The sequence below is a fragment of the Labrenzia sp. CP4 genome, assembly GCF_001579905.1.
Taxonomy (GTDB): Bacteria; Pseudomonadota; Alphaproteobacteria; order Rhizobiales; family Stappiaceae; genus Roseibium; species Roseibium algicola.
The window spans coordinates 5,352,097-5,463,685 of the sequence record NZ_CP011927.1 but is presented as its reverse complement, the minus strand read 5'-3'; the positions used below and the strand labels follow the sequence as shown (position 1 = coordinate 5,463,685).

Here is a 111,589-nt window from a genome sequence, read left to right as displayed (position 1 = left end):
CCTGGCGCTTTCTGCGCGACGACGAACCGATAGCAGTCTGCCCGCCCGGGCGCGTTCAGGCGAGCGACGGCGAGGCCATCCGCCGGTTGGCGATCAACGGCCTTGGGCTGGCGCGTCTGGCCGCCTTTACGGTACGTGCTGACATCGCCGCGGGACGTCTGAAGCCGGTTCTTGAAAAGTGTTATGCAGACGACAGCGAAGCCTTCCACGCGGTCTACACCGGCCAGGGCGGCCCTTTGCCGGCACGTGTCCGCGTGCTGCTGAACTTTCTCGCTGAACATGGCGCCGTGTCCTGACGCGCGGCTTTCGAACCGCCTTACTTGAAACACCCCAGATGAACGCCTTCGAAATCGCTTGAGCAGGCCACCAGGCTCATGAGGGATTTCTGGGCGTTGGTGAGGCCTGCTGCCGGAACGGGCGCTTCAACGCGAATGGTGGCGACCCGGTTGCCGGAGCGAAGGGCGAGCCAGTAGTAGGAGGTGCCGGTCTCAGTGTCCTCGCCGGACCGTACCAGAGTGTCCGGCTTGTCCTGGCTATAGAGAATGCTGGTTCCTTCCGCCTGCTCGGCCAGCTCTTCAAAGAGCTTCGCCGGGCCGGTCTGTTCGACAATCGTCAGCCCTTCGCCAAGGTAGCTGCGCGACCATTGTGTGGCGGCCATGGTTTCCACGGGCCAGGGGCGGCTGTGGCTCGGCAGGTGCGGGTTGGCGACCCGGCCTTTGGCGGCTTCTATTTCTTCCCAAACCGCGCGTGGCAGGTCGTTCAGCTTTTCGTCCGGAGCCATCAGCACATGGTTGAGCGGCCCCAGCTTGATGAAAGCGTCCGTTGCCCGTCCTCCCCGATAACCAAGCGACGACCAGCCGCCGTCTTTCGAATTGTGAAACGACAACAGCGGCTCGAAGATTTCGCCGTCACTGACCAGCCGGTAGAGTGACATGGTATCGATGGTGCCGGACTGCTTGTCACGCGGAACGCCGCAGCCAGCAACGTTGAGCGGCCGGTCGGCAAGGTCGTAGAGTCTGATCCTGTCACCCTCCGGTGTGCGGCCATCGTTGGTATTTTCCAGCAGCGACGCATCGAGCAGGCCCAGGGGTTGCTCGTAGTGCAGCGCGGCCAGGCGGCTGCACACGTTCAGGATCTGGTTCTCGAACGGGATGTTCAAAAGGGCCGGGTCGAAGCTGGGCAGTTGCGCCCTGATCGCAAAGAGCGCGGCGGGCGTATCGATTTCATAAAATCCTTCCGGCCCCATGCTGATGATCCGGTCCAGCACATGCTGACTGACCGAGTAGCGTGTCAGGTTCTTGACGATGTCGGCAATCGCAAGCCGGGTCAGCTCGAGCAGCTGACCCAATTGACCGCTGCGGACGGCGGCAACCGCAGTCTCTTCGGTAAAATAGGGCGAGTGGAAACCGACCCTTGCACCCGGTTCGATGGTGCGGTCGATGAAGGTGCCGATGCCGCCGGTCGGCCAGAAGGACGAGCCGCCCAGAAACGCCATGGCACAGGCCGAAACACAGCTGTCTCCGGCTTCGACCACTGTTGCGATGGTGTTGTTTCTGAAGAAGTCCGCCAGCTTTACTCCGGCTGAATAGGAACCGCCGGGGCTCGACAGCGAGACGACGGCACGCGGCCCGCCAAAATCGTTGTTGCAGGCCTCACCCGAACAGCGCGCCAGTTGCGCGAAGGCCTCCTCCACGCGCTCGCCGTCCTCCGCCCGTATTTCCCCTCCCAGCCGCAGATGCACCACCGGCGCAGCATTGCTGTAGCGGAAGGAGACAAGCGTCAACTCAGCGGATGAGGCGCTCTGGGCGCACAGCAGCAGTGTGGCAAGAAAGAAAAAGGGCCGGGTAGGAAAACGGAAGGGCATGGCAAATCAGGCTTTCGAAAAGGGCGTAGCAGCTGCACTGTTTCTCAGGATGAAATTCCTCAGGCGAGACAACAGGCGAGCTGCTCTTTCATTTGCAACAGAATTCCGCAAAAACATAGCATGGGAACGGCCGTTCACACACAGCTTGAGACGCGGCGCTCCGGCGCAAAATTTACATTAGAAATTGCGGAAAAAGGCAGACAAGCGACGTGCGGCGCTGCCATTTCGAACTGAGTACTTACGCTACGTGAAATGATGAACCTCGACGTATCCTCTCTTCGCCAGAGGCCCTTCCGGTGTGGTCGTCAACGAACTTTTACGTGTTGATTTGCGAAAGACTTCGGGACTACTTTCTTCAACGAGAAGTTTTTTCGATGGTTGTATTTGATACTTTTTGTTGGGGGGGTAAAATGGCCGGTAACCTGAATTCAGTTGACGACCCAAACAGCGTGTCTTTGTTTGATTTGTCGTGCAAAGGCCTCGGAGCTGCTATCTCCGAAGTTCCCTTTGCGGAGTATGCCGTTGATGTCATTTGCGGTCGCGTACTAGCGCGTGAAGACTATTTAAAAATCTATCCGCTCTTGATGGAAAACGTGGATTTAAAAACTCCAAGCACCAGAACGGTTCTGTATCTTTGCGAACAGATTATCCGCACGGCGGAATTCGGTGCGTGCAGGCAGAATTTTCGGCGCCGTTACATCGATGGAAAGAACAGCGGCCCTCTGACGAACCCGCAAACAGCGTTGATCAAGAAATTGCCACAGGATCCGAAAAACATAACCTTCGGCTACTGGGCATCCCAGTTCTAGGGTTCATGAGCTGATAAATTGAAGCCTGGCCCGCTGCGCGAGGGAGTTTCAGCTTTCCCCGCGTGAACGCCTCGCCCAGATCTTCAGGTCAAAAATCACCTTCACCGTCGCGGCTACGGCCAGCGCGCAAAGTGCTGCTTTGGAGTATGTCTCCATAATGCCCTCGATCAACAGCGCATGAACCACGCTGCCGGCGACGATCACCATGGCCAGCAGGGTGTGCAGCCGGCGCCAGAGGCGGGGAGAAAGAGCAAGGCTTCGCCGGAACGCGGCAAGAAAGGCTGCGGCGAATACGGCCCACATGGCAAGCACACCCCAGACGGAAAAGGGTGTCGGTGATCTGAAGAGAAGGGCGTCGATGACATCCGGTGGACTGGTGATCCAGAGCCCGCCGACATGCAGGATGATTGCCAGCACCAGCAACGAACCGGTCCAGCGGTGCAGGCGCCTGCCCTTCAGGCCTTCAGCGCCAGGGAGATAACCTCCAGCCAGCAAGGGCTGCAACAAGAGCAGCGCCATCGCTGTGATGCCGGCAAAGCCTGCCGCGATATAGATCGGCTGGCGCCATTGCAGCAGCGGGCTTGCCGCCGCTGCGAGCAGGGGCACAGCAAGGATCGTTGCCAGGATGGCCCATATCAGAAGAGCACGAAGGCGGTTCATGCCGTCGGGCAAGTCCGGGTCAAGCAGGCTGCAGCACGAAATGTGCTTCCAGGCTGGTATCGGCCGAGCTTCTCATCACCGGTCGCAGAAAGACGGTTTCAAATTCCCCGCTGTCATAGGCCAGATGCCCGTGGGGCTGGCCGAAGGCCGGAACGATCTGCGGCATTTCCAGGCGGAAGACGCCATTGGCATCGGTGAGCGTCGCGCCATGGCTGCGCTGGTCGCGTTCGTTCCCCTCGGTCGTATGTGCCCAGATTTGGATGCGCTGGCCTGCCAGAGGGGCACCGTCACCTGCGCGCCGCACGGTTCCGCTCATCCAGAAGCCGCCCCCGCCGATCCTGTCGACAATGGGCGCACCGGGCCGATAGTTGTTGGACCCGCCCCGCATCGACGCTGTCGGCGCCACGCCTTTGGCCTGTGCGGGAACACTCAACCCGGATGCACCCGACACCAGCAGGGCGGTTCCGGTGACAAGCAGGTTTCGGCGGGTAATGAGACCGGATGTCATGAGTAATCTCCTGTCGGGCGTTTGGGCCCGGCTCCTTGTGGGCACCGGGCGCGTCCGATGTTCAAGTATAGGGTGTTTCCGGGCATTTCCGAGGCATCGGGACGTTTCATTCGGCCGATCGTGCTCACACCTGCGTGAGCAAACGGCATCGCTTTCGGGCGGTTGGACTGTTGCAATTTTTCAATCGCTTGAAATTTTCTCGGGATTTCGCGTCTGCATGGGATTTTTCCGGATTTTCTTCGCCGGCAATGTGACGTAACGTTCGGCACAGATGCAAGAAGCCGAGAGTTGCCTTGGTGTTGGCTCTTGGATGCAGGCCTGAGGGCCTTCGCAAGGCGCGGTAAAGCTGCCGCATTGTAAACTGATCCAGGACGCGGCCTTGGCGTTACGGTCAGCAGTCTTACCCGACCCTTGAACGACCAAAGAGTGAGACATTGAAGACCGGCTTCATTTTCCTCATCGCTGCAATTGTGACTTTTTGTTCATTGGTTCCTTCACTGGCAGGCAACGCTGCAGGTTTTGCCCCGCTCAAGCTGGAAGGACATCTCGTGAAATGGGGAAAGGCGGAGCTCGGCACGCCGGCTCACGTCACCTATGCCTTCGTGCAGCAGCCCATCGTGCAGGAGAAAGCACGAAATTGCGGGGCGATGGACAGCCTTGCGCGCCTTGCGCGCTTGAGTTCCCTGGGCCTTGAGGACGTGCGGCGCCAGGCGTCGCTCGCTTTCCAGCTTTGGCAAAATGTCAGCGGGCTCACCTTCGAAGAGATCGCGGACGTGAACGCAGCAGATATTCTGCTGGGCGTGCAGTCCATTCCAAGGGGATTTGCGTTCACCAACGTCAGGTTTCAGTCCGACTTTGCAGATCGTCCGAAGTCGAATGTGACCGACGTTTCGGACCGGGGTCTCGGAAAACCCGGCCGGCAACCGGAAGCACGGTCAGGTGCCACGGCGGCGGCCAAGCTTGCCCGCATCACCCGGTCTGCCGTTTGTCTCAATCCGGTTCACAAATGGAAAATCGGCTTCGACGGTGATTTGAAGACCTACGATTTGCAGTACACCTTTGCCCATGAAATCGGTCATGCGATTGGCCTTGATCACTACCTTCGCAAGAGCTCGATCATGCACTTCAAGTACCGGGAAACCTTCGAGGGTCTGCAGCCGAGCGATATCGAGGGAGTGCGGTGGCTATATGGTGCCCGTATAGATTGAATCGATCATCAAATTGACACGTTTTGCGGGTATGCCCCGTCAAGCGTCAATGGGTAACCTGCTGATATTTAATAGCTAATTTTATCAGGCCTTTGCCCGAAAAGGCCAATTTTGCTTCCTATCTGTTTGTCTACGCATCGGTGAGGGCGAACGGGTTGTCTGCTCTGCCGGCGCGGCAACAAGGGAGTGAATCATGAAACGCAACATCGTTCCGGCCACAATCGCCGCCCTGGCGCTGTCGCTCAGTCCCGCGCTGGCGCAGGAGACCTCTCAGCCCCGCGAAGCAGACCCGATGATCCAGGAAACAATGCCCGAGGGCGATGCGCCTGAGATCGCGTTCGAAGGCGTGACCCCGTTCCTTGCCCAGCAGGAATCCGGTCATTGGCTTTCCAGCAACCTGATCGGGCAGGAGGTCACCAATCCAGCTGGCGACACGATTGGCGAGGTGGCCGCACTTGAGATCGATGGCGAAGGCAAGGTCGTTGGTGTCGTGATCGAGGCAGGAGGGTTTCTGGGCCTCGGCACCAAGCTGATCGGCGTTCCCTATGATGCGGTCGAGCACAGCAAGGTGGAGCCGGGTGACCAGACGCTGGTGATCAAGGCCTCTCTGGACGAGGTTGATGCAGCTCCTGCGTTTCTGACGTCACTGCAGATACGCCAGGCGGAAGAAGCTGCAAAGGCACGGCAGGAGGCCGAGCAGTTGAATGCCCCCGCAGTGGGCGAACCTCAGACGGCGCAGTAACCATGGCTGCCTGCGTTCTCATCTGGAACGTGCAAGGACGGATCGGACCGGGTCACACAATGTGGTCCGGTCTTTTTTGAAAGAGCCAGCTTTCGGCTCCGACCCCTCAAGCGCCACGGCGGATCCTTTCGTTGGATTTCGCCCGGCAGCCCCAGCCGGAAGATTGCCCGCCCATGGCTTCGCACGTAGGATGCCGCCATGGGGCGCATTCTGGAAACCGAGCTATATCCGCCGGTCAAAGCTTTTCTTGTTGAGCAGGGATACGAGGTGAAGGCCGAAGTCGGTTCGGCCGATATCGTCGCGTGCCGTGAGGGTGCGGATCCGGTGATTGTCGAACTCAAGACCGGGTTCACCTTGAGCCTGTTTCATCAGGCGGTCGTGCGCCAGTCGGTGACCGACGCGGTCTATGTTGCCGTTGTCCGGGGCAAGGGGCGGCAGTTTCTGCAGTCCCTGAAGAAGAACCTGCAGCTTGCCCGAAGGCTGGGCCTTGGCGTGATCACCGTCAGGCTGCCGGATGGCGTTGTCGAGGTGCACCTGGACCCGGCGCCTTTCACCCCGCGCAAGTCCAGGGCGCGCAAGGATCGGCTCCTGCGGGAGTTTGCCCGCCGGGTCGGTGACCCGAACACCGGCGGTTCGACGCGCACCAAGCTCGTGACAGCCTACCGGCAGGACGCGATCCGCTGCGCGGAACATCTTTCCACCAACGGCCCCAGCCGCGGTGCGGATGTCGCCAGGGCAACCGGCGTTGCCACGGCAACCCGCATGATGGCCGACGATCACTACGGGTGGTTCGAGCGGGTGGAAAGAGGCATCTATGCCCTGACGCCCAAGGGACTGGCGTCTCTGGGCACGCCGGACGAAACCGCCGGATAGCAGTTCTAAAGCCCGTCGATCGGCATGTTGAGCGCATAATATTCGAGGATGTTGCCATCCGGATCGGTGAACTTGAACAGGCTGATCGGCCCTTCGCTGATCAGGCCGGGGGCCTTCAGCGCATCGGGGGCGACTGTCTCGACGTGCTGCAGGGCCGCCTGAATGTCGTCGACCTTTAGATAGGGCACGGTGTTGCCGCCGAGCTTGGCGTCCGGCGCGAAGGTCTGTTTTGAAATGACGGCGAAGAGGCCCCCCGCCACATCAAAACCGATGAAGACGTCCGTATCCACCGTGGGGGCGGCGCTGAAGAGGTCCTGGTAGAACTCACGTGAACGGCGCAGGTCGCTGGATAGTACATAGACGCCAAGTCTTTGAACGGCTGCTGCTTGTGAATTTGTCATGTCTGTCTCCTGCGCATGAAGCGCTGTTCCGCTTGTCAGAAAAAGGATCGCAAGGATCCACAAAAGGTGTTTTGTCGGGTTTCGGGTCATGGTCTTCCGGACGCTTTTCAACTCTGGTGTCCGGGTCCTATAAAGGCCCCCTGCTGACACCGTGTTGGCAGCATCGTGCCGGGGAGACGGGCCATGCGGCGCGCGGACAGACTGTTTGAAATCATCCAGATCCTGCGCCGGGTGCGCCAGCCGGTGTCGGCGCAGGCGATCGCGGACGAGCTGGAGGTTTCCAAGCGCTCGGTCTATCGCGACATCGCCACCTTGACGGCGCAGCGCGTGCCGATCCGGGGCGAAGCCGGTGTCGGCTATGTTCTGGAAGAGGGCTTCGACATGCCGCCCCTGATGCTGACAGCCGAGGAAATCGATGCCGCCGTTCTGGGCGCCTTGTGGGTTTCCACCCGCGCCGAGCCGGAACTTGCCAGGGCTGCGGAAAACCTGATCGCCAAGATAGAGGCCATCACGCCCGGGCCCTTGCGCCGCCACATCGCGGCAGCCGCGATGAGCGTGCGGCCTGTCAGCCCGGCTGCAGAAGACAAGGTCGATGCGGCCATGCTGCGGCAGGCCATTCTGGAAGGCAGGAAGGTGTCGCTGGGGTACCGCGACGGCGATGGCAAGGAGAGTAAGCGCGTGGTCTGGCCCGTGTTGCTGGGCTACCGGGACGAAGGCCGCATCCTTGCGGCCTGGTGCGAGCTGCGCCAGGGCTTCCGCTATTTCCGCACCGACCGCATGACCTTTGCCGAGGCGCTGGATCAACGCTATCCGGAAAGCCGCGGCTCTTTAAAGGACCGCTGGCGGAAGGCCATGGATGCCGAGCGGGAAAGCTATTTCCCGCGCGGCTGATTGAGCCAACTCACCCCTTGCGCCCCAGATAGACGGCCTGGGTCACCTCGCGCCCGTCCTGCAGGGGATTTGCGAACACCACCGGTTCGGCCCAGGCCGCGTCAAACGCCTGACCAAGCAAGGCCGTGATGGCCTCATCCGGGGCTTCGTCCGACCACAGCCCGACGATCCCGCCCGGCTTCACGAAACGCTGCACGGCGCGCAGGCCCTCGGGCGTGTAAAAGCCTTTGGACCCGCCATGCAGCAGCCGTTCCGGGGTGTGGTCAATATCGATCAGCAGAGCGTCATACTGGCGGCCGGGCTGGTCTCTATCAAAGCCGTCTTCCGAGGCTGCCATGGCGAAGAAATCACCCTGCACCAGCCGGCAGCGCGGGCTGTCGGCAAGCTCGGTTTTCATTGGCACGAGACCTTCCTCATGCCAGCGGATGATAGGCTCCAGAAGGTCAACCACGGTAAGGTCGGCAACGCTCTCATGGGCCAGAACGGCCTGCGCGGTGTAACCAAGCCCAAGTCCGCCTACCAGCACGTCCAGCGTGTCGCCGCCGAGGGCCGCAAGCCCCTTGTCCGCCAGCGCGATTTCCGAGGCAGTGAACAGGCTCGACATCAGGTGTTCCTCGCCAAGGAGGATTTCGAAGACGTCGGTCTTCAGCGCCAGGATATGCCGACGGCGCAGGGAAATCGCGCCGATTGGTGTCGGGGCGTAGTCCAGTTCTTCAAACAAAGCACTCATCCGGGCACCGTGACCGGTCGGCACCGTTTTGGAAAGAGATGATTTCAGCTGAGCCGGCGAAATATCCCGCGCGCGTACAAAGGCAAGGCGGTAGCGCCTTCAGCCGGCGGGAACTTCGCCGTCGTCCGTCAGGCCGGTGCCAGTTTGCGCCGTGCCTTGCCGAACAGGAACAGGACGAGAATGCAGAAGGCCGCCATACCGGCTCCCGCGATCAACGCGATGCCGGCGTTTCCGGTCCAGTCCGCCAGCTGCCCGGCAACCCGCGGGGCAACCATCATCACCACGTAATAGATCGAGAAAAAGACACCCATCCCGAAGGTGCGGCTCGCAGGCGGCAGAATGGACGACGGCAGGGTCATGATCGGCCCGGCCGCAAGCGCGAACAGTCCGCCGACGATCAGAAAGACCCCGGCAACGGCGAAGGGCGGCAGAACCGGGACCAGGGGCATCAGCACGGCAAAGGCGGCGAGGCTGACGATGATGATCGCGTTTGCCCGGCCGGTCTTGTCGGCAAGGATGCCGCCAAGCGGCACGGCGATGGAAAAGACGACCATGAAGGCACTGATCACCGAGCCGGCCGCCGCCAGCGTCCAGCCCTGGTCCTTGAGCAGCGCGGGGCCGAAGCTGAACACCATGGCCAGTGCCGCGTTGTAGAGGGCCCAGATCGTGCTGGCGAGCACCAGGGCGTAGACGGGAAGCTGGGCGATCCGCAGGCTTGGTGCCGTCGTTGCGCCCATGGGCGAACGGTAGAACAAAAGGAGCAGAACCAGCCCTGCCAGAATGACCACGGTAACGGCCCACCAGGCCAGAGTGAGATCGCCGGAGGCGGCGATCAGGGGCAGCGTGAGCAGGGCGGCGGCAATGCCCACGGGCCAGGAATTGATGAAGATAGCCATCGCGGTGGATATCTCCTTGCCGGCAAACCAGTCGACCAGCATCTTGGTCATGACGACGTTGAGAATGACCCCGCCGGCACCGGCCAGCAGCCGGGACGCCACAAGCACGTTCCAGTCCGTCACAAGGGTCGTCAGGGCGCCGCCGGCAAGCATCATGACCATGCCGAGTGCAACCACGCGCTTGTCGCCGAAGCGCACGGCGATGGCGCTGCCGGGAATGGCAATGACGACACCCGGAGCCAGATAGAGCCCGACCAGCAGCCCGATATCGGAAAAGTCCGCCGTGTAAGTCTCGATGATGAGCGGCGACAGGGCGCCGATCGACTGGAACTGGAAGGCCATCGTGAAGCGGGCAAAGAAAAGGACGGCCAGTATCAGCCAGCGGTTCGATATCATGAACGTCCTCCCTTGCCCGCTAGCAGTACACGGCTGTCCTTTGAGCGCAAGCTGCGCATTTGTGCGGACGCCGGCAAGGATGCGCGGTTCCGGGTGACGCTATGGCTTCAATGAAACTCCCGGCTCGGGACCGGCCGCCTGGCCTGTTCGCACGGATGCATGTCCTGGCTCTGCTGCATGGGCCGCCTCTGCTGCACGGCCCAGGCCCGCAGTGCGTCCGATTTCAGATGCACCGGCACGTTGTCGGTCTGGGTGGTCAGCTCAGCAATAGCGCTCCGGCCCGATGCCTTGAGCTTCCGAATAGCGGTCGCCGTGGGCCCAGCCGACGGGCAGCACAGCCTCGATACGCTCCAGATCCGTTGCCGTGAGGGTCAGCGCCGCGCCCGAGATGCATTCCCGCAGGTGTTCCACGGAGCGCGTTCCCGGGATCGGGATCACATGCGGTCCGCGGGTCAGCAGCCAGGCATTCGCCAGCCCCGCCGCCGTCGTGCCCATCTCCGCCGCAAGCTTGCGGAAGCCTTCCATGATGCGCAGGTTCTCCGTCAGGTTCGGCTCCATGAACCGCGGGTTGGTGCTGAGGAACGGCAGTTCGGCGATCCGTTCGCGCGGGATCGGGTGGTCCGTCAGCAGCGAGCGGCCCACGGGCGAGAACGCCACCATGGCAACACCAAGCTCGGCGCAGGCCTGCACCAGCCCGAGATCGGGCGCGCGCGTGGAAAGCGAATATTCCGATTGAACGGCCGCGACAGGAAACACCTTCATGGCACGCCGCAGGGTAGACGGCGCGATTTCCGACAGGCCGATGGCGCGGGTCTTGCCCTTTTCAACCAGCCGGCCGAGATTGACTGCCGTTTCTTCCGGTGTGAAGCGCGGGTCGCGGCGATGGGCGTAGAACAGGTCCACGCACTCCACTCCGAGCCGCTGCAGCGACTTGTCCAGCTCGGCCTCAAGGTGCTCCGCCGAATTGTCGAAGCTGCGGTTGCCGTCCGCATCGGTGGTGATCGTGGCCTTCGTCGCGATCACGAATTCGTCCCGCGCACCCGGATTGGCTTTCAGATAGGTGCCGAGGGCGCTTTCCGATTTGCCCATGCCGTAGACATTGGCCGTGTCCAGATGCGTGACACCCAGATCGCGGCAGGCATTCAAAATGGCGTGGCTTTCCGCTTCGTTCGTCGGCCCGTACATGTCGGAGAAGGACATCGCCCCATAGCCGATGGCACCCACTTCCGGCCCGTTGGCGCCCAATCTGCGTTGTTCCATGTGTCCCCTCTACGTGCTGGAAAAGCTGAAGAGTTCTTTTCTTAAGCCATTGTCCCGGCCGCTGAAAGGGCGGAAGTGGCAGCTCAGTGGGTGTTGGTTTTGCGGTTAAGCGTGGCCAAGCTTTTTTGGGGCAGGCTTCTGCTTTTGGTCCGGAGCGGACATCCATCTGCCAAAATTATTCTGCGATGCGAACCGCTGAAGCCACCATTCGTTGCATCAGAGAAGGCAGCTAGCAACCAGGCGCTGGCGCTGCGGACAGAACTGTCTTTGCGGGTTATTTGCCAAAAATGCGGGACAATAAGCTTCGTGTTATCTTCGGGCTCTTCAGAGTGATAATATTAAACACCTCGACATCCTCAGCTCCTAAGTAATTATCATGCCTGAAGCCAATCTCCAATGCAGGCAGGTCAAGCGGGATTTCAAAGGCATAATCAATGTTTTCCTCTTTATCCACTTGAGCCAGAACGTGACGTTGCTTCAATTCGTTGTAGGTTGCTGGAAGTTCTCCGATTTCGGATAGATCGAACCTGTGTTCACCGTCTCCGGCGTGAGTGACTTTCCAAATCTGTCGACCATTCTGCCATAACTCGGAAGAGCTCCACATAACCGTTTCGTTAACTTCGCAGATATATGTCCGATGCTTCTGGGACAGTTCGGCAACCTGATCTCGAACGCTTCGCCCAAAGCCTTCATCCTCTGACCATAGGATGGTCCAACCGGTGCTGTTGAGTCTTGCAGTCCACCAATTGCCATCTGGCATCTCTTCGACCGGGTCACCCTTCGTTAAACCCAATTTATCAATTAGTTCGTCCGGCAAAGCCTCGCTCGCAAGATAACAGATACGAAATCCCATATTAGTTCCTTTTGGTGGATCTCTAGCCATCTAGCGACTTGGTCGCCTGGGTGCAATCTAGGGTTTAGCATCAGGTAGGTTTGAGTTCCAAGCTGCCCTGCAGCAGTACGGCACACCAATTCTGGCATTGGGTGATGCCTGATGGATACAAGCGGCCCAAAGCTGACCTTTACCAAGCTTGCCGATGCTGCGCTGTAGCTTCCCAATAGCAGCCACTAGTTGTGAGTTGCGCTTCAGCCTAACTCGTAAACACCGCCAGAATAGATTCAATTTCAGGGTAAATATCGAAAAGAGCAGCGCACTTGCCTTCTTCAGAATCAAACCCAAGTGGACTGAAATAAGCTCACAGCAACTTTGGGGGAAGCGGTGAACAAACGGGGCTTTTATGTCCCTGCAACAGGCGTCAAGCTTTTTAACTGCTGCAATCGCAGACTCTGCAAGAATACCGCTGGAAGTCACAGATTCGTCATAACTTAAGCGTTTCCGGCCCTCAGCGGACACTTGACCAAGGTCTTGAATACTGCGGAGGCAACCCGCCTTTCCGACATACACTTGGTGCCAGTCTCTCTTCATCCCCGTCTTAACCAGCCTACCACAGAAGCCTCAGTCAATTTGTAGGAGTCGGCAAGATGCCGGCAACTATGAGGCGAATAACATCGCCTGCTCTATCACGAACAAAATAGGTTTGGAGATAAACCTGATCCTTTTTCATGGTGTCTATCAAAGTTTGCTTGATTCGAGGTAGGATATCGTATGGAATACTGAAGCTAACGATCACCGTTCCATTTTCAATTCTTACCTTGCCCCAACCGTTGTCCTTATTGAATTGAATTACATCGCACAAAAGAGCTGTAATCTCTTTATCCACAATGGATGTTTCAATTTCTGCAGCCATATTCTGATCCAAGAATAAGACAGGCTTTGAAGCGCCAGAAACTGAAGAAGATACCTCGAGGGAATCCGCGCTCCGTCGCAGGGCAGTCGCCATTTCACTTATCAGTGGAGCAGACATGGCTATCAATTTTTGACTGCGCGCGAAATCAATTTTCTTTATTGATTCCGTATTCTCATTCATCCGTTCCTCTCTGGACACTTCAGCAAGGCGGCGCCTGATAACATCACGTATTTCTGTAGGGACTTCGCCAAGTTTGATCTCGCCAGAACCGATACTTTCAGTAATCTGATCAACTTGAGACTGAGCTTGATCCGCATCTGTACGGCGGCTGATCAGTCCAGCTTTTTTCAACGACCCTTCATCTATCTTTTCGATTACACGTTCGCTGACATAAGCAACCAAGTCACCTAACGACACGTCTATAAACTCTTCGTCGGACTTACCTTTGCCGCTGTCTTCCACGTTGATGTTGAAGGAGCCAACGGACTGGCTGAAAAGCCTGACATCATAGTTCGACTTATTTGAGATTTTTTTGTTGAACCTTCCAGAACTTCTGAACTGGGACAACTTAACAAGGAGGCGAGCAGCGGCGTACTGAAATCGCGCAGACTCATAGAAATTCATGCGGTGCTCATCTGCAAGCGCACCTTCAAAGTGAAAAGTTAGGTTTTCGGGCATCCGTAAGGTTCCTTGCTTGGCGCTGAGCGCGTTGCCAAGCTCAACGGCTCGTGTTGAAGTCCGACCTTGCTACTCCGCCTCACTTCCGCTTTCAATCTCAGCGTGCGATCAGCAGTAAATGAAGGACGCAAATTATGAATGAAGTCAGCATAGGTGCGGTTGGTGCTGCGACGATTGCCGGTTTGGTGTCGATGCTTGGACTGATCATCGGGAAAGAACAAAAAGTATCCGAATTCAGACAAATCTGGATCGATCAACTTCGAAAATGTGTAGTGGACTACCTTGTCAGTATCAATGCGGTCTGTGATATACTTAGATCAAGAGATTCTGGAAAGAATTCAGATAATTCCGCCTTAATCGAAAACTACAAGTTATTGAACGAGGCCAGCCATGGCATAACTCTGCGCGTTAATGACGACGAGCAACCTGCTAAGGCGCTTTTGGCTGCAATGAATGAGTTTGAATTGTTAGCTAGCGACAACAAAACACTCACCCCCGAGAAGATCAAGGCCGTAGAAAGTCGCTTCATTCGAGAGTCGAAAGCACTTTTGAAATTTGAGTGGAATAGAGTAAAGAAAGGGGAGAAAGTATTTGTCTGGACAAAGAGAATTATTCTTGCGATGATCGTTCTGCTATTGGCGCTTCTTGGTTACGTTTGGGTTGGGAGTTCGAACTACAGCCCCTTGGACAGCGGAAGCGATGCAGAGCTTCATTTGATCTTTCTTTAGCGCCAAAAAGCGAGGTTCCCTCACTCAGTTGACACCGCCCCGATGGTGGCGGCCGACTGACGTTTAGTTAGCTCTTTGCGCCTTATCAAATGTCTGCTCTAGTGAACCTCGACTTAGTCGCGTGCAGTCGCATCGAAAGTCCATTCCCCACCCATCTCACGCACCACCCCTCAATGAAAATCTAAGCTCGGGAACAGCCGCTTGGCCTGTTCGCGCGGGTGCATGGCGCGGGTGCGTTGTGCGTCTGATTTCAGATGCACCGGCACGTCATCGGTCTTGGTGGTCGTCTGGCCCAGAACGTCGTTGTTGGGGTGGCCCAGAAGGGACGGGTCGCGGGAGCAGTTCTCGATGTGGTCGGCGATCAGGTGAACGACCATGCCTTCGCGCTCCAGCCGCCCGGTGACCTTGAGGAGCCGTCCGCCGAGAACGGCAGGCCGGAATTTTTCGGACATCTTCGGCCAGACGACCACGTTGGAAACGCCGGTCTCGTCCTCCAGCGTCAGGAAGATCACGCCCGAGGCCGTGCTGGAAGTGGCAACTCGGTCGGCTTTGATTTCCTGGCCAAGAGTGGCCAGCCCTTTCAAGGCAGTCTCGTGCATTCGGCCCGAAGCTGCTACCCGTTCTGCATGCGGGGAAGGACTGCAACAAGGCCAATTTGACCTTTCCAGCCCCATGAGGATTATTGGCTCAACTGTGTAAACACGCTTGGAATACGCAAGATGAATTCAATCAAGCTCGGGGAATGGGAAATGTGGATCGAGGATGGAAGTCTACCATCCATCTTTGGTCCATACCTCGATCATGCAGAATTTGTGGATCAGATCGACCTCAATAATTCTGAAGGCCGGTTTCTCTTCTTGGGCTTCTCAAAAGGCAATAACGCAAACGGATGGCCATCCGTCATCGTTGCCCAAAAGTATCAGGATTCACAGCGAACTTTCAGCCCCGGAGTTCTATTGATTCCAGATACTTCCTTAGCGTTTGTCGGCGCTGGTGAACGCCTGCTATGTTATAATATCGAAGAACAGAGGAGGCTTTGGGAAGACGAAACCGACTACGGTTTTTTCGCTTGGTACCAGTCCGGCCCCTATGTGTTGATGGCCGCCGAATTGGAGTTTGGCGTTTGGGATCAATTCGGAAAAAAGCTGTGGTCTACTTTTGTAGAGCCGCCCTGGGACTTTAAGGTTCGTGGCCAATTTGTCGAACTAACCGTGATGGGCGACTGCAGCATTTATAGATTGTCAGATGGCTTGAGGCAGGTTTGAGAAATGGCTGTTTTAGGCTTTCATTTGGACCAATTGGATCAGATTGCCACACGTGTCATCAAAAACAGCCATGTGAACTGCCCCTGCATCCATCGGTTCGGTAACGAAAGTCACGCCGCGCTCGCTTAGTTTCTTCCATTCTGCATCGAGGTCTTGCACTTGAAATGAGTGTGCAGCGATGCCATCGGCGATGATTGCTTCTTTGTATGGACCCACGGCTGGATGCTCACTTGGTTCAAGCAGCAACTCGGTTCCCTCTGGATCTTCTTCTGAAACAACCGTCAGCCAACGGTTGGTGCCCAACGGGATGTTGTGTTTTACCTTGAAACCGAGGATTTCGGTATAGAATTTTTCGGCCTTGTCCTGGTCATCGACAAAGACACTCGTGACGTAGATTTTCATGTCTTGGTCCCTTTCGGTTTGTAGGTTGTGAGCCATGATGCAGCCGCGATGTGGTCGTCGCTTATGCTGAGTGAATGCGTCTTCGTGCGGCCCTTCCAGGCGGTCTCGATTAGGCCCGCCTTCTCCAGAACAGCGAGATGCTGGGAGACTGTCTGTCGGGACAACGCAACCCCGTCTTCGGCAACCGACGCGGCACATACTTCGAACAACGACTGAGCAGGTTGCTTGCTCAGACGATCAATGATGCGACGGCGGGTGCTGTCAGATAGCGCCTTGAAAATTAGGTCGAGCTGATCATCTTTCATGGTACCTATATGCAGTAATTTTACTGCATGTCAAGTGCAGTGATTTTACTGCATATCAAACTCACTTCCAAAGCGGGCCTTGAGGAGGGACGAGCGAACGACGGTTTCCTCCGCTCTGCTACTGCCAGTTCAAAGCGTAGCGATCTTCCACCTTTCGCCCATCTCACGCACCACCCCTCAATGAAAATCTCGGCTCGGGAACAGCCGCTTGGCCTGTTCGCGCGGGTGCATGGCGCGGGTGCGTTGTGCGTCTGATTTCAGATGCACCGGCACGTCGTCGGTCTTGGTGGTCGTCTGGCCCAGAACGTCGTCGTTGGGGTGGCCGAGAAGCGACAGGTCGCGGGAGCGGTCCTCGATGTGGTCGGCGATCAGGTGAACGACCATGCCTTCGCGCTCCAACCGCCCGGTGACTTTCAAGAGCCGTCCGCCGAGAACGGCGGGCCGGAATTTTTCGTACATCTTCGGCCAGACGACCACGTTGGAAACGCCGGTCTCGTCCTCCAGCGTCAGGAAGATCACGCCCGAGGCCGTGCCCGGGCGCTGGCGGGTGATCACCAGTCCGCAGACGGAAACGCGGCGCGCCTCGCGCGGGGTCAGTGCCGCCAGCCGGTCATGCGGGGTCAGATGCGCGATATGCGGGCGCAGCAGCTCCATCGGGTGGGCGCGCAAGGTCAGCCGGGTGGACAGGTAATCCTCCACCACTTCCTGCCCCAGATGCATGGCGGGCAGGAGGACATCCGGCTCGAAGATCGCCTCGCCGTCGATGGGGTCGTTGAAGAGCGGCAGCGGCTTGGGGCTGCGGATGGTCTTCACCTGCCAGAGCGCGGCCCGGCGGCTGAGTCCCATGCCGGCAAAGGCATCGGCTTCGGCCAGCCGCTCCAGCGTGGCCGGCATGACGCCGGTGCGCAGCCATAGGGTTTCCGTATCCGGATAGCCGTTGCCGCGGGCCGCGACGATCCAGGCCGCGTCCTCCTCGCGCAGACCCTTGATCTGGCGAAACCCCAGGCGCAGCGCCAGCGCGCCGTCGCTGCGCCGCTCCAGGGTGTTGTCCCACAGGCTGGTGTTGACGCACACCGGGCGCACCTCCACCTGGTGCTCGCGGGCATCGCGCACGATCTGCGCCGGGGCATAGAAGCCCATCGGCTGGGCGTTCAGCAGTGCGCAGGCGAACTCTGCCGGGAAGTGGCATTTCAGATAGGCCGAGACATAGGCCAGCATGGCAAAGGCGGCGGCATGGCTTTCCGGAAAGCCGTATTCGCCGAACCCTTCGATCTGGCCGAAGCAGTTCTGGGCGAATTCCAGCTCGTAGCCGCGCTCCAGCATGCCGGAGATGAACTTGTCCTTCAGCTGCCCGATGGTGCCCATGCGCCGAAAGGTGGCCATGGAGCGGCGCAGCTTGTCGGCTTCCGACGGTGTGAACCCGGCGGCAACCACGGCAATCTGCATCGCCTGTTCCTGGAACAGCGGCACGCCAAGCGTCTTGCCCAGCACCTCCTCCAGCGCCTTTGAGGGGAAGGTGACCTTCTCCCGGCCCTGGCGGCGGTTGATGTAAGGGTGCACCATGCCGCCCTGGATCGGGCCGGGGCGCACGATCGCCACCTCGATGACGAGGTCGTAGAACTGGCGCGGGCGCATGCGCGGCAGGAAGTTCATCTGCGCCCGGCTTTCCACCTGAAAGACGCCGATGGCATCGGCTACGCACAGCATGTCATAGGTCTTCCTGTCGGCCTGGGGCACGGTGCCGAGTGTCAGTTCCTGGCCATGGTGGGTGTCGATCAGCTCGAAGCACTTGCGGATGCAGGTCAGCATGCCGAGGCTGAGCAGATCCACCTTCAGGATGCCGAGCGCGTCGATATCGTCCTTGTCCCATTCGATCACCGTGCGGTTTTCCATGGCCGCGTTCTCGATCGGGCAGAGCGCGTCGAGCCGCCCCTGCGTGATCACGAACCCGCCGACATGCTGGCTGAGATGGCGCGGAAAGCCGATGATTTCGCGGATCAGCTCGATGGTCTGGCGAACGCGCGGATTGTCGAGGTCGAGCCCGATCTCCTTCATCCGCGTTTCTTCCGGCCCCTTGCTGGAGCTGCCCCAGATCTGCCCGGCCAGCGCGGCGGTGACATCCGCATTCAGCCCCATCACCTTGCCGACCTCGCGGATCGCCGCGCGGGTGCGGAAGTGGATCACCGTGGCGCAGAGCCCGGCGCGGTGGCGGCCGTATTTTTCATAGACATACTGGATCACCTCCTCGCGGCGCTCATGCTCGAAATCGACGTCGATGTCCGGCGGCTCGCCCCGATGTTCGGAGATGAAGCGCTCCGACACCATGGTGATGGTCTCCGGCCCCACATCGGTGATGCCGAGCGCATAGCAGATGATGGAATTGGCCGCCGAGCCGCGCCCCTGGCACAGGATGTTCTTGCTGCGGGCAAAGCGGATGATGTCATGCACGGTCAGGAAATAGGCGGCAAAGGCAAGTTTGCGGATCAGCTTCAGTTCCTTTTCCGCCAGCGCCAGCGCATGGTCCGGCACGCCCGCGGGATACCGCCTCTCCAGCCCCTCGTAGGTCAGTCGTTCCAGTCGCTCCTGGGGCGGTTCGTTGCCCGTGATCTCGTCCGGATATTGGTAGGAAAGTTCGGAAAGATCGAAGCTGCAGCGGGTGGCGATCTCAAGCGTCCGGCGCAGGGCTGCCGGATGGTGGCGGAACAGCCTGGCCATATCCTCCGGCGCCTTCAGCCGGCGTTCGCCGTTGGGCAGGGCCCGTGTGCCGATGTCATCGATGGTGCAGCCTTCGCGCAGGCACGTCAGCACGTCGGCCAGCCGGCGCCGGCCGGCATGGTGCATCATCACGTCGCCGACGGCGACCATCGGCGTGGCAAGCGAATGCGCCGCGCGGGCGCAGGTGCGGAACCAGGCCTGGTCGGTGCCGTCATAGCGGGGTGCCGCGCCCAGAAACACATGTCCCGGCGCTTCCTGGCGCAGGCGGCGAATGTGATCCTTAGCCGTCTCACAAATCGTCTCGCGCGCCATCTCCGGCTGCGGCAGGGCAATCAGGATCATGCCCTTGCAGGCGTTCATCAGGTCGGTGAAATTCAGGTGACACTCGCCCTTTTCCGCACGCCGCTTGCCAAGGGTAAGCAACTGGCTCAGCCGCTCATAGGCAGCACGGTCGGTCGGCAGCGCCACCCAGTGCAGCGGGCTGTCCTGCAGGCAAAGCCGCGCGCCGACGATCAGCCGCGGCAGCTTCAGCGTCTGCGGGGCAGGCAGGGGCGGGCTCGTGTTCGTCTCCTTGCGGGAGGAGGTGTCGATCTGCGAATGCGAGCGGATCTGAACGCCTTCCTCGGCCGCCGCCCGCTTGATCTCCTTCAGCGCCGAATAGGCCCGGACAACCCCGGCCAGCGAATTGCGGTCGGTAATGGCAACCGCATCGAGATTGAGCATCGCGGCACGGGTCACCAGCTCCTCCGGATGGGAGGCGCCCCGCAGGAACGAAAAATTCGACGTCACGGCCAGCTCCGCATAGCGGACCGGCTCGGGCTGGAACTCGTCAGGCGACGGAAGCACGCTCACCGGCAGGCCTCCCTGTTCTTTCCAAAGCTGTCCTTGCAAGACAGATGCGCGGGATCCCCGTGTCCCTGCGTGCCGTCCTGGCAAAGCAAAAGCGCAAAGCCCGGTCTCAACCGCCGGTCCGCTTGCCCTTCAGGCACCGGAAGCCCCTGCCGGCACCGCTCTGCAAATGAGTGCACCCCGGATCTCGCGATGCCCGTCCGGAGTGACACCGGGCAAGGGGCGGGGAGGGCCGGAACAACAACCGTCCCCTCCATCGTCATCCCGGACGCAGCGCAGCGGAGATCCGGGACCGGGGAGCCCAGGATCTGCGAGCCCAGGATCTGCGAGCCCGGGACCGGAAAGGCGATAGAGGCAAGGCGCAAACTGCGGAAACCCATCAGCCGAACTCCCCTTGCACGAACCAGGCCGGGTGCTGGGGCGTGTGGAACAGCCACAGGCGCTGGCCCTGGTGGGTGGCGATGCGCCAGTAGTCGCGCAGGCCCTTGGCCCAGCTGTCGTCCAGATCCCACCAGGCAGGGGTGATCCGTTCCGGCCCCTCGGCCTCGAACACGGTCAGGGCCCGGCCGCGCCAGCGAAAGCGCCGGGGCGGTTCGAAGCCGGTGCCGGAAATCGGCTCGGGCGCGAACAGGCGGATCGGCCGCGGACGGTTGGCGGGCCAGGCTTGCGCCGGGCGGCTGTAGGCGGCCGGCACCAGCTTGAAGCTGCGCTCGGGAATGTGGCTGTCGACCGGCTGGAACCGCAGGATGTTGTCGAGGCCCACCCGGTTGCCGAGCTGGGTGATGAGATCGTCTAACCCGTCTTTCTCCAGGCCCTCGGTGCGGTCCAGCTGGCGCATGCCGAGCGGTTCCACCTCGGTTGCCTCCAGGCGGATCATGTCGATGCCATAGCCCGCATCGACCGCGCTGACCCCGCGCTCGAACAGGGCCAGGATCCGTTCCGGGTCGCGCATCGGCCGGGCGAGTTTCAGTTCCACCGCCTGGTTTTCCTGATCGACCCGGCGAAAGGTCAGCTTCAGGCTGCGTGCGCCCTTCTGCGCGGTGTCGAGCCGTTGGCACAGATGCGCGGTCAGCCGGCGTGCCGCAGCCATGACATCGTCCAGAAGGCCGATGGGGTCGGGCAGGGTCATGCGCACGGCAAAGCCCGGCTCCTCGCCAAGGGGAGAAATCTGCTCGGGCAGCGCCCCCAGCGCCTGGTCGAGGCGGCGCAGGACGTCGGGTTCGTACCGCCGGGCAACCGTGGCGCGCGGCAGATTGTAGAGCTGCGAAACCGTGGCGATGCCGAGCCGTTCCAGACTGGTGCAGGTCTGGTCGGACAGCCGCAGGGCCGACAAGGGCAGCGGGCCGATGCGGGCAAGGGTCTCGCCGGTCCCGGCAATGCCTTCGGCAAACCGGGACAGCGCCCAGGCCGTTCCCGGGGTATCGGCAAGGCCGAGCCGGGCGGTCAGCCCCGCCCGGGCCAGCCGGGCGCGGATGTCGTCCAGCAGCGGTTCCTCGCCGCCAAGCAGGTGAGCCGAGCCGGTGATGTCGAGAAAGAGGCCGTTGCGCCCGTCAAGGCCGACCCATGGGCAGTAACGGGTCGCCCACCGGGCCAGCAGCCTCAGGAAACGCTGGTCGGCGGCCGGGTCCGCCGGGCGGGTCAGCAGACCGGGGCAGAAGCTGCGCGCGTGAACCAGCATCATGCCGCGGTTGAGGCCGAAGCTTTCGGCACGCGGGCACAGGTCGTAAAGGCGTTCGGAATTGCGGTCGAAGAGGCTCAGCGCAAAGGGTGCGTCGACGGGCCGGGCACGCAGGGAGCTCTCAGCCGCCAGCCTCGGAAACCACAATGACACGATGCGCCGCTGCATCCCAACGTACTACCCATTCCGACAATGTTCCTATTTTGTTCTTTATAAGCGACCAGCGCCAATGAGTCGAGTCGTGACCATTTTGACGAGGCTCCGGTGCAAGACCGGAAGAGGGGGCGGATTGGGCCGGAAGACAGGTGCTGCGCCAGCGGGTTTCGGCGGCATTGCTGCCCGCGCCTTCCGGGATCAGCAGGATGGCCGTGGTGCGCCCGGCCTCGGCCGCCAGCTGCAGCCGGCGGCCCTCCGTCAGTCCGACGGTGCCGGAAAGTTCAGCCACCACCAGCCCGGCGGCGCCGGACCTGAGCGCGGTTTCCGCACTTGCCAGAGCAGTCAGCTGGTTGCCGGCGCGGGTCAGAAGCAGCCGGCCCGGATCGCAGTAGGCCGCAAGGCCTTCCGGGTTCACCGTCGGGCGCCAATCTTCCGAAATCCACACGACGGCCCCCTTGGCCATTCCGGCGGCGATCGCGGCAAAGCTCAACGCGCTGTCGCCGCACACTTCGTGCGCGCGGGCGTGTTTCAACGGAAAGACGGAGGAGAATTTCAAGGACATGCAAGGATCGTCTGTAGCAATCGGTTGAGCAAAGCCTAACTCATGGAAGCTGTTTGCGGAACCGGATACGGTCAGTATCCATTCCAAACAGCCGTTGCCGGGCACGAGCCGGGTTGCTATACGCCCGGCACAACAGGCAGGAAAGCACCAATGACCAGCAGCCTTCTGGACGGCCGGAAGATCAGGACGATTTCCATCGTCGGCAACGGACCGATTTCCGAGGCCGATGCGCCGGAAATCGACAAGGCGGACCTGGTGCTGCGCTTCAACAGTGCGCCGGCCCTCGGGGTTGCGGGCCAGCGGGTCGACATTCTGATGCTCAACCGGGCCCGGGTCTATATGTCGAAGCGGATCAACCCGCTTGCCCTGGAACGCGCGCCGGAAGTCTGGGTGAACGACATAAAGGAGAACGGCGAGGTCGACTGGCTGTTCGCGCGCGAATGCAAGCCGCGCTATCTCGGGTTCGGCCCGACGAACAAGGCGCGGGAACACCTCAAGAGATTCGATCCGTTCGACCGCAGCAACCCGACATCGGGCGCGTCCATCATCGCCGAATTCCTGGATGTTCTGCCGGACGCCGAAATTCACCTCTTCGGCTTCACCCATCAGGGCAAGCAGCACACCCACGACTGGGATGCGGAAAAGCAGTGGGTCCAGCAGCTCAGCGACGAGGGACGGATCCACAAACACCTGACACCAGGGCCGAAGCCCCGACGGAGCCTCAAGGGCAAGCTGGAATACGCCTTCCGGTTTCTGGAGAAGCGGGCCAAGCATTATCTCCACAACAAGATCCTGCATTCTTCCGAAAGCACGAAACGCCGGATCTTCGGACAGGACGCCTGAGGCGCCAAAAGCATCATAAAGATATCTGACAAGCACCCGCAAAGTGCCTTGCCGGGTCCGAAGTTCCGGCTTCGGGCCTGCAAGCGATTGAAAAAATCTGCACTTTCCACAGGCCGGTGAATGTCACCAAGAGTTCATATGAACGACTGAACAGTTTCATATGAGCCAACTAAATTCTGCAAAAAGTCCAGCATTAGCCGGGATTGCGGCAAGGGTGGAGCCGTGTCCGGGGGCACGCTTTTACTGTCGGACGAGAACTTGGCTTCCGCCGGAAATGCAGCCCTGGATCCCATCAAGGGTCGGGATTCTTCAAATTTCCTGCGTTCCCTCTTGCGGACGCGGTCAAGGCGTCTTTTAATGTTCATATGAGCGTCATATAACGTTCATATGAAAACAATACGAAACGCAGGCGTTATCGTTTCGGGTGCCGATGAAGCCATTTCGGCACCGAGAGAGAACCAACTGCTGACCGGGGCAAAGACGCCCTGCTAGATGGGAGCAAATGAACATGGCTTATCGCAAGACCGTCGCCAGCCTCGTGGCTGCGGCCGCCCTCCTGGGCACGTCCTCCGCTTCTTATGCGGCCACTGACATCACCTGGTGGCACGCCATGGGCGGCAAGCTCGGCGAAGTGGTTGTCGAAATTTCCAACGGCTACAACGGATCCCAGGACGCCTGCCAGATCACGCCGGTATTCAAGGGCACCTACGAAGAAACCCTGACCGCCGGTATCGCAGCGTTCCGCGCTGGCGAACAGCCGAACATCCTGCAGGTGTTCGACGCTGGCGCCGCCACCATCATCGGTGCCAAGGGTGCTGTCGTTCCGGTTGAAGACCTGCTCAACGAGAGCGGTGCCGAGTTCAACATCGAAGATTACATTGCCGGTGTCCGTTATTTCTATGCCGACAGCAACGGCAAGATGATCGGCATGCCGTTCAACTCCTCCGCTCCGATCCTCTACATCAACGACGATGCGATGAAGAAGGCCGGTGTTGCAGCTCCGAAGACCTACGAAGAGTTCGAAGCAATCGCTCCGAAGCTGAAGGAAGCCGGTTACGTGCCGCTCGTTCAGTCGCACCTGCCGTGGGAATTCGTCGAGAACTTCAAGTCCCGTCATAACCTGCAGTTCGCAACCAACAACAACGGTTACGACGGCGCAGAAGGCACCGAGCTGGTCTTCGGCGAGCCTATCAAGAACCACTTCAAGGCTGCCAAGAAGTGGCTCGACGAAGGTCTGTTCGGCTACTACGGCACCGGCTGGGGTGACAACCAGACCCCGTTCAACGAGGGCAAAGTGGCTCTGTGGATCGGTTCTTCCGGGTCCTTCGGCGGCATCGCCGACACGGTCGACTTCCCGTTCTCCGCAACCTACCTGCCTTACTGGGAAGCAGTTGAAGGCGCCAACAAGGCTTCCTTCATCGGTGGCGCGGCTCTGTTTGCAATGTCCGGCAAGCCGGCTGAAGAAAACAACTGCGTTGCATCGTTCTTTGAATACCTGACCTCTCCGGAAGTCCAGTACATGTGGCACAAGGAAACCGGTTACGTGCCGGTCACCGAAGCTGCCTATGAGCTGGCCAAGAAGGACGGCCACTACGAGCGCACCCCGGCAGCTGAAGTCGGCATCCAGCAGCTTTCCCTGGAAGGCGGCGAGTGGACCAAGGGCTACCGCATGGGCTTCTACGTCCAGATCCGCGACGTCATGAACCGCGAACTCGGCAAGGTCTTCTCAGGTGAGACCAGCGTCGACGACGCATTCGCGACCATCAAGGCCGACGGCGACAAGCTCCTTGAGCGTTTCGCCAAGACCACCAGCAACTAAGCTCGACTTAGTCGCCAGACCGATAGGGGCGCCTTGCGCCCCTATCGACCTTTGAGCGTGGCTGTATACGCATACCAATTCAGTCGAATATCATGCGTTTATGGCCCGGATCGACCGACATTCAGCCAGAGGGGTCTGGGTGGTCGGATGTCGATCCGCAGCGAAATGAATGAAGCCTCCGGCATTAGATCCAATGCCTGATGTTTCGGGCAGGTCGTCCCACAAGGGGAGGCCGGCGCCAATCGTTCCCGGTGGTCGAGAAACGAAATAATGAAAAAAGTCCAGTTTCAGTCTCCGTGGCTGCCTTACCTGCTGCTTCTGCCGCAGCTCGGCATCGTGACGGTTTTCTTCCTGTGGCCGGCCGCGCAAGCGATCCAGTCCTCCTTCTATCTCGAAGATCCGTTCGGTTTCGGCTCGACCTACGTCGGGCTCGATAATTTCAAGGACATGATCACATCGACCGACTACGGCCGGGTGGCGCGGTTCACGGCGGTCTTCACCTTCTTCGTGACATTCCTGTCGCTAGGGCTTGCTCTTCTGCTGGCGGTCAAGGCAGACAAGGTTCTGCGCGGTGCGTCTTCCTACAAGACCCTGCTGATGTGGGTCTATGCGGTTGCGCCGCCCGTCGCCGGCCTGATCGGCGTGCTTCTGTTCGACCAGCATGTCGGCCCCATCGTTGACTTGTTCGCCCTGTTCGGCTGGAAGATGCAGATCGGCGTAAGCTATTTCGACACCAGCTTTGCCATGATCGTCACCGCCGTCTGGAAGCAGATCCCGGTGAACTTCATCTTCTTCCTGTCCGGTCTGCAGGGCATTTCCAAATCCGTTCAGGAAGCCGCCAGCATCGACTGCCGGTCCGGTTTCCGGCGTTTCTGGACCGTAACCTTCCCGCTGCTGGCACCCACCGGCTTCTTCCTGCTGATCATCAACATCACCTACGCCTTCTTCGACACGTTCGGCATCATCGACGTCATCGTGAAGAACGAGCCCGGCAACAACCCGGTGACCCTTGTTTACAAGGTCTACCTGGACGGCTTCCGCGGCAACGACCTCGGCGGGTCCTCGGCCCAGTCCGTGATCCTGATGCTGATGGTGTTCATCCTGACAATCATCCAGTTCCGCCTGATCGAGCGGCGCGTGCACTACACGTAAGGGAGGCGACGATGAAAAAACTGCAGATCTCGGATCACGTCATTCTTCTTCTCGGCGTCTTCTTCATGGTCACTCCGGTCGTGTTGGCGTTTCTGACCAGCACGCACGATGCGATCACCATCTACAAGGAAGGCATCCAGTTCACGCCGGGTGGCAAGTTCTTCGAGAACTATCAGACGGTCCTGTTCGAGGCCGGTGGCTTCACCAAGGAAGTCGACGGCTTCGTCATGCTCAAGAACTCGATGATCCTCGGCCTTGGCTTTGCCATAGGCAAGATCGTCATTTCCATGCTTGCGGCCTATGCCATCGTCTATTTCCGCTTTCCGATGGCAACCCTCTGCTTCTGGGTGATCTTCGCAACGCTCCTGCTGCCGCTGGAGGTGCGCATTTTGCCGTCTTATGAAATCGTCCAGTCCCTCGGCATGGTGAACACCTATTCCGGCCTGATCGTGCCGCTTATCGCTTCGGCAACCGGCACCTTCTTCTTCCGGCAGTTCTTCATGTCGGTACCGGACGAACTTTTGGAAGCCGCCCGCATCGACGGAGCAGGTCCCTGGAAGTTCTTCAAGGACATCCTGGTACCGCTGTCTCAGACCATGATCGCGGCAATCTTCATCATCATGTTCGTCTATGGCTGGAACCAGTACCTCTGGCCGACGCTGATCACCACCGACGAGAGCCTGTTTACCCTGGTTCGCGGCATCAAGCAGATCCTGCAGGTCTGGGTCGGTGCCCAGATCCCGGACTTCAACGAGGCCATGGCACTGGCGATCCTCGCCATCGTGCCGCCGGTGCTCATCGTGGTGATTTTCCAGAGCTGGTTCGTCAAAGGGCTCGTCGAGAGCGACAAGTGAGGTTTTTAGATAAATGGCAACGATAACTCTCGACAAGGTCCGCAAGGTCTACGGCGGCAGTGTGGAAGCGGTCAAAGGCGTTTCCATCGACATCGCGGACGGTGAATTCATCGTCCTGGTCGGTCCGTCCGGCTGCGGCAAGTCCACACTGCTGCGCATGATGGCAGGCCTTGAGGAAATCACCACCGGCGACATCAAGATCGGCGACCGCGTCGTCAACAACGTCGATCCGGCGGATCGCGACATCGCAATGGTGTTCCAGAACTACGCGCTCTATCCGCACATGTCGGTCTACAACAACCTTGCCTACGGCCTCAAAAACCGCGGCATGGCCAAGGACGAGATCGATCGCCGGGTCAAGGAAGCCGCGCGCATCCTGGAAATCGGCGACTACCTGGAGCGCAAGCCGCGGGCACTTTCCGGCGGCCAGCGCCAGCGCGTTGCCATGGGCCGCGCCATCGTGCGCGAACCTGCGGCCTTTCTCTTCGACGAACCGCTGTCCAACCTTGATGCCAAGCTGCGTGTGCAGATGCGCGTCGAGATCAAGCGCCTGCAGCGCTCGCTCGGCACCACCAGCGTCTACGTCACCCACGACCAGCTGGAAGCGATGACACTGGCAGACCGGCTCGTGGTTCTGAATGGCGGCAACATCGAGCAGATCGGCGCGCCGATCGATGTCTACGACAAGCCGGCCTCCACCTTTGTGGCCAGCTTCATCGGTTCGCCGGCCATGAATCTGCTGAAGGTCAAGGCGGATGGGAACGGTCTTGCTCTTGCAACCGGCACCGGCCTCAAGGGCGCCAATGCCAAGGGCCGTGATGCCTACACCATCGGTATCCGGCCGGAGCATCTCGAAGTGGTGACTGCACCCGGTGAAGGCGAAGGCCTTCATCTGGAAGCCAGCGTCAACGTGCTCGAGCCGGTCGGCGCGGAAAGCTATCTCTATTCCAGCTTTGCCGATGGCGGGGACGAGATCCTGGTTCGCGTGTCGAGCCATGCCCGTCATGAGCCGGGCGAGAAGCTTTATCTGCGGGCGGCTCCGGAAAACGTTCACTACTTCGACGCTGAAACCGGACGGCGGATCGACTGATCAGGAAACGTCAGGCGAGGCGGTTTAACGAGGGCCGCCGGACCAGGACAGAGCCACCCCGGGGAACCGGGGTGGCTTTTTGTTTTTGGCAATTCGAACATCCTCCTGACGGTGCTTGTCAGGAGAGCGGCAGGAGATGTCTGGAACTCCTTCGGAAGCTCTGGCAAACACCTCGAAACCGCTTCAGGGAGAAACCTTTGGAACCCTTCAAGAACAACATTTCACCGGATCTGGTGCGCTGCATCGGCAGCCATGTCGCGCAACATCATGCCGGTTTCGACCGGTTGGGCTTTGAAGCGGATATCCTGGAAGAGCTCGACAGCCTGGAACTCAAGCAGCGTGCTGCGCTGATCGCAAGGCAACTGGATCATCATCTGCCACGGGAACTGTCCGCCCGCTTTGCCATCCTGCAGGCCATGCTGCATCCGATGACGGAGGTCGCCTTCGACAGGGGCAGCGACGAGCAGGGTATCCGAGGGTGGGGCATGATGCCGCTCGGCATGGTCGTTGCGGCAAGTGGCCTGGAGGATTTCGAAGCTTCGTTCGTGCTGTTGAAGGAAATGACCAAGCGGGCGACGGCCGAATTCGACGTGCGCCCCTTCCTGGCCAGGGACCAGGACCAGGCACTCGCCATCATGGCACCCTGGGTGAAGGACGAGAGCGTCCATGTCCGCCGGCTGGTTTCCGAAGGAACCCGGCCGCGCCTGCCGTGGGGCATGCGGCTCCAGGCTCTGGTGGCAGACCCCACACCCACTCTGCCGCTTCTGGAAGCCCTGAAGGACGATCCGGAGGACTATGTTCGCCGGTCGGTAGCCAATCACCTCAACGATATCGCCAAGGACCATCCTGAACTGGTGGCCGATATCGCGAAACGTTGGCTGAAGGGGGCGGACAGGAACCGTGAAAAACTCGTACGTCACGCCTGCCGGTCGCTGATCAAGCAGGGCCACACGGCAACACTGGAAGCCTTCGGGCTCAATCCGCCGGAGATCCGGGTCGAAGGCCCGCAGGTCCTGACGGCCGAGGTTGCTTATGGAGACGCCCTCGGCTTCAACATCGAGCTGGTTTCGACCAGCAGTAAAACGCAGGATCTGGTGATCGACTACCTGATCCATTTCAGGAAAGCCAACGGCACGCTGGCGCCCAAGGTGTTCAAATGGACCAAGCTGACACTGGCTCCGGGGGAACGGCTGACCCTGTCCCGCAGCCACGCCATCCGACCGATCACAACACGTGTCTACTACGGTGGCAAACAGGCGGTCAGCCTCAGGATCAACGGTCAGGATTTCGGATTTTCGGAGTTCGAGCTGGTGATGGAAAAAGAATAAGTCTTTCGAGAAAATATGCAGTCCTAATATAGTTTGTCTTTGGTTTCGATTTTTCGCATCAAAATAGCCAGAGCAAGAACGGCTGTGTACATCGAAAAAAGAAAAAGTCCGTAAAATAAATGGTTTAAAAACACTAAGTTGCTATTCAATTGCGTCAATAAATAGTAAGAAGTCCATCCGACGAAACAAATTACAAATTCGTTGAAGAATGATGGGTCTTCCTGCTTTCTTTTTCTTTTTAAGAGCTGCCCGAGCAACATGATTGTAAGAGATGCTAGGGCCCAAAAAAGCTTATCGGCACTCCTCGATTTTTCTTCAGCCATGAGGATTAAAAAGTAAGCTGGCCATCCCACCGCTAACGCAATTGCCGCAATCTTGAAGTCTCTGTCGCTCACTGAACTTGCCTTATCAAAGCCGCTTAAGCCTGAGCATCCCCAAAATCCCGAGCGCCGGGCCGATGGCCATCAGGACAAACACGCCGGGCCAGCCGATCAGCTCAGCGCCAAGCGGCGTCAGTTGGACCGTGAAGAAGGTCAGCGCGAAGCCGAGGGCGGTCTGGAAGCTCATCAGGCTGCCGGCCTGGTCGGGCGGAGCGTAGTCGGCGACAAGGGCCGAGAACTGGGCCGAATCCGGCAGGATGGAGGCGCCCCAGATGAGGACGCACAGGATTGTTAGCCAGACGGGACCGCCGAAGGTGAGGGCCGAGGCGAGCGCGGCGGTGCCACTGATGACCATGGCGGCAATCGCGATGTTCGCCTTGCCGATGCGGTCGGCCATGATCCCCGCGACAACGCAGGCAGCACCACCCGCTGCAATGGTCAGAAACGCGATCAGGCGAGACAGCGGGATCGCGGTTTCTGCGGGCATATGGGCGGAGAAGGAAACGGCAAGAGCAACGCCGATCCAGGCCCACATGGCGTAAAGCTCCCACATGTGGCCGAGATAGCCCGCATAGGCATAGCGGATCTTTGGGTTTGTCCACGCGGTGAAGATGGCCTTCATCTTCATGCGGGGCGCCTTGGCATGGAACGGCCCGAGACCGGCAAAAAGGCACAGCACGCCACCTGCAGCGGACGCAAGAGAGGCAACGCTCAAGCTCCAGCGCCAGTCGGTGCCACCAAGCAAGGCCAGAAGATGAGGGGCGGCGGACCCGAAGGTGAGCGCGCCGACAAGCGTACCGACCAGAAACCCGCGATCCTTCTGGCCCCAGCCGACGGCGATCTTCATGCCGACCGGATAGACGCCCGCAAGCAGGACGCCGGTTGCAAAACGCGCAAGGATAGAGGTCAGCCCTCCCGGCTCGACCACCAGCAGGCTTGCGTTGAACAGGGCAGCGGTGATCGCGCTGAAAGCGAAGAACCGCCGAGGGTCGATCCTGTCGGCGAGGCCAAGAAAGGCCGACGCGACGGCGCCGAACACGAAACCGATCTGGACGGCGCTGGAAAGAGCGGCCTGGGCAAAGTCGGATATGGGAAATTCACGGGTCAGATCGGGCAGGATCGCTGCGGACATGAACCACAGGCTCATGGCGGCGATCTCGGCCAGCATCAGCAGGCCGAGTGATCGCCATTTGCCCGCCATCTCACCCGGCAAGACCCAGTTCCTTCTGCTGCTTCCTGGTCAGCTTGGCCGCAATGATCTTGTGCGCGGCTTCGATATAGGCCTTCAGGTCCGCATCGGACAGCGCGCCTTCTTCTTCCATCTGCACCCATTTGGCACGGGCAAGATAAGGCGCGGGGATCATTCCTTCCTGCTGGGTGAGCAGGGAATAGGAAATATCGGAGCATTTGAAGCTGAACCGCGGAAAATCGCCTTCCCCCCAACCAGAGCAGATGGCGAAGATCTTGCCGCCAACCTTCCAGACCGATGCATTGCCCCATTGGATCACATGCGTGGTTGCCGGAAGCATTTTGCAGAAGGCGTCAAAGTCGTCGCGGGTCATTGGCGTGCTCGTAAAGTCGTGGGACCGGAAGCGGGGTCCGTCGGCAGGAGCGGCAGAGTGGCTTTTCCAGCTGAATCACGCAAGCTGCATCGCGATGAAAAAAACGTGTCACACATTCCAGCCCCGCGCTCTCTAACATTACGAGACACCAAGAGACGGAACACGACATGACGGCAATCAGCGTAAAAACGGAAACGGTCCGGGCGGCCCAGGAAGGTGACAGGATTGCTCTGGAACGGGTTCTGGAGGGCGTACAGGACCAGATCCATCATCTGGCCCGCCGCATTCTGGTCAATCCGGAAGATGCGCGCGAGGCGACGCAGGAAATTCTCATCCTGATCCTGACAAAACTTTCAACCTTCAAGGGCGAGAGCCGGTTTTCGACCTGGGTTTACCGCGTGGCCGTTCGCTACCTGGTGAGCGCCAAGAAGGTTCGAGACCGGGATCTCGGACTGACATTCGATGCCTTTGCTGCCGATCTGGAAGACGGCCTGGTGTCGGAACCGCCCAAGGCGCCGGACGATGTGCTTCTGCTGAATGAACTCAGGATTTCCTGCACCATGGCCATGCTGCTTTGTCTGACCATGGACCTGAGACTGGCCTATGTGCTGGGCGATATCCTGGAACTGGAACACGGCGAAGCCTCCAGCATCCTGGAAATTGCTCCTGCGGCCTACCGCAAGCGGTTGTCGCGGGCACGGGAGGAAGTGATGGCGTTTACCTCGCGCCACTGCGGCATCGTTTCGTCAAAGGCGAAATGCAATTGTCCGAAGCGGCTTCCTGCAGCCGTCGCTTCCGGCCGAATTCAACCCGGATCCTATCCCAATTCCGCCGGAGGGGCGCAAACCTATCACGACGCCCGGCGGCAGGTCGCATCGGTGATCGACGGTCTGAAGGCCTTTGAACTTCAGAATGCGGTTCCCCGGCAACGTTGCCCTGAAGACATCCGTGTTCAGCTGACCGAGATCCTGTCCCCCGGCCACTGACGCAACCAGCCCCGCCAGTAATCGCACAATGCATCAACCAGCCCGGCAACGGGCGGGACTGGCACCGCCTTGCCGATCGAAAGGAAGACCTCCGTGACCCACTTGAAACACCTCGCAGCCATGGCGGCCACCGTTGCCGTCGTCACCTTTTCCCAACCCAGCCTCGCAGAAGGAAAGAAAGACATGAGCCCGGAACAACAGAACGTCATCACCCTTATCGAAAAAATGACGACCTCCTTTGAAAAGGGAGACATCGATACGGTGATGCAGACTTATGAACCAAGCCAGAGCATTGCTTTCGAACCCGGAAACCCGGTGTCCGACAGCACCCTGGCGCGCGAATTGTTTCACCAGTTCCGCTCCGTTTCGCCGAAATTCACCTATTCCGGCCACGAAGTGATCGTGGAAGGCGATCTTGCTGTCCACATCGCACCCTGGACGATGACCGGCACCGATCCGGAAGGAAAACCGGTGGCCGGCGAAGGCCTTTCCATAGCCGTGTTGCGGCGGCAGCCCGATGGCAGCTGGAAGATGGTGATCGACAATCCCTATGGCAGCCGCCTGATCCCGGCTGCGAACTGAACCGCGTCAGGTAGCCGGTACTGCCGGAGAAACGGTGACACGGGCCTGGCCTGCGCAGCCGCGATCTGTTGCGCGCTTGCCAGGCGGGTCGCCGCAAGGGGCCTCGGAGATACTCCGGGGCCTCTTCCGTCTGTGGGGGTGACCAAGGCACATCCTCACGAATCTCATCACGGCCAGCCGGCGTCGTTTACGGGCCAGCCTCTTTCCGAGTTTGTGCAGCCGGACATGTTCCGGGATCTGCTGCGGCCAGAATTCCGCATGATGCGGATAGAGTGATCTGACTGGATCGTCCCAGGCGGGAAGGCGGCTGACACAGTGTTTTTTTCGCAACGGCAAGGAATAGGGAATGAGCATCTGCTGCTCCCTTCAATTTTGATTTTGTTGAAGAGGTATTTGCAGATAGTCTCACTGGACGCGCCTATTCCCATGTTTTCTAATTGAAAACGAGATTTCAAAAATGAAACGAAATATCGATTGGGAAGATCTTCGACTGTTCCTGGCTGTCGCGAAAGCAGGTGGCCTTGCCGGAGCGGCTGACAAGACCGGCGTCAGTTCCGCAACGCTCGGTCGCCGGGTTGCCGCTCTGGAGAAAAGCCTCGACGTTCGCCTTGTGGAGCGCGAGGCACGAGGTTACCAGCTGACCGCCGCCGCACATGATCTCCTGCGCTACCTGGAAGACATGGACCAGACCGCCCGCAGCATCGATGCGTGGAAAGAAGGAGAAGGCCTGCGCCGGAGGATCCGGATATCGGCGGGAGACTGGACCGCGCGGCTGCTCATCGACAACCTGTCGTCCTTCTGGACCCCAGACGCGGGCTGGCTGCCGGAAATCCTTGCGGATCTCAGAAACCGGGACATTGCCCGCCGGCAGATCGATATCGGTATCCGCAACAGCCGGCCCAAACAGGCCTGGTTGGCCGGACAGAAGGTTGGAAAGGTCCAATATGCCGCCTATCAGGCTGCAAAGGTTTCGAACGCTGCGGAGCTTGGTTGGGTCGGGCTGGTGGAAGACGATGCCCATTCGCCGACGGGTCTCTGGCTGAAGGAGAACCATGGCACTGATGCGGTAATCACCGTCAACAAGGCCTCGCTTGCTCTTTCACTCGTACGAAAAGGCAATGCCCGCATGCTGTTGCCGACCTTTGTCGGCGATGCATATCCCGATCTGATGCGCATCGAAGGCCCGTTCGATACCATGGAAACCGAGCGGTGGCTGGTCATGCATCAGGACGAGCGCCATGTACCAACAGTTCGCCAGGCGGTATCCGCTCTGACGAAGTTCTTGAAACAGAACCCGATTTTGTCTTCGTTCTCCTGAATAATTCACAGAACAGTGAAAGCAAAAATGGGTGAAAGCATGGCTCCTTGAATCAATTTTAACGAAGCTCCATATTTAATCATGAAAGGAACCGGTTGGTTCCGGTCCGGATGCCTTGAAAGGGTCCGGGCGCAAGGTCGCTTCGACAAGGACTTTGAGGATGTCACGCATGTCAGCGTTTTCTAGCCCGTTCATGCTCGGGTTCGACGATATCGAGCGCGTGCTCGATCGCGTCTCCAAGGCCGCCAACGACGGTTATCCGCCCTATAACATCGAGAGACTTCCGAAAACAGAAGATCAAGGCGATGTCATTCGGATCACCCTGGCGGTGGCAGGGTTCACACGAGAGCAGCTTGAAGTCTCGGTAGAAGAGAGTCAGCTGGTCATCCGGGGTCGTCAGGTGGACGACAAGACCCGGCAGTATCTGCATCGCGGCATTGCCGCCCGTCAGTTCCAGCGGGCCTTTGTCCTGGCCGAGGGGATCGAGATCCTTGGAGCCGACCTGAAAGATGGGCTTCTGTCCATCGACCTGGCACGCCCGGAACCGGAGCGTGTCATCAGAAAAATAGAAATCTCCAGCGGCGAATGAACGCTCGTCGGCCAACATATGGAGAATGACTGATGCAAAACCCCAATAGCCCGTCATGGGCAGACCGCACGCTACTTTCCGAATTCATGTCGGTCGATGAACTGACCGAACTGGGCACCGGAGATGTCGCCTACATCAAGCCGATCAAGGCCCGGGATCTGAAGGAAATGTTTCCGGATGTCCCGCCGCTGCACGACAACATGACGCTTTACGCGCTTCTCAATGCAGACGGTACGCCGATCCTGCTGGCAGACAGCCGCGAAGCTGCCGTTGCCAATGCCTTTGAAGCAGAACTGGAAATGGCGTCACTGCACTGACCTCAACTGACAAGACTGCAAAACGAATGCGACACCGGCCATCTGGCCGGTGTTTTTGCTTTTGAGGCCCTGTATGAGCGGGCACCGGTCTCACTGCTTCACAGGTGAGTGCTTCCAAATGGTGAAGCCCGGGGCCTTTGGTTATCGAATGAAAGTATTCCCCACAAACGAAACGCCCGCAGAAGCAGGACTTCTGCGGGCGTTCTTGTGTCGGGCAGCAGGCCGGCGCCTGATCAGGTGAGGGCCGGTTCCCGGGTTTCGGCCTTTGCCTTGGCAGCAGGTTCACCGCCATCTGCCGGAGGTGTCTTCGGTCGTTCGGACGGTCCGGTGGAAGAGGTCGCAGGCGGTTTGCGCCAGGGCTGGCTCTTGTACCAGCCAGCCACATAGGCAACGGCAATCAGCGCCACGAAACCGAGCAGGTTCGACAGGACCTGCGGAAGCCATTCGCCGCGGCCCCAGACCATGTCGCGCAGGATGCCCGCAGCCTGCGCAATGACCAGGCTTGCCATGAACACGGGCAGTGACTGCTGTCCGACTTTCTGGACAACGCGCACGAAGCGGCCCCAGATCTCGCCATGTCCGAGCAGGCGTCTGCCGTGCTCACCGGCAGCAACCCAGGCCAGATAGGCAAGGGCCAGGAAGTGCAGATAGCGGAACAGGCCGAATTCCGTCTTGATCCAGAGCGGCTTGATGATCTCGCGGATTTCGCGGGCCCAGACCAGGTTCAGGTGATTTTCCTGATAGGCGCGGAAGTAGGCGAAGGGAACCGTGGCGACAAGCACCACCGCGCAAAGCACGATCAAGGTCTTGTTGACGGGAGGTGCCGGTATCCAGCCGCGCATGAACGCAAAGCCGGTGAAGAACAGCATCTGCCAGGCGAAGGGATTGAAGAACCATTCCCGGTCTGACCAGGGCTCGGCCGGCAGGCTCAGAAGGTCGAACTGGGCAGCCAGCCACAGGCCGATCGACAATGCGAAAGCGCCCGGCACGGAATAGCGGGCGACAAGCATGATCGCCGGGATCAGCGACAGGATCACCACATACATCGGCAGAATGTCGAAGTAGTTGGGCACCCAGGTCATCGTCAGCAACCCGGGCAGGGCCATTTCGGCGTTGTCATAGAGATGAAGGAGGTTGAGCGAGGCGACATAATTTTCTTCCAGGCCGCAGCACTCAGCCAGGTAACCGCTGTTCTGAAGCATGACAAGGCCGACGGCGAGGACCAGGAACTGGCCGATATGCGCCCAGTACACCTGCCACATGCGGTGCAGGATGCGTGCTGCCCCCATGCCCCAGCCATGAACGTCGAAGATCTTGCCGAAGGCGAGCGCGGAGGCCATGCCCGAACAGAAGACGAAGATTTCAGTCGCATCGGAAAACCCGAACCGGGCGGGAATCCAGAGCGTCCACCAGTTCCAGGGCAGGTGGGCAACGTAGATAATGAACATTCCAAGGCCGCGGAAGAAATCTAGCCGCGGATCGCGTGGGCGTTTCGTTTGTGTGTGAGCGTTCACGTTGGGTCCAGAGATAATTGGTCAGTCGAGAGCCGGCAGTGGGTCAGACCGAGCCGGTAGCCCTGAGTTTTTGGTCTTCCATCACTCGGTGGGCGCGGTGCATTTTGTCGCATATTTCAAGACGTTGTTCGGCGAATCTATCCAGTGCACCGCGTTTGTGCGTCCGGCTGTTGAGCAGCCGTTCCGCATCTTCCGGCATGCCTGCTCGCAGGGCTGCATCGATTGTGATTCGCTCGAAGACATCGCGCTGAGCGTGCGAGCCGCCGACCATGTATAGATTGTCTCTCGCCGAGTCCAGCAGGGCAAACGCGGAGGCATAATTGCCCTTCCGGTACTGTTCCAGGCCGAGGCCGGTCGGCAGTCCGGTTTCCGCGGTGATCCGGCCAAGATCCGTTTCGGTTTGCGCCCGTTCCTTCAGTCCGGTCAGCAACCGCTCGGCACCCATGCGGCGGCCACCGTTCAACAGGGCCAGCAGGTAATGCAGGTCGGCGAAGACATTGCAGCCGTCTTCGGCGCGCTTGTCGGACAAAAGTGCCAACTCGTCCCAGCGAGGGCCGGTATCGACCCCTTCAAGCTCCAGGCGAACAAGCAGCGAGGCCGCATTGGAAATGTCGCGGTAGTCGTCGGTCTTGTCCTTGCGGATGTCGGTGTCATAGAGCGCAAGTGCCTTGTCGGCCTGGCCCTGGTCCAGATACATCAACGCCAGGTGCCACCAAACGTGATAGCCGAAGTTGTTGCAGTGGGCCCAGCCTTCCGGCTGTGTTTCCAGCCAGCCGGCCCCTTCTTCGGAACGACCGGTCATGTCGTGCACATGGGCGACGGCGTGAAGGCCCCAGGCATCATCGCGGGCAAATTCCAGTCCCTTGCGGCCGGCAGCTTCTGCCAGGCGGTAGTCGCCGGTTTCTTCCAGAGAAAACGCCCGGCAGCCAAGCATGTAGCCATAGGCCGGGTGGGTTTCGCCATAGGCCGCATGCACCCGCTCGATCGACTGGCGCATGCCCGTGGCATCGCCCAGCACGAAGCGGATCGCGTGAACCAGTTTCATGATCAGGGCATCTTCGGGAACCGTCACCAGCACGGTATCTAGAAGGTCGGCAGATCTTGTGGGATATCCCTGCAACCAGGACCCGAGGGCGTCGACCACGGCAAGTTCGCGTGCGGTAACCGGCGTATGCTGGACCGAGGTTCTGGCAATCGCCAGGCATTCCTGTGCCGTCGCGGTCAGTTCCTTTCGGCCAAGCAGCAGGCAAAAAATCCCGCGTGCTGCATGCCCAAGCGCGAAGTCTGGCGCCAGGGCGAGGCAGGTCTCGAGATGTTGGGGAGTAGTCCTGCCATGCGCCAGAAAGGCTTTCACCGTCTCGTTCCAGGCGGTCAAGGCTTCCTTGTCCGACAGGGTAAGCTCATATCCGAATTGATCAGTTAGACGCATAACAGGCCTTTTTGTTTCTCATTCCGGTCCTCTGAAACCGGGTCCCGCCAACTGCGGCTGTAAATGGCCGGATGGCTGAATATTCCTATCCAAAATCCGCAGGCGGCACTTGAACTGCAAAACACAAAAAGGTGTTGGCAATGTGTAGGTGAAGAAAAGACACCTTCGTTGCGAAATTAAGGCGGGAAGTGCAAGTCTTCGTATCGGGGTTTTAAAGTCGGATCTGCGCGGGAGCAGGAACACATGGTCTTGGCCGTCGGGAAAACTCAAGCATCCGTCGTCGCCATTGCGGGCGGCCTTCTGGCCATGGTCGCACTGGGGGCCTATGGCGAAGCCGGTCCGCGCCAGGCCGTGGCGGTCCTGATCGGCGGTCTCGCAGGCCTGTCGCTCTATCATGCAAGCTTTGGTTTCACGGCCGCATGGCGACGGATCGTGACTGAAAAACGCGGCGGTGGGCTCAGGGCGCAATTCGTTCTCATTCTTCTGACCAGTGCGGTTTCCTTTCCCCTGATTGCCTGGGGGCATGCGCTTGGCTGGCCCACGGGCGGCTTCGTCTTTCCCTTCGGAGTGGCGGCTGCCTTCGGTGCCTTCCTGTTCGGTCTCGGCATGCAACTGGGCGGCGGCTGCGGATCCGGCACGCTGTTTACCGCCGGTGGCGGTTCCACCCGCATGATGATCACCCTGGCGTGCTTTGTCCTCGGGTCAGTGGCTGCCACGGCGCATCTGCATCTCTGGGGCCGCTTGCCCAAATTGCCGCCGATGTCCCTCATCCGGGAATTCGGCCCGCATGGCGCTTTTCTTCTGACCGCGCTCATCCTCGGCCTATTGGCAATTGCAACCATCATCATAGAGCGGCGCGCTCATGGCTCGATTGCCCAACCGAAGCCGACAGTTTCGTTTCTCAGCGGTCCCTGGTCCCCCATGCTGGGTGCGGTGATGCTGGCGATCGTCGGCATTGCCACATTCGTGGTGATTGGACGCCCCTGGGGCATCACCTCTGCCTTTGCACTTTGGGGCGGCAAGCTTTTTCACGCGGCAGGCGTGCCGGTGGACAGCTGGCCCTACTGGACCTGGCAGCGCGGAGCTTTGGAAAACTCCGTGCTGCGCGACACGACCTCCGTCATGGACTTCGGCATCATTCTGGGTGCAATGGCGGCAGCGGGCCTCGCCGGACGCTTTGCTCCGGTCTGGCGTCTGAACCGCCGCGACGTGCTGACGGCAATCGCGGGCGGGCTGATGATGGGCTACGGCGCCCGCCTGGCGTATGGCTGCAATATCGGTGCTTACCTGGGCGGTCTGGCGTCGGGCTCGCTGCACGGCTGGCTGTGGCTGGTCTTTGGCTTCCTTGGCAGTCTTGCCGGAACCCGCGTGCGCTTGCGGCTTGGCATGGACTGACGACGTCCTGAAGCACACCGCATTGTGACGCGTTCGTGAGGCTGGCCCCGCTAGAGTGCGCGGCATTGCAACATCGCCTGCGGGAGAAAGAAGATGCGTCTGTTTGCCCTGGTTGTCGTCACAAGCCTGTTTGCCGTCGGATTGGCCAGAGCGGACAGCCTGACCGATCGCGAAGGCTGGCAGGTCCTGCCCACGACCAAAAGTTACCCTGCGCTGGTTGATGATCTCAAAAGTGCGATCGAGGGAGAAGGCATGCTGCTGGTAACCCAGGCCAGTGCCTCGGACGGTGCGAAGGGCAGGGGAATTACCATTCCCGGCAACCGCATCATTGGCGTCTATCGCAATGATTATGCCGTCCGGATGCTGGAAGCCTCCGTTGCCGCGGGTATCGAAGCACCGATCCGGTTCTATGTCACCGAAAACACCGACGGCACCGCAACGCTTTCCTGGAAAACGCCCGGTTTTGTCTTCGCACCCTACATGGACGAGGGCGGCTCGGCCCTGCAAGAACTTGCAAGGGAACTCGATCAGGTCTTCACCTCGATCGCCGACAAGGCTGTTGCCGCACAGTGACAGTCCTGTGAATTGCGTAATCGATTGGCAACCAAGCCTTGTTTTTGGGCTTGTGAAACTGTCTGGGCGACCCCACACTCTTAGTGTGTTCAACAACTGAAAGGAGGTGTGCCCATGTCTAATGAGTATCGGTGCGTGGCCCAAGTGTCTGGGCGGAATCGAACGGTGCTGGAGCAGCCTCTGGTAGTGAGAGATTTCGCTGGGATCTGATCCGGGACTTGTGTCACGTCGATCTCATGGGAGGGCCGCTAGCGCGGCCCTCTTTTGTTTTTGAAGCCTCGTTGGCCTTTTCAGGGCCCTGCCTCGTTCCATATTTCAGCGGGGCATCCCGGACGCAGCGTAGCGAAGATCCGGGATCTTGTGGGCTGGACAGCCGATCGGCGTGCTGACGGAACTCAGATCAGGCCGACAGACTTACGTACATCCTCGTCGCGCAGCGAGCAATCCACACCCCGGTAGGCATCGCCCGCGGGCGTGCACAGCCAGCAAATGGCTTCACCGACCCAACTGGCCGGAATATGCACCGACGGATCCAGCTGGCTGACCGGGTTCAGTCCGGAGGCCTTGATATCGACCTGCATCTGCGTTGCGACCGTGCCCGGGCTGAGGCCGACGATACGCAGGCCCTTGTCACCGAATTCCTTGTCCGCACAGCGGGTGAGGGAAAGCGCAGCCGCCTTGGAAGCACAGTAATGGCTCCAGCCTTCCAGCGCACTGACCGCAGCTCCCGAGCTGATGTTGACAACGGTACCGGCGCCCTTGGCCAGCATATGCGGCGCCACGGCACGCAGGCCGTAGTAGACGCCCTTTACATTGATATCGATGACCTTGCCCCACTCCGCCGGATCGCTGTCCTCGATCCGGGAGATCGGTTCGATCACGCCGGCATTGTTCACCAGGATGTCGAGGCCACCATAGGTGTCGATAGCCGTCTGTACTGCCTTGACCACCTCGTCATAATCCGCGACGTCGCAAACGACTGCCGTTGCATCGCGGCCTTCCGCGCGGATTTCGCCGGCGATGCGTTCGATATCCGTGCCCGAGCGTGCCGCCAGAAGGACCTTGGCACCATATTTCGCCAGGCTGCGGGCGGCAGCTTCTCCAATGCCTCGGCTCGCGCCCGTCACCAGGGCAACTTGTCCCGACAAATCAAACATGTAACGTTCCCGTTCTGGATGGGCCTTTACGGCCTCTGGACCTGCCGGTATTCGCGGACGTTTGCACAAACGTCGGAATGCGGGCGGGTTCTGACAAAGGTTCGAGCGTCCTGCATTCAGCGGAATTCAGGAGGCTCTGGTTGATCGACAGCGGACATTAGTGCGGTCGGCCGTGAGAATAAACAGCTTGTTTGCAACAGCATCGTGCGGCATCTGCACGAATGATCCAGCCAGCGCGCACAGCGTATGCCGGTCAGTTCGCAAGGAAACAGGGGAAGCCGATGGCGGACACGAAGCGGAGTTTGCAGACGATCCTGCGCCAGCTCTATTTTGGCGACACGGTCGGGTCGCGGGCCTTCCGGTATGCGCTTTTGCTGTTCGACCTGGTCACCATCGGTTATTTCATCGTCTCGTCGATGATCGACAAGGACCGCATCCATCATGAGCTGGATTATGCGATCGCCGCGGTTCTTGCACTCGACTATGTTGCGCGTCTGATCGCCGAAAGACGGCGGACCAAATACGTCTTCAGCTTCACATCGCTTGCTGACCTTGTGGTGATCGTCTCTCTGGTCGCTCCGGCCTTCTTCGAGAATTTCGCCTTCCTGCGCGTTGTGCGCATGCTGCGGCTGATGCGCTCCTATCACCTGCTGAAGGAGCTGCGCCAGGCGTCGAAATGGTTCCGCCGCAACGAGGAGATTTTTCAGTCGGGCATCAACCTGATCGTCTTCATTTTTGTCGTGACGGCCCTCGTCTTCGTGGTCGAGAACGACCGAAACGCCAACATCAACAATTATCTCGACGCGCTCTATTTCACCGTAACCACGCTGACGACAACCGGCTTCGGCGACATCACCATGACCGACAGCGTCGGCCGGCTGATGACGGTGGTGATCATGATCTTCGGCGTCGCCCTGTTCCTGCGACTGGTGCAGACGATCTTCCGCCCGGCAAAGGTCAATCTGTCGTGCCCCGATTGCGGTCTCAACAGGCACGATCCGGATGCGGTGCACTGCAAGCATTGTGGCCGAATTCTCAATATTCCGACAGAAGGCACATGGGACTAGCCACCTTGCAGGACTGAAGCCCTCTCGCCGATTTGTGAAGACGAACCGCTGGACAAAAGCCGTCCGGAAGCCATCCTTACCGGCGGAGCGGGGCAATGGTTTTTACCGTGCAAGGAGCACTTCATGTCATTGGCGACAGTTACCGGTTTTTCCAGACGCCTCGGCCTGCTGGCGGGCGCCGTGGTTCTGGCTCTGGGCGCATTCGGCGCACCATCGCACGCGGCAGGCACGGCGGCCTGCGGCGAGGAAAAACCTTGCGACGTCACGAACGGCGAATATTTCATTCACCTGCCGGAGAACCGGCCGGCCGACAAGCCTCTGGGTGCAATCTTCTTCCTGCATGGCCATCGCGGCAAGGCCATCAACGAGATCCGCAACCAGAGCTTCCGCAAGATGGCGGACGATCTGGGTGTTGCCTTCGTTGCGGTTCAGGGCATGAACGGCACCTGGTCTTTCCCGACAGCGCCGCGCAATCTGCGGAACGAACCGGCGTTCTTCGACAGCGTCCTTCAGGACCTGTCCGACCGCTTCGGCATCGACCGAAGCCGCACCATGCTGTCCGGCTTTTCCTCCGGCGGTTTCATGACCTGGTACATGGCCTGCGAGGATTCCGGCATGTTTGCAGGATATGCGCCGATCGCGGGTGCCTTCTGGGAACCTTTGCCGCAGTCCTGCGTGACGGAGACCCCCTATCTCTTCCACGTGCATGGCACGTCGGACACGGTTGTGCCGCTGGAAGGACGCTGGCTTGGCGGGGGCAAGTGGAAACAGGGGGACGTTTTCAAGAGTTTCGACGTCTGGCGCCGCCAGGACGGTCTCTCTGAAACCGCGCCGAAGACCCATACCGAAGGCAACCTCACCTGTGAAACCTGGCAGCCTAAACACGGCTTCCTGGAGCTCTGCCTCCACGACGGTGGCCACAGCGTGAGCGCCAGCTGGATCAAACGCGCCTGGAACGAGCTTGCCGAGATGAAGGGCTGGACGACCTAGGCAAGAACGAGGCGTGCGCTGAGCCCAGTTGGACTTCACGGCATCCAAGGTCAACAAACCTCTCGAGGATGGGGAACGTCCTTCACATCTGCAGCCCCAAAATATCGAGCCATTCGTTATCCAAAGTCCGGATCTCGGCTCCGCCGCGTCCGGGATGACGACGGAGAGGGTTTTCTCGCGGCAGATCAGTTTCTATCCTATGTAACCCTATGAACATCCAGCCACCTCTCGTACCTTGGTCCAATTCGTCATGCCATGGCTTGACCATGGCATCCATGCCGTGTCCATGCCACCACTCACCGCTTTGCGGGATGTGAGGAAGCGGCATGGATTGCCGGATCAAATCCGGCAATGACGGAGAAGAGAGGAGCAAGAGACTTGCGGTTTGCTCTTTCTAGTCCCCTTTGAGTGGAGTGGTCAGGCGACGTTTCAGAACGCAAATCTCTCCTCCGTCATCCCGGACACAGCGGAGCGGAGATCCGGGATCGAAGAACCATCGAGGTTCAAATTCAGGGGATCCGACGGATAAGAAGAAGCATCCCGATCACAGTTCGCACTAGACCTTGCCGGAATGACGACAGAGAAAGTGATGTTTGTGGAGATGCCCTGTCCTGCCTGAACGTCCTCCCGGGCGAGCACCGCGAGACCCGGGCCTACTCGTTTCCAGGGCATCAATTGTCTTACAACCGCTTCTCCTGGCACTTAGGTGCGTTTATCCCGACACTCCCTTTGCCCGGTCTGGGCCATTCCTCTGCCTGTCAGACGTTCTTTTCCGAACGCCCCTCCTTCCCGTTTTCTAACGAGAAAGTGAGGCGGCTTGTCCGGGGGGCTGATGCTGGCTTGTTGACGGCGCCCATCAGCCTGTGGCCTTTACCGGGAAACGTCATTTTGAAGGTGAGCCTTGTCCCAGCCGTCTCCTGCCGCATCCGGCGCCTTGTCCGGCCTTGTTGTCCTCGACCTTTCCCGCATTCTCGCCGGACCGACCTGCACCCAGATCCTGGGCGATCTCGGTGCGGAGGTGATCAAGATCGAACGGCCGGGCCGGGGGGACGACACGCGCGGTTGGGGACCGCCCTTCCTGAAAGATGGTGAGGGCAGGGAGACCGGCGAAAGCGCCTACTACCTTTCCTCCAATCGCAACAAGGCGTCCGTCGCCATTGATCTCGCCAGCCCCGAAGGGCAGCGGCTAATTGCCGATCTGGCGGCAAAGGCCGACATTCTGGTAGAGAACTTCAAGGTCGGTGACCTGAAGCGGCGTGGGCTTGATTATGACACGCTGAAGGTCCGCAACCCGCGCCTGATATACTGTTCCATAACCGGCTTCGGGCAAACCGGCCCCTACGCACAGCGGGCAGGATATGATTTCCTGATCCAGGGCATGGGCGGGATCATGTCGCTGACAGGCTTTGCGGATGAGGACGGCGGCACGGAAACCAAGTGCGGTGTCGGCATTGCCGATGTCATGTGCGGGATGTATGCGACCGTCTCCATCCTCGCTGCACTCAACCACCGCAACAGCACCGGAGAAGGTCAGTCCATCGACATCTCGCTGCTGGATGCCCAGGTCTCCTGGCTGATCAACCAGGGTGTGGCCTATCTTACCTCTGGCAAGGTGCCGGGCCGCCTCGGCAACGGCCATCCCACCATCGTGCCCTACGAGACGTTTCCGGCAAGCGACCAGTCCTTCATTCTGGCGGTTGGCAATGACAGCCAGTTCGGCAAGTTCTGCAAGGTTGCCGGTGCGCCGGAACTGGCCGAAGATCCGCGTTATGCCAGAAATGCCGACCGGGTGCGCAACCGTGCGGAGCTGGTCCCGAAGATCCGCCGTCTGACAATCGAGAAGGCCGCGGCAGAGTGGATTGCCGAGCTTGAAGCTGAAGGCGTTCCCTGCGGCCCGGTGAACGATCTGGAACAGGTTTTTGCCGATCCGCAGGTGCTGGCACGCCAGATGCGGATCACCCTGCCGCATCCGCTTGGCGGCGACGTCGACCTGATCGGCTCGCCCATCAACCTGGAAAAGACGCCGGTTGCCTACCGCAGCGCGCCACCGCTTGTGGGAGCGGATACTGCGGATGTTCTGACCCGTCTGCTTGGACTTGGTGCAGACGCCCTTTCCGATCTTGCCGGCAGAGGCATTCTCGACTTCGGCCCAACCCCGCCAGACACGGCGACTGAAGGACACAGCAGCAAATGACCACCGGTGCGGATATCATCGCAGGCAAACTTCACGCGGCAGGCTGCCGTCACGCCTTCGGCATTCCGGGCGGCGAGGTGCTAGCCCTCATGCAGGCGCTGGACGAGGCGGGCCTCAACTTCTTGCTGGTGAAGCACGAGAATGCGGGTGGCTTCATGGCCGAAGGCGGCTGGCATGCCGACGGCGCGCCTGGCGTGCTTCTGGCAACGCTCGGGCCGGGGGCGGCCAATGCGGTCAACGTCGTTGCCAATGCCTGGCAGGACCGGGTGCCGCTGATCTTCCTCACCGGGTGTGTCGATCAGGGAGAGGCGGAAAGCTACACCCACCAGGTGTTCGATCATCAACAGTTGCTGCGACCCATCGTCAAGGCCAGCTTCTCCGCTCGCCTGGGCGCTCTGGACGTGATGATGGAAAAGGCGCTGGCCATCGCGCTCGACGGCCAGCCAGGCCCGGTGCACATCGACGTACCGATCCGTGTTGCCGAGGGGGACACACAGGAAGCCTGGAGCCGTGTGTTCCAGTCTTCACCGGTCGCAACCGCACCGGTGCCCGGCCCGGATCTCGACACTGCGCTGGACCTTTTCAGAAAGGCCGAACGGCCGATTGCGATCGCCGGTGTCGATGCCGTCAACGAGGCAGCTTCGGCTGCAATTTCCGAATTCTGCGAAGCGTTTCAAATTCCCCTTGTCACCAGCTACAAGGGCAAGGGCCTGCTTGACGAAAACAATCCGCTTGCCCTTGGCGGAGCCGGCCTCTCACCCAAGGCCGATGGCCTGCTGCTGCCGCTCATCAACAAGAGCGACTGCATTCTGCTGCTCGGTTTCGACCCCATCGAGATGCGCATCAACTGGCGCAATCCGTGGGATGCCGACGCGCCTGTGGTCGACATCACCCCGGTGCTGCGCACCCATGGCATGCACAGCGTACGGTCAACGCTGCGCAGCGCAGTGCAGCCGGCGCTTGATCTATTGGGCGCCGCGCGCCAGCCGGCAAAGCCCTCCTGGCCGGAAGGCGAACCTGCCGCCGTCCGGGCCGAGCTGGACAAGGCCTTCGCACCGGAAGCGTCCGGCTGGGGGCCGGGCACGGTCTTCCACACGCTGCGCGCGGCCTTGCCGGCTGACACGGTGGCAACCGCCGACAGCGGTGCTCACCGCATTCTCGTCAGCCAGATCTGGCGCTGTCCGATGCCTCGTCAGATGCTGCAGTCTTCCGCACTCTGCACCATGGGCTGCGCCGTGCCGCTGGCCATGGGCCACCGCGTGGTTGAAGGGGCGTCCCCTGTAATTGCCTTTGTCGGCGACGCAGGTCTGGAAATGTGCCTTGGTGAACTTTCCACCCTGCGTGACCTCAAGATCCCCGTCATCATCTGCGTGCTGGTCGACACAAGCCTGTCGCTGATCGAGTTGAAACAGCGCTCCAGCCAGCGCCCGAATGTGGGCGTGGATTTCGGCGAAACGGATTTCCCGGCCGTCGCCAGAGCCTATGGCGGCCACGGGGTGTGGGTGGAGGACGCAGAGACTTTGCACCGTGAGGCCGAGGACGCGCTCACCCGCGAAGGTTTCACCCTGCTGGCCTGCCGGATTGAGCGGCGGGCATATGACGGGACGTTTTAGAGAGGGTTAGACCCAGCTGAGATTTGCGCAATGTCTCTGGACGTCACGATTTGATCAGCCAGCGGAAGGCACCCCGGAGAAAGGCCTGGCCGTTTTTGGACACCGGGGTGCCGTGCGCAATCAGAACCCTCTTGCTGGGCCAGTCCAAGATTTGCCGCACGGCAAACCGGGCGGCATCCCGGTTCGTGAAAGCGAGCCGGAATTTCCGTGGAACGGAAGGCGTTTGCCTTGTCATCAGGTCGAGGCGGGCAACCAGGGCACGCCATCCCTTGAACCAGCCGGGTGAAAACTGCTGCAGCAGATCCGCGAAGATAGCCGTGCCGCTGGCCCGGTGGAACAGCACGGCTTCGCTGGTAATCCGGTTCCCTGGAACTACTACGACATCAATCTCTGCCTGCCAGCCGGGCACCGTGATGCCAGCGAGTTCGCCAGCGAAGACAAGATCAGGTCGCTTTCTACGCAGACCCGGTGGTGCGAGAATTGCGGCGTCGGGATAGGCCTGCTGCCATTCCGCAAGGAAGGTGTCATGCAGACTGTTCGGCGGAACGATGTATCGGACCGTGCCGAGCGCATCGACGGCAGAACCGAGCTCCGGAGAAAAGGCAACAGGCGACCAGACGACTAACCCTTCGCTGGAAAGGCGGATGATCGCCATGCGCGTGGGATAGTGAAATCCGGCAGCGGCTCTCACTGTTGGGCCTTCCGCAATCCAGATTTCCGGTCCGAATTCCTTGAGCATCGCTTGGCTCCATTTATTTACAAGAGTGTAAAATTACACTAGGGTATAAAAATGACAAGCCTGAAACGCACCGAGCGCTCGCGCGCACTCATCCTCGATGCTGCGGAAATCGCGTTTCGCGAACTTGGGTTCGAAGGGGCTACGGTTCATGTGATTGCCGAGCGCGCAGGGCTGACGCGCAAGACCGTCTATAATCTCTTCGGGTCGAAGGAAGACATTGCTCTCAGCCTCATAGCGCGGGTGGAAGCCCGGGACACAGACTATCGTGACCGCATGGCCGAGGGGCAGCATGCGGTAACGTTGCTCGAAGCGGTGCTGATAGACAGTGCCCGTTGGTGCATGGCCAACCCCGCAGTGGCGCGGCTTGCACTGGTGCCGGTTCAAAGACCTTCCCTCGAGCCACCGTCAGACCGCCCCTCGTTTCAGGGGCTCGTGCGGGACATCCTAGCTCTCGGCCAGGCCCAGGGGCTGATACGCAAGGATGAAGGACCGGAATTCATGGCCCTGATCGTACTGGGTGTCTATGGACAGGCCATGCTGAACGGTTTGCAGGTTGGCGTGGTTCCAGAAGCAGACATCCGCAAGATTGTGCGTCTTGTGGTGGAGGGCATTGGCGGAGTGACTGCCTGATGCATCCATGTGTAGCGACGCTGCCATTATTACTTAGTTCGCTAGCCTCCACGACGGGGCGAATTTTAATCAGTCTGGCAAGAAACCCTTAACCATCGAGCCTGAAACCGCCTGCCAAGCATTGTTACCCACTATCGGTGGTCGTGGGTGTCACACAATTTCCCCTATTCGCTGTGTCTGATTCACTTTCTGTGGGAGGAGGAGTGATTGATGACGGAGAAGCGTGCCAGAACTGGCTACCCCTCTTTGGTGGTGGCCATATGTGGTTTTGTTGCACTTGGAGGTTTGATTGCGGTGCTCAGTGCCTGGTCGTTCGTCGGCCAGCGGCTGAAGGAAAGCCGCGACGCTGCACTTGCGGAAGCCGTCTCGGTCAGGGCCAGGGGTGTTGGGCTGGATTTTGCCCGGGAACTTCACCAGGATTGGCGCAATCTTCGGCTTGTTGCGGTTGATATGACAGGGCGCGGCGAGCCTGCCGTCAGAACAGCATTGGATCTGATCGTCGCCGAAAAGGAGCGTATCTCCTGGGCCGGTCTTGCGTCGGTCGATGGAAAGGTCCTGACGGCCTCATCAGGCATGCTGGAAGGCGCCGATGTTTCTTCTCGTCCGTGGTTCACGAATGGACTTGGAGGAGATTTCGCCGGGGATGTTCATCCGGCCGTTCTTCTGGCGGAGCTGCTGCCACCCATTGGAAACGAGCCTCGCCGCTTTCTCGATATGGCAACGCCTGTAACGGATGAATTCGGGTTGGTCGAAGGGGTGTTGGCCTTCCATATCAATCACCACTGGGTCGAGCAGTACCTGACTGAAACCGCCCATTCCATGGGGCTGGATGTCTATGTGATCGACCGGACAGGGAACATCGTTGCACGAACAGATGGCCTTTCCGAGCCGATCGACAAGCTGCAGAGTTTTCGGTCCGCAATGACCGGTGCTCGGCAAACCGGGGTGGAGAAATGGCCGGACGGCGCAACTTACTTCACGACCGTGATCCCGGTGCTCGGCTATGCGGACCTGCCCGCATTCGGCTGGAGCATGATCGCGCGCATCAACAACACTGCGCACCCCATCGGCGAATTCACGAACCTTTTCATCGTCTACTTCGTGACCCTCGGCATCGTCCTTGCCGCTCTTACGGCCTTGTTCATCCTGATTTTCGTTCGCCCTTTTCGCAAACTGGCAAAAACCGCCAGGGCTGTCATGCGCGGTGAGGACATCTATCCCTATGAAGCAAGGACCACGGCGGAAGCGAGCGTGCTGAGTGCGGCTGTCGCACGGTTACAAAACAAGATGCAGTCGTAAGATCTTGTGCTGTCAGCGCTGTGGCGCTGACAGTCTTTGTGCAAGGTCGCCAAGCAACGCGCGGTACCGGGTTTTGGTTACGCCCGGGGCTTCTCCCGTTGTGTAGAAGCGGCGTAGCAGGGCTTCATGCTGTTCCGGTTGCGGCTCCAGCAGGAGGCGGGCGCCGTCGTCGTCCGGCATCGTCACAATGGCATTGACGATGCCAACACCGTCGATTTCGATCCGGACCGGGGTATCGTCGTGTATGGCCGCACCTCGGATCCTGACGGAGTTCTGCGTCAATCCCACGATCCAGACCCGGGTACTGCCAATGTCTGAATGAAGAATGGCCCGTTCGGGTTTGTCCTGGAAATGGATCTCGCGCCTGGGAAGTTCCGCACAGACAATCATCGTCACGCCAAGGACAATCAGGTTGTAGAACGTCCAGAACATGATCACGAGCTTGCCATCGCCCGCGTCATTATACGCAAAGTGGTCGGAGATGATGCCAAGCAGCAAGCCGACAATGGTCAGCAGGAAGAACGTGCCGAAGAGGGCAATCAAGCGCCACTGAACGACCACCCGGCTTCTGTCGCCGCCTTTTGCGGTCACCGAGAAGGGATGTCCCTTCGGAAAGAACAGTCCCGTGAAGGCAGCCCTGGTAATCGGCACTGCGCCGAGCAGCTGGCTGATGTCGTTGACGATCGGAACGACCAGGCCTCCGGACACAAAGTTCAAGGTGATCAGGATCCAGAGGTAATAGGTGCCGAAATAGCGCAGCACTTCCTGCAAGGTCGCATCGACGACCATGATGTTGAAGTACCAGTAGAGCAGCGGGTAAACAAGGATTGCGATCCGGAACGGAAAGTTCGTCGTCCAGTAAAGCACGCTGTCGATCACGCTCCACCGATCGGCAAGTCCCAAGCGATTATTGGAAAAGGGGCCGAACCGGCTGCGGGCGATCTGCATCATGCCGAGGCACCATCTGGCGCGCTGGCTGATGTATTCCTTGAGACCTTCCGGTGCGAGGCCCTCGGAGAGGGCTTCATTCAGGTAGACCGTGTTGTAACCGGCGTCCTTCAGGCAAAGCGTCAGAAGGAAATCCTCTGTAATGCTTTCCGTCGAAAACCATCCGATTTTCTGAAGCGCGTTCCAGCGGATGACGGAAGAGGTTCCGCAACAAAAGGCAATGCCCCAGGCATCACGCGACGGCTGCAGGTAGTCGAAGAAAAAGCGTTGTTCGTCCGGATAGGACCGGCTGAGGCCGAGATTGTGCTGGATCGGATCCGAGTTGAAGAAATGTTGCGGCGTTTGAACCAGTCCCACCTTTTCATCCTTGAGAAGAGCGACCGTTCTTTTCAGGAAATTGCTGTGTGGAACGAAGTCTGCATCAAGGACGGCAATGAAACTGGGCGCTGTATCTTCTTCGGCCATTTGGCGAAGCGCATGGTTCATGTTGCCTGCCTTGGCCCCCGTGTTTTCGGGCCGGCTGACGTAGGTAACCCCTTGCGCGACACAGTAGTCCTTCAGCCAGTCGCGCCTGCTGTCATCAAGCACATGGACGCTGAAATCCGGATAATCGAGGGCAAGTGCTCCAACGATCGTCCGTTCCAGAACGTCCCGCTCTTCGTTGTAGGTGGGAATGAGAACCGCCACCTTTGGAGCGGGCTCGGGTTCCCACCAGTCTTGCTGCCGGTCCGCCTCCTGCTTGCGGTCGCGGTGCCTCGACAGGATAAGAAATGCACTGAGCGAGGACAGGCACGCTGCGCATTCGATCGCGAAGAAGGACCAGCTTGCGAGGCAGTCGAAGGTCAGATCCAGCGGTGCGAGCGTGTAGGCGGCGCGCCAATACAGATACCGCGCTGTCAGCACGGCGCAGACTGCAAAGAGCAGGGCCCTGTGCCAGGTTTTTTCCCGGGACAGAAGCAAAGGAACAAGCATTCCAAGCGCCAGCACAAGGTTGAGCTGCACGATGCTGGAAACGGTGTCGCTTAGGTAAAGGACCGGGAACATCTCAGAGCCAGAGGGTGCGCAGGAAATCGAGAGGTCTTGCTTCGAAGAAAACCCGGCCCGTCCTTCCGATCGCACAGGCGAGTGCGGGATCTTCGCGGATTGCGGGTACGACAAGCGTCACGTCGAAGCGCTGCAGGTGTCTTTCGCTGGGCGCAACGGCAAGGTTTCGGTAAATCGTCTCTGCCCCGGAACCGGCCAGACGCGTGATCGTACCCTCCAGAACCTTCTGGTCGTTGCTCACGCGAAACTTGGCAAGGTCTCCGATCTTGAGGCGGTTATAGACGGATTCCGCGACACTCAAGGTGATGATCGTGGAGGTGCAATTCACCAGGCGCATCAATGGCTCGCCTCGTTCAACCGTCTCGCCGTTTGCCGTCAGCACTTCCCAAACGGTTCCGTCGACGTTCGAAATGAGTTTCGAGGAGGCCAGCCGGTTCACTCTCAGCCGCTCGACATTGATGCGATTGTCCAAGGCCTTTGCCTTTTCCTTTTCCGCATTGAGCAAGGCCTGGTTTTCGGATTGTTCCAGTGTCAGTTCCGAAATGCGTTGTTCGGAGTAGGGAGCATCATTGTAACCATCGCCCAGAAACGTTCCGTCTTGAGCCGCCTGCAGTTCGATCTCGACAACGGCCGCCCGCTGGCGTGCACTTTCCAGATCCTGCGCTGCAACCCTTTGCGTCGCTCTGATCCGCTCGAAGGAGGCTGAAGCCTCCAGGCCGCGATCTGTCAGCTGTTTGGAGCGCTGGAAAGCTGCCTCCGCCTCATCCCCCCTGGCTTCGGCGGCACCGATTTCGAAGGTCAAGGCACGCAGCTCCGCTTGAAGCTGCAGGATCCGCTGCTGCTGATAGCGCTCCGATCTCGCCTGCAAATCACTGACGGACTGTTCAATCGCGGCTATCACGGTCGACAGTCGGTCGACCTCGGCTGTCGCAAACGCCTTTTCGCGGATCATGTCGTTGAGGTAGATGTTGTCGACAAGGGGATCATCGATCGACCCCAGTTGTTCACCCTCCGCTACAGACGATCCGAGCAGCCGGTGCTCCAGCGTCAGTTGTCCGGCTGTCGGCGCCCGTACCGTTGTGAGCCTTGCATTGATAACCGCATCTGCGCTGGTGCCTGACAACTGCTCCCCTGCAATCACAAACCCCGCGGCGACGATGACCAGGCCTGCTAGCAACAATCTCAGAATCCGCATCTGACCTCTCAAATGAGTCTGTCGAGAAGGAATGCCCCCAGCGCAAACTCCCGTATCGCGTGAAGCGTGTAAAGGGAGCTTCTTTGCATTAGTTAATATCCCGGGCCTGTGGAAAGAATACCAATCTATTCAATCGACAAGGGGACTTAAGCGAATTCGATCAAAGGTTGTGGAGGGAGGGAAATCGAAGCATTCCCGCATCCCGTGGCGCATGAGCGAGGCACGTCCTGATCCCGAAGGACAGTTTTGCAGACCCTTCAAACCGACCTGACTTCACAGGTTTTCTGGCAATTGCAGCGGTTTAAGACGCAGGGCAGTTCAAGCGTCAATTCATTGAGTATCGTCTTCTTGTAATCAGCCCGCCCGTGCGGCGTTCCAATCCGCAAGGTGCCGCAGGATTGGCACCAGGGCGAGGCCATCGCGTGTCAATGAATAGCCGGTTGCAACATGTGCCGATCGGGACACCAACCCATCTTTTTCAAGTTCGCGCATTGCTCGAACGAGCACTCGACGGCTTGCAAATTCTAGGCGGCGCTGAATGTCCGGTAGGCCGCTATCCTTCTCGGACAGTACAATCAGGATCGACGCTTTCCACTGTCCGCTCACGGTCTGGAGGCCGGCTGCAAGATCACACCATCCATGAAGATTGCCCCGGTTTCGCTCCTGGATCGTCGACCAGGTCCGGCGGCCTGTGTCAAAATTGTCAGACTGGTCCATGCGCGGGAAACTCCGATAGGTGTCTCCCGAAACATGGAGACCACGCGATGTCAGTACAAGTTTTCACCGGATTTCATCACTCTGCGATCCGCTCCCCGGACCTTCAGCGTTCCGTTTCCTTTTATGAGGAAATCGGTTTCCACCAGGTGCACGACTGGAGACTGCCGAGCTATGGCATCGATCGCGCGGTAATGATGCAGGCACCCGACAGGAAAAGCTGGGTCGAATTGTTCGACCTGAGGGCCGAGATCCCGATGCAAGGTGTTGGTGCGCAGCAGGGGCAAAAGGTTTCGACAGGTGCGCTCGCGCACCTCTGCCTGAGCGTGACGGATCTTGATCAGGCTTGCGTGCGGATTGTCGAAGCCGGTGCGAGGCATCTGCACGGCCCGGAAGCACTGACACTTGGCCAACCCGAAGTGCGGGTTCGCAACGCAATCTTTGAAGGGCCGGCCGGCGAGATCATCGAACTCTTGCAGACCGTTAGCTTCCCCGGTGATCGCTAGGTTTGGATAGCTCTCGGGAGATCGCGTCGCCCATTAATCCCGCCCGTTGTCCCAGGCCTTGAGCTGGTCCACGGCCCGTTTGGGGCCAAGGGTCAGGCGGTAGAAGTCGAAGAGACCCGGACGCACCGAGGCGAAAAAGTAATTGAAGTGAAGCGCAAAGAAGCGAAAGCGCAGGTAGCGAAACCTCTTTGCGGTCATTCGGTCCGGAATGCACACGCTGTACCGTCTGGGTTCCGGCAACGTCTCGCCCGATTTGTTCGGCTGCGCATAACGCGCCACAGGCGTGGTGCGGCCACCGCAGAGCGGGTCATGCGGGCCGTAAAGATCCGTCCAGTCGACACCGGACCGTGCCACCGCCGTCATGGCATCACCAAAGCCGTCTTGCGCCCCGAACCCGCCGAGGCAATCGAAAGCCGGTCCCATCGTGACAAAAGAGAAGCCGCCGGGGCGCCGAACGATGTCCGGCTGCCGGCGCAGGACAGCTGCAAGAATGTAGATCGCCACGAACGTTCCACAGCTGTGCGACACGAACACCAGGTCGGTATCTTCGTCCGCTTCTGCGGCTGCGGCAACGATGAGGTCGGCGCTTTCTTCGATACGGGCAAGCATTTCGGGGTGGTTGTTCCGGGCAAGCCGGGCCATGAAGTGCCAGCTGTTGACCAGGTACCGGAAGTAGGACTTGGGTTCCAGCCAGGTCATGAGCAGGTAAACCGCGAGCATCCACGCCGCGCTGCCTCCCAGCAACACGGACCAGGCGATTTCTTCGGCATGGCCTTGCCGAACCGCTGCGCCCACATTGCGCAGAATGACCGGTGCCAGAAGAATGGGTGGCAGCAGGCTGGCCAGGAAATAGAGAAGCAGTCCTACGGGGGGATAAAGACAGAAGACCCCATGCGCCCAGTTGCTTTTCAATGCAGCCCGATATCCGCCCGCCTGGGCGATCATCATGAAGGACCGGATGGCATCTGCAATCGTGCGCGGCCAGGAGCGCCGAAAATCGGCCTTGATGACGTCCCGCCAGCCAAGCTGCACAAACGTTGTCTCGACACGGCTGTCCGGCCAGTCGACATGCCCGCTCCAACTGGCCGTGGTGCCGCCGGGATCAAGACCTTCGCTGAGCTGGGAAAGGGCACCGTTCACCTTCCGGATCTTCAGGAAGGTGTCGAACTCCTTGCGGAGCAACGGGAAGCAGTAACGGGCCGGACGCAAATCATAGCCAGGAAAATAGATCACCAGTCGGTTCAGGCGGTTCTTTATTTTTCTCTCCTGACAATACTGCTCGTTTAACCGGTCTTTGCGAGCCGGCTATTATTCTTGTTCGGACAGGCTCCATCGACTTCCCCAGCCTGCGGATCCAGCATGCACCAAACGACATGGAGGCGGCACCTGGCAAGGTCTGTTCCCCTCTTTGCCCACTGGACTTTCGTTTCGCCGTCACTATGCTGCACCTGCGAAAAGAAACCCCGGGCGGGAAACGGGGTCGCGGGAGGATGAAACAGATGATCATCTGCCGGACGAAGGCGGAGATGCGCGAAGCCGTGCGAGGCTGGAAACGCGCGGGTGAAACCGTCGGGGTGGTGCCGACAATGGGCTATCTGCATGAGGGCCATCTCGGCCTCGTGCGCATGGCGCGGCAAAAGGCAGACCGCGTTGTTGCCACCATTTTCGTCAACCCCACCCAGTTTGGCGCCAATGAGGATCTGTCGACCTATCCGCGTGATGAAGCGCGTGATCTGGCGCTTCTGGAGGCGGAAGGCACCGACGCCGTGTTTCTGCCGAGCGTTGAGGAAATGTACGGCGCCGGCGGAGATACCTTCGTCGAGGTTCCGGGCCTCTCCGCCATATTGCAGGGCGCTCTCAGGCCCGGTCATTTCCGGGGTGTCTCTACGGTCGTCACCAAGCTCTTCAACATTGTCACGCCGGATTTCGCTGTCTTCGGCGAGAAGGACTATCAGCAGCTCACCTTGATCCGGCAGATGGTTCGCGATCTTGACATGCCGCTGGAAATCGTGCCGCACAAGACAGTGCGTGAGGCAGACGGGCTCGCGATGTCGTCGCGCAACGTTCGCCTGACGGCGGAGCACCGGGCCGACGCTGTCCAGCTCAGCCGGTCGCTCAGCGCTGCGGAGGAACTCGCGAAATCGGCCCCGGCAATTTCGGTGCTGGAAGCTGTTGTCCGCAAAAGCCTTGCCGAAGCGCCCTCGGGAAAGGTGGAAAGCGTCGACATTCGCGATGCGGAAACCCTTGAAGAGCTTTCCGGCATGCTTGACCGCCCGGCCGTGGTGCTGCTGGCCGTGCGCTTCGGCACTGTTCTCCTGATCGACCAGCGGGTGATTGCACCCGCCACCTGATAATCCGTCTCAAGCCCCTTATCGAAAGGACGCCGCATGAGCACCCAGAAACCCGTTCGCCGCATCACGGCCCCGCAGATCACCCGCCGTAAGGGCGGTGATCCCATCGTCTCGCTGACCTCCTATCACGCGCATACGGCGGCCATCGTCGACAAATACGCCGATTTCATCCTGGTCGGTGACAGCCTCGGCATGGTCATGCACGGCATGGAATCCACCGTCGGCGTCTCGCTGGAACTGATGATCATGCACGGCAAGGCCGTGGTACGCGGCACCAGCCGGGCGCTGGTGGTGGTCGACATGCCCTTCGGCACCTATGAGGAAAGCCCTTCGGTCGCCTTCCGCAACGCTGCCCGCGTGATGAAGGAAACCCAGTGCGGGGCCGTAAAGCTTGAAGGTGGCGCCCGCATGGCCGAAACCATCCGCTTCCTGAGCGAGCGAGGCATTCCGGTGATGGCCCACATCGGCCTGACACCGCAATCGGTCAACGTCATGGGCGGTTTCAAGACACAAGGGCGCGACGAGGACAGCTGGGCCAGCCACGAAGAAGACGCAAGAGCCGTTGCCGAGGCAGGCGCTTTCGCGCTGGTTCTGGAAGGTATGGTCGAGCCGCTGGCGGCGAGGATCACCAAACAGATCGCGATCCCGACCATCGGCATCGGAGCGTCCGCGGAGTGCGACGGTCAGATCCTGGTGCTGGAGGACATGCTCGGCCTTAACCCGACGCCGCCGAAATTCGTCAAGGTCTATGGCAATCTCGGTGGCCAGATCGAGGCTGCGGTGAAAGCCTATTCGGAAGAGGTCAAGGACCGCAGCTTCCCCGGTGAGAGCGAAGTGTACCGGTAGAGGCCAGTTTCTCACCTCTCGGCTTGTCATCCCGGTCACAGTGAAACGGAGATCCGGGATCGGGCGTCCGTGCCTTGCCTTTTGTGCGCGTGCCCGCGTCGTTCTCCGGTGGCTCTCCGATCCTGGCTCGGGCTGACGCTTGGCCGGGATGACGATGGGTAGGGTTCGCCATGGTGTGTCACGAAATATCTGGCCGCGTGATTTCTCACCACTCGGTTGGTCATCCCGGACGCAGTGAAACGGAGATCCGGGATCGGGGCGCCTGTGCCTTGCCTTTTGAAGGCGTGCTTGCACCGACCGCCGGTGGCTCTCCGATCCCGGCTCGCGCTGCGCTTGGCCGGGATGACGACGGAGTGGGTTTGCCATGGTGTTTCACGAAATATCTGGCCGCGTGACTTCTCACCTCTCGGTTGGTCATCCCGGACGCAGTGAAACGGGGATCCGGGATCGGGGCGCCTGTGCCTTGCCTTTTGAACGCGTGCCCACGCCGTGCGCCGGTGGCTCTCTGATCCTGGCTCGGGCTGACGCTTGGCCGGGATGACGATGGAAAGGTTTGTTTTCCGGCGCTATCCGATGGAATGAAATTAACGCCCGATTTCCGGCTGCAATGAATTCTGGCCGAGCGTAAAGTCGGGTCATGCTTATGACCCGACCCAGTTTCGAAACGCTCTATGAAGCGCTTCTGAACCGTGATCCGTCCTACGACGGACGCGTTTTTGTCTGTGTAGCTTCTACCGGAATTTTCTGCCGGCTGACCTGCCCGGCGCGTAAGCCGAAGCGGGAGAACTGCACCTTCCATGACACCGTGTCCGAATGTTTTGACGCCGGCTTCCGCCCTTGCAAGCGCTGCCGTCCGACCACGCCGGAGGCCACTGCCGACCCGGTGGTGAAACCGTTGATCGAGGCACTGGAAAAGCGTCCATCCTACCGCTGGGGCGAACCGGATCTCGTGCGCATGGGGTTCGACCCCTCAACGGTGCGCCGGGCCTTCAAGCGGCATTTCGGCATGACCTTTCTGGAAATGGCGCGCCAGCGGCGCCTGCAGGAAGGGTTCTCGACGCTTGCCGACGGCGGCAAGGTGATCGATGCGCAGATCACGGCCGGGTTCGACTCGCCGAGCGCGTTTCGCGAAGCCTTTGCCAGGATTCTTGGCCAGTCTCCCGGGGTCTTTTCCGCCAAGCCCCTGCTTTTCGCCGACTGGGTGGCATCGCCGCTCGGTCCGCTGATTGCCGTCACCGACAGGACCCAGCTGCATCTGTTGGAATTTCTCGACCGAAAGGCCTTTCCGACAGAGTTCAGGAAGCTGCAGACCTACGCCAAGGGTGAGATCGGCTTTGGGCGAACGGAGGTCACCGACCAGATCCAGGGAGAACTCGATCGTTTCTTTGCCGGAACCGGCGGCCAATTCCAGACAAGGCTTGCCCTTCACGGTTCTGCCTTCACGCGGGATGTCTGGCGCGAGCTGCTGACCATTCCGCCTGGCGAGACCCGCAGCTATTCCGAACTGGCAAGGGCGCTGGGGAGGCCGGAAGCTGTGCGGGCGGTTGCCCGGGCCAACGGGGCCAACCAACTGGCTCTCGTCGTGCCGTGCCACAGGGTGATCGGCGCGGACGGCTCCCTCACCGGGTATGGTGGGGGGCTCTGGCGCAAGCAACGCCTGATCGAACTGGAGCAGAGCTACCGGCAGACCCCTGCTGCTTGACGGTGCTCGCCTTGCCCTCGTTTTGGTTCGGCGTGTTAGTGGTCGAAGCGGACTGGCACCTGCATGTTCATGCGCGCAACACGAATATCACCCGGAAACTTGGGCATGGGCGAAGCCCTGCGCACCATGTCGAGCGCGGCCTGGTCCAGCACCGGGTGCCCGGAAGACCGGGTCACGCGAATACCGGAAACAGCACCGTTGGATGAAATCGTGAAGCCGACACTCACCGTTCCCTCCAGTCTCTGACGTTTCGCTTCACGGGGATAACGTTTTGCGCGGCGCAGTTTGGCCACCACCTTGCCCTGATAGTTGGACGTTGCTCTGGTGCCGCCATCATTGGTACGGGCATTCGCCCGGCCATTGGTGTTGGATTTTGCGTTCTGGCTGGTGACGCGTTCACCACCCTTTCGGGCGCTGGTTTCCGCACCCTTCCTCTGCGCTTTCACAACCTTCCTGGCTTTTTCCCGCTCTTCGGTCTTGGGGGCTTCCGCATTTCGCACGGGCGGCTTGGGTTTGCGGTTCGGTGTCTGCGTGACCTCGGCCAGCGGATCGGCAACAGGCTGTTGCACTTCGGTTTGCAGGTCCACCGGCTGAACAGTCTCGACCGGTGCGGCTGGCTCCACCCGTGCAATTTCGACAGGTTTTTGCTCCGGTGCCGGCTCGACTGGCTCTACTGGCGGCTTGACCGGTTCCGGTGTGACACTGCCCTGCAACGTTTCGGACGCCGTCGCCACCTCCGGCGTTGTCGCCGGCGCTTTCACCGGTTCCAATGAAGTAACGCCTGTGACCATCGGAACGGACGGAGCAGGTTCTGAAGCTGGCGTGTCAGGCACTGCCTCGGCAACGGCCGGGCTTGGCTGCACTTCTACCGGTCTCACCGGCGTGCCGGACCGCACCTCGGGCTTTGCGGTGTCCACCTGTACTTCTTCGATTGGCTCTACGTCCGGCTTCACGTCCTCGACAGGCTGAGGATCGGCTACGGCATCCACTTGTGCTCCGGCTACAAGATCCTCGATGGACCCGATCACCGAAACGCCGCCGCCTTCAGAAGCTGCAATGGAGATCTCATTCGGATCTTTCGCGAAAAAGGCGGCGCCGGTGCCGTGCAGCACCAGAGAAAGGATGGCCCCGGCAGCCAGGAAACGCGCGAAACTCACTTCGAGCCTCTTCTTGTTATGAGCACGATGTCGGTGCGTCCGGCATCCTTCAGCTCGCGCAACACCTTTTCCAGGGCGTCCGCCTTCAGCGTGCCGTCCGCAGCCACCTTGATCGGGCCGTCAGTGCCGCCTGGCTCTTCCTGCTGCGCAAGCCAGTCGGCAACGTCGACTTCAGCCTCTCCGGCAAAGGTGCGGCCTTGCGGGTCAACAATGAGTGCGCCGGTGGACCGGATGGTCTCGTCTTCCAGTATGTTCAGCGGCGGTTCGATTTTCCTGGCATCGTCCCGGGCAACCGACCCTGCAAACAGGAAGAAGATCAGCATCAGGAAAACGACGTTGATCAGCGGAATGGTGTTTTCCGGCGGTTCGCGGCGCTGTGGGGATTTCGTGCGCATGAGGTCACCTATTGTCCCGTCACCAGAACGCTCTTCAGCCCGCTTCTGCGAACCTCGGACATGACATCAACCACGTCCTGGACGTTTGCATCCGGGCCGGACCAGATCGCGACGACACTGTTTTCCTTGAGCGCGGAAAACAGTTCCGCCATGTCCGCCTTCATCAGGGGGCGGCCATTCAGGTCCAGCTTTTCCGACGTGTGAATACGCAGGTAGGCGGGCCTTTGCGCCGCGCCGCCACCTTCAGCGCCGCTGGAAATGTCCAGCGACTGGTACCGTGTGAAGCTGGACGCCAGCATGAAGAACAGCAGCAGCAGGAAGATGACGTCGATCAGCGAGGTCAGGCCGACGGGCTTGCGCCGCACTCTTGCTTTAAACTGCATGCCTCGTCTCCGAAGCCTCCAGGGCCACGATCCGGGCCGCACCGCGTTCGGCGATCGCCCCGGTGAAGAACGCCGTGACCAGCGCTTCCATCTCGGATTGCTCCGCCTCGATACGGCTGTCAAACCAGCCGACAATGGCCGACACGGGTATTGCGACCGAAAGACCGACGGCGGTTGTCAGCAAGGCTACCCAAATACCGCCGGCGAGAACGGAAGGGTCCACCGCCGCGCCGGCGCCCTGCATGGCCTGAAAGGCCTCGATCATGCCGAGTACCGTCCCCAGAAGGCCGATCAGCGGTGCTGTCTGCGCGATCATGTCGAGCGGGCGAAGGTATGCCCTCAGCGTGTTGATCCGCTGAATGCAGATCCGCTCGACGTCTTCTTTCAGAAGCTCGGTCCTGGTTTCGCTGCGAGCGCTGCCCTGCACGAGCTTCAGCATGATGTCGGCAACCACGGATTTTCCACCGGCCGCCATCGTTTTCGCTTCCTGAGGCCGGCCGTCCAGCCAAAGGTCCAACGCCTTGCGGGCGGTACCGAAACGGCCGACACCCAGATACAGGAACTGCAGCAGCTTGGCGGCAATCAGCGCTGCCGCCACCAGGGAAAGGGCAAGCAGGAACAACACCACCGGGCCGCCCTGATCGACGAGGCCGGTCAACGGAGACAGGAAGTGCGGCAGGGCCGCGGTAGGGACATCAGGCATTTTGATCACGCTTGGGTTTTCATCAGAGGATCAGGTCGATTTCCGACCGCGAGTCGATCCGCAGCAGCGGCAGGCAGTCCTGTTGGGCGGTGTCCTGAAGGTCACAGGCGCGCACCTCGTTCACAAGGACGCGAGAGATGCCGGTACAGTCTCCCTTGGCAACGTCATATTGCCGGACACGCGTCTTGCCGGTGGGGAGATCGCCGAAGTCGATCGCCGCATAGCCGGAAACGCCGTCGGACGTGTCGAACATCACCAGGTCGAGGCCAAGGGCGTTGACGGGTGTTGGCAAGGTGTTGCGGATGACGAAGGTCAACCGGCAGGACCCGTCGACCGTCTCCGCATCGTTCAACTGGACAGAGATCGCTTCGCTTGTCTTGGAGGCGGTTTGAGACGCTGCCTGAGACGCCGATTGCGCGTTGGCTGCGGCAGCAAACTGACTGCTCAGCATCAAGGCGAGCGCAACCGCCCGAACCGGCGCCGAAACCAAAGATCTCTTCATCCCTTCGCTCTCCCGTAGCGGCTCGCGGCCTGGTTCCTGATAAGAACCTCGGCCGCGCGCCATTCGAGTTAAAGACTTGTCTCCAGGGCAGCACGTGGGTGGCATCGGCGAAGCCGGATGGGGGTATCAATCCGCGAAAAGGGCTGTCCTGTCGGGACGCACGAAACGCACGATTGGCTTTCAGAACTGCTGGAGATTTTTGAAGGCTGAGGCGGTCTGCGCGATCATCATCAAGACCGTCGCTGCCCTGGCTAATCGATCTTTACACCGAAAGCAGCGGGGGAGGGAACCGGTCCGGATTAAAAAAGTTGAATTTTTAGTTCAGAATTTAAACGGGTCACAGGCGATGCCGGGACACAGACCATTTCAGCGCCTGCCAGGCGAGCCCACGGGCCGCAGAGTTGCCGTCCTGAAGTACCTTTCAGAGCACTCGTCAGAAGACTGGTAGATGAAGGTCGGCGGAATGGAGAGCGCTTGTGGGCGCAGCTAAACCCGATCGAAGCACGCAAGCCGCCAGTTCGCTGCTGACCCTTGGCGGATGAGCCGTTGCCAGTCGTCCGTTGCCATCGATCGCCGAAATGACAGAAAGCAAACCAAGTCTGTCTCTCTCGAGAGCAACGGCATCGCGGCAAGCGTCAATTCTCTTCTCGTTATACCCGAATTGAAAGAGAGTGGATTTACAGGTCACATTTAGAGTTTATCTTGCGGCGAACCAAAAATATTCGCCCAAATGGTCTGCCATCAATCCGGATCAGTTTCCATTGGGCATATCAGTAAAGGGAGCGGCATGCCTCTGATCAATTACGTAACCCGGGTCCAGTTCGGTTTTGGCGAGCTTGCCACGTTGAAGGAGGAACTGGCGCTCGCCGGAATTTCGCGCCCGCTCGTAGTGACGGACAAGGGCGTGCGCGGGCTCGGATTTCTCGACAAGATAGAAGCCGTCTTCGGCAAGGAGCTGGCAGGCGTTTACGACGAAACCCCCGGCAACCCGAATGAGGCGGCCGTCCGTGTCGCGACGGACTTGTTCAAAGAGGTTGAAGCCGACGGAATTATCGCCATAGGTGGCGGATCGGCGATCGATCTCGCAAAGGCAGTTGCCATCCTCGCCGCACATGGTGGCGCCCTGAAGACCTATGCGGTCATCGAGGGTGGCCTGCAAAAAATCACGGCCAAGACCTGGCCGACCATCGCTATTCCGACAACGTCAGGCACGGGTAGCGAAGTCGGACGCGGGGCGATTGTGATACTGGATGATGGCCGAAAAGTCGGCTTGCTGTCTCCATTCCTTGTTCCGAAAGCCGCTATTGTCGATCCGGAATTGACCATGACGCTGCCGCCCGTTTTGACCGCAGCCACCGGAATGGACGCTATCTCGCACTGCATCGAGACCTATCTTGCCCCATCCTTCAATCCGCCGGCAGACGGCATCGCACTTGAAGGACTGCGCCGCGCCTGGGCGAATATCCGCAAGGCGACAGAAACACCGGATGACAAGGACGCCCGCGCCAACATGGCAATCGCCGCAACCATGGGCGCCATGGCCTTCCAAAAAGGGCTGGGCTGTGTGCACAGCCTCAGTCATGCGCTCGGCGGGCTCAATCCGAAGCTGCACCACGGCACCTTGAACGCGGTGTTCATGCCTGCGGTTCTGGAATTCAACAAGGCGGCCCCGACATCCGTCAGCGAGAACAAATATGCCAGGATGGCCGATGCGATGGGTCTGGCTACCGGAACGGATATCGGAGCGGCCATCAAGGAGATGACGGCGGCCATCGGTTTGCCCGTCAGCCTGTCGGAGCTGGGTGTTTCGGAAGATCTCTTCGACCGCATCATTCAGGGGGCATTGGCCGACCACAGCCACAAGACCAACCCCATTGACGCAACCGCCGACGACTATTTCAGGATGCTGCAAGCTTCTTATTGACAGCGGGTGTTGGGACCGTCTCTGAAACTCCCTTGAGCGATCTCCGGACCACAGCACCGCCCAGTATCGCCCAGAACCGATGTGTCGGTGTTTATGGAAGCTGGTGGTCCGGAATGCGTCCCCATTTTGGACGTTCGTCGGCTTTCCGTTTGCTCCCAAAAGCCATCATTCATCGCATACGGATTGAACTCACAAGTTGGGCGTGGAATGACCGTTCATTTCGCGTCGGGTGAAGGTGTTATGGGTAGGACCTTCTAAACCTCTCCAGGTGCGCTATTTTCAAAGGCAGGGAGTTACCGACAATGCGCGGATCACATATATTGGTCTGAAGCATGAGCGACCAGAAAGAGACCGGAGACTGATGTGTCACCAAGTAAGGGCCGCGTTGAAAGACTGATTGATAGGATAGGCGCAGAATTTCAGTCTCATCTCATCGACTTGCGGAATACCTCCACAGTCTTTGATATTCAAGACGGCGCCGTTCAAAAGATGATCTCACGCGAAGCGCCATTTGGTGTCATTGGGATCAAGATCCTGGTGCGTAATCCCGGAGACATAAATCGTCTTTTTGAGCACCAATGGAATTTCAGTATTGGGATCACCGGATGTGAATTCACGCTTTTGGATGTCGATTACCAGAACGACGTTTTGGTTGGTGATACGAATTCAGCCGAATTCGTTGGGCACGAACACATTGCCTACAAGTCGGTTGAACACATGATTGCCTTTCATGGCGATGAGTTCGGCATAGGAAAGGTCTTCATCGAAAAAATTGGCACTTTCTGCCCCAGCCTGCTTGAAAAGCCACCATTGTTTTTTCGAATGCCGCGCAGGGCACCACCCGCCTACAGATACACAGAAGCACCCCAGGCCATTCGCGAGGAGGTGGGCCTATCGCTTGATGGCGGCATGCTTCTGATTGAGGCGATGATCAAAGAACATGGGATTGCCCCTTATACGATCCTTCTGTCCTTCCATTCTGACGAAAACTTCTGGCTGGTTGACCTCCCAGAAACGCTTGTCGACCGTTACCAGCATGGCCTGATTGATCCGAGCCTTGGTGAACACCATTCAAATCTTGAGGTTGGGGTATCCATTACAGCGGAAGCCCTGAGGAACAGGGTTCGGCAGAAGCCAAACAGCGCTGAGCGTGATAACGGCGTCTTTTTCTCCATGTCCGGAAGCGGTTCTGCGTCAGGCTATTTGAACGGATTGAATTGACTTTCTGTTGGCTGGGGTCATCTCAGTTGCAGTGAGAAGGCGCGCAATTCCCGACAACCTACTCTCTGACACGATCCGGACCTTGGCTGCGTGGCGCACCAATGTCCGCATTGTTAATCGCTGCGGCCATTATCCGACGGTCCGCTGCCGTTCATCGGTGGAACTGCATGCTGCGCGCCGGCCCGCCATACCACCCATCCGCTGCTGCGTTATCTACCTCACTGCCAAGGCCCACTTAGGGGACTTAGCTGACATTTGAAATCCGCCCAGATACTCTTGTCGAACGTTTTTCAGCAAGGGTTCGAATGCATGAGCAATGGATACGCGCTACTTGCTGCTGAGATATCCAGATGGCCTTCAATGAATGAACTGGCGAGCATTTTTAGGTCTGATGGCTACACCGTCATTGAAGGAAAGTTCTCGTTAAGGTTGGCGGACTTCAATCACTTTGTTTTCAGAGAATTAGGTGGCGATCTGAGTCTTGGTTCTGTAAGCGCCGATCACAGGTCGACCGAAGAACTTGTGGCCTTCTCTCACCGTGTGTCGAGGACACTTGCGAACTCGGGTATTAGACACCGTTTCGAAGTGTATTCGGAAAAGGAAGAACTGGCAGCTTACATGCACCATAATTGGCCGAAAGACCGGTAGGTTTGGGCTCCAAGCAGCCTTTCGCCGTCGTGACGCGCGTATCCCTATCTCGTGGTGCTGGTCGACACAAACGGCCTATTCCGGACATTCACCTTCGATTGGTTCAATGGCGGCTTCGCGGCCCCACATAGGTCGTTTAGTTCCGTATGCAAGTTTCCCTGAAGCAGACATAGGCAGCGCAACTCCTGTCGGGAATTGATTTGAATTCCAGCAGCTAACATTCGATGTCTTTTAAGAGGTAAGCCACTTAGGAAGTGATTGACCGCGAACTGTTGAACAACACTCCGTTCGTGTATTTGAGGCCGCTGTCACAAGCGACTGTAACGACGGTGGCGGTCGATCCGAGTTCTTTTGCGAGTTCGATTGCTGCCAGCACGTTTATTCCAGTCGATGTTCCGGCGAAGATGCCTTCTTCGCTCGCCAGGCGCTGACATACAACGCGGGCCTCGGTCTCCAGCACGCTGCGTGCGTCTTGGTTGCCACCTACGCCTCAAGCGATAAGCAGCGATGCTTCAGGTTGCAGCTGAAATAGTGCGGCATGAGCATAATTTGGACAGATTGTGGAAAGACCGGGCCTGCCACGGCCAGAATGATGGGTTGATCGATAGGCCAACCTTAAAAACAAAAAATTTCAATGTCTTGGAAAGAGAAATGGCGGACAGAGAGGGATTCGAACCCTCGATACGGTTGCCCGTATACACGCGTTCCAGGCGTGCGCCTTCAACCACTCGGCCACCTGTCCGTCGCAAGCGTCACCCGCTTGAGTGGGGCGCAATATACCCATGGCGCGATCAAGTGCAAGCACTTGAACAAGTTTTTTTTTCGGTGCCTCGCCGCTGTGGATTGTCGAGGGGTTGCGGGGCTCGGACGAGCTGCAAAAAACGGCTGTAACGTGCCATGCAGCCGGCAATGCCTGGACCGAAAAAATCTTTCCTGTCGTGGCAGTACCAAGGCGGTTTGTCTGCGGTTGGAGGCTGGCCGGGCGCATGTGTGGCCGCGCAGAATCAGCGTCTGGTGTTTTCGAGGGTCGAGAGACGTCTCGCAGGCAAGGTCATGGCATGGCTCAGTCTCTGTGCGGGAAGATAACCTCGCTTGGGGTTCGGCGTTGCGATAGGCCGGGGAGACGAGGTGGCCACGGTGTGACACAGGTCTGAGCAGGCGGCTTTGTGCTTGCGTATTCGGGAAATGCTGCACTGCAACTAACGCGCTGCCTGAATTAATTTCGAAGCATTTGAAACGAAAACACTTGCGAAAGCCGGGAACCAAAGTCACAAGAATGTGTTGAATATCAAATCTTGTTCCTGCGCGGGGTGATATTACCCTAAAGGAATGCTCAACATCCGGCGGCTACTATTTGAAGGCCTGACTGGAGCGAGCGCTCCGTTTAATATTTTGGCGAAGCTGAAAGCAAAGCGATGATCAGTGTTTTGAAGTTTTTATTCCGCATCCTCGGCTACGGCTTTGTCGCCGTCGCCATTATTGCCGGCATTTCCGATGCAAGTTCTTCCATTGCCCTGTCCGAAATCCGTCTGGCCCAGCTTGGCCAGGTCTGGCAGAACCTGTCGCCTGCCTCTCTCGAAATGGCGGAAGCCCACATCGTGGCGTCTTTTGATCCGACGGTCTGGCAGACCCTGAAAGAGACTGTCCTGACCTGGCCGGTCTGGGCGGTCTTCGCTCCGATCGGCCTGGCGCTGCTTTGGCTGGGAGCCAAGCGCCGCAGCCAGCGTGCGCTTTACGCCTGACACGGTTTCTTGCAGCACCAGACGAGGTGTCGCAAAACGGCAGTTTCCGCTCACACGCGAACACCGTTGCGTGACGGGCCTCTTGGAAAGCGGGCGCAGCTGCGCCACATTAGCTCCTGAAATAAGCCGACTGCTTCCCGGGCATCCTCGAGAAGCTTTGTCGGCATGTGTGGGAGAAAGCCATGTCGTTCATGACGATGCTGACCAAGAAATTTTCGCTGCCGGCCAAGGACGAGGCCCTGCCGGGGCGTTCCGAGGCGATCCGGCCGGCCGAGCCGCATTTCGTCAACGGACGGCCGCTCGCAGGCCCCTATCCGGACAACATGAAAACCCTTGTGGTCGGAATGGGCTGCTTCTGGGGCGCTGAACGCCTGTTCTGGCAGCTGCCTGGTGTCTATGTCACCGCGGTTGGCTACGCGGGTGGATATACGCCCAACCCGACCTACCATGAAACCTGCACCGGGCGTACGGGCCACACGGAAGTGGTCCTGGTCGTTTATGACCCGGCGGAGATTTCCCTCGGAGATCTTCTGAAGGTCTTCTGGGAAAATCACGACCCGACCCAGGGCATGCGCCAGGGCAATGATACGGGTACCCAGTATCGCTCGGCCGTCTACGTGAGCGAAGGCGACGACCTTGCCGGAGCCGAACAGTCGAGGCAAGCCTATCAGGCCGCCCTGAAGGCCGGCGGCGTGGCAAGCACCATCACGACGGAAATCCGGGAGCTGGATACCTTCTATTTCGCCGAGGATTACCATCAGCAGTATCTGGCCAAGAACCCGGCCGGCTATTGCGGGATCGGCGGCACGGGCATCTCGTGCCCGGTCGGGCTGGGCCAGACCGCCTGAAGGCAATCCGATCGCTAGCTTGGTTCCGGTTGAGTTCAAGACGGGGCAGTGCCAGTGACGGCGTTGCCCCGTCTTTTTGCATTCTCCGGCGCCTGAAGCCGGCAGTGTTTCAACCGTTTCCTTGCCGAGGTTGGCCATATTGAAAGTCAGCTGTCGCGGGTCAAGAAAGTCAGGATCTACATAAGTACAATTTCGTACATAGCTTATATCTTTCAGTACTCTAGGGAAGTTTCAGGCTTTCTTAAATTTGCGCTGCGAGGATTGACCTGACGCATGGGCGTTTAAGGATCGACTTCGTGAGCCGTTCGGCAAAAATTTTTGCAACCGGATACTTCCTGGCCAGCTGCCTGTTGATGCTGGTCGGCTCGTTGATGCCAGCGCGCGAAGGGCCGGTCGCGGTATTCGCATGGCCCTGGGGTGAAAGCGCGGTCAGTGTCATCGCCAGATCGGGTGGCCCGGTACTGTTCGTCGGGGACAGAAGCTGGGTGGCGCTCACCGAAGCCGGTGAACAACAGTCCATCGCAAATCTTTACCGGTCAGGCGCCGGTTTTGTGGCGTCTTCCTTCATCGCGCAAGCCTGCGCGCGATTGAGCGGTGTCTCCTTGGAGCAGTTGAAATGAACGGTGTGGAAATGTCTCAAGCGGATCAGATGTCGGGTCAGCTTTCCGGTCTGGACCAGTTCCGGCAGAAGTTTGCGCGGATGCTGATCCATTTTATCTGGGTGAATGTTTTCCTGGTCATGGGAACGGCCTGGTGGGTTGGCTATGTTTCGCTCGTTGCGGTTTGCGGGGCAGCCTTGCTCCTTGGTGTTGCGGCCACCGGTACATGGATCAAGTTCGGAGCGGGCGTCGAAACGCGCCTTGCCACTTCCATGTCCCTTGCCGGGCTGGTTGCCCTGTTCGTGGCCGCTCTGGCGACGCCGGATGGGCAGATCACCTATCAGCTCGACGCGCATATGTATTTCTTCGCCGTACTGGCCATCCTGGCCAGCTGGGTCGACTGGCGGGCACTGGTTGCCTATGCAGCCGTCGTCGCCGTGCACCACCTTGTCCTGAATTTCGCCATGCCCTGGGCCGTGTTTCCCGGTGGGGCGGATTTCAGCCGGGTGGTCTTCCATGCGCTTGTCGTGGTTGCGGAAGTCGGCGCACTCTGGTGGATGACCGACAGCCTGGCACGAGCGTTTGCCGCTTCCGACAAGGCACGCGAGGAGGCCGAGGCCGCTCGCGCCCAGGCAATGGTGCTGCAGCACCGGACCGCTGAAAATGACGAAATGGAGCGCGCCAAGCAGAAGGTCATCAACGAACGCATCATGGCGTTTGAAAGTGATATCGCTGCCAAGCTGGACGGTGTCGGCCTGAAGGTGCGCGAAATGCGGGATGCCGCAACCGAGCTCGGAACCGTTGCCGAAAACACTTCGTCGCGTGCAGGCTCCGTATCAGATGCGTCGGAAACAGCGTCCTCAAACGTGCAGATGGTCGCTTCCGCCGCAGAAGAGCTGTCGTCCTCGATCGCGGAGATTTCGCGCCAGGTCGAACAGACCACCGGCATCGTCAACCGGGCAACGGAAAACGCGCAAACCAGCAACAGCAAGGTCGCGGGTCTTGCGAATGCGGCCAATCGGATCGGCGAGGTCGTTACGCTGATTCAGGCGATTGCCGAACAGACCAACCTTCTGGCTCTCAACGCCACCATAGAGGCGGCCCGCGCGGGCGAAGCTGGCAGGGGCTTTGCGGTTGTTGCTGCCGAAGTGAAGGAACTGGCGACACAGACGTCCAAGGCAACGGAAGAAATCGGCGCCCAGATCGCGGCGATCCAGGCGGAAACCAAGGACGCGGTGGAATCCATCGGAGTGATTGCGACGACGATGGACGAGGTCAACAGCTATACGGCCGCCATTGCTGCCGCCGTCGGTGAACAAGGCGCGGCGACCCAGGAAATCTCGCGCAATGTGGCGGAAGCCGCGGACGGCACGGGACGGGTTGCCAACAACATCGACGGTGTGCGGGAATCTGTCGAACGCACCAGCCACTCGGTCGGCTCCATGGTCGAGGCGGCCGAGACCCTCGATCTGGAGACCCAGGACATGCGCCGGGCAATCACCGCCTTCCTGAAGGATGTCGCGGCCTGAGAGTATGGCCGCAACAGATCGTGATCTTCGGAAACCGGCGGCCAGTTCGCCGGTTTTTTCGTTCTTGCGTCGCTCTCCTGTTCTGCATGCTTGACCTGATGTCGCTTGAATGCCATGAGCCGCCCCTAACGAACCAGCGTTGCGGATGAAAACGTGCCACGCTGGCAGCATTCTTCACCCTTGCGGACACTGACGCCAAACGATGCCTGCATCCTCCTTCGCGCCCGGAACGGTCCTGCTGCTGGACCTGTTGAAGCAGCGGTCTGCGCTGTTGTTTCAGGCGCCGGATGAGGTGATCACCTGCTCCCGGCTCGAGGAGGTTCAGGGCTGCCTCGAGCGGCTTGAGGCCGCCCAGGCGGACGGGCGCCATGCGGCAGGCTATCTTGCCTATGAACTGGGTTTTGCCTTCGAGGAAAAGCTGCGGCAACGGTTTCATCAAACAGAAGAGCCGTTGCTCTGGTTCGGGCTGTATGGCGCGCCGGAGGAACTGGGTCTCGACGAAGCCAAAGCTATGCTGGAAAAGGTGGCTGGCGACGGCGAGGCTGCCATCGGCAAGCCGGAGTTCGATATGGACAGGGCCGCTTACGATACGGCCTTTGCCCGCGTCCGCGACCATCTGGCGAAGGGCGACATCTATCAGGTCAACCTGACCATGCGCGCGCGGTTCCGGCACCAGGGGGCTCCGGAACGGATCTTCCAGACCCTTCTGCGTCGCCAGCCGGTGGAATTTGCCGCTTTCCTGCGCCTTGAAGACCGGACGATCCTGTCTCTCTCGCCGGAACTCTTCCTGGAGCGCCGGGGCACCTGCCTGCGGACCAAACCCATGAAGGGCACCGCGCCCCGAGGACGTTACGCTTCCGAGGACGCCACGATTGCGCGCACGCTTTCAAGCGATCCCAAGCAGCGGTCCGAAAACACCATGATCGTCGACCTGATGCGCAATGACCTGTCGCGCATCGCCGACACCGGCACGGTCAATGTGACCAAACTGTGCGAGGTGGAGCGCTACCAAAGCCTTCACCAGATGACCTCGACGGTCGAAGCTGAAGTTCCCGATGACGTCGGCTTTGCACGCATCGCCGAACATCTGTTCCCCTGCGGTTCGATTACGGGAGCGCCGAAACTCAGCGCCATGCAGATTGCCCAGGATCTGGAAACCGGCCCGCGTGGCGTCTACACCGGTTCGATCGGCTATCTCGCGCCTGGAGGCGATTTCCGGCTGAATGTCGCCATCCGGACGCTGGTGTTGCGAAACGACGGCAGCGGCGAAGCCGGAAGCGGGTCCGGTGTGATCTTCGACAGTGGCGCGTCTCCCGAATACGACGAATGCGCCTTGAAACTGAGGTTCATGAGCGAGGACACGCCGGGCTTCGATCTGATCGAGACGCTGGCTTATCACCCGGGCGACGGCTATTTGCTTCTGGAACGGCACATGCAGCGCCTGCAGGCCTCATCTGCCTATTTCGGCTTTCCTTTCCGCGAAGAAGACGTGCGTGAGGAGCTTCTGCAGCATGTTCGCACCTTTGCCGGTTCAAGGCGTGTGCGGCTGTTGCTATCGGCGCATGGCGGCATTTCGGTCACGTCGACGGATCTTCCGCCGGCCGGTCAGGAGGCCGTTTTCAATCTGGTGATTGCGCAAGAAACCACGTGGTCAACCGACAGGTTCCTGTTCCACAAGACCACAAACCGGGCCTTCTACGATGACACGCGCCAGCGGTATCAGGCGGAAACCGGTTGCCAGGAGGTGCTGTTCCTGAACGAGAACGGCTATCTCACCGAGGGCAGCTACACCACTCTTTTCTTGAAGCGGAACGGCAGCTTGCTGACGCCTGCGCTTCGTCACGGGCTTCTCCCCGGCACCTTCCGGGCGGGGCTTCTGGAACGTGGTCTGGCAAGCGAGGCAGACCTTACGCTTCAGGATCTGCAAGAGGCCGAGGAAGTCTACGTCGGCAATTCCGTGCGTGGTCTGATACGCGCTCGCCTGCTTTCGGAACAAGCGAGTGGTTCGTGGCACATGGAAGTCGGGCAACACAATGAAGCCACCCGCAAGGCAGGGTGATAACCGGTACGCTAAGAGAGCAGCGCTGACATCTCAGGCATTGTCCCAGGGAATGACTGTCAGCTCCGGCCAGAGGGCCTTCATCCGTGCCGCCTTTTCCGCATAGGTTTCCGGGTTCGGCTGTGTGTAATTGGGCACCAGCCGCATGCCGAACAGGTTGGCAAGTCCGAAAGGCGCATGCAACACCATGCGCCCGTCTTCTTCGAGCCGTGCCGCCACCGAATGGGTGCGCGAAGCATAGGTCGTCAGCGAATCCATGGCACAGTCGAGAGGGCGGTAGGGCCTGCCGAAACGGCTCTCGTACCACAGGTGGACACGAGCCTGATTTCTCACTTCCAGAAGGCTCGCCAAGTCGGGCAGGGCCTGGTTGACCTTGCCGATAACAGCGTCCTCAGCCTCATAGGATAGATCGGTTCCGTCGAAATAGATGATGTCGAAATCCTTGATGCCGTGCAGCAGGGGGCGGTTGGTGAGGACGTTCCAGACAGTCTGGTAGATACCGCCCGACACCAGCCAGGCATCCGGAAGGGCAAGGTTGCGGATGGTGGTCAGGATTTCCATTACATGAGGCACGGTCCTGAGGATCTGCTCAAGACCTGCCAGCCGCGTCTCCTCACTGGCGGCATAGGGATCGCCCAGCCTTGCGTCGCGTACATCCATCTGCAAATCGGCGGTCATTTCCGGATCCTCTTTTCGCGAAGGGGCAACCTATCCGATTCTCAACGTATCGCGCGCCGTGCATGATGGGGACCATGCACGCGAATGTGTCCTCCGCAGATACGCGCGCTACCGGATGAGGGGCACCGACTTGACATGAAGCAGGTAGGCGCCATCTCCTTCGGAGACGTTTGGTCTTTTCAGGAATTGCCGATGTACCTCTTGCCACGCACACAAATGATCGCCGCACTGGCCGCTTGCGGGGCGGTGCTTGTCACCGCTTTGCCATCTGCGGCCCAATCCGGACGGCCGAATTCCACCGCAATGTCCTGCGGACAGGTTCAGTCCATGATCAATCAGCGTGGGGCCGTCGTGCTCAGCACCGGGCGCTATACGTTCGACCGGTATGTGGCCAACCGGAGCTACTGCCAGCATGGCGAGGTCACGCGCCGGGACTACATTCCAACGAGGGACAATGCGAAATGCTACGTGCTTCGCTGTATCAATCCCCAACCCTGGCGGTATGACTGAGTCGTATCCGGGCCGGTTGCCCTCCCGGACTTCAACAGGAGACGTCATGTGAACCGACTTTCCAGAAGCGCATGTTTCGGCTTCCTGGCGTTTACCTGGCTCGGGGGCACTGCCGCCGTAGAACCGGCCATGGCCCAGGCCGGGCGTCCGGACACGCGTTCGATGACATGTGCCCAGGCTCAGGAACTGGTCAGGAAAAGTGGCAGCATCGTCCTGACGACCGGCCAGTCGACCTTTGACCGCTTCGTTGCAAACGGTAGTTATTGCCGGCCGCAAACGGGGCAGGTCCGTGCGAAATTTGCTCCCACGCGCGACAATCCGCAGTGCTCCGTCGGCTACAGGTGTTTCCAGAACCGGACGCAGCGGTAAACGGGATCCTTCTGCAAAAACAGGATAAAGAGGCACAAGTCTTAACCGCCTTGCAGGCTTTTCTTGCTATTTCATGCGCGGACGGGGCAGCGCTGTGTTGCATTTGGAAACCGTTTCACAAATATGAAATACGGATTACCTACTGCTGGAAATCATAGCCATTTAATACATGACTTCGCCTGAATACTCAGGAAAGGCCTTGCGATGAACGAGAATAATACAAGAAAACAACTGTTAATTGCGAAGTCCGCACTTCAGGCAGGCCTGTTTATGTGTGCGGCTCTTGTCCCTGTGCTGCAGGCGGAAGCGCAAACCCGGCGTCAGCCCGATACCACGCAACTGACCTGTGACCAGACGCAGGACCTGATCAAGAGATTCGGGGGCATCAATCTGAAATCAGGCCCTTACAAGTTCGACCGGTTCGTCGTCGGCCGGAACCAGTGTTTCTCGGGCCAGACGGTGCGCCCGACATTCGTGCCGACCAAGGACAACCCGAAATGTTCCGTCCTTGTCTGTGCAGAGATGGGACAGGCCCGCCAGTAAAAAGGCCGCGCGATGGTGTTTGCGCAGCCCCTTCTTCCAGTCCTGTGAAACGCCGGTTCAGCCTCTCAGCGTGCCACCGGTTGCCTTCTCGACATTGGCAATGATCTTCTTTGCCACGGCGTCGATTTCCTCGTCCGTAAGGGTCTTTTGACGCGGCTGCAGTGTCACGTCGATGGCGACTGACTTCTGGCCTTCCGGCACACCCTGACCTTCGTAAATGTCGAATAGCGTGACATCGCTGATCAGCGTCTTTTCCGCGCCACGAGCCGCTTTGAGCAAGGCCTCGGCCGAAATATCCTTGCCGACGAGGAACGCGAAGTCGCGTTGAACCGGCATAAGGCCACTGACATTGAGGGCGCCCTTGGAACGGCCACCCTTGCCCTTGGGTTCAGGCAGCGCATCAAGGAAGATCTCGAATGCGACCAGCGGTCCTTCGATGTCGAGCAGCTGCAGCGTGCGCGGATGAACTTCGCCGAACACCGCCAGAACGTTTTTCGGGCCAAGCTTGAGACAGCCGGACCGGCCCGGGTGGAACGTTGCCGGGGCATCTGCAGACACCATCAGTTTGTCTACCGGCGCGCCGATGGCCGCCAGCGCTGCTTCGGCGTCCGCCTTGGCGTCGAACACGTCGACGGCCTGGGAAACACCCGACCAGTGCCGGCCGGAACCCTGCAGCTTCGCAGACCCGCGGCGCACGCCGGTTGCGACCATCTTCTGGCCTTCAGGAGTATCGTTCTCGAACACCTGACCGACTTCGAACAGGGCGACATTGCCATAGCCCCGGTCGGCATTGCGCTGTGCCGCCAGCAAAAGGCCAGGAAGCAGGCTCGGGCGCATGTCGGACATCTCGCTGGAAATCGGATTGGCCAGCGCAAGCGCAGCGTTGCCGCCACCGAAGAGTTCAGCGTGATCCTTGGCAATGAACGACCAGGTAACTGCTTCATTGAAGCCACGGGCGGCCAGTGCCCGGCGCGCCTTGTTGCGGCGGATCTGTCCGGTCGTCAGCACCTTCTGGCCGACGGTACCGGTGCGCGGCAGTGGTGTGAACGGAACACGCTCCAGACCGATGATGCGCACAACCTCTTCCACGAGGTCGGCCTTGCCTTCGATGTCCGGTCGCCAGCTTGGCGCGGCCACCTTGACCGTGTCACCGGCGCCTGAGATCCAGAAACCGAGCGACTTCAGGGTGACGTTTGCTTCAGCAGGCAGAACATCGACGCCGGAAAGGCGCCTGATTTCCGAATAGGGGAAATCGATGATGTTGCTGGTATCCGGCACGGAACCGGCCTGCACCGTTTCGGACGGCTCGCCGCCGCACAGGTCCATGACCATGCGCGTGGCATATTCCAGACCCGGCATCATGTAGTTGGGATCGACACCACGTTCGAAGCGATAGCGTGCGTCCGTATTGACGCCGAGCTTGCGCCCGGTGGCGGCAATGTCGTCCTCGTCCCAAAGGGCGGATTCGATCAGCACGTTGACAGTCTCTTCCGTGCAGCCGGAAGGCTCGCCGCCCAGGATGCCGCCGAGACTTTCAACGCCGTTGTCGTCGGAAATGACGCAGATCGTGTCATCGAGCTCGTAGCTCTTGCCGTTGAGGCCGTCGATCTTCTCGCCCTGCTTGCCGCGGCGGACAACCAGATTGCCGTGAACCTTGTCGGCGTCGAACACGTGCAGCGGCCGGCCCTGATCGAAGGTGATGTAGTTGGTCATATCGACGAGGGCGTTGATCGGGCGCAAGCCGATGGCGGTCAGGCGGTCCTGCAGCCATTTCGGCGAGGGGCCGTTCTTCACGCCCTTGACCAGGCGCAGGCCGAAGGCCTTGCACATCGGCTTGGTGTCGCCGAAATCGAACGTCACGTCGACCGGGCAGGGGAAGCTGCCGCGAACCTGTTCGTTGCTGCGTTCCTTCAGCTTGCCGAGGCCGGCTGCGGCAAGATCACGGGCAATGCCGTATACGCCGGTACAGTCCGGGCGGTTCGGCGTCAGGCCGATTTCGATGACCGGCTCATCCAGGCCGGCCCATTCGGCATAGGCCATGCCGACCGGCGCATCCGCCGGCAGATCGATGATGCCGTCGTGTTCGTTGGAAAGTTCCAGCTCGCGCTCCGAGCACATCATGCCGAAGCTTTCCACGTCGCGGATCTTGCCGACGGAAAGCGTGACATCAAGGCCGGGAACATAGTCGCCCGGCTTGCCGAGCACGCCGACAAGGCCGGCGCGGGCATTCGGCGCACCGCACACAACCTGCACCGGGTCGCCCTCGCCGGTGTCAACCTTCAGGACGCGCAGCCGGTCGGCATTCGGGTGCTGTTCGGCTTCCAGAACCTTTGCGATTCTGAACGGCTTCAGGCGGTCGGCGCGGTTGGTGACTTCCTCGACTTCCAGTCCGATCAGGGTGAGACGTTCAACGATCTCTTCCAGGCTGGCGTCGGTTTCCAGATGCTCCTTGAGCCAGGAAAGGGTGAATTTCATCTTTCGATCTCTTCAAACTTGGTGCGGTCTCAGGACCGCGAAACGGGACGTGGAGCCCTCAGTTGCCGAGCCGGTCCACTTCGGGAATGATGGTCGCAGCGCCGTAGTTTTCGGCAAAGCGGCGGCCGATGTCGGAAAAGTCGCGGGTCCAGCCGCGCACGATCTCCGGCGTGATCTGCTGTTTGGTGGCAATCGCCTGGGCAGCTTCCGTCTCGATCCGGTCCCGCAGGATGCCGAGTTCGACCTGGGCGGCATATTCGGCCCGGTACTTGCCGAGCCAGCCCATGGCCACAATCAACACCATCACCAGAAGGGCCGCGGTGCTGGTCAAGCCGGCCCACTTGGCGGTACCGCCGATCCGCCGGTCGCTGGCGATCAGAACGATCGAAGCGATGGTCAGGAACGCCACGATATAGATTGCCTGCAGGAAGCTCTGGTACTTTTCGGCCGAGCTTGCCTCGTGGCCGGCACGCAGACGCGTGATCCGGTCACGGAGATAAAGCAACGCATCGGCTTCGGTGCCCAGCTTCTCCCGGAAGTAGGTATCGCAGAACCGCAGCCGGCCCCGGTTCTCGATCTTGTCCGCGCAGGCCTCGAGGAACGAGGTCGGCGTCGCGACGCGGGTTTCCTGGTCGCTGGTCTGCGCGGCTGCCGGCAACAGGGCGGCAACGGTCAGCATGGCGGCAAGAACGATGCGGATCAGCAATGACATGATGGCGCCCCCAAATTCAGGCGGTTAACTGGACAGACCGCCGAACAGTGTCGGCAGGTCGAGTGGGCGGAAGCCGTAATGCTGGATCCAGCGGACGTCGGCGTCGAAGAAGGCGCGCAGGTCCGGCATGCCGTATTTCAGCATCGCGATGCGGTCGATCCCCATGCCCCAGGCAAAACCCTGGTAGACATCCGGGTCGAGGCCGCAGTTGCGGATGACGTTCGGATGAACCATGCCGCAGCCGAGAATTTCCAGCCAGTCTTCGCCCTGGCCGATCTTCACTTCGCCGCCGGACCGGTCACACTGGATGTCGACTTCCATGGACGGTTCGGTGAACGGGAAGAAGCTCGGGCGGAAGCGCATCTTGATGTCGTCGACTTCGAAGAAGGACTTGCAGAATTCCCGCAGCACCCATTTCAGATGACCGAAATGGCTGTCCTTGTCGATCACGAGGCCTTCCACCTGGTGGAACATCGGCGTGTGGGTCTGGTCACTGTCGCAGCGATAGGTCCGGCCCGGAATGATGACGCGGATCGGTGGTTCCTGATTGCGCATGGTGCGGATCTGCACCGGCGAGGTGTGCGTGCGCAGCAGCAGCCGTTCGCCGTCTTCCTTCGGATTGAAGAAGAACGTGTCGTGCATTTCGCGTGCCGGGTGGCCTTCTGGAAAGTTCAGCGCGGTGAAGTTCAGCTCGTCGGTCTCGATGTCCGGGCCTTCCGCAATGGAAAAGCCCATGTCGGCGAAAATCGCCGTCAGTTCGTCGATGACCTGGCTGACCGGGTGAATACGGCCGGTCTCCGCCGGTGTTGCGCGCAGCGGCAGGGTGATATCCACCTTCTCGCTGGCCAGCCGTGCTTCCAGGGCCGCTTCCGCCAGCACATCCTTGCGGGCGGCGATAGCGTCGGTGACCTTCGCCTTGAGGCCGTTGAGGGCAGGGCCCATCACCTGGCGCTCTTCAGGCGTCATCTTGCCGAGCGTTTTCATCTGCTCGGAAATTGAGCCCTTCTTGCCAAGGGCGGCAACGCGGATGTCTTCCAGGGCGGCTTCGGTCCCGGCGCCTTCGATGGCGGCCAGAAGATCGGATTCAAGTGTGTCGAGGTTGGACATGCGTACTCGGTCGTCGGTTCGCGCGGTGCGCGCGGAGGTGTCGAAACAGAAAGTCGGGGTCTTTTAGCGAATAATGGCGGTGATTGCCACGGCCTCATGCGCATTATTGCGTGAGTTCCCGAAGAGAAGAAAAGCGCCGGAATTAAAGCGCGTTAGCGCGTAAATCGACCGCAGGCGGGGCCCTGCAGCTCGATGAGGCGCACGTCGATCCCGGAAAGAGGCTGAGAGCCACTGCAAAGGCCGGAACGGCGAGTATGTGCGATAAGTTCGCTCATGGGGCGTCAATGTAGCGAAAGGCGAAGCGTTGGCAAGCGGAAAAGGAGAGGCAGCCTTGTGCCTCAATCTGGCCAACACGTAGCGGCGAGCCCCAGGCACCGGAACTCAATCCCCACCCGGGCGTTTACCGTTGAACTCCCTGCTGTTTGCCAACGTCCGTGGACAGAAGGGCGTGGGCAGGCAACTGAGGGGGTAACATGGCACGTGGAAGAGATGCGGGCAGTCCGGAAAAGATCCCGCCAATGGGCTGGCTGGATATCAGCTATCGGGTGTGGAACGCGGTCCAGCGCGACCACATCGACCTGATCGCCGCCGGCGTTGCCTTCTACGGTCTTCTTGCGATCTTCCCGACCATAACTGCGTTCACGGCGCTGTCAGGGCTTGTGGTTGAACCGGTCGAGGTCAGCCGTCAGCTTGAAATGATCGAGAACTTTCTGCCGAAGGAGGCGTCGCAAATCATTCTGGCGCAGGCCGCAGATGTAGCGGGCAGCGAGAATGCGGGGCTCGGCTTCGCCTTCGTCATCGGTCTGGGCATCGCGCTCTATTCCACCTCCAAGGGCATGGCCAGCCTCATGGAAGGACTTAACATCGCCTATGACGAGGTTGAGAAGCGGGGTATCATTGCGCTGAAAGCCCGAACCTTCGTGATGACGATCCTGCTTGTTTTCGCTCTGGTACTGGGGTTGGTATCCGCCCTTCTGCTGCCGGTTGTCTTCAGTTATCTCGCCTTGCCGGACTGGTTGGAGAAGGTCCTGTCATCGGCCCGCTGGATCATTCTGGGATTTCTGACCGTCACCGGTCTTTCCTTCGTTTACAGGTTCGGGCCATCTCGAACCGATGCCAAATGGAAATGGATCACGCCCGGGGCAGTCATCGCCTGCCTCTTGTGGCTTGCCGCGTCCTACGGGTTCTCGGTCTATGTGGCGAACTTTGCCAGCTACAACAAAACGTTCGGCAGCCTTGCCGGCGTCATCATCCTGCTGATGTGGCTCTGGATTTCGGCATATATCATCTTGCTCGGGGCCGAGTTGAATGGCGAGATGGAAGCGCAGACCCGCCGCGACAGCACCGTTGGTCCGGACCGGCCAATGGGCACACGTGGTGCCGTGAAGGCCGACATACTGGGCAAATCCATTGCAAGTGCTGAGTAGAAGTACGCGATGAGCGAAAAACGCTCACGCCTCCACCATATCGGCTCCTTTCGGTCTGCCGATGGAGCCTTGCAGCTCCTCCCGCAGCCAGTCGCCGAAAGCCTTCTTGGCCTTTGTCTGAGGGGCGTTTTTACCGCTGACCAGCCAGTAGGCGCTGCCCGTGGCGGGGCGCTCGGGGAAGGGGGCAATCACCTGGCCGGACTTCACGGCATAAACCGCAAGCGTTTCCCAGGCCAGAAACACCCCGTGGCCGGCAATTGCCGCATCCAGGCACAGTGAACCGTCTGAAAAGGTCGGGCCGTCCTGCAGGATGCTCTCATCGAGGCCGAAGAGATCAAGCCAGGTTTTCCAGGTAAACATTTGTCCGGGGTCACGGATGATCGGCAACTTGCCGATGTCCTTCGGCTCCTTGATCTGTCTGGCCAGCGCCGGGCTGCAGACGGGAAACACCCGCTGGTGCAGCAATTGCTCTGCCTTGACGCCCGGATAGGGTCCCTTGCCGACACGGATACACAGATCGACATCGCTCATGTCCGGATCGACCAGGTCCACCGTCGCTTCCACCCGAACCCGGATCCCCGGATGCATCTTGTTGAAGTTCTTGAGATGCCAAACCAGCCATTTTCCGGCGAAGACCGGGGCAACCGAAATCGTCAGCGCATCTTCCCGTCCGCGCTGGGTGGTGGCGACCGCGGTCGAAAGCGAGGACATGGCGCTGGTCAGGTGTGGCTGCATTGCAAGCACGTGAGCGGTTGGCAACAGCAAACGGTTCTGCCGCTCGAACAGCTGCACCCCAAGCTGGGCCTCGGTCTTGTGAACCTGCTGGCTGACGGCGCCGACGGTTACACCGAGTTCCTCCGCTGCCGCCTTGACAGAGCCCAGCCGGGCGACGGCTTCCACGGCGCGAAGACCGGAGAGGTGAATGCGATTGAGGTTTTTCATTTTAGAAAAGCTAAACTGAAAATCAGAATAAGTCGATTTTTTTAGCGAGTAGTGGCGTCTATATAAGGAGCATAGCTAAATTCAAAGAAGGAATTTGGCCATGCAAAAAACAATAATAAGGAGAATGAAACTCATGATGAAACTGTTTATGCGCCGACACCTGACGGCTCGTCCGGCTTCCGCATATGACCGCACCGACCCGATGTCCCATCCGGCAATCGTGCGCATGTCCCAGCGTGAACTGGCTGACCTTCCGCTCAACCGGCGCTAAGGCTGAAGACCGGCTGAAAGGCCGGTCCCCAAACCTTCCGATCGACCCTCCGCAAGGACAGGCCGGTTGGACAAGACTTCCAAACCAGAAAACGGCGCCTGGGCGGCAAGCCCGGCGCCGTTTCTGTCTTTGGGAGGCAATCCCGCATTTTAGTGCGTTCGCTATCTTGCTTGGTGATCAGGTCGACCGGCTTCCTGTCCGGTTCGGATCAAACGGCGACCGGTTGCCTGTCGGCATATTGCGCGACGCCATGGCCGAACGACCAGTTCTCAAGCCTTGTCTCGACCAGGTTGATGAAGATGTCTTCGGAACGGATGCCGACTTCGCGGGCCAGGCCCTTTGCGATCCGGGCAAACAGCGCTTTCTTCTGGTCGACGCTGCGCGTATCGCTGACGGTCAGCTGGATGATGATCAGGTCGTCCGACCGGTCGATATTCATGAAGTGGCGGCCGAACAGGAAATCTTCGCGTGGATGTTCGGTGATCATCATGAACTTGTCGTCCTGCGGCACGCCGAAGGTCTCGCGCATTGCCTGATAGATCTCGTCCAGGATTGCTGATTTCTGCGCAGCGGTCTTGGAGCCTTTCAGCAGGGAAACATTGGTAAGCGGCATCTTGTCCTCCGTCATTCGGTGATGCTGCCAACCTTATTGCGGCACCAAAGATAACAGAAACAAATCTTTGATATTTCAAAAATCATAAATTAGAATGATTGCATGACCGATCTCGACATGGATCTCTTGCGCGCTTTTGTTCGAGTTGCCGAAACAGGCAGCTTTACCCGGGCAGGACAGATGACGGGGGCAAGCCAGTCTGCTGTCAGCGTCAAGATCAAGAAACTGGAAGACCGTCTCGGCAGCGCCTTGCTCAGCCGATCGCCCCGGTCCGTCCGGTTGACGAGCTTCGGTGCTCGTTTTTTAAGTGACGCCCGCAGTCTGATCGACCTGCATGACAGGGTGACGGCCCGCGTTTCAGGTCCTTCCGTTCAAAAGCGGCTTCGGTGCGGTATCAGCGATCACGCCGCGGGAGGCCGCCTCCCGGAGATTATCGCCTCCCTCAGCAAGGCCTTGCCGGAACATCGTCTCCATGTTGCGGTCGGTTATTCCGATACGCTGTACAATGACTTCAAGGCAGGTCTGTTCAGCGCGATCATGGTGCGCTCCGAGGACGTCGAGGGCACGGGTCATGTGGCGTTCGAGGAAAATCTCGTCTGGACTGCCGCCAGGGATTTCACCTGGGAAACCGGTACCCCGTTCCCCTTGGTGGCGCTTTCGGAAACCTGCGCCCTCCGCCGCTTGGCAACTGGCACGCTCAAGGATGCAGGGATCGCTTTTGAAGACGCCTTCACCGGCACCGGTGTCGGTGCCATACAGGGGGCCGTCAGCGCAGGGCTCGGCATTGCCTGTCTCGACCGGCGAAATATTCCGGAGGGATGCCGCGAAGTCGGGGAACTCTATCGGCTGCCCGAACTGCCGAAAACAAGGATGACGCTCTTCTGCCGGGAAGACCCGACAATTGTTTCGGCTATCCTTCAGGTCTTCCGGGAGGCGGCGTAAGCGCTCTCCCCGGGCGTGTTGATCAGCTCAGAAACGAGCTGATCAGGCCTTCTTCACGAACTCCGTCAGGATGACGATCCGCTGATCGTTCACGCGGCCTTCGATCTGGGAGGCATTGTCCGCAACAAGGGAGATGTTGCGCACGGCGGTGCCGCGCTTGGCGGTGAAGTTGGCGCCCTTGACCTTGAGATCCTTGATCAATGTCACAGTGTCGCCAGCGGCAAGAACAGCGCCGTGCGTATCCTTGTGGACCACGCCGTCGTCACCTTCTCCCGCGCTGCCGCCAAGGCCGGCCTTGGCCCAGGCAAGCGTTTCGTCGTCCAGATACAGCATGTCCAGAAGATCGCGAGCCCAGCTCTCGTCGCGCATTCTGGAAAGCATGCGGTAGGCGACAACCTGAACCGGGGGAACCTGGCTCCAGGCGGCTTCGTTGAGACAGAGCCAATGCTTCGGGTCGTTATCGGCGGCACCTGAAATCTGGTCGGCACATGTGGCGCAGGCCAGAACCGCCATGTCGGCCGTGCCATCCGTGTCGGGGCCGACATCCAGCGGCCGCAGCGCCTCGGTAGCGCCGCAGAACTCGCAAACGTTGCCGGCGCGGTCGGAAAGGGTCTGTTCAATACTCATGGCAAGGCCTTGCTGGGATTGGCGCGGCGCGCCAATCGGTTTCTCACTCGTCCATCTTCAGGGCCTGGATAAAGGCTTCCTGCGGGATCTCGACCTTGCCGAACTGACGCATCTTCTTCTTGCCGGCCTTCTGCTTCTCAAGCAGCTTGCGCTTACGGGTGGCGTCGCCGCCATAACACTTGGCAGTCACGTCCTTGCGCAGAGCGGAGATGGTCTCGCGGGCGATCACCCGGCCGCCGATGGCTGCCTGGATCGGAATCTTGAACATGTGCCGCGGGATCAGTTCTTTCAGCTTTTCGCACATGGCGCGGCCACGGCGTTCCGCCTGGCTGCGGTGCACGAGCACGGAAAGCGCATCCACCGGCTCTTCGTTGACCAGGATCGACATCCTGACCAGATCGCCGGCCCGGTAGTCCGAAATCTGATAGTCGAACGATGCGTAGCCCTTGGAGATCGACTTCAGGCGATCGTAGAAGTCGAACACGACTTCGTTGAGCGGCAGGTCGTAGGTCACCATCGCGCGAGAGCCGACATAGGACAGGTCGATCTGAAGACCGCGCCGTTCCTGGCACAGTTTCAGGATACCGCCCAGATACTCGTCCGGCGTCATGATGGTTGCGCGGATCCAGGGCTCGCGGATTTCGGAAATCTTCACCACATCCGGCATGTCGGCCGGGTTGTGAAGTTCGACTTCCGCTCCGTCCGTCAGGGACATCTGGTAGACCACCGACGGCGCGGTCGCGATCAGGTCGAGGTCGAATTCGCGGTAGAGACGTTCCTGGATGATTTCCAGGTGCAGCAGACCGAGGAAGCCGCAGCGGAAGCCGAAGCCGAGAGCTGCGGATGTTTCCATTTCAAACGAGAACGAGGCATCGTTGAGGCGCAGCTTGCCCATGGCAGCGCGCAGATCCTCGAAGTCGTTCGCGTCGACCGGGAAGAGACCGCAGAACACGACCGGCTGAGCCGGCTTGAAGCCCGGAAGGGCTTCCGTGCAGGGTTTCTTTTCCAGGGTGATGGTATCACCGACACGGGTGTCGGCCACTTCCTTGATGGACCCGGTGATGACGCCGATCTCGCCGGCCTTCAGCTCGTCCACTTGAAGGAATTTCGGGGTCATGACGCCGACGCGGTCGACATCATAGGCAGCGCCCGTACCCATCATCTTGATCTTCTGGCCCCGCTTCAGGGAGCCGTCGATGACACGGACGAGCACCATCACGCCGAGATAGGTGTCGTACCAGCTGTCGACCAGCATCGCCTTCAGTGTCGCTTCCGGGTCACCTTCCGGAGGCGGCAGCTTGGAAACGATCGCTTCCAGCACGTCGTCGACACCAAGGCCGGTCTTGGCGGAGATCATGCAGGCTTCTGACGCATCAATGCCGATCACGTCCTCGATCTGTTCCTTGATGCGGTCCGGTTCGGCCGCAGGCAGGTCGATCTTGTTGAGAACGGTGACGATCTCATGATCGTTGTCGATGGCCTGATAGACGTTGGCGAGCGTCTGGGCTTCCACACCCTGAGAGGCGTCGACCACCAGCAGCGAGCCTTCACAGGCCGCCAGCGAGCGGGACACTTCATAGGCAAAGTCCACGTGGCCCGGCGTGTCGATCAGGTTCAGCGTATATTGTTCGCCGTCCTTGGCATTGTAGATCAGTCGCACTGTTTGCGCCTTGATCGTGATGCCGCGCTCGCGTTCGATGTCCATCGAATCGAGCACCTGCTCGGTCATTTCGCGGTCGGTCAGCGTGCCGGTCATCTGGATCAGGCGGTCGGCCAGCGTCGACTTGCCGTGATCGATATGAGCCACGATGGAAAAGTTGCGGATGTTGGAAAGCTTCTTCGTCGTCATGGCCGCCCCTTTACCATTGCAATTCGATTTCGCCTAGTAGATTGAAGCCTTCGGGCGTTGAATTCCGGTGCTTTTTTGCACCCTCGGGCGAATGCCGGGTTTCACCGCTCCGACAGGGATATGGCGCCTCCGGCAAATGACGTAGCCCGCAGGTGACATTTGTCGTGGCAAATCAACCTCAAAGTGTGATCTAGATTGCATCGGCACTGATGTGTCGAGCAGCCTGACAAGAGAGCATGATGTTGATCCGTAATGCAGAACCGAAGGATGTCCCGTCGATCCTGGCGCTTTATAACCAGGCTGTGCGCGAGACGACGGCTGCCTGGACAAATCGTGAGGAAACGCTGGACGACAGGCTGACCTGGTACGAAGGCCGGGTGAAGCAGGGGCTGCCGGTTCTGGTGGCCGTGGACGATGCAGATACTGTTCTCGGGTTCGCCAGCTTCGGGCCGTTCCGGCCTCGCGAAGGGTACCGTCTGACGGCGGAACATTCCGTCTATGTCGACCCGGCGGCACAGCGGCGCGGCATTGGGAAGGCGCTTCTGGAGCGGTTGGTCGACATTGCCACCGACATGAAATTACATGTGCTGGTCGGCGTCATCGACGGGGACAATTCTGCCTCCATCGCCCTTCACGAGAAACTTGGTTTTCATGTTGCCGGCCGTCTGCCGGAAGCCGGCACCAAGTTCGGCCGCTGGCTGGATCTGGTCTTCGTTGCCAGGGTTCTGGGGCCGATGCAATCGCCGAACGCCTAGGCGTCACCCAGCCGATCTCAATTGGCCGTCAGCACCGACCGGCAGTCATTCGGCAGGGCTGCCAGGGCCATGGGCCGTTTCTTGACCACTTTCGGAGGTTCACCGGGCTTGGGGGGATTTTTGGGAACCCAGGGTTCGTCGGACAGCCAATAGGCAAGGTCCGCGCCACAGCCATCGCCCGGGGGCGGCGGGTTCTGGTTCTTGCAGCCGGCACTGCCTGCAGGGCAGGAAAGGCGTACGTGGAAGTGATAGTGATGTCCCCACCAGGGCCGTACCTTGCGCAACCAGGCGCGGTTGCCGCCTTTCTCGAAATCGCACAGAGCCTTCTTGATCGTCGGGCTGACGAAGATGCGTGCAACGCGCTGGTCGGATGCAGCGCGCCGGATCAGCCGAGCATGGTCATCCGACCATTTCCTGGGGTCGACACGCCGGTCTGCACCCTTGACGTCCATCGGACCGATCAACATCGAAATAGCGGAGATGTCTTCGCGTTCCTGAGCGGTCAGGCGCCGGTTCGGCATTTCCGTCAGCCAGATATCGGCGTCGAGGCCAATCTGGTGGCTGGCATGGCCGGATGTCATCGGCCCGCCGCGCGGCTGCGCGATATCGCCGACAAGCAAACCGTTCCAGCCGACCTTGGGGGCATCGCTCGCCAGATCCTTGAGATAATCGATCAGGACAGGGTGGCCCCAATTGCGGTTGCGCGACAGGCGCATTGCCTGCCAGGTCGGGCCGTCCGTCGGCAGTTCCGCTCCGCCTGCGAGGCAACCCTTGGCATAGGATCCGATCGAGCGGGCCTTCAGTTGAGCGGGTCCGGTGGCGGCGCCGAAATAGTCTCGTGCCGGCTGGTCCCCATAAAGCACCAGCTTGGGCTTGTTCGCGACATAGCCTTCCGGCACATCGCGCTTCTTTACCGGGACAGGCACACCTGCAACCAGTTCGACGGTCGGCGAATAGTCCTCGGAGACAGGATCGGCCGGTTTGGCTGTCGGCACCGGCGCGGCTGACGCAACGAGACAGGATACCTGGAACGCGGCTGCAAATGCCATGAAGCCGGACACCGAGGGTGCCCAGCGATTTCGCTTGCCTGTTTTCCCCGTTCTCACGTCGAAACCTCGTGCGCCAGTCTGGGTGTTCCGCCGTCGTTGCTCCCGCCGCGACGATCACCTCACTCGTCAGGCAGCATGCACTAAATCGGGTGCTTCCGCATCCGATTCGCTATTATCCACATGCGCCGCGATCATGTCGGCGAACGCGTCGAGGAAAACAGTGTTGTCGCGGATCACCCTGTCTGCAGCACCATTCAGCGTGATGATGTTGCCGGGACGGGCATTGTCGATGTCTTCGGCTTCCGGTGGAAGATCGGCGTCGAGCCTGTGATAGGTCACGTTCGGCAGTTCTGCAAAGAGCTGCCGTGCCTGATCGGAGGTCGTCTGGCTTTGCGCGTCGGCCAGGATCGACATCAGCGGCGCGCCCTTGGAGGGCTGCAGCCAGCCGAGGGCACCCCAGCCAACGGCGTCCTTGTAAAGGAACGACCGTGCCGGTGCCCTGCCGGTGCCAAGCGACAGGATGACGATCTCGTCGTCGCCCCAGCCAAGATTGCGGGCTTCCAGATACGCTGCCACTGTCGGGTCTTTCATGAAGACCGTTCCATCGATCAGGGCTTCCTCGCGCCGGCGACTGAGATTTTCAACGCGTGCCGGTTCGAAATACGAGGGGGTGGCGGTGGTCGCACGCACAGCCTGCCAGAAGTAGTAGTCATCCGGCCGGCCGCTGCTTGCTTCAAGGCCGTTTGTCAGGAACACAGGCTTGCGCTGTTCCAGATCGTAGGCGGTCAGGACAAGATGGGTCAGGCCACTGGCCATGGAGGTCCAGCCGAAGCGTTCCTTCAGCAGCTTTTCAAGCGGCCGCGGATCGTAGGTTTCATCGAACAGGCCAAGCGAACTGGTGACGGTTCTGGCCAGTCGTGCCGAGATTGATGATTTGAAGATTTCCCGCGCGTCGCGTTCGAAGAAGCTGCGCAGCTCATCAATGGTCGCGGCAGGTGCGCCAGCGGTGCCGCCTGGGCGCGGGGCGGATAGGCCTGCAGCAATGAGGCCGCCGGTAGAAGAACCGGCCATCAGATCGAAAACCTGGTGCAGCGGCTCGCTAACGCCGCGCTGGCTCAATCGGCTTTCAAGTGTCTCAAGCAGCCGAAGCGGAATGAGGCCACGAATGCCGCCGCCGTCAATGGAAAGAATAAAACGTTTTTTCTGGGTCATGGGATTCCCCGGGATCGTCGCAATGGAAGGCGCTACATCTCTCCGAGAAGACGGGAGACGCTTTTTGCTTACCTTTAGAATGTTGTCATCAATTGCGACACTGCAATGGCAAAGCGAAAAACAGGTGGACGATTTTTCGAAATTGGCGAGCAAGAAGTTAAACCGACTTCGCTAATCTGCGAAGACCGACCGCAGTTTTCCTTTTCTTGCGACGGCAAGCAGCCTGCCCGGGTGCCGGATCACGAAATATTCACCAGGAAACTGGAAATGGTTTCAACCAGCAGGTCCGGGCATTCCCTGTGAGGCGTGTGCCCTCTTCCTTCCAGGATGACCTTTTGTCCGCCGGTGCTATTGGCGATGTGTTCCGGGTGGCGGATTGATCCGTATTCGTCCATTGCGCCGTGGATCGCAAGGGTGCTGCAGCGGACACCGGCAAGCGCATCGTCAAGGGACCAATGGGCGAAGGCGGGCGAAAGCCATGATTCCGTCCAGGCATCCAGCACCCAGCGCGCCTTGTCGCCGTGATAGAGCGCAAGTCTGTCGAACGCGCCTGGATCGGCAAATGCGGTGCGGGCTTCGCGGACACCTTCCAGGGTGCGGTCCTCGATAAGCGCTTGAGCGGCAATCGTGACCAGGGCCGTGACCTTCTCGGGATGCTGTGCGGCCGTATGCACCGCCATGCCACCACCGACGCTATGCCCACAGACAACAAATCGCGTGAGGTCCAGCTGCTCGCACAGCGCGGGCACAACCGTTCTGCCTTCATCCGCAATGAAGCTTGCGGGCAGGATGTCTTCGCGCACCGACGACTGGCCGAAGCCGGGCCTGTCATAGGCAATCACGACCCGTCCGCTGGCCACGGCAAGGCGCTCGGGAAAATCGCGCCAGAGGGCGATACAGCCAAGAGAATCGTGAAACAGAAGCACCGGCACCTTGCCGGGCAAACGAACTTCAGGTGTCCAGCAGCGAACGTGAACGGTGTAGTTGCCGACCGTGACGGCGCGCGTTTCGACATGGACGGTGCCGGACAAGAGAGTGGTCAAAGAAGAAAACCTTTCCATTCGCATTGAAGGGCTGTGCCGGAAAACGGCGGAACGGTCTGTCAGGATTCGCATGGGGGATGCGGTTTCCTGCCGAGGCTTATCGCAGGCCATGCACCTGCAACAAGCCTCTCTTTTCGAACTAATCTGTCTTGGCTCTTTATCCCGCGCGGTCTTTCGGACTAGGATCGTGCCGATTTTCCAACCTTCACAGGAAGTTCCATGAATATCGATCTGCTTCGCCGACTTTGCGAAACGCCGGGTGTACCGGGTCACGAACACCGGGTCCGCGACCTGATTCAGGCGGAAATCAAGGGCTTGTTCGACGAGGTTACCGTCGATCCGATGGGTTCGCTGCTTTGCCGCCGCGACAGCCGCAAGGCTTCCAAGAAGGGAACCCCGAAGAAGGTCATGCTTCTGTGCCACATGGATGAGATCGGCTTCCTGGTGTCACATGTCACGGACAAGGGCTTCGTTCACGTGCAGCCGGTTGGTGGCTTCGATGCCCGTAACCTGTTCTCCCGCCGCGTGCTGGTGTCTACCGATGAAGGCGACTTCAAGGGGGTGATGAACCCGGGCGGCAAGCCGATCCACATCTCTTCTCCGGAAGAGCGCAAGAAGGTGCCGGAGCCCAAGGAATTCGTCATCGACATGGGCCTTGGCGAAAAGACCAAGGAGATCGTCAAGGTCGGCGACATGGTGACCATGGACGAGCCGCTGATCGAGGTCGGCGACAAGGTCGTCTCCAAGGCGCTCGACAACCGCATCGCCTGCTGGCTCGGCATCGAGGCGATCAGGGGTCTGGGCAAGGCCAAGCATGATTGCGAAATTCACGTCGCCTTCACCTGCCAGGAAGAAGTCGGCCTGCGCGGCGCGCGCACCGCGTCCTTCGCCATTGCGCCGGATATCGGGCTTGGCATCGATACCACGCTTGCCTGCGACACGCCGGGCGTTCCCGAGCAGGACCGCACCACGGTGCAGGGCGAAGGCTTCGGTCTGCACGTCAAGGATTCCAGCTTCATCGCGGACCGCGATCTGGTGAAGGAAATCGAAGCCATTGCGGTCAAGGAAAAGATCCCGTTCCAGCGCACCATGCTGGCGGCTGGTGGCCAGGACGGCGCGGCTGCCCAGCAGGCGGCTGCCGGTGCCAAGGCAATCGGCATCGTCGTCGGCACCCGCTACATCCACACGGTCACTGAAATGATCGACAAGGGTGACCTTCAGGCGGCTCTGGACATCATCGTCGCCTACCTGAAAAAGGCGTAAGGCATGGAAAAGGGGAGCTCGGCTCCCCTTTTTAAGTCAGGTGTCAGATCTGGCTTTTTCCAACGTGCGTCATTGCCGGACTTGATCCGGCAGTCCGGTCCAGCCCACGTCCCAACCGGAGCGTACGCGGAAGGGCTGCCTGCTCAGGCTACCAGGCCGAGGAGGTTCGAAACCTGGTCGCCGGTGCCTGCATAAAGCTCGCTGACGGCAGCGCTCTGGTAGCTGAAGGAGCCGTTGTCGAAGTTGCCTTCGATGGAAGAGGCGTTTGCGGAGCGGACGGACAGCCCGGTTTCGCTGTCGTAGGACACCCGCTCGAAGGATACGAACTGCGCTGAAACGGTTTCACCACCGATTTCAGCTTCAATAGTGGTCGTTGAAATCGTCGCGCTTTCATAGGCGACATTCGCCGAAGCGCCGCTTTCCTCTTCACCAAGAGCCACCTTCAGTTTGCCGGCGGTCTTCTGATAGTCCTCGACGGTCGCCAGCGCGCCGTCCTTTTCCTTGTCGTCGTCCTTGCCTTTGCCTTTTTCGACCGCATCCTGAAGGGCGGCGATCACGACCGCGTCTTCCTCGGCCTGTTTGCTGGCTGCTTCCAGAGCATTGACGGCGGGGGACTTGTCGTGGCCATTCCGCTGGCCGATCTCGTGGCCGTAGGCGTTGCCCTTGGGATCGTTCTTCGGGCCTTCAGCGCCGCCATTCGAAAAGGAAGCCGTAAAAAGGCTCGCGCTTTGCGTAGTGGTTTCGATGGAAATCTGCATGGCTTCGGATCCCGGCTTGTCCGGCCCTTTCTGGTCCGGCACAGTTGCAGAAAGCATCCTGCAAAACCGTTAACAGGCTATTAACCAATGCAAGACCGTCTTCAGACCGGCATTGCCGGGCCAAATGCCTTTTCCAGAAACCGCCCGCCCAGCACCATGCCGCGCTCGTCGATCGAATGGCCGAGGCCGGCCAAAAGGTGCAGGCTTGAGGAAACCCCGGCATCGTCAAGCGCCTTTTGTGCTGCCTGGGCATGATAGCTGGCAACGACATCGTCTTCCTCGCCATGAACAATCAGCACCGGGCTTTGCGTGTTGACCGGACCCAGCTGGCCGGCTCCCGGCAACAGTCCGGAAAAACCGATCAGGGCCGCTGGCGGAGACGGGCGGCGCAGGCCGCATTGAAAGGTCATCATGGCTCCCTGGCTGAAGCCGACCAATGCCAACGCGCTGCCGTCCAGCGAATGGCGGGCCAGTTCGTCGTCCAGAAACCGGTCGAGCACCGGTTGGGCGGCCTGCGCGCCGAGGCGGTATTCATTGGGATCGCGCTCTTCGAGCGCAAACCATTGCCGTCCGCCGAGCGCTTCGAAGGGAAGGTGTTCAGGAGCGTTCGGCGCAACGAAAGCCGCATCGGGAAGCTGTCCCTGCCAGGCGCGCCCGAGGTCGATCAGGTCAAGGCCATCCGCGCCGTAGCCATGCAGGATCACAACCAGCTGACGAGCGGGTTTGCCGGAGGCCGGTGCAAGACGTGGACCGTCGAGAAGGGGAGGAAAGGTGCCTGTCACTTTTGGGGAAACCTGATTATTCGGCTGGTGTCTTCCGGTCTGCCGCCTCGGAAGGTGACGGCAGTCTTTCCTGAAGACGCATGAAGGGAAGGGCGATCAGCATGGCGGCGAGGATCAGCACGCCTGCCAGGGCAAACGGCGCGCCGGGAAAAGAAATCGCCGCCTCAGGACCTGAAAACGTGGCAAAGACCTGGGTCATCACCAGCGGGCTCACCACCATGGAAAGGCCGGCGGCACTGGCAATCAGGCCCTGCAATTCGCCTTGCGCATTGTCCGGGACACGGACCGACATCAGACCGGTGAAGGCAGGCGTCGCCATCGCACCAAGCGCCGCGAACGAGATCAGCAGATAGGCCATCCAGCCGGTATCGGCGACGGCGAGACCGGCAAAGGCCACGAGATTGGCGGCCAGCCCGATGAAGAGTGTCCGGCCGGGCCCGAGCTTTGGTTCCAGGACACGGATCAGGTATCCCTGAACGAAGGCAAACCCGACACCGACGGCCGCAAGTGACAGACCGATGTCTCCGGGGCTCCAGGAGAAGACCTCCTCCGCATAGTAGCTCCAGACGGACGGGTAGACGTAATGGGCGATGTCGAACAGGAAGATGGCCAGAAGCAGCGTGCGCACCGCCGGATAGGCGGCGATCTGCTTGAAGGCCCCGAATGGATTGGCCCGTTTCCAGTCAAAATCTCTTCTGTTTTCGTCCTTCAGCGTTTCCGGCAGCATGAAATAGCCGAAGAGGAAATTGACGAAGGAAAGGCCTGCGGCGGCATAAAAGGGCGCACGCGGTCCGTATTCGCCGAGGTAACCGCCGATCATCGGCCCGAGTACGAAGCCGACACCAAATCCGGCCCCGACAAGACCGAAGTTCTTCGCCCTGTCCTCCTTGGACGACACGTCGGCGATGAAGGCTGATGCGGCCGAGAAGGTTGCTCCGGCGACACCCGACAGGGTTCTGCCTATGAACAGCACGGCCAGATGCCAGGAGAAGGCCATGATCAGGTAGTCGACAGCCATGGCGAACATGGACACCAGCAGCACCGGACGGCGGCCAAAGCGGTCGGACAGATTGCCGAGCGTCGGACCGAAGGCGAACTGCATCAAGGCGTAGACGACGCTCAGTGCACCGCCCCAGCGGGCGGCTTCGCTCACAGGCAGCGAGGTGAGTTCGGTCAGGAGCGAGGGCATCACCGGCATCATCAGGCCGATGCCCATGGAATTGAGAACCAGCGTGACCAGGATGAACCCCAGCGCGCTGCGTTTGGAGATACCGGACCGCAACTCTTTTCTCGCCAATCCCGTCAGCTGAAGGAAGGAGACCTTACCCGACTACTCGGCGGCCACCAGCGCCGGCTGTTCCCAGTTGCCCTTTTCGATATCGGCAATCTGCTTGTCGATCTGGGCAACCACGAACCGGGAGAACGGCCCCAGGTGCACATAGAGCGCAAGCATCATCATGACCGGCTTGATCGCCCTGAAATTGGTGAAGGCGGTCTTGATCAGGGTTTTCCAGAAGGGCCCGCGATAGGTGGTTTCCTTGAAGGTCATTGCCAGGATAAGACGGCCGAACAGCTTGATGTCGTGGAAGAACCCGGCGCCGAAGATCGAGCCGTTAGCGCCGCTCATGTCGAGCATGGAAGCCACCTTCTGAACGCGGCCGAAGTAGGCTTCCGGACCATAGACCCGGTCGATGACCTGCTTGAAGTCTTCCAGGATCTGCGCGCGCGGGCGCACTGTGGTGAAGTTGAGCCCGGCGGTGCACTGATCGCCATGTTCCGTATCCGGATCATCGGTGGCGAAATCCGCATGCAGACGGCCTTCCTTGGCGAGCCGGCGCGTCAGCTGGGTGTTCGGCAGGGCATAGAGCAGACCGGTCATCGCGACAGGAATTGCGGCCTCCTCGATCAGTGCCGAGATCTCGTCCGCCACCTTGTCGCTTTCCTCGTCGAAGCCGACAATGAAACCGGCCAGCACGAAGATGCCGGCATCGTAGATCTTGTGCACGCTCTTGGCGATGTCGCGGCGTGTGTTCTGTTTCTTGCGTGTCGCGACCAGAACGTCCGGGTCCGGGCTTTCGATGCCGATGAAGACCGAGAAATATCCGGCCTGCTGCATCATCTTCAACAAGGCTTCGTCGTCCGCCAGGTTGAGGGAGGCCTCGGTCGACATTTCGAACGGGTAGCTGCGTTCCTTCTGCCATTTCGCCAGTTCGGGCAGGAAGCCCTTCACGGCCTTCTTGTTGCCGATGAGATTGTCATCGACGAAGTCGACGTGACCCCGGTAGCCAAGTTCGTACAGCCGGTCGAGTTCGGCCAGCATCTGGTCGTTGGTCTTGGTGCGCGGCACGCGGCCATACAGCTCGATGATGTCGCAGAATTCGCAGGTAAACGGGCAGCCGCGCGAATACTGCACACCGATCTGGACATAATCGTCAAATCTCAGAAGGTCAAAGCGCGGAACGGGACTGGAGGAAACGTCTGCCTTGAATTTCTCGGCCGAGAAACGGCCGTTGCGGACCCCTTCCTTCCAGGCGTCGACAAAGGTGGTGAGAATGCCTTCGGCTTCACCAAGGACCAGGAAGTCGGCCGCTTCATAAACTTCCGGAGAAGAGGTTGCATCCGGACCGCCGACCACGACGGGAACGTTCTTTTCCTGCGAACGGCGGATGACGGCGAGGCAATCGGCCTGCTGGGGCAGCATGCCGCCGGTCATCACCATGTCGGCCCAGGCGAGATCGTCGTTCGTCAGGGCGCCGGTGTTGCGGTCGATCAGGCGGACATTCCAGTTCTCCGGCAGCATTGCCGCAACTGTGATCAGGCCGAGAGGAGGAGCGGGATATTTGGCGCCGACCATTTCGCAGGTCGCACCATAGTTCCAGAATGACCCGGCATTGAAGCGCGGATACACCAGCAGAACATTGCATTCCGACATTAACGGTCCCTCCAAACGGACACTCGTTCCCAACGGCGACACCGTAACAACTTTACGCCCCGGCACAACCGCTTTGAGTGTCCCTGCACGAATTCACTTGCCGTCCGCGCGGACAGACTGTCACGTCTGGCTGGCGCCTGGCTTGCGGATGTGAAAAACGAGCCCATGCACATCCTTGCCGAGTTCCTTGCGCAGAATATCCCGTTTCTCCCGCGCATAGAGAAGGCCCGCGGCCTCCGCGCAGCGCTTTAGATATTCGGGTCGGTGGGCGTAGCGCCCCGTAGCATCCACGCGGTAGTCCGGCCCGTCCGACGTATCGAGATGCTCGACGCTCGCGACGAGCATGCCATCCGGGGCTAGGGCTCCTGCAAGCGCCCGCATGAAAGACTCCAGATCGCCGAGATAACACAGCGTGTCGACACAGACTGCCAGATCGAAGTGCGCCGGCAGGTCGGAGGACAGAAATCCAACGAGCTCTCCCTCGACCAGGAAGTCGTAGACCTTCAGCGCAGCGGCCTTGCGCAGCATGCCCGGTGACAGGTCGATGCCGGTGAGCCGGGCACAGTGGTCGCGGATCAGTGGTCCACAAAGGCCGGTCCCGCAGCCAAGGTCGACCACATGGGCAAACGGCAAGTCACGCTCCCTGGCCAGCTCCGCGACTTCCTCGGCAACAAGCTTCGGCGCCTGATAGCCGAGCCCGTTCAGGACGTCGTCAAAACTTTCCGAAAAGCTGTCGAAATGATCCCGGACATAGTCCGCAGGTGCAAGCGACAGGTCTTCTCCGCGGATCGCAGCAAACTGATAGCGGATGACCGGGTCGTCCGGGAAGGTTGCGACAAGCATCTCCATATGCCGTGTGGCGACTTCGGCCCGTCCAAGCGCGCACAGTACGCGCGGATGCCAGCCCTTGTCGCTCCAGACGTCTGGCGGGAACTGCAGACACCGTTCGAAAGCGTCTGCCGCTTCCTCTCTTTTGCCGGCAAGCATCAGCGATATGCCGAAGTTGTGCCAGCCGCTGTGATTGTTCGGGTCGAGGCGCACGACTTCTCGCAGCATGGGCAGAAGCTCGTCGTTGTTGCTGGCTTCCTGCAGCATCATCGAGATGTTCTTCCAGGCTTCCTCGTGGCGAACTTCAATTTCTACTGCGCGCAAATAGGCCTTCAAGGCTTCGTCCTTGTCGCCTGAAAGCTTCAGGATGTTGCCGAGGTTGTTCCAGGCGGAGAAATTGCCCGGGTTCCTTTCCAGGGAAGCATGGATAAGCGCAACCGCATTGTCCGCCTTGCCGGCATCGAAATGGAGCAGCCCCAGGAAATGCAGGCCGTCCGCATGGTCGGGATCTTCTGATAGCACATCCTTGTAGGCGCTGAGGGCGGCTTCCAGATTGCCGCTGCGATGGGCGGAGATGCCCTGTTGTAATCTCTCGTCAATTTGCATCTGAAAAAAATCCAATAAAAAAGGGCGGTCGAACCGCCCTTGTACCCGGTAATGACCTGTAAGTGACCTTACAGGACTTTCAGGTCTTCAGCCACCATTTGACCGCGGCGCCACTCCAGATCGAATGCCACAAGCTGGCCTTCCTTCAGAGTGTCAATACCGGACCGGCGCAGGGCCGAGATGTCGACAAGGATGTCCTCGCCGTCCTGCGGTTCGATCGTGCCGATACCTCGGCGCTGATCAAACCATTTCACGTTTCCATGTAGCATGGAGTCTTCTTTCCAATTCTTGGCATCTTGGCATACGACGGCTTCCATAGCTGCCTTTTTCAACGCCTTGATGACAGTGTTGATGATAATACTAAAGTACTTTTCAGACCCTGCTCGGAACTGGACATCGACGTGCGCAGTCTTTTCGCGACTGCCTCACTTCAAGAAGCCGTTCCATTTGGCGGAGGTCTGGTTGCCCGGTAAAAACACCCGGGCTTTTCCATAGTGTCTATTAGTATGGTAATGAAATTATTAATTTCAAGACCTGCTCACCGATCGAGCTTCCCAAGTATAACATATTTGAGGATATCGACGACTTGTTCGGAGGTCTCGGCGACCGCAAGAGCAGCTGCGTCAACTTCCTTGAGCGGGTGGGTCAGCGACGGGTCATGAACGACAATCAGAGACTTGCCGAGCGCGGCAGCATAGCCGGCATCGAAGGCTGCGTTCCATTGCTTGTATTTATCGCCGAAGCGGACCACGACGATGTCGGCTTTTTCCAGCAGCGTCCGCGTGCGGATCGCGTTCACCTTTGCGCCCTTGTGGTCGTACCAGAACTTGTTGTCCTCACCACCCAGGATGGTCGCGCCGCAATCGTCGCTGGCATCGTGATCCGTTACGGGAGAGGAAAATTCCACCGGCAGCTTGAGTGCGGATGTACCTTCCATGATCCTGTCACGCCAGTCGGTATGGATTTCGCCGGATAAGTAGACGCGCCAGGTGGTCATAAGGTTCTCCCATGCAAGCTTTTGAATTATGTGGCGAAAATCCCCGCCTTGTTGTGGTCCGAAACTGGGGGCTGAACCAGGCAACGTCAACCCCTGCGTTCATTTGCCCCTTGGTGGAAAGGGCCGGGAGACTCGACAAGCCTGCGCAAAAACTGAAGGGTAAACCGCCGCAAAACTGAGATTGCGGTCCGTAATTTTAAGGAGCTCATTCATGTCTGCACTTTTGCTCGGAGACGAGGCACCGGATTTCGAAGCCGACAGCACGGATGGTCCGATCCGTTTTCATGAGGCGATCGAAGGGTCCTGGGCGGTTCTGTTTTCCCACCCCAAGGATTTCACGCCGGTCTGCACCACCGAACTGGGAATGACCGCCAAGCTCAAGGACAAGTTCGCAGCCCGTGGCGTCAAGGTTTTCGGCGTTTCGGTCGATCCCATCGAGGATCACCATGCCTGGGTTGGTGACATCGCCGATACGCAAGGCGTTGCCCTGAACTTCCCGCTGATTGCCGACCCGGATCGTAAGGTGGCCACCGCATACGGCATGATCCATCCCAATGCCAATGACACGCTGACCGTGCGGTCGCTGTTCGTTATCGGCCCGGACAAGAAGATCAAGCTCAAGATCGAATACCCTGCCTCCACGGGCAGAAACTTCGATGAAGTCATCCGTGTGATCGACAGTCTGCAGCTCACCTCCGCCCACAAGGTCGCCACCCCGGCCAACTGGGTGTCCGGTGAGGATGTCATCATCGTCCCGGCGGTGAGCGATGAAGAGGCGAAGGAGAAATTCCCTGAAGGCTGGAAGACCCTGAAGCCTTACCTGCGCGTGGTGCCGCAGCCCAAATAACGGCTGAAATGAAGGGATGAAACCGCTGGCGGCGCATGAAAAAAGGCGCCGCCGTGTCAGGGTCTGGTCAGGGCAGGGACCTGCGACGGGATCACACCGTCTCCAACAAGGCCTTCAGGGCAACACGGTAGTCCGGATAGCGGAATGTAAACCCAAGCTCATCCTTGACGCGCTGGTTGGAAACCCGCTTGTTTTCGCCGTAGAAGGACCTGGCCATCGGTGTGAGATCCGCGGTTTCGAACGGGATCTCGGGTGGGGCTTCGACGCCGAGCAGCTCCGCGGCAAAGGCCACCACATCCTGCGGCGGGGCCGGTTCATCGTCCGTAACGTTGAAAACCCGCGTCGACGGCTTAGCCATGGCAGCCTTCAATGCGCCCGCAATATCGGCAACGTGAATGCGGTTGAAGACCTGACCCGGCTTCACCAGCCGCCGCGCCGTGCCCTTCCTGAAATTCTCGAATGCATTCCGGCCCGGGCCATAAATGCCCGAAAGGCGGAAAATCTGCACCGGCAGGTCATTCTGTTCGGCAAATGCCAACCAGGCCTCTTCCGCCGCGACACGCTGGACGGAGCGTTTGGAAACGGGGTTGAGCGGAGTTTCCTCATCGACCCAGGCACCGTCGTGATTGCCGTAGACACCGACTGTGGAGAGGTATCCTATCCAGCGCGGTTTCGCGCCGGCAATCTCATTGGCGTACTGGTTCAGCACCGGGTCGCCGGCTTCATTCGGAGCAATCGAGACCAGTATATGCGTCGCTTGCTTCAGTGCTTCGGCAACGCCGTCGCCTTGGGAGTTGCCGTCGAAGAGAAACGGTTCGACACCCAGTGTCCGGAGCGCCTCCATCTTGTCCGAAGAACGCGTTGTGCCGCCGATCCAGTCGAACTGGTCACGCACTTCTTCCACGAACGCCTTGGAGGAAAATCCGGTGCCAAAGATGAACAGACGCATAGGTTCTAAAGCTCCAGATACTTGCGGCGGATTTCATAAAGCGCAACGCCCGTGGCAACGGCCAGGTTCAGGCTGTCGGCCTGTCCGACCTGCGGAATGCGGATCAAGGTACGGCAGGCGGCTGCCATGTCGTCTTCCAGGCCCTTCTGCTCGTTGCCCATGACCAGCAGCACCGGCTCGGCATAGTCGGGCGTGCGATAGTCGACCGATCCCTTCAGGTGGGTGGCCGCGACGGTGCCGGGCCATTTTTCGGCCAGTGACTTGAATTCGTCCTTGCCGAGTTTGGCCAGCGGCACATGAAACAGCGAGCCCATGGTGGCGCGAACAGCTTCAACCGCGAAGGGATCCGTGCAATCGCCGACCAGCATGACACCCGCACCACCGACCGCATCGACCGTGCGGATGATCGTGCCAAGGTTGCCCGGATCGCGCACCCGGTCGAGAGCGACCCAGAGTGTGGTACCGGCGGGATCAATGTCGCGGGCTCCCAGAAGCTTCTGCTCGTAAACACCGACAACCATCTGCGGATTGTCCTTGCGCGTCATGGCGGACATGACGGCGGTCGATGCTTCCAGGATCAGGGCGCCGCGCGCCTTCGCGGCAGCAGCGGCCTTCTGCGCGACAGGATTGTCCCGCGCTTCCGGGCCGAGCGCGAGATAACGCACGCCCCAGCCGGCTTCCAGCGCATCGGTGGCCAGCTTCAGGCCTTCGGCCACGAACAGGCCCGACTGGCTGCGGTGCTTGCGCTGCGCGACGAGCCCCTTGATCTCCTTGACGATCGGGTTGGAATGGCTGGTGATCTGTTTCACCGCCCCCTGGCGTTTTTCGATCATCTGCTGCTCCAGCGCGAAAAGAGCGACGTGGACAGTGCGCGCTTGCCGTCCTCCTCGCGGATGACCAGTTCGCCGGATTCCAGCAGGCCGCCTTCGGTGTCCAGGGTTTCGGCCATGAGTTCGTGAATGGACACGAAACTGGAGCGGATCGCATAGGCGGTCAGGATCATGAACAATGCGTCCTTGTCCAGAAGCTGCTTCAGGTCTGCGAGCATGCCGGGCAGGCTGGTGTAGATATCCCAGACCTCGCCCTTCGGGCCGCGGCCGTATTTCGGTGGGTCGAGAATGATGCCGTCATAGGTGTTACCGCGCCGCACTTCGCGGGCAACAAATTTCGAAGCGTCCTCGCAGATCCATCGGATCGGCAGATCTTCGAGACCTGACATCTCCTGGTTCTCGCGGGCATAACCGATCGCCTTCTTGGAGGCGTCCACGTGGGTTACCTGCGCCCCTTCCGTCGCCGGGAGCAACGAGGCAAGGCCGGTGTAGCCGAAAAGGTTCAGGATCTTCAGCGGCTTTTCCGGTGCGCGCTCGCGTTCAGCGCGGATCTTGCCGTTGACCCAGTCCCAATGGGCGGCCTGTTCGGGGAAGACGCCGACGTGGCGGAACGACATGAAGCGACCGTTGTAGCGAACAGGGCCATATGACATCGGCCAGGTTTCCGGCACGCTTCCGGAAAACTTCCAGCGGCCCGGGCCTTCTTCTTCCGTGTCGCCGGAAAAGACGGCATCGGCACGGTTCCAGACACTTTCCTTCTGCCGCCGGGCCCCCATGGCCTGCGGTTCCGGACGCACGATGGTGAAACGGCCATAACGCTCAAGCTTCTCGCCCTGGCCCATGTCCAGAAGCCGATAGTCCTTCCAGCCCTTGGTTTCCAGGATCACCGGCCAGCTCTGGTGTGCAGGCTCGCCGGACGGGGCATAGGTGGAGGCACTGGTCTGATCCGCCACGGGTCTCACTCGTTTTCTGTCAGGTTTGAAGTTGTTCCGCCATAGAACATCCTGCCTTCATTTGAAAGTAGATTAGACGTTCCTTTGTGGTCGAAAAGGTTTCCCGACCGGCTCTTGAACCCCTCCGGTCCAAAGGTTTCGTGACCGGCCACAACAGCACCGCAAAGGCAATTTCCCGCTGCCGTCGGCGATCCTGTCGAGCGCAAAAGAAAAGGGCGGGGAACCGAAGCTCACCCGCCCTCTTTGGTCAGATGTGTGCGATCAGGCCGCGGCAACCTCGGAGAGGAACTGCTCGACTTCACGCTTCAGTTCGTGGGTCTTCTGGGTCAGTTCTCCGGAAGCCGACAGCACCATGTCCGCAGACGAGGAGGTCTGGTCAACGGCCTGTGAAAGCTGCGACATGGACGAGGACACGGCACCGGTTCCTTCCGCCGCGCGCTGCACGTTCTGGGAAATTTCCGCGGTGGCGGCGCCCTGCTGTTCGACAGCCGATGCGATGGCCGTGGTGTAGGTGTTCACCTCGGTCATGGTTTCCGCGATCTCGCCAATGGCAACGACGGATTCCTTGGTCGCGTTCTGGATCTCGGTGATCTGGCTGGAGATCTCCTCCGTTGCCTTGGAGGTCTGGGTGGCCAGCTCCTTCACCTCGGCAGCAACAACCGCGAAACCTCTTCCGGCTTCACCGGCGCGTGCCGCTTCGATGGTGGCGTTGAGGGCCAGAAGGTTGGTCTGTTCGGCAATCGCCTGGATGAGGGTCACCACTTCGCCGATCTTTGTGGCGGCTTCCGCCAGCCCTTCGACCTTCTGGTTGGTGATCCGTGTTCCGGTGGTGGCCCGGTCGACGATTTCTGTCGTCTGGGCAACCTGGCGGGAGATCTCGCCGATCGAAGCCGCCAGTTCTTCGGCGGCGCTTGCCACGGTCTGAACGTTGTTGGTGGTCTCGTTGGACGATGCCTGGGTTTCGCTGGCGTAACCGGCGCTGTCCCGGGCGATTTCCGTCAGGGCCTGTGCGGTGTTGTCGAGGCCGCCCGCGGTGGTTTCCACGGAGCCGAGCGCTTCTTCCGCCTTGGTGCGGAAAGAATGGATCAGACTGTCGATACGGGCCTGGCGTTCCTGGCGGGAGGCTTCCTCGCGGGCATTCTGCTCCTGCAGCTGAGCGCGTTCGACAGCGTTGTCGCGGAACACCTGCACCGTGCGGCTCATGTCGCCGATCTCGTCGCCACGATCGATGCCCGGGATCACAACTTCATTGTTGCCGTTTGCCAGGCGGTCCATGACGCCTGTGATCGTGCGGATCGGACGCGTGATGGCCAGGTTGAGAATGAAGGCAAGACCGATGCCGCCCAGGATGGCGAGCAGGATCGTGATGGCAATCTGGACCTTTGCAGCCGTGGCGGCGGAATTGGCGGCTTGCGACTGTGCAGCGGAGATGGACGTGATGTCGGCGCTGACCTTGCGGGTCAGGTCGTCAAGTTCCACTCGTTTGGCAGCCAGATCTGCCTTGGTGACAAGCATCTCGCGGAAAGACTTGTCGAGCGTTGCAACGGATTCAGGGATCGCGTTGATTGCGTCTGCGGCGGAGGGAAGGATCATGGCGTATTTGACCATGTCCTTTTCCAGGCCCTGCAGATTGGCGATCTGTTCTTCCACGGCCGACTGGTCGCTGACACCAAAGGCGCCGAAGAGGTAGAGTGTTTCCGCGCGGGCGGCCAGTGCCATCTCATTCAGGCTTGTAGCTTTCTCGGCAATGGAGCGTACCGTTGCAAGGCGGGTGGAGGCGGTCAGTGCGTCGGTTTTTGCCTTGGAAACGACCGGGTGGACTTGCCCGAGAATTTCCTCGGTAAAGCCGTTCATCCCGTCGATTGCATTGCCGACGGCCTGGCGTGCTTCATAGGCTTCGGAAAAGCCGAGATCCTTGGTGAGGTTCTCCAGAGCCGCGTTGAGCTTGTTCGCCTGCGAGGCCAGCTTGCTCACGGTCTTGCGGTCGATACCTTCGATCTGCTTGTACTTCATCTGCTTCGTGGAAGAGACGAGGTTGCGTGCGGTGTCGATGGCTGAGGTAAGATCTTCACCGTCAATGTTGCCGCTGCCCTTCAGGTAGAGCATGTGAACCTTGACGACTTCGTCTTTCAGTTCGAACACGGTTCTCTGAAGCTGGTTGGCATCGTCCAGCTGGCTGTTCGCCGCGAAGGCTTCGGCGCTGATGCGTTTTTCTTCCGTCAGAACGGCGTCACTGATGTTGGTCGCCAGTGCTTCCAGATCATTGGTGCTTTTCTGAAGTGTCGCGATACGCTCGGCCTGCTGCACCGTCTGCTCGGCGACCTGATCGAAAGTGGTCGAGAAACTGGAAACCGCGTCCTTGGCCCCCGCAACCTGAGCTTCAGAGGCGGTGTCGCCCGCAATCTCGTTGGTCAGGAGGTCCAGTTCGCCTTGCAGCGTCGCCACACCTTCAAGCACGGAATTGCGAAGGTCTGCCGAAGGATTGTTGAGATAGTCTTCACGAAGCAGGGACGTTGCCTGGACCTGTCCGGCAACCTTGGCCGCCTGATCGGCAACGACGAACCGCGCGGACAGACCATGGATGGCCAGAAATCCCACGCCACCTACGACTGCCGTCAGCAGCAAGACAGCCAGAAAACCGCCGCCGACCTTGAAGCCAAATTTCAAGTCGGTCAGAACTTTCAATATTCGTTTCATTTTATCCCCGCACAGCCGGAACAACTGCATTGTCGTTCTGTCAGTATTGCGGAGCGCAATGAACATTAGGTAAATCACGCATTTTTAGCTTCAGGTAATATTTAGCTGAAGAAGAAATGCGTCATTCTGAAAGTCAGGTTTAGGTCCCGCAAATATATCGGCAAGCTAGAAGAGGGGCGGGTTGTATAAATGATTTATACATGCTGACCGCCGTTGATGTGAATTTCTGCTCCACTGACGTAGGAAGACTTCTCGGAGCACAAGTAATAGATCGTGTCGGCAACTTCATTCGGCAGGCCAAGGCGGCGGAGCGGAATGTCTTCGATCATCTTTTCGGTGCCAGGTGACAGGATGGATGTATCGATTTCACCCGGTGCGATTGCATTGACGCGAATGCCGTGCGGACCGAAGTCGGCCGCCATCTCCCGCGTAAGCGATGCGAGGGCCGCCTTCGAGGTGGAATAGGCGGTGCCGGCGAAGGGATGCACCTTCATGCCGGCGATCGACGTCACGTTGACGACCGAACCCTTGGCATTCTTCAGTTCCTTGAAAAGGCCCCGGCCAAGAAGGATGGGGGCAAAGAAGTTGACCTGAAAAACGGTTCGCCATTCGTGCATGGCCGTTGTCAGCGAATCCAGTCGTTCCCCGTCGGGGCCCTTGGGGCTGATCCCCGCATTGTTGACCAGCGCATGAAGGCGCGAACCGTTGGGCTCCAGACGCTTGCGGATTTCCTGGGTGGCAAACCCGAGGTTTTCCGGATCGGAAAGATCCACCTGGATATGGTCCTCAGGCCCCATCGGCCATGGACACTTGTCCGAAAACGCCTGCCGGGAGCAGGTGATCACCCGCCAGCCTTCCGCGGAAAACCGCTTGACGGTGGCATGTCCGATGCCGCGGCTCGCGCCTGTCAGCACGAGTGTCGGACGCTCGTCGGGGATACCCTGGCCGGTCATGTTATTTCCCTGCTGGCGTGCAAAAGTCGTGGAAAAAGTTGACTCTTGCAGTCGAGTTTCGTTATTGCGCTGGAATTCGTCAATGCCAATATGTTCGCATATGAGGACGCGCGCCGGATCCTACAATGATCATTTGCTCCTGTAACGTACTGTCTGACAAGCAACTTCGCGAAGCCGCGGAAGAAATGCGTGCAGACCCGAATGGCAAGGTGCCAACGCCCGGAGCGGTGTTCCGTCATCTGGGGTGCAGGCCGCGTTGCGGAAGCTGTTTTCCGTCGGTCATTGACATCATTCACGAAAAAAGTTCTGAAGAGCAACCAAAGTCGGAAGAGTCGCCTGCAGAATTGAAGCAGGCTTCAAACCGCTAGGACTTACCGGCCCCTGCCAGAGAAATGGCTTGGTCCGGAACATGGATTTCGATCAACATCCGGGCACATGTCCAAGTGACAGAGCACCCCGGGGGGATCTCGCAGGGAGAGGGTCATGAAGGGCGAAGCGCGCGTAATCGAGTATCTCAACAAGGCCCTGCGGCACGAGTTGACGGCAGTGAACCAATATTGGGTCCATGCCCGGCTGTTGGCCGACTGGGGCTTCGGCAAGCTGGCCGACAAGGAACTGGCGGAAGCTGAAGAAGAACGTCAGCACGCACAGGATCTGATGGACCGGATCATCTTCCTGGAAGGTCTGCCCAATCTTCAGACCCTGGACCCGTTGCGGATCGGCCAGTCGGTCAAGGAATGCCTTGAAGGCGACCTTGCAGCGGAATACGTCGCGCGGGCCCTTTACCACGAAGCCCGCGAAGTCTGTCGCGAGCTCGGCGACTATGTTTCCATGGCGCTGTTTGAACAGCTTCTGAGCGACGAGGAAAGCCACATCGATTTCCTCGAAACGCAGCTTGAACTGATCGAACGGATCGGCATCGACAACTACTCCCTGCTGCAGGCCAAGTCTGCGGACACCGCCGAATAAGCACCAGGGTTCACAAACCTGATTTCCGTCTGCCGTCGTCGGAGCCAACCCGGCAACGGCAGACATCTTCTGTCTGCAATCAGAAGACTATTTAGGCGGCTCAGTTCTTCCGCGCGTTTTGGCCGTACGTCCTGTTCGCTGACAATTGCACCTATGTTACCTCCTTCTCAGGCGCAGCCGTTGCCTGATCCGCTTTCATCAAGAAAATGTACCTTGCCACCGGTTGCGTCAGCGTCTTCCTCGTCGTGCGTGACAAGCAGGACGGGCAAGCCCTTTTGTCTGGCTGCGTCGAAGACCAATGCCCGGATGTCAGCTCGCCGGGCCTTGTCGAGACTTGAGAAAGGTTCGTCCAGCAGCAGCGCATGCGGCTCGGCAAGAAGCGTTCGCATCAAGGCGACGCGGGTCTGCTGACCGCCGGACAGCGTCGCAGGGTCCCGGCTGCCGAAGCCGGAAAGCCCGACATCGGCGAGGGCCTGTTGAGCCATGTCCCGCCGGAGGGATCTTTTGCGGATTGCAGCGGGAATGGCGAACATCAGGTTTTGCAGCACGGACATATGCGGGAACAACAGCGGCGTCTGGAACATCAGGCCGATATGCCGCTCCTGTGCAGGCAGAGGTGTCAGATCCTTGCCATCAAGCATCACCTTGCCACTCGCCTTGAAATCCGGCCGGAGGAAACCGGCAATGAAGTCGAGCAGGCTGGATTTGCCGCTGCCGCTTTCGCCCATCACGGTGAGTATTGTTCCCGGTTCTATCCGGCAGTCGATCCCAAGCAGGGGCGCTCCGTCCAGGTGGAGGGTGACGTCCTGAAGAACCAGGCCCATTGGCTCGTTTGGGGTCTGCATTGCTTGCCTCACCTTTCCAGCCGCATGGCGGCCCGGTTGCGATGAAGCAACGCCGGTAACAGTGCGGCCAGCGTAAATCCGGCCAGTGGTATGCCAAGTTGCAACAGGGCCAACAGCGCAGTTGCCTGTCGGCTGCCTCCGCTGGCCAGGGCGACACTCTCGGTCGTGACCGTGGCGACCCGTCCGGCACCGATCATCAAGGTCGGCAGATACTGGCCGACGGAAACCGCGGCTGCCACGGCAAGCGTTACCAGAACAGGCCGCAGCAACAATGGCAAACGGATCTGCCAGAAGATGCGGGCACGCGACGCGCCGATGGAGGCTGCAGCCTTGGCAAAGCGCGGATCGAGCCGGGCCCAGGGATCGCTCAAGGCCAGGAAGGCGTAGGGCAGGACGAAAACCAGGTGGGCCAGCAAAACAGCGGAGAATGTGCCGCTGAAATCCGCTGACAGGAAAAGCAGCTGCAGACCGAACAGAAAGCTGATCTGCGGCAGCAGCAGCGGCAGGAAGACGAGTGTCTTGAGGCGGCGCGAAGAGGTCGACTTGCGGTGATCGCGCGCTTCCAGAACCCAAAGTGTCAGGGCTGTTGCAACAAACGCGGAGGCACAGGCCAGAGCGACGGTCGTACCGAGAAGCCCGAGGCTCATGCCGAGGGTGTCGGTCATTTGCATGACATTCCAGGCCTGCGGCAAAACAGAGGGAAACCACCACGAGCGGGCGGCAGACCAGATCCCGAGCAGAAGCAACGAGAGGATCATGGCCACGATGATGAGTACCATCACCAGAAGTCCGCCATATCTTGCCGCACGCTCGCGCAAGTGACGATGCCCGGTGACGAGACGGCGTCTGGAGGCTGAGGCGACCAGCCGTTCGCCTGCCAGATAGGTGGTCAGAGCAGTCGTACTGACGGCAAGTTGCAGCAACGCCCCGGCAGATGCCATCAGACGTTTGGTCAGATCCGAGTCGTTCATCCAGCTGACGAGACGCGGGGCGAGCGGAGCCGGTGTCGTTGGCCCAAGGATAGCGGCGACATCAACGACGGATGTGGCATAGGCGACCACTGCCAGCACCGGCAGGCGGATGAGCGGGTAGATCTGCGGCAGAACGATCTTGAAGAAGGTTGCGACACGGCCATAGCCAAGGCTGGCACCTGCCTTGAAATACTCCTGAACGTGAGGGCGGTTTAGCGCGGCGAGGGTCATCAGGAACAGAAAAGGCACTTCCTTGGCGACAAGACCAACCGTCATGGCGATGCCGAACGGATCGTTGAGGATCAGAACGTCGGGTGGCCTGGTCCAGCCAGTCGCCCAGGGCGAAACGAGGCGAACCAGAAATCCCGATGGCGCAATCAGAAAAGCAAGACCGATGGCCGCCGCCGCGTGCGGCACTGAAAGCAGCGGCGACAGAAACCGGGTCAGGCGCCGGAACGCCGCCGTTCCGGACCAGCCTGCCACGAACAGGAGCACGATCGCCAGCGACACGACCGAGGCCGTCAGGCCGGTGGCAATACTGAGCCAAACGGAAGTCAGCAGACCGGGTTGTTGGAACAGGTGCCGGACAGGTTCAAGGGTGAAGTTGTTGTGGCCCAGCGCGGGCAGGTAACCGAAGGCAGGCAGGATCGTACCCGCCAGGCCGGCAAGAACCGGCCCGGCCAGAAGAACCGACACAAGGATGATCGGTATGGCCGGGACGGCTTTCGGCTGGGTTGCCACGTACTCCGGCTCACTCGGCGCCGTAGCGGGTGGTCCAGGCCTCTTCAAGCGCACTGACCCAGCTCGGATGCGGTTCCGGCAGGACCGGGCCGAGCTGTTCGGGCGTCAAGGTCGCAGGCCCAAGGTCGAGCGTATCGAAGAGAACCTTTTCGGTTTCAGGCAGTCCGGCAACGTTCAAAACTGTTGGGTCGCCCCAGATACCGGGATCCTGCTTGCGGGCCTGTGCCGCGGGTGACAACAGGAAGTTGGCGAAGACCTTGGCGCCTGCCTGGCTGGAACTGTTGAACGGAATTGCAACGAAGTGGGTGTTGCCGATGGTACCGCCATCCAGAACGAAGGTGCGCACGCTGGGCGGCAGTTCGCCGTTGGCAATTGCGCTCGAGGCATCGGACGGATTGAAGGAAAATGCAATATCCAGTTCTCCGTCGGCAAGCAGCTGGCGCATATGCGCTGCATCCTTCGGGAAAGCGCGGCCCTGGCGCCAGAGCGAGCCGTTCAATGCGTCCAGATAGGCAAACAACGGTGCGGTCATTTCTTCGAAGCGGGCTTCATCCACCGGTTTCGTCAGAGCGGCCTTGTCCGGAACCGTGCTGACGAGAACCTGTTTCAGAAAGGTCGTGCCATAGAAATTGGGCGGTTGCGGATAGGCAAATCGGCCTGGGTTCGCCTTGGCGTAGCTCAGCAGCGCATCGAGCGTCGCGGGTGGGGTGTCCAGGCGGGCACTGTCATACATGAACACGAGCTTGGCCATCCCCCACGGGCTTTCCTGGCCATCCGTAGGCACGGTGAAATCCTGGACGACGGTCGGCTTGTTTTCCACGTCGACGTAATCCCAGTTCGGCAACGTCTGCGCCCATCCAGGTGCTGCCAGCAGGCCCTGTTCCTTCATGGCCGCGAAATTTTCGCCGTTGATCCAGACCAGATCGACCGCGCCGCCAGAGACCTTGCCAACCGATTTTTCGGCAAGCACCTGTGAGACCACAGATGCGGTGTCACTGACCTTCACCTGAAGCACGCGAACGTCGAATTCATTTGCCACTTCCCGGGCAGCCCAGGCGATATAGGCGTTGATGCGCGGTTCGCCGCCCCAGGCGTGGAAATAAACGGTCTCGCCTCTGGCCTCGTCCAGCACTGCCTGCCACGCCGGATCATTGGCCGCTTCCTGTGCAGAAGCAGCAACCGGTGCCATCAGTGATCCTAGTAGACCAAGCGTTGCGGCAAGCATGCGTTTCATCAGAATTTCCCCTGTTGCGGATCGTGTCCGGTCCTCGTTCCCTCGCGCAAGGCGCATGGCACGGTCAAGACAAGGCTTTGTGAACGATGAGTGTTCGTGCCCGTTTGATTTCAACGCAAATCAGACCGGCAGGATATGGGTGTCCTTGATCTCTTCCATGACGGCGTAAGTATGTGTTTCACGCACGCCCGGTAGCGCCAAAACCACATCAGACAGGAAGGCCCGATAGGCTTCCATGTCCTTGACGCGGCTTTTCATGAGATAGTCGAAGCCGCCTGCCACCATGTGACATTCCATGATGTCGGTCGAGCGTTCGACGGCAATCTTGAAGGCGTCGAAAATTTCCGGTGAGGTGCGGTCAAGCCGGATTTCGACGAAGACCAGCAAGCCCCGGTCCACCATCTTCGGATTGAGGCTGGCGGAGAAGTGCTCGATGTACCCTTCGCGCACCAGCCGCTTCATGCGTTCGGCGGTCGCGGTTGCCGAAAGATGCACCCGTTCGGCAAGGTCCGTATTGGTAATGCGGCCGTCCTGTTGGAGGACCTTCAGAATCCTCCGATCTGTTGCATCAAGCATGGCGAATTTCCCTAGAAAAAAGAAATTTGCAGAGAAATACACGGAGATTGGCTTCAAAAACAGCGAAAAGCGGACTTCGATTCAAGATATTTTGGAGGCATCTAGTGACCTGGCCCCGCGGGGCCCCTTTGGGAGGCTCTCATGACCGCAACTGTTGCAGCCATGAAGACAATCAATTCGACCGAACTCGAGCCGTTTCGCCCGGCTTACGCCCCCGATGACAAGACGCTTGTCGAAGCGCTTCTGAAGGAAGCCAACACCGACCCCGTGGTGGAGAAACTGATCGACCAGCGCGCCCGCGGTTATATTCAGGACATGCGCTCGGTCCAGGTCGGTCTCGGCGGCGTGGAAGACTTCATGCGCGAATTCGGTCTGACCACCCGTGAAGGCCTGGCCATGATGGTGCTGGCGGAAGCTCTGCTGCGCGTTCCGGACGCAAAGACCGCGGACAAGCTGATCGAGGACAAGCTGGCGGCAGCCCGCTTCGACGATCCCTCAGGCCCGAAATCCGACACATGGCTTGTCTCCGCCTCTTCCTGGGCGCTGGGCGTCACCTCTCGTCTGCTGCATCCGGGCGACACGCCCCAGTCGATCCTGTCGAGCCTCGTCAAGCGCATGGGCATGCCGACCGTGCGCATGGCAACCCGCAAGGCAATGCGCCTGCTCGGTCACCAGTTCGTGCTTGGCGAAACCATCCAGAAGGCTCTGGAACGCGCCAGGACCCAGGAAGCGAAGGGCTATCGCTATTCCTATGACATGCTGGGCGAAGGAGCGCGTACCCAGAAGGACGCCGAGCGTTACTTCCAGTCCTATGCCAAGGCAATTGCCGCCATCGGCAAGGCCGCGGGCGACAAGCAACTGCCGGAACGACCGGGCATTTCGGTGAAGCTTTCCGCGCTGCATCCGCGCTATCAGGCCGTCAACGGCGAGCGCGTGCGCGACGAGCTTCTGCCGAAGCTGCGCGAACTGGCGCA

General features: G+C 59.7%; 108 protein-coding genes and 1 tRNA gene (2 of these 109 running past the window's edge). 50 read left to right on the top strand and 59 right to left on the bottom strand.

Going from position 1 to position 111,589, the window contains the following annotated elements; all coding sequences use genetic code 11:
• Positions 1-296 carry the final stretch of a LysR family transcriptional regulator gene (locus ACP90_RS25085; protein WP_062490706.1) on the top strand. The gene continues 610 nt to the left of window position 1, outside the view, so only the last 296 of its 906 coding nucleotides appear in the window; the start codon falls outside the window, past its left edge; it ends in the stop codon at positions 294-296.
• A gap of 20 nt (positions 297-316) precedes the next feature.
• Here ACP90_RS25085 and ACP90_RS25080 read toward each other — a convergent pair whose 3' ends face one another.
• Complete coding sequence (locus ACP90_RS25080) at positions 317-1,864, bottom strand: hypothetical protein (RefSeq protein ID WP_062490704.1); 1,548 nt, start codon at positions 1,862-1,864, stop codon at positions 317-319.
• Between the two features lie 410 nt (positions 1,865-2,274).
• On the opposite strand from ACP90_RS25080, the gene ACP90_RS25075 reads away from it, so the two are divergent.
• Positions 2,275-2,673 (top strand): hypothetical protein, encoded by a 399-nt coding sequence (locus ACP90_RS25075; RefSeq protein WP_145915841.1) that lies wholly within the window; start codon positions 2,275-2,277, stop codon positions 2,671-2,673.
• Between the two features lie 48 nt (positions 2,674-2,721).
• Here ACP90_RS25075 and ACP90_RS25070 read toward each other — a convergent pair whose 3' ends face one another.
• Together ACP90_RS25070 and ACP90_RS25065 are read right to left on the bottom strand one after the other, a co-directional pair.
• Positions 2,722-3,333 carry a ferric reductase-like transmembrane domain-containing protein gene (locus ACP90_RS25070; RefSeq protein WP_062491983.1) on the bottom strand — a complete coding sequence of 204 codons (612 nt, stop codon included), beginning with the start codon at positions 3,331-3,333 and terminating at the stop codon, positions 2,722-2,724.
• 19 nt (positions 3,334-3,352) lie between these two features.
• Complete coding sequence (locus tag ACP90_RS25065; protein ID WP_055657313.1) at positions 3,353-3,841, bottom strand: hypothetical protein; 489 nt, start codon at positions 3,839-3,841, stop codon at positions 3,353-3,355.
• A 548-nt stretch (positions 3,842-4,389) separates the two neighbouring features.
• On the opposite strand from ACP90_RS25065, the gene ACP90_RS25060 reads away from it, so the two are divergent.
• From ACP90_RS25060 to ACP90_RS25050, 3 genes are all read left to right on the top strand, one after another.
• Positions 4,390-5,049: a matrixin family metalloprotease gene (locus tag ACP90_RS25060; RefSeq protein ID WP_145915840.1), complete on the top strand. Its 660-nt coding sequence runs from the start codon at positions 4,390-4,392 to the stop codon at positions 5,047-5,049.
• Positions 5,050-5,242: 193 nt separating this feature from the next.
• On the top strand, positions 5,243-5,791 hold the full coding sequence (locus ACP90_RS25055) for a PRC-barrel domain-containing protein (protein WP_062490698.1): 549 nt from the start codon (positions 5,243-5,245) through the stop codon (positions 5,789-5,791).
• A 198-nt stretch (positions 5,792-5,989) separates the two neighbouring features.
• A complete protein-coding gene (locus tag ACP90_RS25050) occupies positions 5,990-6,664 on the top strand; it encodes a DUF2161 family putative PD-(D/E)XK-type phosphodiesterase (RefSeq protein WP_062490697.1) in 675 nt (224 codons plus the stop codon).
• Between the two features lie 5 nt (positions 6,665-6,669).
• On the opposite strand, the gene ACP90_RS25045 is transcribed toward ACP90_RS25050, so the two are convergent.
• Positions 6,670-7,065 carry a VOC family protein gene (locus ACP90_RS25045; protein WP_145915839.1) on the bottom strand — a complete coding sequence of 132 codons (396 nt, stop codon included), beginning with the start codon at positions 7,063-7,065 and terminating at the stop codon, positions 6,670-6,672.
• 183 nt (positions 7,066-7,248) lie between these two features.
• Between ACP90_RS25045 and ACP90_RS25040 the strand changes: the two genes are divergently transcribed.
• Positions 7,249-7,956 carry a YafY family protein gene (locus ACP90_RS25040; protein ID WP_062490693.1) on the top strand — a complete coding sequence of 236 codons (708 nt, stop codon included), beginning with the start codon at positions 7,249-7,251 and terminating at the stop codon, positions 7,954-7,956.
• Between the two features lie 10 nt (positions 7,957-7,966).
• On the opposite strand, the gene ACP90_RS25035 is transcribed toward ACP90_RS25040, so the two are convergent.
• From ACP90_RS25035 to ACP90_RS25015, 5 genes are all read right to left on the bottom strand, one after another.
• Entirely contained in the window at positions 7,967-8,686 is a 720-nt protein-coding gene (locus tag ACP90_RS25035; protein ID WP_062490679.1) for a spermidine synthase, read from the bottom strand.
• A 128-nt stretch (positions 8,687-8,814) separates the two neighbouring features.
• On the bottom strand, positions 8,815-9,978 hold the full coding sequence (locus ACP90_RS25030) for an MFS transporter (protein WP_062490677.1): 1,164 nt from the start codon (positions 9,976-9,978) through the stop codon (positions 8,815-8,817).
• A gap of 261 nt (positions 9,979-10,239) precedes the next feature.
• The gene (locus tag ACP90_RS25025; protein WP_062490675.1) at positions 10,240-11,238 is read right to left on the bottom strand and encodes an aldo/keto reductase; all 999 of its coding nucleotides are present in this window, start codon (positions 11,236-11,238) and stop codon (positions 10,240-10,242) included.
• A 274-nt stretch (positions 11,239-11,512) separates the two neighbouring features.
• Entirely contained in the window at positions 11,513-12,091 is a 579-nt protein-coding gene (locus tag ACP90_RS25020) for a hypothetical protein (protein ID WP_145915838.1), read from the bottom strand.
• Between the two features lie 607 nt (positions 12,092-12,698).
• Positions 12,699-13,664 carry a hypothetical protein gene (locus tag ACP90_RS25015; protein WP_062490670.1) on the bottom strand — a complete coding sequence of 322 codons (966 nt, stop codon included), beginning with the start codon at positions 13,662-13,664 and terminating at the stop codon, positions 12,699-12,701.
• A 134-nt stretch (positions 13,665-13,798) separates the two neighbouring features.
• On the opposite strand from ACP90_RS25015, the gene ACP90_RS25010 reads away from it, so the two are divergent.
• Positions 13,799-14,392, top strand: coding sequence for a hypothetical protein (locus ACP90_RS25010; protein ID WP_145915837.1), 594 nt, complete (start codon positions 13,799-13,801; stop codon positions 14,390-14,392).
• A gap of 170 nt (positions 14,393-14,562) precedes the next feature.
• Here the strand turns inward: ACP90_RS25010 and ACP90_RS25005 are convergent, their stop codons facing one another.
• Positions 14,563-14,991, bottom strand: a complete 429-nt coding sequence (locus ACP90_RS25005; protein WP_062490666.1) for an OB-fold nucleic acid binding domain-containing protein — start codon at positions 14,989-14,991, stop codon at positions 14,563-14,565.
• A gap of 120 nt (positions 14,992-15,111) precedes the next feature.
• Here ACP90_RS25005 and ACP90_RS25000 point away from each other — a divergent pair, with 120 nt between their 5' ends.
• On the top strand, positions 15,112-15,657 hold the full coding sequence (locus ACP90_RS25000) for a hypothetical protein (RefSeq protein WP_062490664.1): 546 nt from the start codon (positions 15,112-15,114) through the stop codon (positions 15,655-15,657).
• Between the two features lie 12 nt (positions 15,658-15,669).
• Here ACP90_RS25000 and ACP90_RS24995 read toward each other — a convergent pair whose 3' ends face one another.
• The 5 genes from ACP90_RS24995 to ACP90_RS24970 all read right to left on the bottom strand — a co-directional run bounded on the left by ACP90_RS24995 (position 15,670) and on the right by ACP90_RS24970 (position 22,324).
• Complete coding sequence (locus tag ACP90_RS24995) at positions 15,670-16,059, bottom strand: VOC family protein (protein WP_062490663.1); 390 nt, start codon at positions 16,057-16,059, stop codon at positions 15,670-15,672.
• On the bottom strand, positions 16,056-16,364 hold the full coding sequence (locus tag ACP90_RS24990) for a metalloregulator ArsR/SmtB family transcription factor (RefSeq protein WP_075284382.1): 309 nt from the start codon (positions 16,362-16,364) through the stop codon (positions 16,056-16,058). The genes ACP90_RS24995 and ACP90_RS24990 overlap by 4 nt, the downstream gene beginning before the upstream one ends.
• A gap of 177 nt (positions 16,365-16,541) precedes the next feature.
• Complete coding sequence (locus ACP90_RS24985) at positions 16,542-19,931, bottom strand: error-prone DNA polymerase (RefSeq protein WP_062490662.1); 3,390 nt, start codon at positions 19,929-19,931, stop codon at positions 16,542-16,544.
• Between the two features lie 376 nt (positions 19,932-20,307).
• Positions 20,308-21,774 carry a DNA polymerase Y family protein gene (locus tag ACP90_RS24975; protein ID WP_062490659.1) on the bottom strand — a complete coding sequence of 489 codons (1,467 nt, stop codon included), beginning with the start codon at positions 21,772-21,774 and terminating at the stop codon, positions 20,308-20,310.
• The gene (locus ACP90_RS24970) at positions 21,728-22,324 is read right to left on the bottom strand and encodes a hypothetical protein (RefSeq protein WP_022999626.1); all 597 of its coding nucleotides are present in this window, start codon (positions 22,322-22,324) and stop codon (positions 21,728-21,730) included. The genes ACP90_RS24975 and ACP90_RS24970 overlap by 47 nt, the downstream gene beginning before the upstream one ends.
• A 150-nt stretch (positions 22,325-22,474) precedes the next feature.
• Here ACP90_RS24970 and ACP90_RS24965 point away from each other — a divergent pair, with 150 nt between their 5' ends.
• The 6 genes from ACP90_RS24965 (at position 22,475) to ACP90_RS24935 (ending at position 29,410) form a co-directional block, all read left to right on the top strand.
• The gene (locus tag ACP90_RS24965; RefSeq protein WP_062490658.1) at positions 22,475-23,167 is read left to right on the top strand and encodes a hypothetical protein; all 693 of its coding nucleotides are present in this window, start codon (positions 22,475-22,477) and stop codon (positions 23,165-23,167) included.
• A gap of 508 nt (positions 23,168-23,675) precedes the next feature.
• Entirely contained in the window at positions 23,676-24,986 is a 1,311-nt protein-coding gene (locus ACP90_RS24955) for an extracellular solute-binding protein (RefSeq protein ID WP_062491980.1), read from the top strand.
• A 270-nt stretch (positions 24,987-25,256) separates the two neighbouring features.
• Positions 25,257-26,138, top strand: a complete 882-nt coding sequence (locus ACP90_RS24950; RefSeq protein ID WP_055657334.1) for an ABC transporter permease subunit — start codon at positions 25,257-25,259, stop codon at positions 26,136-26,138.
• Positions 26,139-26,149: 11 nt separating this feature from the next.
• Complete coding sequence (gene ugpE / locus ACP90_RS24945) at positions 26,150-26,992, top strand: sn-glycerol-3-phosphate ABC transporter permease UgpE (RefSeq protein WP_022999630.1); 843 nt, start codon at positions 26,150-26,152, stop codon at positions 26,990-26,992.
• A gap of 13 nt (positions 26,993-27,005) precedes the next feature.
• Positions 27,006-28,082 (top strand): sn-glycerol-3-phosphate import ATP-binding protein UgpC, encoded by a 1,077-nt coding sequence (locus ACP90_RS24940; RefSeq protein WP_022999631.1) that lies wholly within the window; start codon positions 27,006-27,008, stop codon positions 28,080-28,082.
• 197 nt (positions 28,083-28,279) lie between these two features.
• The gene (locus ACP90_RS24935) at positions 28,280-29,410 is read left to right on the top strand and encodes a DNA alkylation repair protein (protein ID WP_062490655.1); all 1,131 of its coding nucleotides are present in this window, start codon (positions 28,280-28,282) and stop codon (positions 29,408-29,410) included.
• A 23-nt stretch (positions 29,411-29,433) separates the two neighbouring features.
• Here the strand turns inward: ACP90_RS24935 and ACP90_RS24930 are convergent, their stop codons facing one another.
• The 3 genes from ACP90_RS24930 to ACP90_RS24920 are packed head-to-tail and all read right to left on the bottom strand — an operon-like array spanning position 29,434 to position 31,352.
• Positions 29,434-29,805: a hypothetical protein gene (locus ACP90_RS24930; protein WP_062490654.1), complete on the bottom strand. Its 372-nt coding sequence runs from the start codon at positions 29,803-29,805 to the stop codon at positions 29,434-29,436.
• Positions 29,806-29,818: 13 nt separating this feature from the next.
• Positions 29,819-31,003, bottom strand: a complete 1,185-nt coding sequence (locus ACP90_RS24925) for an MFS transporter (protein ID WP_208993404.1) — start codon at positions 31,001-31,003, stop codon at positions 29,819-29,821.
• Entirely contained in the window at positions 30,993-31,352 is a 360-nt protein-coding gene (locus ACP90_RS24920) for an MmcQ/YjbR family DNA-binding protein (RefSeq protein ID WP_062490652.1), read from the bottom strand. The genes ACP90_RS24925 and ACP90_RS24920 overlap by 11 nt, the downstream gene beginning before the upstream one ends.
• Positions 31,353-31,519: 167 nt before the next feature.
• Between ACP90_RS24920 and ACP90_RS24915 the strand changes: the two genes are divergently transcribed.
• The 5 genes from ACP90_RS24915 to ACP90_RS24895 all read left to right on the top strand — a co-directional run bounded on the left by ACP90_RS24915 (position 31,520) and on the right by ACP90_RS24895 (position 35,144).
• Positions 31,520-32,338, top strand: coding sequence for an RNA polymerase sigma factor (locus tag ACP90_RS24915; protein WP_062490650.1), 819 nt, complete (start codon positions 31,520-31,522; stop codon positions 32,336-32,338).
• A 93-nt stretch (positions 32,339-32,431) separates the two neighbouring features.
• On the top strand, positions 32,432-32,920 hold the full coding sequence (locus ACP90_RS24910) for a DUF4440 domain-containing protein (RefSeq protein ID WP_145915836.1): 489 nt from the start codon (positions 32,432-32,434) through the stop codon (positions 32,918-32,920).
• Positions 32,921-33,377: 457 nt separating this feature from the next.
• The gene (locus tag ACP90_RS24905) at positions 33,378-34,238 is read left to right on the top strand and encodes a LysR family transcriptional regulator (RefSeq protein WP_062490646.1); all 861 of its coding nucleotides are present in this window, start codon (positions 33,378-33,380) and stop codon (positions 34,236-34,238) included.
• A 160-nt stretch (positions 34,239-34,398) separates the two neighbouring features.
• A complete protein-coding gene (locus tag ACP90_RS24900) occupies positions 34,399-34,827 on the top strand; it encodes an Hsp20 family protein (RefSeq protein WP_006934007.1) in 429 nt (142 codons plus the stop codon).
• Between the two features lie 32 nt (positions 34,828-34,859).
• Positions 34,860-35,144: a DUF1150 domain-containing protein gene (locus ACP90_RS24895; RefSeq protein ID WP_031268868.1), complete on the top strand. Its 285-nt coding sequence runs from the start codon at positions 34,860-34,862 to the stop codon at positions 35,142-35,144.
• A 233-nt stretch (positions 35,145-35,377) separates the two neighbouring features.
• Here the strand turns inward: ACP90_RS24895 and ACP90_RS24890 are convergent, their stop codons facing one another.
• Positions 35,378-36,658 (bottom strand): OpgC domain-containing protein, encoded by a 1,281-nt coding sequence (locus ACP90_RS24890; protein WP_208993403.1) that lies wholly within the window; start codon positions 36,656-36,658, stop codon positions 35,378-35,380.
• Between the two features lie 43 nt (positions 36,659-36,701).
• Positions 36,702-38,087, bottom strand: coding sequence for a tetratricopeptide repeat protein (locus tag ACP90_RS24885; protein WP_055657352.1), 1,386 nt, complete (start codon positions 38,085-38,087; stop codon positions 36,702-36,704).
• 243 nt (positions 38,088-38,330) lie between these two features.
• Between ACP90_RS24885 and ACP90_RS24880 the strand changes: the two genes are divergently transcribed.
• Complete coding sequence (locus tag ACP90_RS24880; protein WP_062490642.1) at positions 38,331-39,482, top strand: YeeE/YedE family protein; 1,152 nt, start codon at positions 38,331-38,333, stop codon at positions 39,480-39,482.
• 93 nt (positions 39,483-39,575) lie between these two features.
• The gene (locus tag ACP90_RS24875) at positions 39,576-40,055 is read left to right on the top strand and encodes a DUF302 domain-containing protein (RefSeq protein WP_062490640.1); all 480 of its coding nucleotides are present in this window, start codon (positions 39,576-39,578) and stop codon (positions 40,053-40,055) included.
• A 395-nt stretch (positions 40,056-40,450) separates the two neighbouring features.
• Here ACP90_RS24875 and ACP90_RS24870 read toward each other — a convergent pair whose 3' ends face one another.
• Positions 40,451-41,212 carry an SDR family oxidoreductase gene (locus tag ACP90_RS24870; RefSeq protein ID WP_022999646.1) on the bottom strand — a complete coding sequence of 254 codons (762 nt, stop codon included), beginning with the start codon at positions 41,210-41,212 and terminating at the stop codon, positions 40,451-40,453.
• A 281-nt stretch (positions 41,213-41,493) separates the two neighbouring features.
• On the opposite strand from ACP90_RS24870, the gene ACP90_RS24865 reads away from it, so the two are divergent.
• The 4 genes from ACP90_RS24865 to ACP90_RS24845 all read left to right on the top strand — a co-directional run bounded on the left by ACP90_RS24865 (position 41,494) and on the right by ACP90_RS24845 (position 47,076).
• Positions 41,494-42,279 (top strand): ion channel, encoded by a 786-nt coding sequence (locus ACP90_RS24865; protein WP_055659316.1) that lies wholly within the window; start codon positions 41,494-41,496, stop codon positions 42,277-42,279.
• A gap of 123 nt (positions 42,280-42,402) precedes the next feature.
• Positions 42,403-43,269 carry a poly(3-hydroxybutyrate) depolymerase gene (locus tag ACP90_RS24860; RefSeq protein ID WP_208993402.1) on the top strand — a complete coding sequence of 289 codons (867 nt, stop codon included), beginning with the start codon at positions 42,403-42,405 and terminating at the stop codon, positions 43,267-43,269.
• A gap of 901 nt (positions 43,270-44,170) precedes the next feature.
• Positions 44,171-45,463 carry a CoA transferase gene (locus ACP90_RS24850; protein WP_062490636.1) on the top strand — a complete coding sequence of 431 codons (1,293 nt, stop codon included), beginning with the start codon at positions 44,171-44,173 and terminating at the stop codon, positions 45,461-45,463.
• A complete protein-coding gene (locus ACP90_RS24845; RefSeq protein WP_062490634.1) occupies positions 45,460-47,076 on the top strand; it encodes a thiamine pyrophosphate-binding protein in 1,617 nt (538 codons plus the stop codon). Before ACP90_RS24850 ends, ACP90_RS24845 begins: the two co-directional genes overlap by 4 nt.
• A 43-nt stretch (positions 47,077-47,119) precedes the next feature.
• On the opposite strand, the gene ACP90_RS24840 is transcribed toward ACP90_RS24845, so the two are convergent.
• Positions 47,120-47,815, bottom strand: a complete 696-nt coding sequence (locus tag ACP90_RS24840) for a DUF4336 domain-containing protein (RefSeq protein ID WP_062490633.1) — start codon at positions 47,813-47,815, stop codon at positions 47,120-47,122.
• Positions 47,816-47,866: 51 nt separating this feature from the next.
• Between ACP90_RS24840 and ACP90_RS24835 the strand changes: the two genes are divergently transcribed.
• Complete coding sequence (locus ACP90_RS24835) at positions 47,867-48,445, top strand: TetR/AcrR family transcriptional regulator (RefSeq protein ID WP_082809845.1); 579 nt, start codon at positions 47,867-47,869, stop codon at positions 48,443-48,445.
• A 210-nt stretch (positions 48,446-48,655) separates the two neighbouring features.
• The gene (locus ACP90_RS24830) at positions 48,656-49,744 is read left to right on the top strand and encodes a cache domain-containing protein (RefSeq protein WP_062490630.1); all 1,089 of its coding nucleotides are present in this window, start codon (positions 48,656-48,658) and stop codon (positions 49,742-49,744) included.
• A gap of 12 nt (positions 49,745-49,756) precedes the next feature.
• Here ACP90_RS24830 and ACP90_RS24825 read toward each other — a convergent pair whose 3' ends face one another.
• The 3 genes from ACP90_RS24825 to ACP90_RS28925 form a co-directional block, all read right to left on the bottom strand.
• Positions 49,757-51,736: a cellulose synthase catalytic subunit gene (locus ACP90_RS24825; RefSeq protein WP_062490628.1), complete on the bottom strand. Its 1,980-nt coding sequence runs from the start codon at positions 51,734-51,736 to the stop codon at positions 49,757-49,759.
• Between the two features lies 1 nt (position 51,737).
• The gene (locus ACP90_RS24820; protein ID WP_022999655.1) at positions 51,738-52,931 is read right to left on the bottom strand and encodes an HlyD family efflux transporter periplasmic adaptor subunit; all 1,194 of its coding nucleotides are present in this window, start codon (positions 52,929-52,931) and stop codon (positions 51,738-51,740) included.
• 354 nt (positions 52,932-53,285) lie between these two features.
• On the bottom strand, positions 53,286-53,648 hold the full coding sequence (locus tag ACP90_RS28925) for a helix-turn-helix domain-containing protein (RefSeq protein ID WP_062490626.1): 363 nt from the start codon (positions 53,646-53,648) through the stop codon (positions 53,286-53,288).
• A gap of 47 nt (positions 53,649-53,695) precedes the next feature.
• On the opposite strand from ACP90_RS28925, the gene ACP90_RS24810 reads away from it, so the two are divergent.
• Positions 53,696-54,151: a VOC family protein gene (locus tag ACP90_RS24810; protein ID WP_062490624.1), complete on the top strand. Its 456-nt coding sequence runs from the start codon at positions 53,696-53,698 to the stop codon at positions 54,149-54,151.
• Positions 54,152-54,184: 33 nt separating this feature from the next.
• Here ACP90_RS24810 and ACP90_RS24805 read toward each other — a convergent pair whose 3' ends face one another.
• Positions 54,185-55,384 carry a hypothetical protein gene (locus ACP90_RS24805; RefSeq protein ID WP_145915835.1) on the bottom strand — a complete coding sequence of 400 codons (1,200 nt, stop codon included), beginning with the start codon at positions 55,382-55,384 and terminating at the stop codon, positions 54,185-54,187.
• A gap of 266 nt (positions 55,385-55,650) precedes the next feature.
• On the opposite strand from ACP90_RS24805, the gene panC reads away from it, so the two are divergent.
• The 3 genes from panC to ACP90_RS24790 all read left to right on the top strand — a co-directional run bounded on the left by panC (position 55,651) and on the right by ACP90_RS24790 (position 59,050).
• Positions 55,651-56,502: a pantoate--beta-alanine ligase gene (panC, locus tag ACP90_RS24800; protein ID WP_062491972.1), complete on the top strand. Its 852-nt coding sequence runs from the start codon at positions 55,651-55,653 to the stop codon at positions 56,500-56,502.
• 36 nt (positions 56,503-56,538) lie between these two features.
• Positions 56,539-57,348: a 3-methyl-2-oxobutanoate hydroxymethyltransferase gene (gene panB / locus ACP90_RS24795; RefSeq protein ID WP_022999661.1), complete on the top strand. Its 810-nt coding sequence runs from the start codon at positions 56,539-56,541 to the stop codon at positions 57,346-57,348.
• A 637-nt stretch (positions 57,349-57,985) separates the two neighbouring features.
• Entirely contained in the window at positions 57,986-59,050 is a 1,065-nt protein-coding gene (locus ACP90_RS24790) for a trifunctional transcriptional activator/DNA repair protein Ada/methylated-DNA--[protein]-cysteine S-methyltransferase (protein ID WP_062490619.1), read from the top strand.
• Between the two features lie 35 nt (positions 59,051-59,085).
• On the opposite strand, the gene ACP90_RS24785 is transcribed toward ACP90_RS24790, so the two are convergent.
• The 5 genes from ACP90_RS24785 to ACP90_RS24765 are packed head-to-tail and all read right to left on the bottom strand — an operon-like array spanning position 59,086 to position 62,190.
• Positions 59,086-60,207, bottom strand: coding sequence for a TonB family protein (locus ACP90_RS24785; protein WP_062490617.1), 1,122 nt, complete (start codon positions 60,205-60,207; stop codon positions 59,086-59,088).
• The gene (locus ACP90_RS24780) at positions 60,204-60,602 is read right to left on the bottom strand and encodes a biopolymer transporter ExbD (protein WP_062490616.1); all 399 of its coding nucleotides are present in this window, start codon (positions 60,600-60,602) and stop codon (positions 60,204-60,206) included. Before ACP90_RS24780 ends, ACP90_RS24785 begins: the two co-directional genes overlap by 4 nt.
• A gap of 8 nt (positions 60,603-60,610) precedes the next feature.
• The gene (locus ACP90_RS24775) at positions 60,611-60,985 is read right to left on the bottom strand and encodes a biopolymer transporter ExbD (protein ID WP_062490614.1); all 375 of its coding nucleotides are present in this window, start codon (positions 60,983-60,985) and stop codon (positions 60,611-60,613) included.
• Positions 60,975-61,688 (bottom strand): MotA/TolQ/ExbB proton channel family protein, encoded by a 714-nt coding sequence (locus ACP90_RS24770; RefSeq protein WP_055659325.1) that lies wholly within the window; start codon positions 61,686-61,688, stop codon positions 60,975-60,977. Before ACP90_RS24770 ends, ACP90_RS24775 begins: the two co-directional genes overlap by 11 nt.
• Before the next feature lie 22 nt (positions 61,689-61,710).
• On the bottom strand, positions 61,711-62,190 hold the full coding sequence (locus tag ACP90_RS24765) for a hypothetical protein (RefSeq protein WP_062491970.1): 480 nt from the start codon (positions 62,188-62,190) through the stop codon (positions 61,711-61,713).
• 787 nt (positions 62,191-62,977) lie between these two features.
• On the opposite strand from ACP90_RS24765, the gene ACP90_RS24755 reads away from it, so the two are divergent.
• Positions 62,978-64,114: an iron-containing alcohol dehydrogenase gene (locus ACP90_RS24755; RefSeq protein WP_062490612.1), complete on the top strand. Its 1,137-nt coding sequence runs from the start codon at positions 62,978-62,980 to the stop codon at positions 64,112-64,114.
• Between the two features lie 363 nt (positions 64,115-64,477).
• A complete protein-coding gene (locus ACP90_RS24750; protein WP_145915834.1) occupies positions 64,478-65,335 on the top strand; it encodes a hypothetical protein in 858 nt (285 codons plus the stop codon).
• Positions 65,336-66,635: 1,300 nt separating this feature from the next.
• Here the strand turns inward: ACP90_RS24750 and ACP90_RS24735 are convergent.
• Positions 66,636-66,725 (bottom strand) — tRNA-Ser (locus tag ACP90_RS24735).
• A 673-nt stretch (positions 66,726-67,398) separates the two neighbouring features.
• Here ACP90_RS24735 and ACP90_RS24730 point away from each other — a divergent pair.
• The 5 genes from ACP90_RS24730 (at position 67,399) to pabB (ending at position 72,760) form a co-directional block, all read left to right on the top strand.
• A complete protein-coding gene (locus tag ACP90_RS24730) occupies positions 67,399-67,725 on the top strand; it encodes a hypothetical protein (protein ID WP_022999671.1) in 327 nt (108 codons plus the stop codon).
• 182 nt (positions 67,726-67,907) lie between these two features.
• Positions 67,908-68,573, top strand: a complete 666-nt coding sequence (gene msrA, locus ACP90_RS24725) for a peptide-methionine (S)-S-oxide reductase MsrA (protein WP_162493105.1) — start codon at positions 67,908-67,910, stop codon at positions 68,571-68,573.
• A 296-nt stretch (positions 68,574-68,869) separates the two neighbouring features.
• Entirely contained in the window at positions 68,870-69,193 is a 324-nt protein-coding gene (locus tag ACP90_RS24720; protein WP_022999673.1) for a hypothetical protein, read from the top strand.
• A complete protein-coding gene (locus ACP90_RS24715; RefSeq protein ID WP_062490604.1) occupies positions 69,190-70,701 on the top strand; it encodes a methyl-accepting chemotaxis protein in 1,512 nt (503 codons plus the stop codon). Before ACP90_RS24720 ends, ACP90_RS24715 begins: the two co-directional genes overlap by 4 nt.
• 202 nt (positions 70,702-70,903) lie before the next feature.
• Positions 70,904-72,760 carry an aminodeoxychorismate synthase component I gene (gene pabB, locus ACP90_RS24710; protein ID WP_062490601.1) on the top strand — a complete coding sequence of 619 codons (1,857 nt, stop codon included), beginning with the start codon at positions 70,904-70,906 and terminating at the stop codon, positions 72,758-72,760.
• Positions 72,761-72,793: 33 nt separating this feature from the next.
• Here pabB and ACP90_RS24705 read toward each other — a convergent pair whose 3' ends face one another.
• Positions 72,794-73,438, bottom strand: coding sequence for a nucleotidyltransferase family protein (locus ACP90_RS24705; protein WP_062490599.1), 645 nt, complete (start codon positions 73,436-73,438; stop codon positions 72,794-72,796).
• Positions 73,439-73,573: 135 nt separating this feature from the next.
• Between ACP90_RS24705 and ACP90_RS24700 the strand changes: the two genes are divergently transcribed.
• The 3 genes from ACP90_RS24700 to ACP90_RS24690 all read left to right on the top strand — a co-directional run bounded on the left by ACP90_RS24700 (position 73,574) and on the right by ACP90_RS24690 (position 74,860).
• Complete coding sequence (locus ACP90_RS24700) at positions 73,574-73,948, top strand: hypothetical protein (RefSeq protein WP_201030427.1); 375 nt, start codon at positions 73,574-73,576, stop codon at positions 73,946-73,948.
• Between the two features lie 48 nt (positions 73,949-73,996).
• Entirely contained in the window at positions 73,997-74,317 is a 321-nt protein-coding gene (locus ACP90_RS24695; RefSeq protein WP_228148069.1) for a hypothetical protein, read from the top strand.
• Between the two features lie 204 nt (positions 74,318-74,521).
• Complete coding sequence (locus ACP90_RS24690) at positions 74,522-74,860, top strand: hypothetical protein (RefSeq protein WP_145915833.1); 339 nt, start codon at positions 74,522-74,524, stop codon at positions 74,858-74,860.
• Between the two features lie 57 nt (positions 74,861-74,917).
• Here the strand turns inward: ACP90_RS24690 and pheT are convergent, their stop codons facing one another.
• Genes pheT through pheS form a run of 3 tightly spaced genes read right to left on the bottom strand, consistent with a single transcriptional unit; the run spans position 74,918 to position 79,154 of the window.
• Positions 74,918-77,335 carry a phenylalanine--tRNA ligase subunit beta gene (pheT, locus tag ACP90_RS24685; RefSeq protein ID WP_062490597.1) on the bottom strand — a complete coding sequence of 806 codons (2,418 nt, stop codon included), beginning with the start codon at positions 77,333-77,335 and terminating at the stop codon, positions 74,918-74,920.
• 58 nt (positions 77,336-77,393) lie between these two features.
• Positions 77,394-78,047 carry a hypothetical protein gene (locus tag ACP90_RS24680; protein ID WP_022999681.1) on the bottom strand — a complete coding sequence of 218 codons (654 nt, stop codon included), beginning with the start codon at positions 78,045-78,047 and terminating at the stop codon, positions 77,394-77,396.
• A 24-nt stretch (positions 78,048-78,071) separates the two neighbouring features.
• Positions 78,072-79,154: a phenylalanine--tRNA ligase subunit alpha gene (gene pheS, locus ACP90_RS24675; RefSeq protein WP_062490595.1), complete on the bottom strand. Its 1,083-nt coding sequence runs from the start codon at positions 79,152-79,154 to the stop codon at positions 78,072-78,074.
• Positions 79,155-79,627: 473 nt separating this feature from the next.
• Here pheS and ACP90_RS24670 point away from each other — a divergent pair, with 473 nt between their 5' ends.
• Positions 79,628-80,581 (top strand): YihY/virulence factor BrkB family protein, encoded by a 954-nt coding sequence (locus ACP90_RS24670; protein ID WP_062490592.1) that lies wholly within the window; start codon positions 79,628-79,630, stop codon positions 80,579-80,581.
• Between the two features lie 24 nt (positions 80,582-80,605).
• Here the strand turns inward: ACP90_RS24670 and ACP90_RS24665 are convergent, their stop codons facing one another.
• Positions 80,606-81,523 carry a LysR substrate-binding domain-containing protein gene (locus ACP90_RS24665; protein WP_062490590.1) on the bottom strand — a complete coding sequence of 306 codons (918 nt, stop codon included), beginning with the start codon at positions 81,521-81,523 and terminating at the stop codon, positions 80,606-80,608.
• A 133-nt stretch (positions 81,524-81,656) separates the two neighbouring features.
• On the opposite strand from ACP90_RS24665, the gene ACP90_RS28565 reads away from it, so the two are divergent.
• On the top strand, positions 81,657-81,794 hold the full coding sequence (locus ACP90_RS28565; protein ID WP_167579506.1) for a hypothetical protein: 138 nt from the start codon (positions 81,657-81,659) through the stop codon (positions 81,792-81,794).
• A gap of 208 nt (positions 81,795-82,002) precedes the next feature.
• Here ACP90_RS28565 and ACP90_RS24660 read toward each other — a convergent pair whose 3' ends face one another.
• Complete coding sequence (locus tag ACP90_RS24660; protein ID WP_062491967.1) at positions 82,003-82,407, bottom strand: tautomerase family protein; 405 nt, start codon at positions 82,405-82,407, stop codon at positions 82,003-82,005.
• Positions 82,408-82,509: 102 nt separating this feature from the next.
• On the opposite strand from ACP90_RS24660, the gene ACP90_RS24655 reads away from it, so the two are divergent.
• Positions 82,510-83,349: a LysR family transcriptional regulator gene (locus ACP90_RS24655; RefSeq protein WP_062490588.1), complete on the top strand. Its 840-nt coding sequence runs from the start codon at positions 82,510-82,512 to the stop codon at positions 83,347-83,349.
• A 42-nt stretch (positions 83,350-83,391) separates the two neighbouring features.
• On the opposite strand, the gene ACP90_RS28840 is transcribed toward ACP90_RS24655, so the two are convergent.
• Both ACP90_RS28840 and lepA read right to left on the bottom strand, forming a co-directional pair.
• On the bottom strand, positions 83,392-83,976 hold the full coding sequence (locus ACP90_RS28840) for an alkylphosphonate utilization protein (protein ID WP_062490586.1): 585 nt from the start codon (positions 83,974-83,976) through the stop codon (positions 83,392-83,394).
• 43 nt (positions 83,977-84,019) lie between these two features.
• A complete protein-coding gene (lepA, locus tag ACP90_RS24645; protein WP_022999689.1) occupies positions 84,020-85,825 on the bottom strand; it encodes a translation elongation factor 4 in 1,806 nt (601 codons plus the stop codon).
• A gap of 236 nt (positions 85,826-86,061) precedes the next feature.
• On the opposite strand from lepA, the gene ACP90_RS24640 reads away from it, so the two are divergent.
• Entirely contained in the window at positions 86,062-86,580 is a 519-nt protein-coding gene (locus ACP90_RS24640; protein WP_228148068.1) for a GNAT family N-acetyltransferase, read from the top strand.
• Positions 86,581-86,597: 17 nt separating this feature from the next.
• Here ACP90_RS24640 and mepA read toward each other — a convergent pair whose 3' ends face one another.
• From mepA to ACP90_RS24625, 3 genes are all read right to left on the bottom strand, one after another.
• The gene (gene mepA / locus ACP90_RS24635) at positions 86,598-87,629 is read right to left on the bottom strand and encodes a penicillin-insensitive murein endopeptidase (RefSeq protein ID WP_022999691.1); all 1,032 of its coding nucleotides are present in this window, start codon (positions 87,627-87,629) and stop codon (positions 86,598-86,600) included.
• 126 nt (positions 87,630-87,755) lie between these two features.
• Positions 87,756-88,841: a patatin-like phospholipase family protein gene (locus ACP90_RS24630; RefSeq protein WP_022999692.1), complete on the bottom strand. Its 1,086-nt coding sequence runs from the start codon at positions 88,839-88,841 to the stop codon at positions 87,756-87,758.
• A 239-nt stretch (positions 88,842-89,080) separates the two neighbouring features.
• Positions 89,081-89,884, bottom strand: coding sequence for an alpha/beta hydrolase (locus ACP90_RS24625; protein WP_062491963.1), 804 nt, complete (start codon positions 89,882-89,884; stop codon positions 89,081-89,083).
• Between the two features lie 219 nt (positions 89,885-90,103).
• Here ACP90_RS24625 and ACP90_RS24620 point away from each other — a divergent pair, with 219 nt between their 5' ends.
• Complete coding sequence (locus tag ACP90_RS24620; RefSeq protein ID WP_062490583.1) at positions 90,104-91,147, top strand: M20/M25/M40 family metallo-hydrolase; 1,044 nt, start codon at positions 90,104-90,106, stop codon at positions 91,145-91,147.
• Positions 91,148-91,290: 143 nt separating this feature from the next.
• Here the strand turns inward: ACP90_RS24620 and ACP90_RS24615 are convergent, their stop codons facing one another.
• The 7 genes from ACP90_RS24615 to ACP90_RS24585 form a co-directional block, all read right to left on the bottom strand.
• The gene (locus tag ACP90_RS24615) at positions 91,291-91,962 is read right to left on the bottom strand and encodes a hypothetical protein (RefSeq protein ID WP_077290898.1); all 672 of its coding nucleotides are present in this window, start codon (positions 91,960-91,962) and stop codon (positions 91,291-91,293) included.
• Positions 91,963-92,006: 44 nt separating this feature from the next.
• On the bottom strand, positions 92,007-92,687 hold the full coding sequence (locus tag ACP90_RS24610) for a dienelactone hydrolase family protein (protein ID WP_062490581.1): 681 nt from the start codon (positions 92,685-92,687) through the stop codon (positions 92,007-92,009).
• Positions 92,688-92,703: 16 nt separating this feature from the next.
• Positions 92,704-93,984, bottom strand: coding sequence for a TCR/Tet family MFS transporter (locus ACP90_RS24605; protein WP_286145708.1), 1,281 nt, complete (start codon positions 93,982-93,984; stop codon positions 92,704-92,706).
• A gap of 33 nt (positions 93,985-94,017) precedes the next feature.
• Positions 94,018-95,619, bottom strand: coding sequence for a B12-binding domain-containing radical SAM protein (locus ACP90_RS24600; RefSeq protein ID WP_055657417.1), 1,602 nt, complete (start codon positions 95,617-95,619; stop codon positions 94,018-94,020).
• A 120-nt stretch (positions 95,620-95,739) separates the two neighbouring features.
• Positions 95,740-97,053 (bottom strand): tetratricopeptide repeat protein, encoded by a 1,314-nt coding sequence (locus tag ACP90_RS24595; RefSeq protein ID WP_062490577.1) that lies wholly within the window; start codon positions 97,051-97,053, stop codon positions 95,740-95,742.
• A gap of 68 nt (positions 97,054-97,121) precedes the next feature.
• Positions 97,122-97,322, bottom strand: coding sequence for a cold shock domain-containing protein (locus ACP90_RS24590; protein ID WP_031268890.1), 201 nt, complete (start codon positions 97,320-97,322; stop codon positions 97,122-97,124).
• 269 nt (positions 97,323-97,591) lie between these two features.
• Complete coding sequence (locus ACP90_RS24585; RefSeq protein ID WP_022999702.1) at positions 97,592-98,050, bottom strand: YtoQ family protein; 459 nt, start codon at positions 98,048-98,050, stop codon at positions 97,592-97,594.
• Between the two features lie 211 nt (positions 98,051-98,261).
• On the opposite strand from ACP90_RS24585, the gene ACP90_RS24580 reads away from it, so the two are divergent.
• A complete protein-coding gene (locus tag ACP90_RS24580; protein WP_022999703.1) occupies positions 98,262-98,897 on the top strand; it encodes a peroxiredoxin in 636 nt (211 codons plus the stop codon).
• 91 nt (positions 98,898-98,988) lie between these two features.
• Here ACP90_RS24580 and ACP90_RS24575 read toward each other — a convergent pair whose 3' ends face one another.
• The 5 genes from ACP90_RS24575 to ACP90_RS24555 all read right to left on the bottom strand — a co-directional run bounded on the left by ACP90_RS24575 (position 98,989) and on the right by ACP90_RS24555 (position 105,279).
• On the bottom strand, positions 98,989-99,846 hold the full coding sequence (locus tag ACP90_RS24575; protein ID WP_062490575.1) for an SDR family oxidoreductase: 858 nt from the start codon (positions 99,844-99,846) through the stop codon (positions 98,989-98,991).
• A 5-nt stretch (positions 99,847-99,851) separates the two neighbouring features.
• Complete coding sequence (locus tag ACP90_RS24570) at positions 99,852-100,679, bottom strand: RNA methyltransferase (protein WP_062490573.1); 828 nt, start codon at positions 100,677-100,679, stop codon at positions 99,852-99,854.
• Complete coding sequence (locus ACP90_RS24565) at positions 100,676-101,629, bottom strand: class I SAM-dependent methyltransferase (RefSeq protein WP_022999706.1); 954 nt, start codon at positions 101,627-101,629, stop codon at positions 100,676-100,678. The genes ACP90_RS24570 and ACP90_RS24565 overlap by 4 nt, the downstream gene beginning before the upstream one ends.
• A gap of 261 nt (positions 101,630-101,890) precedes the next feature.
• Positions 101,891-104,326 carry a methyl-accepting chemotaxis protein gene (locus tag ACP90_RS24560; protein WP_208993401.1) on the bottom strand — a complete coding sequence of 812 codons (2,436 nt, stop codon included), beginning with the start codon at positions 104,324-104,326 and terminating at the stop codon, positions 101,891-101,893.
• Between the two features lie 194 nt (positions 104,327-104,520).
• Positions 104,521-105,279, bottom strand: a complete 759-nt coding sequence (locus ACP90_RS24555; protein WP_022999708.1) for an SDR family oxidoreductase — start codon at positions 105,277-105,279, stop codon at positions 104,521-104,523.
• 125 nt (positions 105,280-105,404) lie between these two features.
• Between ACP90_RS24555 and ACP90_RS24550 the strand changes: the two genes are divergently transcribed.
• Both ACP90_RS24550 and bfr read left to right on the top strand, forming a co-directional pair.
• A complete protein-coding gene (locus ACP90_RS24550) occupies positions 105,405-105,647 on the top strand; it encodes a (2Fe-2S)-binding protein (RefSeq protein ID WP_062490562.1) in 243 nt (80 codons plus the stop codon).
• Between the two features lie 115 nt (positions 105,648-105,762).
• Entirely contained in the window at positions 105,763-106,248 is a 486-nt protein-coding gene (gene bfr / locus ACP90_RS24545) for a bacterioferritin (protein WP_022999710.1), read from the top strand.
• Between the two features lie 167 nt (positions 106,249-106,415).
• Here bfr and ACP90_RS24540 read toward each other — a convergent pair whose 3' ends face one another.
• From ACP90_RS24540 to ACP90_RS24525, 4 genes are all read right to left on the bottom strand, one after another.
• A complete protein-coding gene (locus ACP90_RS24540; protein WP_062490560.1) occupies positions 106,416-107,093 on the bottom strand; it encodes an ATP-binding cassette domain-containing protein in 678 nt (225 codons plus the stop codon).
• Positions 107,094-107,101: 8 nt separating this feature from the next.
• Positions 107,102-108,805 (bottom strand): ABC transporter permease subunit, encoded by a 1,704-nt coding sequence (locus tag ACP90_RS24535; protein WP_062490558.1) that lies wholly within the window; start codon positions 108,803-108,805, stop codon positions 107,102-107,104.
• 10 nt (positions 108,806-108,815) lie between these two features.
• A complete protein-coding gene (locus ACP90_RS24530) occupies positions 108,816-110,039 on the bottom strand; it encodes an ABC transporter substrate-binding protein (RefSeq protein WP_062490556.1) in 1,224 nt (407 codons plus the stop codon).
• Between the two features lie 120 nt (positions 110,040-110,159).
• Complete coding sequence (locus ACP90_RS24525; RefSeq protein ID WP_022999714.1) at positions 110,160-110,615, bottom strand: winged helix-turn-helix transcriptional regulator; 456 nt, start codon at positions 110,613-110,615, stop codon at positions 110,160-110,162.
• A gap of 141 nt (positions 110,616-110,756) precedes the next feature.
• Between ACP90_RS24525 and putA the strand changes: the two genes are divergently transcribed.
• A protein-coding gene (gene putA, locus ACP90_RS24520; protein WP_062490554.1) for a bifunctional proline dehydrogenase/L-glutamate gamma-semialdehyde dehydrogenase PutA crosses the window boundary here: on the top strand, positions 110,757-111,589 show its start. Its footprint extends 2,308 nt past the window's final position; 833 of the gene's 3,141 nt are visible here — the first part of the coding sequence; the start codon lies at positions 110,757-110,759; its stop codon lies beyond the right edge, outside the window.

What these genes read in the sequence shown, in the direction of transcription:
- ACP90_RS25080 (WP_062490704.1), bottom strand. Translation starts at nt 1,864, where the DNA reads ATGCCCTTCCGTTTTCCTACCCGGCCCTTTTTCTTTCTTGCCACACTG.
- ACP90_RS25075 (WP_145915841.1), top strand. Translation starts at nt 2,275, where the DNA reads ATGGCCGGTAACCTGAATTCAGTTGACGACCCAAACAGCGTGTCTTTG.
- ACP90_RS25070 (WP_062491983.1), bottom strand. Translation starts at nt 3,333, where the DNA reads ATGAACCGCCTTCGTGCTCTTCTGATATGGGCCATCCTGGCAACGATC.
- ACP90_RS25065 (WP_055657313.1), bottom strand. Translation starts at nt 3,841, where the DNA reads ATGACATCCGGTCTCATTACCCGCCGAAACCTGCTTGTCACCGGAACC.
- ACP90_RS25055 (WP_062490698.1), top strand. Translation starts at nt 5,243, where the DNA reads ATGAAACGCAACATCGTTCCGGCCACAATCGCCGCCCTGGCGCTGTCG.
- ACP90_RS25050 (WP_062490697.1), top strand. Translation starts at nt 5,990, where the DNA reads ATGGGGCGCATTCTGGAAACCGAGCTATATCCGCCGGTCAAAGCTTTT.
- ACP90_RS25045 (WP_145915839.1), bottom strand. Translation starts at nt 7,065, where the DNA reads ATGACAAATTCACAAGCAGCAGCCGTTCAAAGACTTGGCGTCTATGTA.
- ACP90_RS25040 (WP_062490693.1), top strand. Translation starts at nt 7,249, where the DNA reads ATGCGGCGCGCGGACAGACTGTTTGAAATCATCCAGATCCTGCGCCGG.
- ACP90_RS25035 (WP_062490679.1), bottom strand. Translation starts at nt 8,686, where the DNA reads ATGAGTGCTTTGTTTGAAGAACTGGACTACGCCCCGACACCAATCGGC.
- ACP90_RS25030 (WP_062490677.1), bottom strand. Translation starts at nt 9,978, where the DNA reads ATGATATCGAACCGCTGGCTGATACTGGCCGTCCTTTTCTTTGCCCGC.
- ACP90_RS25025 (WP_062490675.1), bottom strand. Translation starts at nt 11,238, where the DNA reads ATGGAACAACGCAGATTGGGCGCCAACGGGCCGGAAGTGGGTGCCATC.
- ACP90_RS25020 (WP_145915838.1), bottom strand. Translation starts at nt 12,091, where the DNA reads ATGGGATTTCGTATCTGTTATCTTGCGAGCGAGGCTTTGCCGGACGAA.
- ACP90_RS25015 (WP_062490670.1), bottom strand. Translation starts at nt 13,664, where the DNA reads ATGCCCGAAAACCTAACTTTTCACTTTGAAGGTGCGCTTGCAGATGAG.
- ACP90_RS25010 (WP_145915837.1), top strand. Translation starts at nt 13,799, where the DNA reads ATGAATGAAGTCAGCATAGGTGCGGTTGGTGCTGCGACGATTGCCGGT.
- ACP90_RS25005 (WP_062490666.1), bottom strand. Translation starts at nt 14,991, where the DNA reads ATGCACGAGACTGCCTTGAAAGGGCTGGCCACTCTTGGCCAGGAAATC.
- ACP90_RS25000 (WP_062490664.1), top strand. Translation starts at nt 15,112, where the DNA reads ATGAATTCAATCAAGCTCGGGGAATGGGAAATGTGGATCGAGGATGGA.
- ACP90_RS24995 (WP_062490663.1), bottom strand. Translation starts at nt 16,059, where the DNA reads ATGAAAATCTACGTCACGAGTGTCTTTGTCGATGACCAGGACAAGGCC.
- ACP90_RS24990 (WP_075284382.1), bottom strand. Translation starts at nt 16,364, where the DNA reads ATGAAAGATGATCAGCTCGACCTAATTTTCAAGGCGCTATCTGACAGC.
- ACP90_RS24975 (WP_062490659.1), bottom strand. Translation starts at nt 21,774, where the DNA reads ATGCAGCGGCGCATCGTGTCATTGTGGTTTCCGAGGCTGGCGGCTGAG.
- ACP90_RS24970 (WP_022999626.1), bottom strand. Translation starts at nt 22,324, where the DNA reads ATGTCCTTGAAATTCTCCTCCGTCTTTCCGTTGAAACACGCCCGCGCG.
- ACP90_RS24965 (WP_062490658.1), top strand. Translation starts at nt 22,475, where the DNA reads ATGACCAGCAGCCTTCTGGACGGCCGGAAGATCAGGACGATTTCCATC.
- ACP90_RS24955 (WP_062491980.1), top strand. Translation starts at nt 23,676, where the DNA reads ATGGCTTATCGCAAGACCGTCGCCAGCCTCGTGGCTGCGGCCGCCCTC.
- ACP90_RS24950 (WP_055657334.1), top strand. Translation starts at nt 25,257, where the DNA reads ATGAAAAAAGTCCAGTTTCAGTCTCCGTGGCTGCCTTACCTGCTGCTT.
- ugpE (WP_022999630.1), top strand. Translation starts at nt 26,150, where the DNA reads ATGAAAAAACTGCAGATCTCGGATCACGTCATTCTTCTTCTCGGCGTC.
- ACP90_RS24940 (WP_022999631.1), top strand. Translation starts at nt 27,006, where the DNA reads ATGGCAACGATAACTCTCGACAAGGTCCGCAAGGTCTACGGCGGCAGT.
- ACP90_RS24920 (WP_062490652.1), bottom strand. Translation starts at nt 31,352, where the DNA reads ATGACCCGCGACGACTTTGACGCCTTCTGCAAAATGCTTCCGGCAACC.
- ACP90_RS24915 (WP_062490650.1), top strand. Translation starts at nt 31,520, where the DNA reads ATGACGGCAATCAGCGTAAAAACGGAAACGGTCCGGGCGGCCCAGGAA.
- ACP90_RS24905 (WP_062490646.1), top strand. Translation starts at nt 33,378, where the DNA reads ATGAAACGAAATATCGATTGGGAAGATCTTCGACTGTTCCTGGCTGTC.
- ACP90_RS24900 (WP_006934007.1), top strand. Translation starts at nt 34,399, where the DNA reads ATGTCACGCATGTCAGCGTTTTCTAGCCCGTTCATGCTCGGGTTCGAC.
- ACP90_RS24895 (WP_031268868.1), top strand. Translation starts at nt 34,860, where the DNA reads ATGCAAAACCCCAATAGCCCGTCATGGGCAGACCGCACGCTACTTTCC.
- ACP90_RS24885 (WP_055657352.1), bottom strand. Translation starts at nt 38,087, where the DNA reads ATGCGTCTAACTGATCAATTCGGATATGAGCTTACCCTGTCGGACAAG.
- ACP90_RS24880 (WP_062490642.1), top strand. Translation starts at nt 38,331, where the DNA reads ATGGTCTTGGCCGTCGGGAAAACTCAAGCATCCGTCGTCGCCATTGCG.
- ACP90_RS24875 (WP_062490640.1), top strand. Translation starts at nt 39,576, where the DNA reads ATGCGTCTGTTTGCCCTGGTTGTCGTCACAAGCCTGTTTGCCGTCGGA.
- ACP90_RS24870 (WP_022999646.1), bottom strand. Translation starts at nt 41,212, where the DNA reads ATGTTTGATTTGTCGGGACAAGTTGCCCTGGTGACGGGCGCGAGCCGA.
- ACP90_RS24865 (WP_055659316.1), top strand. Translation starts at nt 41,494, where the DNA reads ATGGCGGACACGAAGCGGAGTTTGCAGACGATCCTGCGCCAGCTCTAT.
- ACP90_RS24860 (WP_208993402.1), top strand. Translation starts at nt 42,403, where the DNA reads ATGTCATTGGCGACAGTTACCGGTTTTTCCAGACGCCTCGGCCTGCTG.
- ACP90_RS24845 (WP_062490634.1), top strand. Translation starts at nt 45,460, where the DNA reads ATGACCACCGGTGCGGATATCATCGCAGGCAAACTTCACGCGGCAGGC.
- ACP90_RS24840 (WP_062490633.1), bottom strand. Translation starts at nt 47,815, where the DNA reads ATGCTCAAGGAATTCGGACCGGAAATCTGGATTGCGGAAGGCCCAACA.
- ACP90_RS24835 (WP_082809845.1), top strand. Translation starts at nt 47,867, where the DNA reads ATGACAAGCCTGAAACGCACCGAGCGCTCGCGCGCACTCATCCTCGAT.
- ACP90_RS24830 (WP_062490630.1), top strand. Translation starts at nt 48,656, where the DNA reads ATGACGGAGAAGCGTGCCAGAACTGGCTACCCCTCTTTGGTGGTGGCC.
- ACP90_RS24825 (WP_062490628.1), bottom strand. Translation starts at nt 51,736, where the DNA reads ATGTTCCCGGTCCTTTACCTAAGCGACACCGTTTCCAGCATCGTGCAG.
- ACP90_RS24820 (WP_022999655.1), bottom strand. Translation starts at nt 52,931, where the DNA reads ATGCGGATTCTGAGATTGTTGCTAGCAGGCCTGGTCATCGTCGCCGCG.
- ACP90_RS28925 (WP_062490626.1), bottom strand. Translation starts at nt 53,648, where the DNA reads ATGGACCAGTCTGACAATTTTGACACAGGCCGCCGGACCTGGTCGACG.
- ACP90_RS24810 (WP_062490624.1), top strand. Translation starts at nt 53,696, where the DNA reads ATGTCAGTACAAGTTTTCACCGGATTTCATCACTCTGCGATCCGCTCC.
- panC (WP_062491972.1), top strand. Translation starts at nt 55,651, where the DNA reads ATGATCATCTGCCGGACGAAGGCGGAGATGCGCGAAGCCGTGCGAGGC.
- panB (WP_022999661.1), top strand. Translation starts at nt 56,539, where the DNA reads ATGAGCACCCAGAAACCCGTTCGCCGCATCACGGCCCCGCAGATCACC.
- ACP90_RS24790 (WP_062490619.1), top strand. Translation starts at nt 57,986, where the DNA reads ATGCTTATGACCCGACCCAGTTTCGAAACGCTCTATGAAGCGCTTCTG.
- ACP90_RS24780 (WP_062490616.1), bottom strand. Translation starts at nt 60,602, where the DNA reads ATGCGCACGAAATCCCCACAGCGCCGCGAACCGCCGGAAAACACCATT.
- ACP90_RS24775 (WP_062490614.1), bottom strand. Translation starts at nt 60,985, where the DNA reads ATGCAGTTTAAAGCAAGAGTGCGGCGCAAGCCCGTCGGCCTGACCTCG.
- ACP90_RS24770 (WP_055659325.1), bottom strand. Translation starts at nt 61,688, where the DNA reads ATGCCTGATGTCCCTACCGCGGCCCTGCCGCACTTCCTGTCTCCGTTG.
- ACP90_RS24765 (WP_062491970.1), bottom strand. Translation starts at nt 62,190, where the DNA reads ATGAAGAGATCTTTGGTTTCGGCGCCGGTTCGGGCGGTTGCGCTCGCC.
- ACP90_RS24755 (WP_062490612.1), top strand. Translation starts at nt 62,978, where the DNA reads ATGCCTCTGATCAATTACGTAACCCGGGTCCAGTTCGGTTTTGGCGAG.
- ACP90_RS24730 (WP_022999671.1), top strand. Translation starts at nt 67,399, where the DNA reads ATGATCAGTGTTTTGAAGTTTTTATTCCGCATCCTCGGCTACGGCTTT.
- msrA (WP_162493105.1), top strand. Translation starts at nt 67,908, where the DNA reads ATGTCGTTCATGACGATGCTGACCAAGAAATTTTCGCTGCCGGCCAAG.
- ACP90_RS24715 (WP_062490604.1), top strand. Translation starts at nt 69,190, where the DNA reads ATGAACGGTGTGGAAATGTCTCAAGCGGATCAGATGTCGGGTCAGCTT.
- pabB (WP_062490601.1), top strand. Translation starts at nt 70,904, where the DNA reads ATGCCTGCATCCTCCTTCGCGCCCGGAACGGTCCTGCTGCTGGACCTG.
- ACP90_RS24705 (WP_062490599.1), bottom strand. Translation starts at nt 73,438, where the DNA reads ATGACCGCCGATTTGCAGATGGATGTACGCGACGCAAGGCTGGGCGAT.
- ACP90_RS24700 (WP_201030427.1), top strand. Translation starts at nt 73,574, where the DNA reads ATGAAGCAGGTAGGCGCCATCTCCTTCGGAGACGTTTGGTCTTTTCAG.
- ACP90_RS24690 (WP_145915833.1), top strand. Translation starts at nt 74,522, where the DNA reads ATGAACGAGAATAATACAAGAAAACAACTGTTAATTGCGAAGTCCGCA.
- pheT (WP_062490597.1), bottom strand. Translation starts at nt 77,335, where the DNA reads ATGAAATTCACCCTTTCCTGGCTCAAGGAGCATCTGGAAACCGACGCC.
- ACP90_RS24680 (WP_022999681.1), bottom strand. Translation starts at nt 78,047, where the DNA reads ATGTCATTGCTGATCCGCATCGTTCTTGCCGCCATGCTGACCGTTGCC.
- pheS (WP_062490595.1), bottom strand. Translation starts at nt 79,154, where the DNA reads ATGTCCAACCTCGACACACTTGAATCCGATCTTCTGGCCGCCATCGAA.
- ACP90_RS24670 (WP_062490592.1), top strand. Translation starts at nt 79,628, where the DNA reads ATGGCACGTGGAAGAGATGCGGGCAGTCCGGAAAAGATCCCGCCAATG.
- ACP90_RS24665 (WP_062490590.1), bottom strand. Translation starts at nt 81,523, where the DNA reads ATGAAAAACCTCAATCGCATTCACCTCTCCGGTCTTCGCGCCGTGGAA.
- ACP90_RS28565 (WP_167579506.1), top strand. Translation starts at nt 81,657, where the DNA reads ATGATGAAACTGTTTATGCGCCGACACCTGACGGCTCGTCCGGCTTCC.
- ACP90_RS24660 (WP_062491967.1), bottom strand. Translation starts at nt 82,407, where the DNA reads ATGCCGCTTACCAATGTTTCCCTGCTGAAAGGCTCCAAGACCGCTGCG.
- ACP90_RS24655 (WP_062490588.1), top strand. Translation starts at nt 82,510, where the DNA reads ATGACCGATCTCGACATGGATCTCTTGCGCGCTTTTGTTCGAGTTGCC.
- ACP90_RS28840 (WP_062490586.1), bottom strand. Translation starts at nt 83,976, where the DNA reads ATGAGTATTGAACAGACCCTTTCCGACCGCGCCGGCAACGTTTGCGAG.
- lepA (WP_022999689.1), bottom strand. Translation starts at nt 85,825, where the DNA reads ATGACGACGAAGAAGCTTTCCAACATCCGCAACTTTTCCATCGTGGCT.
- ACP90_RS24640 (WP_228148068.1), top strand. Translation starts at nt 86,062, where the DNA reads ATGATGTTGATCCGTAATGCAGAACCGAAGGATGTCCCGTCGATCCTG.
- mepA (WP_022999691.1), bottom strand. Translation starts at nt 87,629, where the DNA reads ATGGCATTTGCAGCCGCGTTCCAGGTATCCTGTCTCGTTGCGTCAGCC.
- ACP90_RS24630 (WP_022999692.1), bottom strand. Translation starts at nt 88,841, where the DNA reads ATGACCCAGAAAAAACGTTTTATTCTTTCCATTGACGGCGGCGGCATT.
- ACP90_RS24620 (WP_062490583.1), top strand. Translation starts at nt 90,104, where the DNA reads ATGAATATCGATCTGCTTCGCCGACTTTGCGAAACGCCGGGTGTACCG.
- ACP90_RS24615 (WP_077290898.1), bottom strand. Translation starts at nt 91,962, where the DNA reads ATGCTTTCTGCAACTGTGCCGGACCAGAAAGGGCCGGACAAGCCGGGA.
- ACP90_RS24600 (WP_055657417.1), bottom strand. Translation starts at nt 95,619, where the DNA reads ATGTCGGAATGCAATGTTCTGCTGGTGTATCCGCGCTTCAATGCCGGG.
- ACP90_RS24595 (WP_062490577.1), bottom strand. Translation starts at nt 97,053, where the DNA reads ATGCAAATTGACGAGAGATTACAACAGGGCATCTCCGCCCATCGCAGC.
- ACP90_RS24590 (WP_031268890.1), bottom strand. Translation starts at nt 97,322, where the DNA reads ATGCTACATGGAAACGTGAAATGGTTTGATCAGCGCCGAGGTATCGGC.
- ACP90_RS24585 (WP_022999702.1), bottom strand. Translation starts at nt 98,050, where the DNA reads ATGACCACCTGGCGCGTCTACTTATCCGGCGAAATCCATACCGACTGG.
- ACP90_RS24580 (WP_022999703.1), top strand. Translation starts at nt 98,262, where the DNA reads ATGTCTGCACTTTTGCTCGGAGACGAGGCACCGGATTTCGAAGCCGAC.
- ACP90_RS24575 (WP_062490575.1), bottom strand. Translation starts at nt 99,846, where the DNA reads ATGCGTCTGTTCATCTTTGGCACCGGATTTTCCTCCAAGGCGTTCGTG.
- ACP90_RS24570 (WP_062490573.1), bottom strand. Translation starts at nt 100,679, where the DNA reads ATGATCGAAAAACGCCAGGGGGCGGTGAAACAGATCACCAGCCATTCC.
- ACP90_RS24560 (WP_208993401.1), bottom strand. Translation starts at nt 104,326, where the DNA reads ATGAAACGAATATTGAAAGTTCTGACCGACTTGAAATTTGGCTTCAAG.
- ACP90_RS24555 (WP_022999708.1), bottom strand. Translation starts at nt 105,279, where the DNA reads ATGACCGGCCAGGGTATCCCCGACGAGCGTCCGACACTCGTGCTGACA.
- ACP90_RS24550 (WP_062490562.1), top strand. Translation starts at nt 105,405, where the DNA reads ATGATCATTTGCTCCTGTAACGTACTGTCTGACAAGCAACTTCGCGAA.
- bfr (WP_022999710.1), top strand. Translation starts at nt 105,763, where the DNA reads ATGAAGGGCGAAGCGCGCGTAATCGAGTATCTCAACAAGGCCCTGCGG.
- ACP90_RS24540 (WP_062490560.1), bottom strand. Translation starts at nt 107,093, where the DNA reads ATGCAGACCCCAAACGAGCCAATGGGCCTGGTTCTTCAGGACGTCACC.
- ACP90_RS24530 (WP_062490556.1), bottom strand. Translation starts at nt 110,039, where the DNA reads ATGAAACGCATGCTTGCCGCAACGCTTGGTCTACTAGGATCACTGATG.
- ACP90_RS24525 (WP_022999714.1), bottom strand. Translation starts at nt 110,615, where the DNA reads ATGCTTGATGCAACAGATCGGAGGATTCTGAAGGTCCTCCAACAGGAC.